Annotated in this window: 91 protein-coding genes, 1 tRNA gene and 2 rRNA genes; 35 read left to right on the top strand and 59 right to left on the bottom strand. The window is 62.0% G+C overall.

Annotated features, from left to right (window positions below; translation table 11 throughout):
- Nucleotides 1-208: 208 nt before the first annotated feature.
- The 4 genes from AC1DOG_RS18925 to ung all read right to left on the bottom strand — a co-directional run bounded on the left by AC1DOG_RS18925 (nt 209) and on the right by ung (nt 4,606).
- Entirely contained in the window at nt 209-2,056 is a 1,848-nt protein-coding gene (locus AC1DOG_RS18925) for a Wzz/FepE/Etk N-terminal domain-containing protein (protein WP_477930196.1), read from the bottom strand.
- Between the two features lie 152 nt (nt 2,057-2,208).
- Nucleotides 2,209-2,817 carry an alpha/beta hydrolase gene (locus tag AC1DOG_RS18920; protein WP_113008347.1) on the bottom strand — a complete coding sequence of 203 codons (609 nt, stop codon included), beginning with the start codon at nt 2,815-2,817 and terminating at the stop codon, nt 2,209-2,211.
- Between the two features lie 15 nt (nt 2,818-2,832).
- Nucleotides 2,833-3,765, bottom strand: coding sequence for a VOC family protein (locus tag AC1DOG_RS18915; RefSeq protein WP_477930193.1), 933 nt, complete (start codon nt 3,763-3,765; stop codon nt 2,833-2,835).
- Nucleotides 3,766-3,904: 139 nt separating this feature from the next.
- The gene (gene ung / locus AC1DOG_RS18910) at nt 3,905-4,606 is read right to left on the bottom strand and encodes a uracil-DNA glycosylase (protein ID WP_477930191.1); all 702 of its coding nucleotides are present in this window, start codon (nt 4,604-4,606) and stop codon (nt 3,905-3,907) included.
- 161 nt (nt 4,607-4,767) lie between these two features.
- On the opposite strand from ung, the gene AC1DOG_RS18905 reads away from it, so the two are divergent.
- The 4 genes from AC1DOG_RS18905 to AC1DOG_RS18890 all read left to right on the top strand — a co-directional run bounded on the left by AC1DOG_RS18905 (nt 4,768) and on the right by AC1DOG_RS18890 (nt 10,110).
- Entirely contained in the window at nt 4,768-6,192 is a 1,425-nt protein-coding gene (locus AC1DOG_RS18905) for a phosphomannomutase (protein WP_477930189.1), read from the top strand.
- A gap of 34 nt (nt 6,193-6,226) precedes the next feature.
- Nucleotides 6,227-7,654: a mannose-1-phosphate guanylyltransferase/mannose-6-phosphate isomerase gene (locus AC1DOG_RS18900; protein WP_477930187.1), complete on the top strand. Its 1,428-nt coding sequence runs from the start codon at nt 6,227-6,229 to the stop codon at nt 7,652-7,654.
- A 96-nt stretch (nt 7,655-7,750) separates the two neighbouring features.
- Nucleotides 7,751-9,064, top strand: a complete 1,314-nt coding sequence (locus AC1DOG_RS18895) for a UDP-glucose dehydrogenase family protein (protein ID WP_112945333.1) — start codon at nt 7,751-7,753, stop codon at nt 9,062-9,064.
- 23 nt (nt 9,065-9,087) lie between these two features.
- Nucleotides 9,088-10,110, top strand: coding sequence for an NAD-dependent epimerase/dehydratase family protein (locus AC1DOG_RS18890; RefSeq protein WP_477930330.1), 1,023 nt, complete (start codon nt 9,088-9,090; stop codon nt 10,108-10,110).
- 3 nt (nt 10,111-10,113) lie between these two features.
- On the opposite strand, the gene AC1DOG_RS18885 is transcribed toward AC1DOG_RS18890, so the two are convergent.
- The 3 genes from AC1DOG_RS18885 to denD form a co-directional block, all read right to left on the bottom strand.
- Nucleotides 10,114-11,880, bottom strand: coding sequence for a putative bifunctional diguanylate cyclase/phosphodiesterase (locus AC1DOG_RS18885; RefSeq protein ID WP_477930185.1), 1,767 nt, complete (start codon nt 11,878-11,880; stop codon nt 10,114-10,116).
- A gap of 172 nt (nt 11,881-12,052) precedes the next feature.
- The gene (locus AC1DOG_RS18880) at nt 12,053-12,949 is read right to left on the bottom strand and encodes an NAD(P)-dependent oxidoreductase (RefSeq protein ID WP_477930183.1); all 897 of its coding nucleotides are present in this window, start codon (nt 12,947-12,949) and stop codon (nt 12,053-12,055) included.
- Nucleotides 12,946-13,932, bottom strand: coding sequence for a D-erythronate dehydrogenase (gene denD, locus AC1DOG_RS18875; protein ID WP_477930181.1), 987 nt, complete (start codon nt 13,930-13,932; stop codon nt 12,946-12,948). The genes AC1DOG_RS18880 and denD overlap by 4 nt, the downstream gene beginning before the upstream one ends.
- 176 nt (nt 13,933-14,108) lie before the next feature.
- Here denD and AC1DOG_RS18870 point away from each other — a divergent pair, with 176 nt between their 5' ends.
- The gene (locus AC1DOG_RS18870) at nt 14,109-14,441 is read left to right on the top strand and encodes a DHCW motif cupin fold protein (RefSeq protein ID WP_047513919.1); all 333 of its coding nucleotides are present in this window, start codon (nt 14,109-14,111) and stop codon (nt 14,439-14,441) included.
- A 69-nt stretch (nt 14,442-14,510) separates the two neighbouring features.
- Here AC1DOG_RS18870 and AC1DOG_RS18865 read toward each other — a convergent pair whose 3' ends face one another.
- The 3 genes from AC1DOG_RS18865 to AC1DOG_RS18855 form a co-directional block, all read right to left on the bottom strand.
- The gene (locus tag AC1DOG_RS18865; RefSeq protein ID WP_289729228.1) at nt 14,511-17,714 is read right to left on the bottom strand and encodes an efflux RND transporter permease subunit; all 3,204 of its coding nucleotides are present in this window, start codon (nt 17,712-17,714) and stop codon (nt 14,511-14,513) included.
- A 163-nt stretch (nt 17,715-17,877) separates the two neighbouring features.
- A complete protein-coding gene (locus AC1DOG_RS18860) occupies nt 17,878-19,071 on the bottom strand; it encodes an efflux RND transporter periplasmic adaptor subunit (RefSeq protein ID WP_477930178.1) in 1,194 nt (397 codons plus the stop codon).
- 37 nt (nt 19,072-19,108) lie between these two features.
- Nucleotides 19,109-19,927: an alpha/beta hydrolase fold domain-containing protein gene (locus AC1DOG_RS18855; RefSeq protein ID WP_477930328.1), complete on the bottom strand. Its 819-nt coding sequence runs from the start codon at nt 19,925-19,927 to the stop codon at nt 19,109-19,111.
- Nucleotides 19,928-20,108: 181 nt separating this feature from the next.
- Between AC1DOG_RS18855 and AC1DOG_RS18850 the strand changes: the two genes are divergently transcribed.
- Complete coding sequence (locus tag AC1DOG_RS18850; RefSeq protein ID WP_018897043.1) at nt 20,109-21,020, top strand: LysR family transcriptional regulator; 912 nt, start codon at nt 20,109-20,111, stop codon at nt 21,018-21,020.
- 331 nt (nt 21,021-21,351) lie between these two features.
- Here AC1DOG_RS18850 and AC1DOG_RS18845 read toward each other — a convergent pair whose 3' ends face one another.
- Nucleotides 21,352-22,092 carry an SDR family oxidoreductase gene (locus tag AC1DOG_RS18845; protein ID WP_477930176.1) on the bottom strand — a complete coding sequence of 247 codons (741 nt, stop codon included), beginning with the start codon at nt 22,090-22,092 and terminating at the stop codon, nt 21,352-21,354.
- Nucleotides 22,093-22,210: 118 nt separating this feature from the next.
- Between AC1DOG_RS18845 and AC1DOG_RS18840 the strand changes: the two genes are divergently transcribed.
- The 3 genes from AC1DOG_RS18840 to AC1DOG_RS18830 are packed head-to-tail and all read left to right on the top strand — an operon-like array spanning nt 22,211 to nt 24,063.
- Nucleotides 22,211-23,101, top strand: a complete 891-nt coding sequence (locus AC1DOG_RS18840) for a LysR family transcriptional regulator (RefSeq protein ID WP_113008358.1) — start codon at nt 22,211-22,213, stop codon at nt 23,099-23,101.
- Nucleotides 23,102-23,146: 45 nt separating this feature from the next.
- Nucleotides 23,147-23,467 carry a hypothetical protein gene (locus tag AC1DOG_RS18835; protein ID WP_477930174.1) on the top strand — a complete coding sequence of 107 codons (321 nt, stop codon included), beginning with the start codon at nt 23,147-23,149 and terminating at the stop codon, nt 23,465-23,467.
- Between the two features lie 5 nt (nt 23,468-23,472).
- On the top strand, nt 23,473-24,063 hold the full coding sequence (locus AC1DOG_RS18830) for a DNA-3-methyladenine glycosylase (protein WP_477930172.1): 591 nt from the start codon (nt 23,473-23,475) through the stop codon (nt 24,061-24,063).
- Here AC1DOG_RS18830 and AC1DOG_RS18825 read toward each other — a convergent pair whose 3' ends face one another.
- From AC1DOG_RS18825 to AC1DOG_RS18815, 3 genes are read right to left on the bottom strand one after another with little or no spacing between them, the layout of a single operon-like run.
- The gene (locus tag AC1DOG_RS18825) at nt 24,064-25,605 is read right to left on the bottom strand and encodes a DHA2 family efflux MFS transporter permease subunit (protein WP_112945322.1); all 1,542 of its coding nucleotides are present in this window, start codon (nt 25,603-25,605) and stop codon (nt 24,064-24,066) included.
- The gene (locus tag AC1DOG_RS18820) at nt 25,598-26,821 is read right to left on the bottom strand and encodes an HlyD family secretion protein (RefSeq protein WP_477930170.1); all 1,224 of its coding nucleotides are present in this window, start codon (nt 26,819-26,821) and stop codon (nt 25,598-25,600) included. The genes AC1DOG_RS18825 and AC1DOG_RS18820 overlap by 8 nt, the downstream gene beginning before the upstream one ends.
- Nucleotides 26,814-27,284 carry a MarR family winged helix-turn-helix transcriptional regulator gene (locus tag AC1DOG_RS18815; protein WP_113008363.1) on the bottom strand — a complete coding sequence of 157 codons (471 nt, stop codon included), beginning with the start codon at nt 27,282-27,284 and terminating at the stop codon, nt 26,814-26,816. The genes AC1DOG_RS18820 and AC1DOG_RS18815 overlap by 8 nt, the downstream gene beginning before the upstream one ends.
- 447 nt (nt 27,285-27,731) lie before the next feature.
- Here AC1DOG_RS18815 and AC1DOG_RS18810 point away from each other — a divergent pair, with 447 nt between their 5' ends.
- Together AC1DOG_RS18810 and AC1DOG_RS18805 are read left to right on the top strand one after the other, a co-directional pair.
- Nucleotides 27,732-28,910 carry an efflux RND transporter periplasmic adaptor subunit gene (locus AC1DOG_RS18810; protein ID WP_477930167.1) on the top strand — a complete coding sequence of 393 codons (1,179 nt, stop codon included), beginning with the start codon at nt 27,732-27,734 and terminating at the stop codon, nt 28,908-28,910.
- A complete protein-coding gene (locus AC1DOG_RS18805; RefSeq protein ID WP_477930165.1) occupies nt 28,907-32,098 on the top strand; it encodes an efflux RND transporter permease subunit in 3,192 nt (1,063 codons plus the stop codon). Before AC1DOG_RS18810 ends, AC1DOG_RS18805 begins: the two co-directional genes overlap by 4 nt.
- On the opposite strand, the gene AC1DOG_RS18800 is transcribed toward AC1DOG_RS18805, so the two are convergent.
- The 4 genes from AC1DOG_RS18800 to AC1DOG_RS18785 form a co-directional block, all read right to left on the bottom strand.
- Nucleotides 32,093-33,100 carry an acyltransferase family protein gene (locus AC1DOG_RS18800; RefSeq protein WP_113008367.1) on the bottom strand — a complete coding sequence of 336 codons (1,008 nt, stop codon included), beginning with the start codon at nt 33,098-33,100 and terminating at the stop codon, nt 32,093-32,095. The genes AC1DOG_RS18805 and AC1DOG_RS18800 overlap by 6 nt on opposite strands.
- 50 nt (nt 33,101-33,150) lie before the next feature.
- Nucleotides 33,151-34,422: an O-antigen ligase family protein gene (locus tag AC1DOG_RS18795; protein WP_112945316.1), complete on the bottom strand. Its 1,272-nt coding sequence runs from the start codon at nt 34,420-34,422 to the stop codon at nt 33,151-33,153.
- 9 nt (nt 34,423-34,431) lie between these two features.
- Nucleotides 34,432-35,703, bottom strand: coding sequence for a polysaccharide biosynthesis/export family protein (locus AC1DOG_RS18790; protein ID WP_477930162.1), 1,272 nt, complete (start codon nt 35,701-35,703; stop codon nt 34,432-34,434).
- Between the two features lie 65 nt (nt 35,704-35,768).
- On the bottom strand, nt 35,769-36,449 hold the full coding sequence (locus AC1DOG_RS18785; protein WP_018897030.1) for a sugar transferase: 681 nt from the start codon (nt 36,447-36,449) through the stop codon (nt 35,769-35,771).
- A 768-nt stretch (nt 36,450-37,217) separates the two neighbouring features.
- Here AC1DOG_RS18785 and AC1DOG_RS18780 point away from each other — a divergent pair.
- Together AC1DOG_RS18780 and AC1DOG_RS18775 are read left to right on the top strand one after the other, a co-directional pair.
- Nucleotides 37,218-37,490 (top strand): exopolysaccharide production repressor protein, encoded by a 273-nt coding sequence (locus tag AC1DOG_RS18780; protein ID WP_477930160.1) that lies wholly within the window; start codon nt 37,218-37,220, stop codon nt 37,488-37,490.
- A 130-nt stretch (nt 37,491-37,620) separates the two neighbouring features.
- Nucleotides 37,621-38,622, top strand: coding sequence for a glycosyltransferase family 2 protein (locus tag AC1DOG_RS18775; protein WP_477930158.1), 1,002 nt, complete (start codon nt 37,621-37,623; stop codon nt 38,620-38,622).
- Between the two features lie 61 nt (nt 38,623-38,683).
- Here the strand turns inward: AC1DOG_RS18775 and AC1DOG_RS18770 are convergent, their stop codons facing one another.
- Nucleotides 38,684-39,643 (bottom strand): glycosyltransferase family 2 protein, encoded by a 960-nt coding sequence (locus tag AC1DOG_RS18770; protein WP_477930156.1) that lies wholly within the window; start codon nt 39,641-39,643, stop codon nt 38,684-38,686.
- Nucleotides 39,644-40,222: 579 nt separating this feature from the next.
- Between AC1DOG_RS18770 and AC1DOG_RS18765 the strand changes: the two genes are divergently transcribed.
- The 6 genes from AC1DOG_RS18765 to AC1DOG_RS18740 all read left to right on the top strand — a co-directional run bounded on the left by AC1DOG_RS18765 (nt 40,223) and on the right by AC1DOG_RS18740 (nt 48,674).
- Nucleotides 40,223-41,305: an acyltransferase family protein gene (locus AC1DOG_RS18765; protein ID WP_477930154.1), complete on the top strand. Its 1,083-nt coding sequence runs from the start codon at nt 40,223-40,225 to the stop codon at nt 41,303-41,305.
- A gap of 3 nt (nt 41,306-41,308) precedes the next feature.
- Nucleotides 41,309-42,115 (top strand): endo-1,3-1,4-beta-glycanase ExoK, encoded by an 807-nt coding sequence (exoK, locus tag AC1DOG_RS18760; protein WP_477930152.1) that lies wholly within the window; start codon nt 41,309-41,311, stop codon nt 42,113-42,115.
- 1,241 nt (nt 42,116-43,356) lie between these two features.
- Complete coding sequence (locus AC1DOG_RS18755) at nt 43,357-44,355, top strand: glycosyltransferase family 2 protein (protein WP_477930326.1); 999 nt, start codon at nt 43,357-43,359, stop codon at nt 44,353-44,355.
- Nucleotides 44,352-45,308, top strand: a complete 957-nt coding sequence (locus tag AC1DOG_RS18750; RefSeq protein WP_477930150.1) for a glycosyltransferase family 2 protein — start codon at nt 44,352-44,354, stop codon at nt 45,306-45,308. The genes AC1DOG_RS18755 and AC1DOG_RS18750 overlap by 4 nt, the downstream gene beginning before the upstream one ends.
- Nucleotides 45,305-46,312: a glycosyltransferase family 2 protein gene (locus AC1DOG_RS18745; RefSeq protein ID WP_477930148.1), complete on the top strand. Its 1,008-nt coding sequence runs from the start codon at nt 45,305-45,307 to the stop codon at nt 46,310-46,312. Before AC1DOG_RS18750 ends, AC1DOG_RS18745 begins: the two co-directional genes overlap by 4 nt.
- Nucleotides 46,313-46,316: 4 nt before the next feature.
- Nucleotides 46,317-48,674, top strand: coding sequence for a polysaccharide biosynthesis tyrosine autokinase (locus AC1DOG_RS18740; protein ID WP_477930146.1), 2,358 nt, complete (start codon nt 46,317-46,319; stop codon nt 48,672-48,674).
- Here AC1DOG_RS18740 and AC1DOG_RS18735 read toward each other — a convergent pair whose 3' ends face one another.
- The 5 genes from AC1DOG_RS18735 to AC1DOG_RS18715 all read right to left on the bottom strand — a co-directional run bounded on the left by AC1DOG_RS18735 (nt 48,675) and on the right by AC1DOG_RS18715 (nt 52,902).
- A complete protein-coding gene (locus AC1DOG_RS18735) occupies nt 48,675-49,412 on the bottom strand; it encodes a metallophosphoesterase (RefSeq protein ID WP_113008374.1) in 738 nt (245 codons plus the stop codon).
- Nucleotides 49,413-49,687: 275 nt separating this feature from the next.
- Nucleotides 49,688-50,152, bottom strand: coding sequence for an RrF2 family transcriptional regulator (locus tag AC1DOG_RS18730; protein ID WP_047513971.1), 465 nt, complete (start codon nt 50,150-50,152; stop codon nt 49,688-49,690).
- A gap of 114 nt (nt 50,153-50,266) precedes the next feature.
- Nucleotides 50,267-50,539, bottom strand: coding sequence for a hypothetical protein (locus AC1DOG_RS18725; RefSeq protein ID WP_477930143.1), 273 nt, complete (start codon nt 50,537-50,539; stop codon nt 50,267-50,269).
- Nucleotides 50,540-50,568: 29 nt separating this feature from the next.
- A complete protein-coding gene (locus AC1DOG_RS18720; protein ID WP_289729246.1) occupies nt 50,569-50,700 on the bottom strand; it encodes a hypothetical protein in 132 nt (43 codons plus the stop codon).
- 150 nt (nt 50,701-50,850) lie between these two features.
- Nucleotides 50,851-52,902, bottom strand: coding sequence for an NAD(+) synthase (locus tag AC1DOG_RS18715; protein ID WP_477930140.1), 2,052 nt, complete (start codon nt 52,900-52,902; stop codon nt 50,851-50,853).
- 270 nt (nt 52,903-53,172) lie between these two features.
- Between AC1DOG_RS18715 and AC1DOG_RS18710 the strand changes: the two genes are divergently transcribed.
- Together AC1DOG_RS18710 and AC1DOG_RS18705 are read left to right on the top strand one after the other, a co-directional pair.
- Nucleotides 53,173-54,261: a Rossmann-fold NAD(P)-binding domain-containing protein gene (locus AC1DOG_RS18710; RefSeq protein WP_477930138.1), complete on the top strand. Its 1,089-nt coding sequence runs from the start codon at nt 53,173-53,175 to the stop codon at nt 54,259-54,261.
- A gap of 342 nt (nt 54,262-54,603) precedes the next feature.
- Complete coding sequence (locus AC1DOG_RS18705) at nt 54,604-55,644, top strand: porin (protein ID WP_113199458.1); 1,041 nt, start codon at nt 54,604-54,606, stop codon at nt 55,642-55,644.
- 163 nt (nt 55,645-55,807) lie between these two features.
- Here the strand turns inward: AC1DOG_RS18705 and AC1DOG_RS18700 are convergent, their stop codons facing one another.
- Nucleotides 55,808-56,296, bottom strand: coding sequence for an RrF2 family transcriptional regulator (locus AC1DOG_RS18700; protein ID WP_477930136.1), 489 nt, complete (start codon nt 56,294-56,296; stop codon nt 55,808-55,810).
- A 160-nt stretch (nt 56,297-56,456) separates the two neighbouring features.
- A complete protein-coding gene (locus tag AC1DOG_RS18695; RefSeq protein ID WP_113199456.1) occupies nt 56,457-57,485 on the bottom strand; it encodes a CorA family divalent cation transporter in 1,029 nt (342 codons plus the stop codon).
- Nucleotides 57,486-57,760: 275 nt separating this feature from the next.
- Between AC1DOG_RS18695 and AC1DOG_RS18690 the strand changes: the two genes are divergently transcribed.
- On the top strand, nt 57,761-60,322 hold the full coding sequence (locus AC1DOG_RS18690) for a GcvT family protein (RefSeq protein WP_477930133.1): 2,562 nt from the start codon (nt 57,761-57,763) through the stop codon (nt 60,320-60,322).
- 272 nt (nt 60,323-60,594) lie between these two features.
- On the opposite strand, the gene AC1DOG_RS18685 is transcribed toward AC1DOG_RS18690, so the two are convergent.
- The 9 genes from AC1DOG_RS18685 to AC1DOG_RS18645 form a co-directional block, all read right to left on the bottom strand.
- Nucleotides 60,595-61,914: a c-type cytochrome gene (locus AC1DOG_RS18685; RefSeq protein WP_477930131.1), complete on the bottom strand. Its 1,320-nt coding sequence runs from the start codon at nt 61,912-61,914 to the stop codon at nt 60,595-60,597.
- 11 nt (nt 61,915-61,925) lie between these two features.
- On the bottom strand, nt 61,926-63,695 hold the full coding sequence (locus AC1DOG_RS18680; protein ID WP_289729251.1) for a GMC family oxidoreductase: 1,770 nt from the start codon (nt 63,693-63,695) through the stop codon (nt 61,926-61,928).
- A 5-nt stretch (nt 63,696-63,700) separates the two neighbouring features.
- Nucleotides 63,701-64,402 (bottom strand): gluconate 2-dehydrogenase subunit 3 family protein, encoded by a 702-nt coding sequence (locus tag AC1DOG_RS18675; protein ID WP_477930129.1) that lies wholly within the window; start codon nt 64,400-64,402, stop codon nt 63,701-63,703.
- 315 nt (nt 64,403-64,717) lie between these two features.
- Nucleotides 64,718-65,467 carry a peptide-methionine (S)-S-oxide reductase MsrA gene (gene msrA, locus AC1DOG_RS18670; protein ID WP_477930127.1) on the bottom strand — a complete coding sequence of 250 codons (750 nt, stop codon included), beginning with the start codon at nt 65,465-65,467 and terminating at the stop codon, nt 64,718-64,720.
- A gap of 12 nt (nt 65,468-65,479) precedes the next feature.
- Nucleotides 65,480-67,357, bottom strand: a complete 1,878-nt coding sequence (locus AC1DOG_RS18665; protein WP_477930124.1) for a cytochrome c biogenesis protein DipZ — start codon at nt 67,355-67,357, stop codon at nt 65,480-65,482.
- A gap of 15 nt (nt 67,358-67,372) precedes the next feature.
- Nucleotides 67,373-67,864, bottom strand: coding sequence for a peptide-methionine (R)-S-oxide reductase MsrB (gene msrB, locus AC1DOG_RS18660; RefSeq protein ID WP_018897004.1), 492 nt, complete (start codon nt 67,862-67,864; stop codon nt 67,373-67,375).
- A 332-nt stretch (nt 67,865-68,196) separates the two neighbouring features.
- The gene (gene glf, locus AC1DOG_RS18655) at nt 68,197-69,354 is read right to left on the bottom strand and encodes a UDP-galactopyranose mutase (protein WP_477930122.1); all 1,158 of its coding nucleotides are present in this window, start codon (nt 69,352-69,354) and stop codon (nt 68,197-68,199) included.
- Between the two features lie 68 nt (nt 69,355-69,422).
- Entirely contained in the window at nt 69,423-71,468 is a 2,046-nt protein-coding gene (locus AC1DOG_RS18650; protein WP_477930120.1) for an O-linked N-acetylglucosamine transferase, SPINDLY family protein, read from the bottom strand.
- 217 nt (nt 71,469-71,685) lie between these two features.
- Nucleotides 71,686-76,923, bottom strand: coding sequence for a beta strand repeat-containing protein (locus AC1DOG_RS18645; RefSeq protein WP_477930118.1), 5,238 nt, complete (start codon nt 76,921-76,923; stop codon nt 71,686-71,688).
- Nucleotides 76,924-77,792: 869 nt separating this feature from the next.
- On the opposite strand from AC1DOG_RS18645, the gene AC1DOG_RS18640 reads away from it, so the two are divergent.
- Nucleotides 77,793-78,500, top strand: coding sequence for a hypothetical protein (locus AC1DOG_RS18640; protein WP_477930116.1), 708 nt, complete (start codon nt 77,793-77,795; stop codon nt 78,498-78,500).
- A 123-nt stretch (nt 78,501-78,623) separates the two neighbouring features.
- Here the strand turns inward: AC1DOG_RS18640 and AC1DOG_RS18635 are convergent, their stop codons facing one another.
- The 7 genes from AC1DOG_RS18635 to AC1DOG_RS18605 all read right to left on the bottom strand — a co-directional run bounded on the left by AC1DOG_RS18635 (nt 78,624) and on the right by AC1DOG_RS18605 (nt 82,973).
- Entirely contained in the window at nt 78,624-78,950 is a 327-nt protein-coding gene (locus AC1DOG_RS18635) for a cupin domain-containing protein (RefSeq protein ID WP_112980746.1), read from the bottom strand.
- Nucleotides 78,947-79,669 carry a glycosyltransferase family 2 protein gene (locus AC1DOG_RS18630; RefSeq protein WP_018896998.1) on the bottom strand — a complete coding sequence of 241 codons (723 nt, stop codon included), beginning with the start codon at nt 79,667-79,669 and terminating at the stop codon, nt 78,947-78,949. The genes AC1DOG_RS18635 and AC1DOG_RS18630 overlap by 4 nt, the downstream gene beginning before the upstream one ends.
- Nucleotides 79,670-79,679: 10 nt before the next feature.
- On the bottom strand, nt 79,680-80,306 hold the full coding sequence (locus tag AC1DOG_RS18625; protein WP_018896997.1) for an HAD family hydrolase: 627 nt from the start codon (nt 80,304-80,306) through the stop codon (nt 79,680-79,682).
- A complete protein-coding gene (locus AC1DOG_RS18620; protein ID WP_477930112.1) occupies nt 80,303-80,971 on the bottom strand; it encodes a PI-PLC domain-containing protein in 669 nt (222 codons plus the stop codon). Before AC1DOG_RS18620 ends, AC1DOG_RS18625 begins: the two co-directional genes overlap by 4 nt.
- Nucleotides 80,968-81,729 carry a glycosyltransferase family 2 protein gene (locus AC1DOG_RS18615; protein WP_477930110.1) on the bottom strand — a complete coding sequence of 254 codons (762 nt, stop codon included), beginning with the start codon at nt 81,727-81,729 and terminating at the stop codon, nt 80,968-80,970. Before AC1DOG_RS18615 ends, AC1DOG_RS18620 begins: the two co-directional genes overlap by 4 nt.
- Before the next feature lie 232 nt (nt 81,730-81,961).
- The gene (locus tag AC1DOG_RS18610) at nt 81,962-82,540 is read right to left on the bottom strand and encodes an OmpA family protein (RefSeq protein ID WP_477930108.1); all 579 of its coding nucleotides are present in this window, start codon (nt 82,538-82,540) and stop codon (nt 81,962-81,964) included.
- Between the two features lie 4 nt (nt 82,541-82,544).
- Nucleotides 82,545-82,973: a hypothetical protein gene (locus AC1DOG_RS18605; protein ID WP_113199440.1), complete on the bottom strand. Its 429-nt coding sequence runs from the start codon at nt 82,971-82,973 to the stop codon at nt 82,545-82,547.
- Between the two features lie 326 nt (nt 82,974-83,299).
- Between AC1DOG_RS18605 and AC1DOG_RS18600 the strand changes: the two genes are divergently transcribed.
- Entirely contained in the window at nt 83,300-83,734 is a 435-nt protein-coding gene (locus AC1DOG_RS18600; RefSeq protein WP_402928721.1) for a hypothetical protein, read from the top strand.
- An 81-nt stretch (nt 83,735-83,815) separates the two neighbouring features.
- On the opposite strand, the gene AC1DOG_RS18595 is transcribed toward AC1DOG_RS18600, so the two are convergent.
- The 3 genes from AC1DOG_RS18595 to AC1DOG_RS18585 form a co-directional block, all read right to left on the bottom strand.
- Nucleotides 83,816-84,748 (bottom strand): DUF2950 domain-containing protein, encoded by a 933-nt coding sequence (locus AC1DOG_RS18595; RefSeq protein ID WP_477930106.1) that lies wholly within the window; start codon nt 84,746-84,748, stop codon nt 83,816-83,818.
- A gap of 36 nt (nt 84,749-84,784) precedes the next feature.
- A complete protein-coding gene (locus AC1DOG_RS18590) occupies nt 84,785-86,227 on the bottom strand; it encodes a DUF3300 domain-containing protein (RefSeq protein ID WP_477930104.1) in 1,443 nt (480 codons plus the stop codon).
- Between the two features lie 66 nt (nt 86,228-86,293).
- Nucleotides 86,294-86,584, bottom strand: coding sequence for a hypothetical protein (locus tag AC1DOG_RS18585; protein WP_477930102.1), 291 nt, complete (start codon nt 86,582-86,584; stop codon nt 86,294-86,296).
- A 322-nt stretch (nt 86,585-86,906) separates the two neighbouring features.
- Here AC1DOG_RS18585 and AC1DOG_RS18580 point away from each other — a divergent pair, with 322 nt between their 5' ends.
- The 5 genes from AC1DOG_RS18580 to AC1DOG_RS18560 all read left to right on the top strand — a co-directional run bounded on the left by AC1DOG_RS18580 (nt 86,907) and on the right by AC1DOG_RS18560 (nt 92,242).
- Nucleotides 86,907-87,260 carry a DUF3302 domain-containing protein gene (locus AC1DOG_RS18580; RefSeq protein WP_018896912.1) on the top strand — a complete coding sequence of 118 codons (354 nt, stop codon included), beginning with the start codon at nt 86,907-86,909 and terminating at the stop codon, nt 87,258-87,260.
- Nucleotides 87,260-88,417: an HlyD family secretion protein gene (locus tag AC1DOG_RS18575; RefSeq protein WP_047514040.1), complete on the top strand. Its 1,158-nt coding sequence runs from the start codon at nt 87,260-87,262 to the stop codon at nt 88,415-88,417. The genes AC1DOG_RS18580 and AC1DOG_RS18575 overlap by 1 nt, the downstream gene beginning before the upstream one ends.
- 82 nt (nt 88,418-88,499) lie before the next feature.
- Nucleotides 88,500-90,215 carry a SulP family inorganic anion transporter gene (locus AC1DOG_RS18570; protein WP_477930099.1) on the top strand — a complete coding sequence of 572 codons (1,716 nt, stop codon included), beginning with the start codon at nt 88,500-88,502 and terminating at the stop codon, nt 90,213-90,215.
- Nucleotides 90,216-90,233: 18 nt separating this feature from the next.
- Nucleotides 90,234-91,082 (top strand): polyphosphate kinase 2, encoded by an 849-nt coding sequence (ppk2, locus tag AC1DOG_RS18565; protein WP_047514045.1) that lies wholly within the window; start codon nt 90,234-90,236, stop codon nt 91,080-91,082.
- Nucleotides 91,083-91,120: 38 nt separating this feature from the next.
- Nucleotides 91,121-92,242, top strand: coding sequence for an AI-2E family transporter (locus AC1DOG_RS18560; RefSeq protein WP_477930097.1), 1,122 nt, complete (start codon nt 91,121-91,123; stop codon nt 92,240-92,242).
- A 27-nt stretch (nt 92,243-92,269) separates the two neighbouring features.
- On the opposite strand, the gene AC1DOG_RS18555 is transcribed toward AC1DOG_RS18560, so the two are convergent.
- The 6 genes from AC1DOG_RS18555 to AC1DOG_RS18530 all read right to left on the bottom strand — a co-directional run bounded on the left by AC1DOG_RS18555 (nt 92,270) and on the right by AC1DOG_RS18530 (nt 100,662).
- The gene (locus AC1DOG_RS18555) at nt 92,270-92,521 is read right to left on the bottom strand and encodes a hypothetical protein (protein ID WP_477930095.1); all 252 of its coding nucleotides are present in this window, start codon (nt 92,519-92,521) and stop codon (nt 92,270-92,272) included.
- 120 nt (nt 92,522-92,641) lie between these two features.
- Nucleotides 92,642-93,568: an amino acid ABC transporter substrate-binding protein gene (locus AC1DOG_RS18550; RefSeq protein ID WP_477930093.1), complete on the bottom strand. Its 927-nt coding sequence runs from the start codon at nt 93,566-93,568 to the stop codon at nt 92,642-92,644.
- Nucleotides 93,569-93,586: 18 nt separating this feature from the next.
- Complete coding sequence (gene potE / locus AC1DOG_RS18545; RefSeq protein ID WP_477930091.1) at nt 93,587-94,948, bottom strand: putrescine-ornithine antiporter; 1,362 nt, start codon at nt 94,946-94,948, stop codon at nt 93,587-93,589.
- 20 nt (nt 94,949-94,968) lie between these two features.
- Entirely contained in the window at nt 94,969-97,332 is a 2,364-nt protein-coding gene (gene speC / locus AC1DOG_RS18540) for an ornithine decarboxylase (protein WP_477930089.1), read from the bottom strand.
- Complete coding sequence (locus AC1DOG_RS18535) at nt 97,329-99,590, bottom strand: Orn/Lys/Arg family decarboxylase (RefSeq protein ID WP_477930087.1); 2,262 nt, start codon at nt 99,588-99,590, stop codon at nt 97,329-97,331. Before AC1DOG_RS18535 ends, speC begins: the two co-directional genes overlap by 4 nt.
- 145 nt (nt 99,591-99,735) lie before the next feature.
- On the bottom strand, nt 99,736-100,662 hold the full coding sequence (locus AC1DOG_RS18530) for a cation diffusion facilitator family transporter (RefSeq protein WP_477930085.1): 927 nt from the start codon (nt 100,660-100,662) through the stop codon (nt 99,736-99,738).
- A gap of 207 nt (nt 100,663-100,869) precedes the next feature.
- Here AC1DOG_RS18530 and AC1DOG_RS18525 point away from each other — a divergent pair, with 207 nt between their 5' ends.
- Nucleotides 100,870-102,237: an amino acid permease gene (locus AC1DOG_RS18525; protein WP_477930083.1), complete on the top strand. Its 1,368-nt coding sequence runs from the start codon at nt 100,870-100,872 to the stop codon at nt 102,235-102,237.
- A gap of 26 nt (nt 102,238-102,263) precedes the next feature.
- On the opposite strand, the gene arcC is transcribed toward AC1DOG_RS18525, so the two are convergent.
- The 4 genes from arcC to AC1DOG_RS18505 all read right to left on the bottom strand — a co-directional run bounded on the left by arcC (nt 102,264) and on the right by AC1DOG_RS18505 (nt 105,974).
- Nucleotides 102,264-103,202, bottom strand: coding sequence for a carbamate kinase (gene arcC / locus AC1DOG_RS18520; RefSeq protein WP_477930081.1), 939 nt, complete (start codon nt 103,200-103,202; stop codon nt 102,264-102,266).
- Between the two features lies 1 nt (nt 103,203).
- Entirely contained in the window at nt 103,204-104,208 is a 1,005-nt protein-coding gene (locus tag AC1DOG_RS18515; protein WP_113199426.1) for an ornithine carbamoyltransferase, read from the bottom strand.
- 37 nt (nt 104,209-104,245) lie between these two features.
- On the bottom strand, nt 104,246-105,475 hold the full coding sequence (gene arcA, locus AC1DOG_RS18510) for an arginine deiminase (RefSeq protein ID WP_047514065.1): 1,230 nt from the start codon (nt 105,473-105,475) through the stop codon (nt 104,246-104,248).
- Between the two features lie 148 nt (nt 105,476-105,623).
- Nucleotides 105,624-105,974 carry a hypothetical protein gene (locus AC1DOG_RS18505; protein WP_477930078.1) on the bottom strand — a complete coding sequence of 117 codons (351 nt, stop codon included), beginning with the start codon at nt 105,972-105,974 and terminating at the stop codon, nt 105,624-105,626.
- A 233-nt stretch (nt 105,975-106,207) separates the two neighbouring features.
- Between AC1DOG_RS18505 and AC1DOG_RS18500 the strand changes: the two genes are divergently transcribed.
- The gene (locus AC1DOG_RS18500; RefSeq protein WP_477930076.1) at nt 106,208-106,876 is read left to right on the top strand and encodes a response regulator transcription factor; all 669 of its coding nucleotides are present in this window, start codon (nt 106,208-106,210) and stop codon (nt 106,874-106,876) included.
- A gap of 98 nt (nt 106,877-106,974) precedes the next feature.
- On the top strand, nt 106,975-108,771 hold the full coding sequence (locus tag AC1DOG_RS18495) for a hypothetical protein (RefSeq protein ID WP_477930074.1): 1,797 nt from the start codon (nt 106,975-106,977) through the stop codon (nt 108,769-108,771).
- 34 nt (nt 108,772-108,805) lie between these two features.
- On the opposite strand, the gene AC1DOG_RS18490 is transcribed toward AC1DOG_RS18495, so the two are convergent.
- The gene (locus AC1DOG_RS18490) at nt 108,806-109,780 is read right to left on the bottom strand and encodes a hypothetical protein (RefSeq protein WP_477930072.1); all 975 of its coding nucleotides are present in this window, start codon (nt 109,778-109,780) and stop codon (nt 108,806-108,808) included.
- 168 nt (nt 109,781-109,948) lie between these two features.
- Here AC1DOG_RS18490 and AC1DOG_RS18485 point away from each other — a divergent pair, with 168 nt between their 5' ends.
- The 3 genes from AC1DOG_RS18485 (at nt 109,949) to AC1DOG_RS18475 (ending at nt 111,828) form a co-directional block, all read left to right on the top strand.
- Nucleotides 109,949-110,587 (top strand): helix-turn-helix domain-containing protein, encoded by a 639-nt coding sequence (locus tag AC1DOG_RS18485; RefSeq protein ID WP_477930070.1) that lies wholly within the window; start codon nt 109,949-109,951, stop codon nt 110,585-110,587.
- A gap of 44 nt (nt 110,588-110,631) precedes the next feature.
- A complete protein-coding gene (locus AC1DOG_RS18480) occupies nt 110,632-110,997 on the top strand; it encodes a hypothetical protein (RefSeq protein WP_477930068.1) in 366 nt (121 codons plus the stop codon).
- Nucleotides 110,998-111,375: 378 nt separating this feature from the next.
- Nucleotides 111,376-111,828 carry a DUF2721 domain-containing protein gene (locus AC1DOG_RS18475; RefSeq protein WP_477930066.1) on the top strand — a complete coding sequence of 151 codons (453 nt, stop codon included), beginning with the start codon at nt 111,376-111,378 and terminating at the stop codon, nt 111,826-111,828.
- 32 nt (nt 111,829-111,860) lie between these two features.
- On the opposite strand, the gene AC1DOG_RS18470 is transcribed toward AC1DOG_RS18475, so the two are convergent.
- From AC1DOG_RS18470 to AC1DOG_RS18460, 3 genes are all read right to left on the bottom strand, one after another.
- Nucleotides 111,861-111,937: transfer RNA gene (locus AC1DOG_RS18470), tRNA-Met, on the bottom strand.
- Between the two features lie 297 nt (nt 111,938-112,234).
- Nucleotides 112,235-112,349: ribosomal RNA gene (rrf, locus tag AC1DOG_RS18465) — 5S ribosomal RNA — on the bottom strand.
- Between the two features lie 64 nt (nt 112,350-112,413).
- Nucleotides 112,414-115,295, bottom strand: a 23S ribosomal RNA gene (locus tag AC1DOG_RS18460).
- Nucleotides 115,296-115,343 lie beyond the last annotated feature (48 nt).

The following is a 115,343-nucleotide window of genomic DNA, read 5'->3' as shown; positions in this document are numbered from 1 at the left end:
AACGAATGAGTGAAATCGCTATTTCAAATGCCTGCAATCAAGCGCCACCGAAAAAAGCCGGGGCGCAGCCATGACGCGAATAAGGTTGCATTTATGAATGAGTTAAACCTTTAGTAACGCAACTAGCGTGTCAAGCGGACGCCGCCGATAAACGCCTGGATTGCACCTAAAGAGGTAGGCCACGGCGGGAGCGGCGGCCTCCAACCCCCTACCCAGCATAAGCAGTGCGCCACAGCGGCTTGTCCTTAAAACTGAACCAATGGCGCTGATCCTGCCCGTTCAGCACCGCGATCACAGGCGTGCCGCCGCCGACATTTCCCTTCAGCGCGGCCACCGCCTTGCGCGCGACGTTCTGCGGCGTCCGCGCCCAGCGCACCACGAAGAGCGCGACATCGCAGAGCCTCGCCAGATAGAGCGCATCCACAGCCGCCTCGACCGGCGGCGTGTCGATGACGACGTAGTCGAAATGCAACCGTGCTCGCGAGAGAAGCGCCCGCACCCGCGCGCTCATCAGCAGCTCGTCGGTCGCAAACTCGGCCGGCCGCGCGCCCAGGATAACGGAAAGGTTCGTGGCGTGGTCGACGGCCACCATGCTGGCAAGCCCCGGATCGGCTTCGCCGCGCAACAGATTGACGAATGCGGGCGTCGGCTCGCGATCGACGTGGCGGTGAATGCTGGGCTTCCTGAGATCGCAGTCGATGAGCAGCGTGCGCTTTCCGGCAAGCGCATAGGTCCGTGCCAGCGCGGTGGCGAGTGTCGATTTCCCCTCCCCCGGAAGGCTGGAGGATACCATGATCACGATGCCCTCCTCGCAGGCATCCTCCAGCACAGGATGCCGGCTGAGAAGCGCTTGCTCGACCGACACCCGGATCCGCCGGATCGATTCCGAAAAGACCGACAGCGGCGCGGTCATGATCCGGTCCGAGAGCCCGCGCCCATGTGGCCGCTCCAGCTCGCCACCCTCTTCATGCGGCACGACCGAGGCCAGCTGAATGTTCAGCACCGCCTCGACCTGGTCCTCCCCGGTAAATCCGCCAACAAAGAACTCCCGCAGGAAGCCCGCCCCGATACCGAACCCCAGCGCGACGAGGCTCATGACGGCAAGGATTGCAGCCACCCTCGGATAGGATGGCTCGATCGGCGGCAAGGCCTCCGAAATCACCCGGCTGTCGGCCAGTTGCAGGCTGGCCTGCGCCTCGAAATCCTGCAGTCGGGTGAGCAGGTTCTGATATTGCGCCCGCGCGATCTCAGCCGATTGCTGCAGGCTATAGAACTGCGTCAACGTCTCGGAAGGTGTCGGCAGCTGCGGCGTGCTTGCCGGTAGCGTGGCCGCTCGATTGAGCTGCGCATCTGCGACGCGCAAGCCCATATTGCCGTTGCTGAAGGCATCGCGCATGCCGGCATTGGCGGCAAGGAAGCCATCCAGCCGCCCCTCGTGGCTCGCAAGGCTGTCATTGGCGGCACTCACCCGTGCCTGCAGGCTGTTGCGGGCCGCGATCGTACCCGCCACCTTGGCGTCGATCTGATGCCTGATGTAAACCGAAGCCACGCGGTTGGCGAGAAGCGCGGCCTTCCCGGCATCCTCGGATGTGACGCCAACGGTGATGAGATAGGTCAGCCCCTCGCGACGGACCCGGACCGCCTCCTTGAACGAGGCCAGCGTCTCGCGCTCGGCGTCATCGGTGGTGTGAGAGGATGCGCCGCCGAAGCGAGCCAAGATGCCCGTAAGGTAGCCGGATCGGGGTGCGAATTCCGTGTCATCAACCAGCCTGCCCTCGCGCACGACATCGAGAAGCACGGCATCGGACTGCGCGATCCGCACCTCCCCCTCCACCCGCGCGTTATCGGAAGCGCTGGCGATTGCCGCGCTATCCGGCGCCAGCAGGTTCTTGGCGCTGGTGTCGACAACGACAAGCGCCTGCGCCGTATATCGCGGCGTCAACACCGTCAGGACGATGGCTGTCAAAGAGAGAATGGCTGCGGCGGTGGCCAAGACCACCCATATCTGGCGACGGAGAAGGCCTGAAATCATCCTGAGGTCGGCAATATCGCTCATACGAATGCATTCCTCGGAAAATGAAACCTATACCCGCTCCAGTATCAATGATGAAAAATTACCACAGAAGATTGAGGGCATGACCCTAGATCAAAGTGGTAGCGCGCAAGAAGCCATCGGGCAGACCCCGAAAGGCCTCCCCGATGATGTTCTTATCTGTACGGCTCGAAGAGCGCCTTGATCGCATCGACCTCGTTCGGCCGGATCTCGTGTCCGCCGGGATGCCACACGGTCGTCACATCAGCATTCTGGCGCTCGTAGTAATCAGCCAGCGCCTTCGTGACCGGCACGGGGCTGATCGGATCGCGCTCGCCGGCGGTGATCAGCACCTTGCGTCCCGCCAGACCGGCATTCGCCTTCGGCTGGAAGGGAATGAGCGGATGCATCAGCGCCGACGCATCGAACAACCCTTTCTCGATCAGCACGTTGGCGAGAATGTTCGCGCCGTTCGAAAAGCCCAGCCCGAGGATCGCCGAAGCCTGATGCTCCCTTGCGAGCTCGCTGACGTAACCCGCCATCTTGTCGGTCGCCCGCGCCAGATCGGCCATATCGTAAACGCCCTCGCCGGTGCGCTTGAAGAAGCGCGCGGCGCCGTATTCCGACACATCCCCACGCGGCGAGACAATGGTTGCCTCGGGCAGAAGCTGCCGCGCGAAGTCGAAGAACTGGTTCTCGTCTCCGCCCGTCCCGTGCAGGGTGAAGAGAATAGGCTTGCCCGCGGCACCGGCATGCAGCCGGTGCACATATCCATGATCGGTCATATCGATATCCCTAGCTTATGCTTCCAGCGGTTCGAGATGCTGTTCCAGCAGCGAGCGCAGATGCTCGTGCTGCGTCGGCAGCTTCAGCGCCTCGCCGAGATGCGCCGTATCCTCGTCCCGGTCGAAGCCCGGTTCGTTGGTGGCGATTTCAAACAGCACGCCGCCTGGCGTGCGGAAATAGATCGCCCAGAAGTAATCGCGGTCGATAACCGGCGTGACCTGGTATCCGGTGTCCATCAGGGCCTTGCGGACCTCCAGCTGCTTCGCGCGGTTTTCGACGGCGAAGGCGACGTGATGCACCGAGCCCGCGCCCGGAAGCGCCCGCGAGATGTTCGGCATCGTCTCAAGATCGATCAGATGCGCGCCGTTGCCGCCTGGGATGGTCAGGCGCTTGACGCCGTCGCGCTCGTCCTGGACCTGATAGCCCATGAACTTCAAGAGTTCCGATGTCGCGCCGTCGTCGCGCAGCCGCATGGCAACTGAATGGAAGCCACGGATCGCCTGATCTTCGCCGATACCACCATGCGTCCAGGGCAGACGGGCGTCGTCCTTGACCTCGACCAACGCAAAGCCGTCACCATCGGGACCGGCAAAGTTCAGCCGCTTCTCGCCGAATGTTTCCTCAGCCTTCAGACCCGTCACATTCAGCTTGGCGAGACGATCGCTCCAGAAGCCGATCGAACCCTCGGGAATGGAATAGACCGTCGTTCCGACTTCGCCGGTGCCCGGACGGCCCTGCGCCATCTTCGGGAACGGGAAGTAGGTCATGATCGTGCCCGGCGCACCGTTCTCGTCGCCGTAATAGAGGTGATAGACGTCGGGAGCGTCGAAATTGACGGTCTTCTTGACGCGGCGCAGACCGAGCGCGTTGGTGAAGAATTGATTGTTCGTCTGGGCGTTCGCAGCCATCGACGTAACGTGATGAAGACCCTTGATCTGGTCGAGCATTTGAGACCCCTTTCTGGCCCGCCTGGCGGGCTGTTCGATGGGTCATAGATGATCCTTTCGCGGCCGTTGGAATAGTCCCAGCGACCGGAACGCATTGTCTACTTTTAGTGAACGATGAGAGGATGTCGTTCATCGCAAGCTATTCATCGTCAGGATTTTCAGGAAGCTGCCAATCGATCGGCGCACGGCCATGCTCCTCAAGAAAGGCATTCGCCTTGGAAAAGTGATGGCAGCCGAAGAAGCCGTTATGCGCGGAAAGTGGCGACGGATGCGGCGATTTGAGAACGAGATGCCGGGATGTATCGACGAACGCCGCCTTGCGCTGCGCATAGGCGCCCCACAAGATGAAGACCACGGCGTCGCATTCATCGTTGACCTTGCGGATGACGGCATCGGTGAAGGTCTCCCACCCCTTGCCCTGATGCGACGCGGCCTGCGCCTCCTCGACCGTCAGCACGCTGTTTAATAGCAGGACGCCCTGCCGCGCCCAATGCTCAAGAAAGCCGTGGCGCGCCGGCGTAATCCCGAGATCGGCCTGCAACTCCTTGTAGATATTGACAAGCGACGGCGGAATTCTAATGCCCGGCTGCACGCTGAAACACAGGCCATGCGCCTGGCCCGCGCCGTGATAGGGGTCCTGACCGAGGATCACGACCTTCACATCTTTAAGCGGTGCCAGATCAAGAGCCTTGAAATATTCTGATCCCTTAGGAAAAATCCGTTTCCCCATCTGCTTTCGCTCGATAAGGAAGTTTTTCAGCCTTTGCATGTAGGGCTGCTCGAACTCGGTGGACAAGGCGCTCTTCCAGCTGTCTTCGAGTGCGATCGTCTGTTCATTCATGCAATTGCCTCCGCCGGCTCGCCAAAAACGAGCTGTAAACTTGCGTCGAAAAGGGATTTGGCGGACATTTTACCGGTCGCCGGCCATCAAAGTTTACGAACTTTGGGTAGTCTGCTTTTAAAACATGGTCGAATTCAAGCGTTGCCGAGGGCTTATTCAGAATGAAATTTGGGACAAGCGGGCTTCGAGGCCTTTCCGAGGATCTGAAGGGCCGGGCATCGGCGCTCTATGCGAGGGCGTTTGGCCGCTATCTGCTTGAAAGCGGGCGGGCAAAGGCGGGTGACCCGATCCTTATCGGCCGCGACTTCCGCGATTCCAGCCCCGAGATATCAGCCGACTGCATCAAGGCGCTCGGCAAGCTCGGTTTTGCGATGGTCGATTGCGGCACGGTGCCGACGCCGGCGCTGGCGCTCTACGGCCTGCATCTTAGCGCCGCCTCGCTGATGATCACCGGCTCACACATCCCCGCCGACCGCAACGGCATCAAATTCTATCGGCCCGACGGCGAGATCGACAAGGCCGACGAAGCCGCGATCACGGCAGCCGCTGCCGATCTCGACCGCACCGGCTTCGAATGGCCGCTGGGCGACCGGCAGGCCGAGGATCAGTCGAGCGCATGCCTCGACCTGTTTACGAAGCGCAACACCAACCTGCTGCCCGCCAATGCGCTTGCCGGTCTGAAGGTCGGCGTCTACCAGCACAGCACCGTCGCCCGCGATCTCATGGTCGACCTGCTCAAGCACTTCGGCGCTCAAGTCACGGCTTTCGCGCGCTCCGAACACTTCATCCCCGTCGACACCGAAGCCGTCTCGGAAGAAACCGTTGCGCTGCTGAAGCAGGCAGCAACCGACCACGGCCTCGACGCCATCGTGTCTGCCGACGGCGATGGCGACCGGCCGCTGGTCACCGATGAGACCGGCACCCCGCTGCGCGGTGACCTCCTTGGCCTGATTGCCGCCAACTTCCTCGGCGCGGACGCCGTAGTGACACCGGTGACCTCCAACTCCGGCATCGAAGCATCAGGCTCGTTCAGCGTCATCCGCACCCGCGTCGGATCGCCCTTCGTGATATCAGGCATGCAGGAGGCGCTGGCATCGGGCAAGACCGGTGTCGTCGGCTTCGAGGCCAATGGCGGCACGCTGGTGGCAAGCGATTTCGAGCTCAATGGCACCACGCTGCTGGCCTTGCCGACCCGCGATTGCTTCCTGCCTGTTCTGGCGACGCTGGCGCAGGCGGCCGCAAACAAGCGCCCCCTGTCTTCAATCGCATCGGGCTACGCGCTCCCCTTCGCCGCCGCCGACCGGCTTGAGAACTTCCCGGTCGAGACCAGCGCGAAACTGATGGCGCATCTGCGCGCAAGCCCCGCCAATCTCTCCGATTTCCTGCAGCCGATCGGCCAAGTCGAAAGCACCAGCGACATCGACGGCCTGCGCGTAACGCTTGCCGACAAGCGCATCATCCACTTCCGCCCATCGGGCAATGCGCCGGAGATGCGCTGCTACGTGGAAGCGGAGACGGAGAGCGCTGCCACCGACCTTCTAACAGCCGGCTTGGCGCGCATCCGCGCCTGGGCCAGCGCAAACTGATCAGCGATTTAAGACCATTCGAGGACACATCCAGATGACGCAGAAGATCGTTCCGATAATCATGGCAGGCGGCAAGGGCACGCGCCTGTGGCCGCTGTCGCGCGCCGCCGCCCCCAAGCAGTTCATCCGCTTCATTGGCGATACCACCCTTTTTCAGGAAACATTGCTGCGCGTCTCCGACAAGACACTCTATGAGCCGGCGATCGTCATCACCAACGAGGAGTTCCGCTTCCTCGTCGCCGAGCAGGCCCGGGAGCTCGATATCTCGCTGTCGAGCATCCTTCTGGAGCCGATGGCCCGCAACACGGCCGCAGCGGTTGCCGCAGCCGGCGCGCTGGTGCGCGACCGCTTCGGCGAGAGCGCGATCATGCATGTGCTGGCTTCGGACCACGAGATCGACGCCGACCAGGTCTATTTCGACGCGGTACGCGCCGCGATTGCCGCCGCATCCGCAGGCAAGCTCGTCACCTTCGGCATCAAGCCGACGGAACCGGCAACCGGCTACGGCTATATCGAAGGCGGCGAGGCGCTGCCAAGCGGCGCGCTGTCAGTCAAGCGCTTCATCGAGAAGCCGCCGCTTGCGAAGGCCGAGGAGATGCTGGCATCGGGCGGCTTCTACTGGAACTCCGGCATGTTCATGTTCCCGGTCACCAAGCTGCTCAGCGAAATGACGACCTTCGCGCCTGATGTCCTCAAGGCTGCCGGCGAAGCGGTCGCTCAAGGTGTCAAGGATCTAGACTTCATCCGCCTCGACAAGGCGGCCTTCGCCGAGAGCCCGGATATCTCCATCGACTACGCGGTCATGGAGAAGACAAAGAACGCTGCCGTCGTTCCCTCGCCGTTCCAGTGGTCGGATCTCGGCAGCTGGGATGCGATCTGGAAGAGCGGCAATCCTGACGAAAAGGGTAATGTCGCCGCCGAAAACACCACCGTCGTCAACACTCGTAACTCGCTGGTCATGACCCACGGCGTGCATCTGGCGGTCAATGGCATGGACGACGTCGCCGTCATCGCCAGCGAAGATGCCGTCTATGTCGGTCACCTCAAGGACAGCCAGGACGTCGGCGCCATCGTCAAGATGCTCGCCTCCAAGCCGGCAACATCGAAGCTCACCGAGACGCACCCGACCTCTTACCGTCCCTGGGGCGGCTACACCTCGATCTTCAACGGCGACCGCTTCCAGGTGAAGCGCATCTTCGTCACCCCTGGCAAGAAGCTGTCGCTGCAAAAGCACCACCACCGCTCCGAGCACTGGATCGTCGTCAAGGGCACGGCCGAGGTCACGATCGGCGAGAACGTGCAGATGCTGCGCGAAAACGAATCGGTCTATATCCCGCTGGGCGAAGTCCATCGCCTCGCCAATCCGGGCAAGATCCTGCTCGAACTGATCGAAGTCCAGACGGGCTCCTATCTCGGCGAAGACGACATCATCCGTATCGTCGACGAGTTCGGCCGCAACTGACCTCTTGGTTGTCTTGAACTTATAAAATTACCTCTGTAACACCGTCATGGCCCCGTCGATCGGCGAGGCCGTGATCGGTGTTTGAGGAAAATTTCCATGCGTATTGTGATGATCGGCTCGGGCTATGTGGGCCTCGTCTCGGGGGCCTGCCTCGCGGATTTCGGCCATCATATCACCTGTGTCGACAAGTCGGCCGCCAAGATCGACGCGCTAGAAGCGGGCCAGGTGCCGATCTTCGAACCAGGCCTCGACACGATCATCGCCCAGAACAGAGCCGCTGGACGCCTGGATTTCTCCCGGGATCTCGCAGCCCCCGTGGCCGCTGCAGACGTCGTCTTTATCGCGGTCGGCACGCCCTCGCGCCGCGGCGACGGTCATGCGGACCTGAGTTACGTCTATGCGGCGGCGCGTGAAATTGCCGCATCGGTGCAAGGCTTCACCGTCGTCGTCACCAAGTCGACGGTCCCCGTCGGCACCGGTGACGAGCTCGAGCGCATCTTCCGCGAAGAGTTCCCCGACAAGGACATCGAAGTCGTGTCCAACCCGGAATTCCTGCGCGAAGGTGCCGCCATCACCGACTTCAAGCGCCCGGACCGCATCGTGCTTGGCACCGAGGAGCCGCGCGCCATCGAGGTGATGCGCGAAGTCTACCGCCCGCTCTATCTCAACGAAGCCCCGCTCTATTTCTGCGAGCGCCGCACCTCCGAGCTGATCAAGTACGCGGCCAATGCGTTCCTGGCCATGAAGATCACCTTCATCAACGAGATCGCCGATCTCTGCGAGCAGATCGGCGCCGACGTGCAGAAGGTCGCCAAGGGCATCGGCATGGACAAGCGCATCGGCGACAAGTTCCTGCATGCCGGCCCCGGCTATGGCGGCTCGTGCTTCCCCAAGGACACGCTGGCGCTGGTCAAGACCGCGCAGGATCACGACAGCCCGATGCGGCTGATCGAGACCACCGTTGCCATCAACGACAACCGCAAGCGCGCCATGGGTCGCAAAGTGGTCGCCGCCTGCGACGGCAACGTGCGCGGCAAGAAGATCGCTATATTGGGCCTGACCTTCAAGCCGAACACAGACGACATGCGCGACGCGCCCTCGATCACCATCATCCAGGCGCTGCTCGACGGCGGCGCAACGGTTCACGTCTATGATCCCGAGGGGATGGATGCGGCGAAAGACTTGCTCGGCCCCGTCGTCTACGGCAGCGACCCTTACGAGATCGCCGAAGGCGCCGATGCGCTGGTGCTGGTCACCGAATGGGAGGAATTCCGCGCGCTTGACTTCAAGCGGCTGAAGACCCTGGTCAAGACGCCGGTGCTGGTCGATCTGCGCAACATCTATCCGATCGCCGAAGTCACCAGACATGGCTTCAGCTACTTCGCGGTCGGCAAGAAGAGCAAGGCATAACCAAAAGCAGGCAGGGCATGAGCATGCGGTATTTCATCACCGGAACGGCCGGTTTCATCGGCTTCCATCTCGCGCGCCGGCTTCTGCAGGACGGCCACGAGGTCACCGGCTTCGATGGCATGACGCATTATTACAACATCAAGCTCAAGCATATGCGCAACGCCGCCCTCGCCCAGTTCCCGGCCTTCACGCCGGTGACGGCGATGCTGGAGGATCGCGCCGCACTCGAGCAGGCGGTCGCGGCCGCAAGGCCCGACGTGATGATCCACCTCGCCGCCCAGGCCGGCGTTCGCTACAGCAACGAGAACCCTGAGGCTTATCTCAACTCGAATCTGATCGGCTCCTGGAACATCCTGGAGATCGCCAAGAACACCGGCGTCTCCCACCTGATGCTGGCCTCGACCTCCTCGATCTACGGCGCCAATCCGACCGTTCCCTTCCACGAAACCGACCGCGCCGACGAACCGCTCACCTTCTACGCCGCGACCAAGAAGTCGATGGAGCTGATGGCGCACAGCTATGCCCATCTCCACAAGATCCCGACCACCGCCTTCCGCTTCTTCACCGTCTACGGCCCTTGGGGCCGGCCGGATATGGCGCTCTTCAAGTTCGTCAAGAACATGCTGGAGGGCCAGCCGATCGAGATTTACGGCGAAGGCAAGATGAGCCGGGATTTCACCTATATCGACGATCTCGTGGAATCCGTTGTGCGTCTCTCGGCCGTCGTGCCCGCCGAGAGCAATCGCGTCGCGTCCGAGAAGGTCGAAACGCTGTCGCACCAGGCGCCGTTCCGCATCGTCAACATCGGCGGCGGCCAGCCGATCAGCCTGCTCGACTTCGTCGAAACCGTGGAGAAAGCCCTCGGCCGTCCGGCCAAGCGCGTCATGCTGCCGATGCAGCAAGGCGACGTGCCGCGCACCTACGCCAGCCCCGACTTGTTGCAGGCGCTGACCGGCTATACGCCGGGCACCTCGCTCGAACAGGGTGTGGCGGCCTTCGTGGAGTGGTATCTCGAAGCGCGCGGCGAACTCGCCACGGCAAGCTGATTATCAGCTTGTAACCAGCGCGGAAAACTTGGCGTCGATCTCCGCCGCCGGCACCGGCCTGCTCAGCGCAAACCCTTGCAACGCATCGCAGCCGAGCTTGGCCAGCGTCGCGGCATGCCGCTCGGTCTCGACGCCCTCGGCGATCACCTTGACGCCGAGCGCCTTGGCGATCTCGATGATCGACTTCACCACCCGCCGCTGCTCGTCAGACGTATCGATCGCATCCACCAGCTGGCGGTCGATTTTCAGCCGCGTCGGGCGCAGCCTGACGAGACCGATCAGCGAGGCATGACCGGAGCCGAAATCGTCGATCTCGATCTCGATGCCCATCAGCTTGATCCGGTCGACGCTCTGCATCATCTCGTCGTCGCAGTCGTCGAGGAAGATCGTCTCGATCAACTCGAAGACGATCGAATTATCAGGGATATCCAGCGCTTCCAGATCGCTGATCAAAAGCGGATCATAAAGCCGCTGGCCGGAGATGTTCACCGAAATCCTCGGCACATCGAAGCCATGTTGCTCCCATTCGCGGCGGTCCCTCAGAACGTGGCGAAGGATCGACGCGTCGATTTCGGCGGTCAACCCATGCTCATCGGCCACCTTCAGGAAATCCGCCGGTGCCAGAATGCCCCTCTCCTTGTGACGCCAGCGCGCCAGCGCTTCGAGCCCGACGATCTCCCGCGTGCGGGCGTCGAATTGCAGCTGGTAATAGGGAACGATCTCGCCCGCCGTCAGCGCCAGCTTGAGCTCCTCGGCGATCCGCCGCTTGCCCATCAGCTCGTCCTTCAGCCGCTGCGTGAAGAACTCGATGCGGTCGCGCCCGCCGCTCTTGGCCGCGTAGAGCGCCATGTCGGATTCGGCCAGAAGATTGGTATCGCCGCGATCCGCCGACCATGAAATGCCGATGGAACTGCCCGACTGCAGCATCTCATGCCCGAAGCGGATCTTCTTGCGCAACCGCTTCTGCACACGGCGCGCAATGTCCCGCAGTTCGTCCATGCTCTCGAAATTCACGAGCACGATGACGAACTCGTCGCCGCCGATGCGCGCCGCCATGCCAGTTTCAGGGAGCACCGCGGCGATCCGCAGTGCGGCTGCGCGCAACACGGCATCGCCGGCTGCATGGCCGTAGCTGTCATTGATCTGCTTGAACTCGTCGAGGTCGAGATGCAGCACCGCGAGCGTCGAGATGGTTTCGTCGTCGGCGAGTTCCGCGATCCGCTTGTCGAAGAAGCGCCGGTTCGGCAGACCGGTCAGGTAGTCGTGCTCGGCCGCATGCTCGATCCGCGCCGTGCTCTCCTCCAGCGCAAGCGCGCGGGCCTCTGCGACCTCGCGCTGCCGTGCCGCCTCGGCGTTCAAAAGCACGTCAGCGGTCACATCCCATTCCGCGCCGATGAACGAGGGCGCCCCCTCGTCGCTCACATAGAAATGCGCACGCGAGCGGATGTAGCGGATTTCGCCATTCGGCCAGACGATCCGGAACTCCGAATTGTACTGGCCTCGCTTGGCGATGGCGTCATTGAATTCCTGGGTGGCACGCGCGCGATCATCGGGATGGATCGCGTTCGACCAGATCGATGTCGGCACGGGACCGCTCCGCTGGCCGGAGTGATAGAGGCGATGCATCTGCACGTCCCAGGAGATCTCGTTCGATCGCAAGTCATGCTCCCAGACACCGATCTGCGACGCATCGAGCGCAAGCTCCAAACGCCGTAGAAGATCTTGAAACTCCCGCTCAGAGCGTCTGGAGTTCTTAGATGCCAAAGCCATTCATGCCTCACGCAACGTCAAAGCGAAACCCATCCCCGTGCCCGCCAGCAACCACGATCACCTACCAGTGATTGCCAAGTGTGACATTAATTAGAACACCCTAAAAATCTATCAATGATTGCATGACGGCGTACCAGCACTATTTATTGTTCGTCAGGGACCGTACCGACCATCAGGATTTTCCGCCTTCGCGGCCGGCCTTTCGCTCCAGCTGTAGCAGCAAGCCGCTGTGATCCGTATCGCCATTGCCATCCTCGACGAACGCGGCAAACTCCGCGCGCACGGCCTCGGTCAGCGGCAAGGTCAGCGCCAGGTTACTTGCCTCGGCGGCGATGTTGTTGAGATCCTTCAACTGCAGCCTCGAAGGGCCGGCGCCGCCGAAATTGCGCTCCACCATACGTTGACCGTGAATCTCAAGAATTCGGCTCTCGGCAAAGCCGCCGCGGATCGCCCGACGAAACGCCTCCGCCGACCCGCCACCGGCCTCGACCAGCATCATCGCCTCGGCGACAGCGCCGATGGTGATCGCCACGATCTGCTGGTTGCCCAGCTTGGCGAGCTGGCCGGTGCCGCTTGGCCCCACATGCGTCACCCGGCCGAGCGCGGAAAACACGTCGCTCAACGCATCGACGACATCGGCGCTACCGCCCGCCATGATCGCAAGCGTACCGGCCGACGCGCCGACGACACCACCGGAAACCGGCGCATCTAGGTGACGGATGCCACGTTCACTGAGCCTCGCCGCATGATCGCGCGCCGCCTCAGGCGTGATCGAGCTGCAATCGATGACGACCGCGCCGGGCGAAAGCGCCTCTGCCACACCTTGCGAGAACAAGACGTCGCCAACTGCATTGCCATCGCTGAGCATTGTGAAGACGACCGACGCTCCCTCAACGGCCAAAGCCGCTGTCGTCGCAACGGCAGCACCATCGACCCTCAGCGCCTCGGCCTTGGCGATGTCGCGGTTCCAGGCGGTGACGGCAAACCCGGCATCGAGCAGACGCCGAACCATCGGCGCGCCCATCAGCCCGGTGCCCAGAAACGCGATCGCCCGTTGTTGACTGCTCATCGGATACTGCCTTCCATTTCGTCTTCTATATGCACGCGAATGATCTCTTCGAAGCTCGTCTCCGCCACGAAGCCGAGGCGCGTTGCCCGCTCCGGCGCGAAGGCCCGCGCCCAGCCGCCGACGATCCTCATCACCAGTTCGTCCGGCTCGCGCCGGATCAGCGCCACCGCCTTGTCGCCCGCGATCGCCCGCAAGGCTTCGATCTGCTCACCGACCGAGGCGCTGACGCCGGGCATCGTCAGGCTTCGCTGCGCGCCGAGCGGTTCGAGATCGATGCTGGCGGCGTGGATGAGAAAGCCGACCGCCGAGCGCGGCGAGGCATGCCAGTGGCGCACCGTATCTGGCACCGGAAGAAGGGCCGGCTGTCCCGCCAGCGGCTCGCGGATGATGCCGGAGAAGAAACCGGAAGCAGCCTTGTTCGGCTTGCCCGGCCTGACGCAAATCGTCGGCAACCGAATGCCGATACCGTCGATGAAGCCGCGCCTCGTATAATCGGCAAGCAAAAGCTCGCTCATCGCCTTTTGCGTGCCGTAGCTCGTCAGCGGCGTCAGATTGAAATCGTCGGGGATAACGTCAGGCATCGGCGCGCCGAAGACGGCGATGGAGGAGGTGAAGACCACGCAGGGACGATAGCCATCCTGCAAATGCGCCAGACGGATCGCCTCGAACAACGCCCGCGTCCCCTCGAGATTGATGCCGTAGCCCTTCTCGAAATCGAGCTCGGCTTCCGCCGAAACGATGGCCGCGAGGTGGAAGATGATATCCGGCCGCGACCCGACGATCAGCGCCGCCTGCCCCGGCTGCGAGATATCGGCCGCACTCGCATCCACCCGCCCGGCAAAGCCGACAGGTGCTGCCGGCGCCACGACATCGACGAGCGTCAGCCGCCCGATCGCCTGCCCGGACAGTTGCCCGTCGGACACCAGCCGTTCGGTGAGCTTGCGCCCGATCATGCCGGCAGCGCCGATGATAGCGATATGCATGGAACCTCCTCTCGTGACGGGCGGCGAAGCAGTAACCACCCGTATCCCCTCACAATTGATAGGGCCGCCCGCGCCGATGCAAGCTCAAAAAGCCATGCTGCATTGCAAACAAAATGCTGGACATATCGCGCCGGATCCGTGAACCCGAGCCGACGAAATGCGTAAGGCTCTTCACGATGAAACTTCCCCCGCTTCCCTACACCTCGCTCGACTGGCATGCGCTGCCGGCCACCGAACACAAGGGCGAAACCGGAACGGCGATATGGAGAACGCTGAACAATGGCGATGTCCGCATGCGCATCGTCGAGCTCTCGCCGGGCTATCTGGCCGACCACTGGTGCGATCGCGGCCACATCGTCTACGTGCTGGAGGGAGAGGTGACGAGCGAGCTGAAGGACGGCCGGAGCTTCGTGATGAAGCCGGGCATGGGATACACGGTCTCCGACCACGGAGACGCCGCCCACCGGTCCAGGACGACATCGGGCGCCAAGATGTTCATCATCGACTGACCGTTCCTTCAAAACACAAAGGGCGGAACTCGCGTCCCGCCCTTTGCTCTATCCATTTGCGTCAGTAGCCTATTCGGCCGCCATCCGGATGACCTCGGCCCCACCATGGCCGTTGTGGTCGTCGTCCTTGTGCTGCACCAGCGGACGGTTGCCTGCCAGCTTGCGGATCAGCACGTAGAACACCGGCGTCATGAAGATGCCGAAGAAGGTGACGCCGATCATGCCGGAGAACACCGCCACACCCATGGCGGCACGCATCTCCGCACCAGCACCAGTCGACACGACGAGCGGCACGACACCCATGATGAACGCCATCGACGTCATCAGGATCGGGCGCAGACGCAAGCGGCTGGCCTCGACCGCCGCCTGAACAGGCGTACGACCTTCGAATTCCAGCTCGCGGGCGAATTCCACGATCAGGATCGCGTTCTTCGCCGAGAGACCGACAAGGACGATCAGGCCGATCTGGGTGAAGATGTTGTTGTCTCCACCGGTGAGCCAGACGCCGGTCAAGGCGGCCAGCACGCCCATCGGCACGATCATGATGATCGCGAGCGGCAGTGTCAGGCTCTCATACTGGGCAGCCAGCACGAGATAGACGAGCAGCAGCGCCAGCGGGAAGACGAGCACGCCCGAGCTACCGGCCAGGATCTGCTGGTAGGTCAGATCCGTCCACTCGAAGCCGATGCCCTTCGGCAGCGTTTCGTCGGCGATCCGCTCGATGGCTGCCTGTGCCTGCCCGGACGAGAAGCCCGGTGCCGGACCGCCGTTGATATCGGCGGCAAGGAAGCCGTTGTAGCGGGTCGTGCGTTCCGGTCCCGTCGTGGCATCGACCTTCAGCAGTGCCGACAGCGGGATCATCTGCCCCGAAGCCGAGCGCACCTTCAGCTGGCCGATATCGTCGGCATGGGCGCGGAACTGCGCGTCTGCCTGCACGCGGACGCTATAGGTGCGGCCGAAGGCGTTGAAGTCGTTGACGTAGAGCGAGCCCAGATAGATCTGCAGCGTTTCGAAGACATCGGTCACCGACACGCCGAGCTGTTCGGCCTTGGCGCGATCGAGGTCCGCGTAGAGCTGCGGGACGTTGATCTGGTAGCTCGAGAACAGGCCGGCCAGCTCAGGCGTCTGATACGCCTTGGCGAGGAAGGCCTTGGTCGCTTCATCCAGCGCGTTGTAGCCCAGGCCCGCCCGGTCTTCGAGCTGCAGCTTGAAACCACCCGTCGTGCCCAGACCCTGGACCGGCGGCGGCGGGAACATCGCGATGAACGCATCCTGGATCGCGCCGAATTTCTGGTTGAGCGTCATGGCGATCGCTCCGCCTGAGAGATCGGGCGTCTTGCGTTCCTCGAAGGACTTCAGCTTTACGAAGACGACACCGGCATTCGAGCCGTTGGTGAAGCCGTTGATCGACAGGCCGGGGAACGCGATGGCGTGTTCGACGCCGGGCGTTGCAAGGGCGATATCGCTCATCCGCTTGATCACGTCTTCGGTGCGGTCGAGGCTGGCGGCGTCGGGCAGCTGCGCGAAGCCGATCAGGTACTGCTTGTCCTGCGCCGGCACGAAGCCGCCGGGAACCGCGTTGAACAGGCCGTAGGTCGCACCGGCAAGCGCCAGATAGATCACCATGACGATGCTCTTGCGCGACACCAGACCGCCGACGCCCTTACCATAGGCATTGGAGCTGGCGCTGAAGGCGCGGTTGAAGCCGCGGAAGAACCAGCCGAACACGAAGTCCATTCCGCGCGTCAGCCAATCCTTCGGCGCATGGTGACCCTTCAGAAGAAGTGCCGCCAGTGCCGGCGAAAGCGTCAGCGAGTTGATGGCGGAAATCACGGTCGAGATGGCGATCGTCAGCGCGAACTGGCGATAGAACTGGCCCGACAGGCCGGTGATGAAGGCCAGCGGCACGAACACCGCCACCAGCACCAGCGCGATCGCGATGATCGGGCCGGACACTTCCTTCATCGCCTTGTAGGTCGCATCACGCGGCGACAGGCCGTTCTCGATATTGCGTTCGACGTTTTCGACGACGACGATCGCGTCGTCCACGACGATACCGATCGCTAGCACCAACCCGAACAGGCTGAGCGCGTTGATCGAGAAGCCGAAGACATACATGACCGCGAAGGTACCGATGATGGAGACCGGAACCGCGATCAGCGGAATGATCGAGGCGCGCCATGTCTGCAGGAACAGGATGACCACGATGACGACGAGCGCGATGGCTTCGAGCAGCGTGTCGACGACCTTCTCAATCGAAGCACGGACGAACTGCGTGGTATCGTAGACGATCTCGTATTTCACGCCTTCAGGCATCGCCAGCTGCAGCTCGTCCATGGTCTTGATGACCTGGTCCGAGATGGTGATGGCGTTGGAGCCGGGCGCCTGGAAGACGGGGATAGCGACGGCCGACTTGCTGTCGAGCAGCGAGCGCAGCGAGTAATCCGAGGCGCCGAGTTCGACGCGCGCGACATCGCGCAGACGCGTGATCTCGCCGTTGGCGCCGCTCTTGACGATGATGTTGCCGAACTCCTCGGGCGTCTGCAGACGACCCTGCGCGTTGACGTTCAGCTGGATATCGACACCGGTAAGGCTCGGCGACGCACCGATCGTGCCGGCAGCGGCCTGCACGTTCTGGGCGCGGATGGCATTGGTGATATCGCTCGCCGCCAGATTATGCTCGGCCGCCTTCTGCGGATCGATCCAGACGCGCATCGAATAGTCGCCCGACCCGAAGATCTGCACCTGGCCGACGCCCTCGATGCGGGCAAGGCGGTCCTTGACGTTCAGGACGCCATAGTTGCGCAGATAGGTGATGTCGTAGCGATTGTCCGGCGATGTCAGGTTCACCACCATCATCAGGTCGGGCGAACTCTTGACCGTCGTGATGCCGAGCGCGCGCACTTCCGTCGGCAGGCGGGGTTCTGCCTGGCTGACGCGGTTCTGCACCAGCTGCTGTGCCTGGTCGGGATTGGTGCCGAGCTTGAAGGTCACCGTCAGCGTCATCACGCCGTCGGATGTCGCCTGGCTGGACATGTAGAGCATGCCCTCGACGCCGTTGATCTGCTCTTCCAGCGGCGTGGCGACGGTTTCGGCGATGACCTTCGGGTTGGCGCCGGGATAGGTGGCGCGCACGACGATCGATGGCGGAACGACTTCCGGGTATTCGGAAATCGGCAGCGATCGCATGCCGATCAGGCCGGCGACCACGATGAGGACCGATAGAACCCCGGCAAACACCGGGCGGTCGACAAAGAATCTGGAGATATTCATTTCAAAGCCCTCTCCGGGATGAAATTTGGGATGCAACGACCCTCTCCGGCGGTTGGGGTACCGCCGGTAGGGGTAGAACTGGATGCTTGAAAGGCCCTCCGTGGCCGGGGCGGCCACCTAGCCCCTCCCCCTTGTGGGGAGGGGTTGAGGAGGGGTCTGCGTCTTACTTGGCCGCGACCTTTTCTTCCATCTGCGGTGCCACCACCGCGCCCGGACGAATGCGCTGCAGACCGTTGACGACGATCTTGTCGCCGACGGCAAGGCCGTTTTCGATCACGCGGTCGCCACCCTCGGCGATGCCGAGCTGGACCGGCCGGTAGCTCACCTTGTTCTCGCCATCGACCACGAAGACGAACTTCTTGTCCTGGTCAGTGCCGATCGCCCGTTCGCTGACGAGGATCTTGTTCTCGGCCTTCGGCTGGCCCATGCGAACCCGCACGAACTGGCCCGGGATCAGCTTGCCACCGGGATTGTCGAACACGGCGCGAACGCCGATCGTGCCGCTGGAAGCATCCACCTGGTTGTCGATCAGCTGCAGCTTGCCCTTGATCGGCGTGCCCTCATCGGCAAGCGTGCCGACTTCGACGGGGATCTGTTCAAGTGCCGGAACCGCGCCATCGGCGGCGGGAAGCTGGGCAAGCGCCTTGGCGACCATGCCTTCGCTGGCGCTGAAGCTGGCGTAGATCGGATCGACGGAGACGAGCGAGGCCAGCTCCGACGAGGTCGATCCGGCCGCGACCAGGTTGCCGACCGTCACTTCGAGCTTGCCGACGCGGCCTGCGACCGGCGCCTTGACCTCGGTATAACCGAGCTCGAGCTGCGCCGAGCGAAGAGCGGCCTGCGCGGTGCGAAGACCGGCCTGCGCTTCGGTGAACGCGTTCTGACGTTGGTCGAGATCGCTCTGCGAAATCGTCCGGTTGTCGGAAAGCCTGCGGCCGCGATCAAGCTCGATCTGCGCAAGATTGACCTTGGCTTCCGCCGACGCAACCTGGCCCTCGGCCTGCGATACGGCTGCCTCATAGGGTGCCGGATCGATGGTGAAGAGCAGATCGCCGGCCTTCACCAGCGCACCTTCGCGGAAATGAACCGACTGCACGGCGCCGGCGACCCGCGAGCGGATCTGGACGCGATCGACCGCCTCGAGGCGGCCCGAGAACTGTTCCCACGCGGTCACCTCGCGGCTGCCGACGACGGCAACGGTGACGGGCACCGCGGGAGGAGCCGCCTGTGCTTCGGCGGTTGCTGCCGTGGCGGTGCCGCTCATCGGCAGTTCGAAAAAGATTGCTGCGGCTGAAACGGACGCAACAAGGCTCAGACCGGCGCCCACAAGGGCCCAGCGCTTCTTACTGGACGTCATTGGTATTCTCCTTACGGCCCCCACGGCCGTGTATTGATCAGGTCTTCAAAGGTACGGGTTGCCTGCGCATGTCGCGAACGAAGCTTCCGAATTCTTGGGTGATGCTTTCGCGCCAACCCGGAGGCTTGTCGGACGTCCCGCCGTAAATCGAAGGCCAGCCTGCCCCGGCGGGAGAGACATGCTGACGAACTGGTACACCGGCCTGTTTCAGGCGATCGGCGAACCCAAGCGTCTCATCACGAAGGGGATCGTCCTTCGCGGTGAAAATCAGTGCGGGCGCAACGCCCGAGATGCGTGAACACAGGCACGGCGCCGCATAAGGATGGCAGCCGCCGCCGCTGAGATAATGGCTCCACCCCGCGGCCCAACGCTCGCGCATGCCGATGCTGTCGGCTTCGCGCATCGAGGACGATCCCATGAACGGATCGACCAGCGGAGAGATTAGCACCTGGCCATCGAGGGCGTCGGCGTAGTGATCGCGAGCCTTGAAGGCCACGCTGGCGGCGATGTTGCCACCCGCTTCCTCGCCGGCAACCAGCAGCGCAGAGTTGCGGTCACCAAGACCCGAGGCGCGCTTGTTTGCCATGTAGGAAAACAGCGAGTAGCCGACTTCGAGAGGCTTCGGGAAAACCCCGCCCATCGGAGCGTTGTAATCCGCGACGACCACGATGGCGCCGGCACTCGCGATTGCTTCCGCAACGGCATTGTCCTGCAGTCCCGAGGACTGGAAAGCACCGCCGTGGAAGTACAAGACGATCGGCGAACCCTTACCGTATTCGGCGCCCTGATAGATACGCGTCGACACGGGGCCAATGGCCACCTTGTCAAACACCATGTCTTTCACTTGCACCGTCATCGTATCGATCCTTGCGTCGCGGGTGTAATGTTGCCGTTGCAACATATTGCCCAAGGCGACGGCTTGCAATTTCTGAAAAAAAGATATTGTTATTCCACTCACGGAATAAGAAGCCTCAATACGATTACACTGTTCCGGATTTCGAACAATACCGCACTGCAACCTACTCAGGTGAATTCCGATGGACCAGCTCTCGGCAATGCGCGCTTTCATTCGCGTCGTGGAGACAGGCAATTTCACACGGGCCGCCGACACGCTCTCGATGCCCAAGGCGACGGTGACCAACCTCATTCAAGGGCTTGAAGCGCATCTGCACACCAAGCTCCTCAACCGCACCACCCGCCGTGTCATGGTGACGACCGACGGCGCGCTCTATTACGAACGCGCGGCCCAGATCGTCTCCGAGATCGCCGAGCTCGATGGCAGCCTCACCAACTCGCAAGGACTTCCGAACGGGCGCCTGCGCGTCGAGATGGCCGGCGCCTTCGCCGACTGGATCGTCGTGCCGGCGCTTTGCGATTTCTATCAGAAATATCCCGATATCCGCATCGACCTCGGCGTCGGCGACCGCACGGTGGACTACCTCGCCGAGAACGTCGACTGCGCGCTGCGCGCCGGCACCCCGGCCGACCAATCCTTGATTGCACGCCGCGTATCCGAGGTGGAACTCATCACCTGCGCCTCGCCGCTCTACCTTGAAAAGTACGGAGCACCGGCACGACCAGAAGAGCTTGAAAACGATCACTATTCGGTCAACTATTTTCGCGCGCAGACCAACCGGACGCTTCCGTTCGAGTTCCGCAAGGACAACGAAGAGTTGGAGATCAATCCGCGCTATCTCGTCTCGGTCAACGACAGCAGGACCTTCGTGACGGCAGCCACCTCGGGGCTCGGCATCGCGCAGTTACCGCACTTCATGATCCGCAATGAGTTGGAAAGTGGCGCGCTGGTTCAGGTGCTGCCGGAGTGGAACCGCGAGCCGCTCGGGCTCTACATCGTCTATCCCCCGAACCGCCACCTCAGCAACAAGGTCCGCGTCTTCGTCGACTGGATGGTCAAGCTTCTGACCGACGCCAAGCTGGATGCCCGCTGATAGAACTGCGGCCCGCGAGGCGTTTACCTTCAACGGGCCGCAACCATATGTTTTGCCATTTCTTCTTTCACTCTCTGCCGGGTCACCAGGGAACAATGGCTCGGCAGTTATTGAGGTCTGATGCGTAGGATTGGAGGAGTCCCGCGCATCCCTACATTGCTAATATAGACAATCGTGATGCAAATGTAAGAGGATATTGCAGGCTCGCCGTTCCAAGGCGGAGCACAACCCTATCCCCTTAAAGATGCTGGCATTTTTCAACGCCTGATATCCACAACAGGGCACCGCCGGAAGGCGAGCGGCCCGAAGGCCGCCCTCCCCAAGACACAAATCAGATCATGCCGCCATTGGCGCGAAGCACCTGCCCGTTGATCCAGGACCCATCGGGACCAGCAAGAAACGATACGGCCGCGGCGATATCTTCGGGCGTACCCAACCGCTCCAGCGGGTTCATCTTCGCCATCCGCGCCACCAGTTCGTCCGACTTGCCGTTGAGGAACAGATCGGTGGCCGTCGGCCCCGGCGCAATCGCGTTGATGGTGATATCACGGCCGCGCATTTCCTTGGCCATGATTCCCGTCATCGTCTCGACAGCGGCCTTGGTCGCGGCATAGACACCATAGGTCTCGAGCTTCAGCCCGACCACCGACGTCGAGAAATTGACGATCCGGCCGCCGTCGCGCAGCCGCTTTCCTGCCTCGCGCAACGTGTTGAACGTGCCCTTGAGGTTGACGTCCATGATGCGCTGGAAGTGCGCGTCATCGGCATCAGCGATCGAAGAAAGCGCCATGATCCCGGCATTATTGACAAGCACGTCGACGCCACCGAATGCCGCCTCGGCCGCGTCAAACATCCGCCGCACGGCCTCCGCATCGCTGACATCGGCCTTGGCCGTCAGCGCCTTGCCGCCGCGCTTTTCGATGGCTACAGCCAGCTCCTCGGCCGGCGCGGCGTTGCCGGAATAGTTGATCACCACGGTAAACCCGTCGCGCGCAAGCCGATCGGCAATCGCCGCACCGATGCCTCTGGACGCGCCGGTCACGATCGCAACCCTGTTTTCCGAAACCGTCATTGTCATTCTCCTTGCTTGGAAGCGCGATATCGCGCCGTTGGAGAGAAGATGCCGCTTTTCTCGTGGCGGATAATCATCCATTATTCGCCATCACTATCCGGAAATAGCGAACAGATAGATGGACAGATTCGATGCCATGCGCGTCTTTTGCCGGATCGTCGAGCGCCGCAGCTTCACGGCCGCCGCCGAAGATACCGGCCTGCCGCGCTCGACGGTGACCGACGCGGTCAAGCAGCTTGAGGCCCGCCTCGGCGTTCGCCTGCTGCAGCGAACGACGCGGCACGTCAGCCCGACGCTCGACGGCGAGGCCTATTACCGCCGCTGCCTCTCCATCCTCTCGGATATCGAGGACGCCGAGGGCGCATTCGCCGGCGCCAAGCCGAAAGGCATGCTGCGTGTCGACGTGCACGGCACGCTGGCGCGCCACTTCGTGCTGCCCAACCTGCCATCCTTCCTCGAAGCCTATCCCGACATCGAACTCTATATGAGCGAGGGCGATCGTCTCGTCGATCTCGTGCGCGAGGGTATCGACTGCGTGCTGAGGGTCGGCATCCCCGCAGATAGCGACATGGTCGCGCGCCGCGTGGCGATGCTGGAGGAAGTCACGCTCGCCTCGCCTTCCTACCTCGCGCGCTATGGAACGCCGGAGCATCCCGACCGGCTCGACGGCCACCGCATGGTCGGCTTCCACTCCAGCGCAACCGGCGCGCTGGCGCCGCTCGAATTCCTCGTCGGCGGCCAGATCCGCAACGTCACCTTGCCCGCGACGCTATCAGTCAACGCCGCCGAAAGCTTTCACGCGGCCGCGCGCCTCGGCCTCGGCATCATCCAGGTGCCGCGCTACCACGCCCAGCGCTACATCGACAGCGGCGAGCTCCAGCCCATCCTGCAAGACTATCCGCTGACGAAAACGCCGGTCTCGCTGCTCTATCCACGAAACCGCCAGCTCTCGCCCCGCGTCCGCGTCTTCATCGAGTGGTTGACGAAGGTGTTCGCGAGGCAAACATAGTCATACGATCAAGACCTCGGCAAACCCATCATCGGGAGCAAAACCATGACCATCACAGACATAACAGTGAATTCACGCGAGGGCGGCTTCGTCGTCATGTTCGGCGACAAGACCGGCAACAGCATTTCCGTGACGCTCTATAATGCGGCGACACCGGGCCTGACCCGCGACAATGCCGTCTCCCACGCCCGCCACCTGCTTCTCGCCGCGCATGACAGCTCGGCCGGCGACGGCGCCCGCAGCAAGGATGCGGCGACGCTGGAAGAGGAACTGGACGAGGGCCTCGAAGACACATTCCCCGCAAGCGACCCGGTCTCCGTCACCGGCTCGTCGATCCCGCTGCACGACCCGAAGCCCGGTCGATAGATCATATGGACGACAGGACAGGCGCGCTCGGCGCGGCACCGATTGCGGGCGAAGCACTCACCCGCTTCTTCGAGCGCGATGCGATCTCGGTCGCCCGCGACTTGCTTGCCTGCCGCATCACGATCGACGGCATCGGCGGACGCATCGTCGAGACCGAGGCCTACTTCCCCGATGACGAAGCCTCCCACAGCTTTCGCGGCCCGACACAGCGCAACGGCGCCATGTTCGGCAGACCGGGCAATGTCTATATCTACCGCATCTACGGCATGCACTGGTGCCTTAACTTCGTCTGCACCCCCGGCTCCGCCGTGCTCATCCGCGCCATCGAGCCCGAGATCGGCATCGCCACGATGATCGAACGCCGTGGCACCGATGCGCTTACTCAGCTTTGCAGCGGCCCCGGCAAGCTCTGCCAGGCCCTCGACGTCACCATCGCCCTCAACGATCGCCTGCTCGACCACGACCCCTATTCGCTCACGCCGACAGCACCGGCGCAGATCGTCAGCGGAAAACGCATCGGCATAACGAAAAATGCCGAAGCACCATGGCGCTTCGGCATCTCAGGGTCTCGCTATCTCAGCAAACCGTTTCGCTGATCATTCCATCACGGCGCTGTGGTCCATGACAGGCGCCACCTTGGGCTTGCGCAGCAACAGCACCAGCGGAATGACAGCCAGCGACATGATCATCAGCAGCTTGAAGTCATCGATATAGGCGATGATCGTCGATTGCAGCGTGATCAGTTCGTTCAGCGCCGCGCGACCGGCAGCGGTGAGCGGGCTCATCCCTTGCGCGGCCGCCGCATCGAAGGCGTGGTTGAACGGCGTGACATAGGCGGCGATATTCTCGTGGTTCACCTGCGCGTTTTCGACCAAAAGCGCCGAGACGATGGAGATCCCCACGCTCGAGCCGATGTTTCGCGACAGGTTATAGAGACCGGTGCCGTCGCCGCGCATCTCCGCCGGCAGCGTCGAAAACGCAATCGTCGTCAAAGGCACGAACAGGAAGCCGAGCCCGGCGCCCTGGATGAAGCCGACAGAGACGATCGTCCACTGCGACACATCGGGCGTCCAGCCGGTCATGTCGTACATCGCCCATGCCGTCAGCCCGAGGCCGAGCACCAGCAGCAGGCGCGTGTCCACCTTGCCGATCAACCGCCCGACAATGAACATGCACAGCATCGTCCCCATGCCGCGCGGCCCCATGACGATACCCGCGGTGATGACGGGATAGCCCATCAGAGTCTGCAGGTAGGGCGTCATCAACGCCAGCGATGCGAGATAGGTGATGCCGATCACGAAGATGAAGATCATACTGACGGAGAAGTTCCGGTCGAGAAACAGCTTCGGATTGACGAAGGATTTCTCCGCCGTCAGCGTGTGCACGACAAGCAGATAGAAAGCCGCGGCACAGATGATCGCCTCGATCATGATCTCGCCCGAGGCGAACCAGTTGAGCTGTTCGCCGCGATCGAGGAAGAGCTGCAGCGATGCGATGCCGAGGCTCATCATCCCGAAACCGAACCAGTCGAGCTTGGCAAGCGCGTCCAGCTTCGTCTCGGTCACGTAGATCATGATGCCGGCAAAGGCGAGCGCCCCGATCGGCACGTTGATGTAGAACACCCAGCGCCAGCTGATGTTGTCGGTCAGCCAGCCGCCGATGACGGGGCCGAGCACCGGCCCGACCATGACCGACACGCCGAACAGCGCCATGGCGGACCCGCGTTCTTCCGGCGTGTAGATATCGAGCAGAATGCCCTGCGACAGCGGCACCAGCGATGCGCCGAACAGGCCCTGCAGAAGGCGAAAGCCGACGATCTGGTTCAGCGATTGCGCCAGACCGCAGAGCACGGATGCCACGACAAAGCCGGTGATCGCCGTCAGCAGTACCTTCTTGCGGCCGAACTTGGCGGCAAGAAAGCCCGACGGCGGCGTCATGATGGCGGCCGCGACGATGTAGGAGGTCAGAACCCAGTTGATCTGGTCGGCGCTCGCCGAAACGCTGCCCTGAATATAGGGCAGTGCAACGTTGGCGATCGTCGTATCCAGCGCCTGCATGATGACGGCCAGAATGACACAGGCCGTGATCATGCCGCGGTTGGCGACCGGGACGAAGGGCGCGGAGGCAGCGTTACTCATGATCTCCGCCCGAGCGGCCCAGAAGCTTGGACACGAAATCCGGCAGGCCGCGCGCGTGGCCGGTATCGACATCGACGACCGTGCTCATGCCGACGCGAAGCGGCGGCTTGCCGGCTGCATCCTCGATGCTGACACGCATCGGGATACGCTGCACGACCTTGACCCAGTTGCCGGTGGTGTTCTGCGCCGGCAGCAGCGAAAAGCTGGAGCCGGAAGCCGGGCTGATGCTTTCGACCTTGCCCTTGAAGGTGACACCCGGATAGGTGTCGACATAGATGGTAGCCGTCTGGCCGGGCTTAACATAGGTGAGCTCGGTTTCCTTCGGGCTGGCGTCGATCCACAGATTGTTGGTCGCAACCAGCGAGAAGGCCTGCGTCGATGCCTCGAGATAAGAGCCCGGCTGCAGCGAATTGACGTTGGTGGCGATGCCGTCGAACGGCGCCCGGACAACGCTGTGATCAAGCTGGCGCTGCGCGTCGTCGACCTTTGCCTGGGCTTCGAGATAGAGCGGGTTCTGCTCGGCCGGCTGGTCGGCATTGCCGCCGAGCTGGGCGAGCGTGGCAGCCGCCTGCGCCTTGGCGACAGCGACCTTCTGCTGGCCGGCCTGCAGATTGTGCTTGGCCTGGTCGAACGCCGTGCGGGTGGCCGCGGAGCTGTTCAGCAGGTTCTGCTGGCGGTCGAATTCGGTCTGGAAATAGGGAATGTCGGCCTCGGCCTGGGTGATCTCGGCCAGCGACTGCTGGTAGCTTGCTTCCAGGTTGAGGATCTGGTTGCGCACCGCGCCAAGCTGCGCCTTGGCGCCGTCGAGCGCGATCTTGAACACGTCCTGGCGAAGGCTGAACAGCACCTGCCCCTGCTTCACCGCTTCGTTTTCATGCACGTTGATCGTATCGACGATACCGGAAACGTCGGTGGTCAGGCCAACCATGTCGGACTTGATATAGGCGTTGTCGGTCGACATCACCTGTCCGCCATTGACGTAGTAATAACCGCCGACCACGAGCGCGACCGGCAGCAGCGCAAACAGCACCGGCCGGGTCATGCTGCGCTTGCGGCGCGGGGGCGCGGTCACGGGTGGCGCCAAAGTGGTGACAGGCGCCGGAGTGGACGATGGCGCCTCGGCGACGGTTTCCTCGCGAGGAGAAACCTCGTTCGTTTCGGCAGCAGTATTGGCATCGGCGTCGGAAACGACGCGCAGGGGAGTTTTATCAGCCATGGTTGGTCTCGTTTTCGGCCAATGCCAGGGGGGTCCGGCAGGCCTGCACTAGGTTGGTCTTCATCTGCGACAGGATTTGGAAAAGCTGCTCCCGTTCTTCGGCGGAAACATCCTCCAGGGCTTCGCCTCGCGTCACATCGCCAAGTCCGCGCATTTCCGCCAAGAGCGGATGTGCCTCTTCGCGCATGTAAAGCAGCCAGATCCGGCGATCCGTCGGGTGCTGGCGGCGCTCGATCAGCCCGCGCTCGGCGAGCTTGTCGAGAATGCGTACAAGTGTGATCGGCTCGATCTCCAGCATCTCCGCCAGCCCGCCCTGGTGTATCCCCTCATTGTTGGAGAGATACGCCAGCGCCTGCCACTGCGACGACGTCAGCCCAAGACCCTTCGCCCGCTGCTCGAAACGCTTTCGAAGCAGACGTGCGACGTCATGGAGGAGGAAGCCGAGAGGCGGATTGCTGTTCATTGAAGACTGCGCGAATAGTAAGCACACTTATAATGTGTCTAGATATATTGAGCAGATGCAACATACAAGTCACCTTCGGTTGATTATTGCTAATGTGCGGCCAAATTGTCGCACCCGGCTAAGGAACATGCTGCCGAAACCGGCAAGCGTTGGCGGCCCGCCGATACTCTCCCTGATTTCAACGGCCGTGAAAATTTCAACCCACCGGGATTTGCTTTTCGTCAAGACACCCGTTTATATGGAAATCCAGAGGCTTACCGGGTGGGGACCTTCCCGGCCAATCGATCGCAACAGCATGCAAGTCGTGAGCGCTATCAGCGCCACGAACGTAAGACAGCATAGAAAATAGGCGAGCGACACACAGTCGCTCGAGTACCGCCTGACATGAAACGCATTCTTTCAGCATAGTCATGGCGGCGTGTTTGGCCGCCCGAATGGGGAGCCGCCATGCCTTTCTCGCTTCGATACGTCTTGGCCTTCAGCAGCGTCGCGTTCTTACCCCTCGCCTCATCAGCCCAGCAGGCCGCCGCCCCTCCCCCGCCGCCCGTCACGGTGGCCAAGCCCGTGGTGCGTGAGGTCGTCGACAACGACGAGTTCATCGGCCGCTTCCAGGCGGTAGACGAAGTCTCGGTGCGCGCACGCGTCGGCGGCTATCTGAACGAGGTCGATTTCACCGACGGCGCGCTGGTGAAGAAGGGCGACAAGCTCTTCGTCATCGACCAGCGCCCCTTCGTCACCGCGCTCAACGAGGCCAACGCCGCGCTCGAAGTCGCCAAATCCACACAGACCTACGCCGAAGCGCAGTTCAACCGCGCGCAGAGCCTCGCCACCAGCGGCAGCCAGTCGGTCTCGACGCTCGATGACCGCCGCCGCGAGTGGCTCTCCGCGCAGGCCAACGTTCGCGGCGCCCAGGCAACCGCCGACCGCGCGGCCCTCGACATGGAATACACCACGATATCAGCACCCTTGAGCGGCCGCATCGACCGCCGCCTGATCTCCACCGGCAATCTGGTGCAGGCGGACCAGACGATCTTGACGACCATCGTGTCGCTGGACCCGATCGATTTCTACTTCGACGTCGATGAACGCCGCCTGCTGAACTTCGCCGACACGGCGCGCAAGCTCGGCAAGGATCTGCAACTGGGCGGCGGCGGCGTGCCTGTGACGGTGACGATCTCCGACCCGACCGCCAAGCCCTTCACCGGCAAGCTCGACTTCGCCGAAAACCGCATCGACAATGAGAGCGGCACCATCCGCATCCGCGCTCGCCTCGCCAATCCCGACCTGATCCTGCAGCCCGGCCTCTTCGGCCGTGTGCAGGTGGAGGCCTCCAACAAGTACAAGGCGATCCTCGTGCCAGACGAGGCGATCGGCTCCGACCAGAACGAACGCGTCGTCTTCGTCGTCGGCACCGACGGCAAGGTATCGACCAAGCCCGTGCGCCCCGGCCCGCGTCTCTACGGCTACCGCGTCATCCGCGAGGGCCTCGATGGCACAGAGACGATCATCGTCAACGGCCTGATGCGCGCCCGCCCCGGCGCCACCATCACGCCGCAGATGACCGAACTGCCGCAGGAACGGCGCGATACGCCGCCGGAGAACGCCGCGACGGAGACGCCACAATGAGGTTCGCTCATTTCTTCGTCGACCGTCCGATTTTCGCGGCGGTCATCTCGATCGTGCTCCTCGTCGTCGGCAGCATCGCCTATACGCAGCTGCCGGTGTCGCAATATCCCGAGATCGCGCCGCCGACCATCGTGGTGCGCACCTCCTATCCGGGCGCCGACCCGCAGACCATCGCCGACACGGTCTCCACCCCGCTGGAGCAGCAGATCAACGGCGTCGAGGACATGCTCTACATGTCCTCCTATTCCAGCGCCGACGGCGCCATGTCGCTGACCATCACCTTCAAGCTCGGCACCGATCTCGACAAGGTGCAGGTGCTCGTCCAGAACCGCGTCTCGATCGCCCTGCCCCGCCTTCCCGAGGAAGTGCAGCGCCTCGGCGTCACCACCGACAAGAGCTCGCCCGACCTGATGATGGTCGTGCACCTGCTCTCGCCCTCGCACCGCTACGACCAGCTCTACGTCTCCAACTATGCCCGCAACCGCATCCGAGACACGCTGGTGCGCCTCGATGGCGTTGGCGACGTGCAGGTGTTCGGCGAGCGCCAGTATTCGATGCGCATCTGGCTGGATCCGCAAAAGCTCTCGGCCTACGGCATGACATCGGATGACGTGGTCTCGGCCCTTCGCGACCAGAACGTCCAGGTCTCCGGCGGCAAGATCGGCGCGCCGCCTGTAACAGGCAAGAACGCATTCGAATATACGGTCAGAACCGACGGCCGCTTCTCCGACGTGCGCGAATTCCGCTACGTCATCGTCAAGTCGACGGGCGCCGGCCGGCTTGTGCAGCTGCAGGACGTCGCCCGTATCGAACTCGGTGCGCAGGACTATGTGACGAACAGCTATCTCAACAACGACCCCGCTGTGGCGCTCGGCATCTTCGCCCGCCCCGGAACCAACGCGCTCGACACCGCGCACCAGATCCAGTCGCTGATGAAGGACATCTCCCAGACCTTCCCGCAGGGTCTGGAATACCGCATCGTCTACGACACCACCGAGTTCATCTCGGAATCGATCACCGAGGTCTATCGAACCATCGCCGAAGCTGCGATCCTGGTCGCGATCGTCGTCCTCGTCTTCCTGCAATCCTGGCGCACCGCGATCATTCCGATCATCGCCATCCCGGTCTCGCTGATCGGCACCTTCGCCGTGCTGCTCGCCTTCGGCTTCTCGCTGAACATGCTGACGCTGTTCGGCCTCGTGCTCGCGATCGGCATCGTCGTCGACGACGCCATCGTGGTGGTCGAGAATGTCGAGCGCAATCTGGCCAAGGGCATGACGCCGAAGGAAGCCGCGCATGTGACGATGGACGAAGTCGGCACCGCGGTTATCGCCATCTCGCTGGTGCTGATCGCCGTCTTCGTGCCGACCGCCTTCATTCCAGGGATCTCCGGCCAGTTCTACAAGCAGTTCGCCGTGACCATCTCGGTCACCACCGCCATCTCCGCGCTGAACTCGCTGACGCTCTCGCCGGCGCTCGCCGGTATTCTGCTCAGAAGCCACGATCACCAGCACACGCGCAATAACATCGCCCTGCGTTTCGGACGCGGTCTCGCCAATGGCTTCAACAACGGCTTCGATCGCCTGAGCCACGGTTATTCGTGGATCGTCAGGCACCTCGTCAGAAGCTGGATCGGCATCACCTGCTCTCTGCTCGTCTTCGCAGGCTTGCTCGGCGCCACCTACTTCATGATCACCAAGGTCCCGTCGGGCTTCATCCCGACCATGGACCAGGGCTACGCCATCGTCGTCGTGCAGCTTCCTGATGGCGCGTCGCTGGCGCGTACCGATGCGGTGGTCAAGCAGGTGGGTGATATCGCCCGCACAGTGCCCGGCGTCGGCAATGCCGTGCAATTCGCCGGCTTCAGCGGCGCGACCTTCACCAACGCCTCCAATTCCGGCGTCGTCTTCGTGCCGTTCAAGTCGTTCGCCGAGCGCGAGGAAGGCGGCGAGACCGCCAACAAGATCATCGGCCAGCTCTTCGGCAAGCTGCAGAGCATCCAGGAGGCCTTCATCATCGCCGTGCCGCCGCCTTCGGTGCGCGGCGTCGGCAATTCCGGCGGCTTCAAGATGCAGATCCTCGATCTTGAAAACGCCGACATGACCCGCGTTCTCGGCCTTGCCCGGCAGATGATGGGCGCGGCCGCGACGACCGAAGGCCTGACCGGCGTCTTCACGACCTTCTCGGACGCCAGCCCGCAATATTATCTGGCGATTGATCGCGACAAGGCCCGTTTCCTGAACGTGCCGATCCCCAACATCTTCAACGCGCTGTCGATCAATCTCGGCGTCGCTTATGTCAACGACTTCAACGCCTTCGGCCGTGTCTACCAGGTCCGCGCCCAGGCCGACCGGCAATACCGCATGGACCGCGAGGATATTCTCGGCCTCAAGGTACGCTCGGCGACCGGCGCGCTGGTGCCGCTCGGCACGCTGATGGATATTCAGGATTCCAGCGGCCCTGCCCTCGTCCAGCGCTACAACATGTATGTGTCCGTCCCGCTGCAGGGCAATCCGACACCCGGCACGTCGACGGGCGACGCGCTGAGGAAGATGGAGGCGCTGGCGGCCAAGATTCTGCCGCCCGGCACGACCTTCGAATGGACCGAACTCGCCTACCAGGAAACCCATACCGGCAATACGGCGGTCTATATCTTCGCCCTGTCAGTCATCTTCGTCTTCCTGGCGCTCGCGGCACAGTATGAAAGCTGGGTGCTGCCGCTGGCGATCATCCTGATCGTTCCGCTGGCAGTGCTCGCCGCCCTCATCGGCGTCTGGTTCCGAGGCATGGACAACAACGTGCTGACGCAGATCGGCCTGATCGTCTTGATCGGCCTTGCGGCCAAGAACGCGATCCTGATCGTCGAGTTCGCCCGCCAGGCGGAAGACGAAGGCAAGTCGCCGGTGGAGGCAGCCGTCGAGGCGAGCCATCTGCGCCTGCGCCCGATCCTGATGACGGCGTTCGCCTTCATCTTCGGCGTACTGCCGCTCGCGATCGCCACCGGCCCCGGCGCGGAAATGCGCCAGTCGCTCGGCACGGCCGTCTTCTCGGGCATGCTCGGCGTCACGATCTTCGGTCTGTTCCTGACACCCGTCTTCTATGTCGCGCTGCGCTCGTTCAGGAGAAAGGCCCGGCCGGCGGAGACAATGGAACCGGATACGCAAGCACCGCCTGCCGCCTCGTCATGAGGCTCGGCGGGCGAGTGTGGCCTGTTTCGAGCGCGAGCTGGAAAGCAGCTTCCTCAGCGGCTTTTCGATGAGCTCGTAGGCCGCGGTTCCGAGAACCACGCCGGCGAGAACACACACCGGAGCCATGACGGTAGCCGAAAGGCCGATCACCTGCCCCGCCTTGGCGACCACCGAGATCGCCAGCGTGTGCCAGAGATAGATCGAATAGGAAGCGTCGCCGAGATAGGTGAGCAGCGGCATGCGGCCGAGACTTCCGGCCGCCTCCAGCGACACCATCCCGTAGACCAGCACCATCGCCAGCGGACCGCAGATCCCCGCATTGAACTCGGCGCCCATCAGATGGATGGCGGCGAAACCGGAAAGAGCGGCGCCCACGCAGGCAAGCCCCAGGCTGGTGCCGGCGATCCACCAGCGCAGCCACAGCTCGGCAATCAATACGCCGCCGACAAACTCGAGAATGATCGGCCGCGTGTAGGTGTAGAGCGCCGGCGTCGTCGGCTGCAGGATCTGCCCGGCCAGGAAGAAGCCGCCGAACAGCGCGAGCAGAAAGGCGAGACGCCATTTGCGCGGCAGGAAAAGCGCGCCGGCGAAGAGGACATAGAAGAAGATCTCGAAATTCAGCGTCCACCCCTGCACCAGCACCGGCCAGATGTCGCCGGTGCTCGGCGAATGCGCGGGAATGAAGAACAGCGACGCAAGGATATGCGATGTCGTCAATTGCAGGTTCGGAAACAGCCCGGCCACGGCGCCGGCGATCATGATTGCTGTCACCAGCCAGTAGGATGGCGCGATCCGGCGCAGGCGGTCCAGGAGAAAGCCCTGCGGCGTCATCGGCCGGCGCTCGCTGATCACCCACATGATGAAGCCGCTGATGACGAAGAACACATCGACACCGGCAGCCCCGATGGCGAAGTGCTCGCCGGACTTCTCGGCCGCGTGAAAAACGACGACAGCAAGCGCCGCGAAGGCGCGCAGATATTGGATGCCGTAAAGGGTCTTCATCCGGTTTCCTCAAATGACCGGTCAATGCCGGCCGACAATGCTGTTAAGTGCTAATGCATCAAGGGTTCGGGCTGCCGTGCCTGCCGCGCCCATGCCGCGACATCAGGCTGGCGGCGCACGCTCATCAGCTTTCCGGCGCAGAAGTAGAACAGGAACGTCCCGACATTGTAGGGCGTCAGAATGTCGATCTCGACGAAGGAGCGGATCAACAGAAGCACGCAGATGGCAAACAGCAGGTAGGATTCATCGTTCCTGATGTCTTCGATCAGGCGACGCAGATGCCCCCACAGGATCTTCAGGAAAGTGAAGACCAGGATCGCCAGGCCGACAAGGCCAAGCTCCACCGTCGTTTCGATGTAGGTGTTGTGGAAGTGGAAGCCGCTGCGCGAGCCGATGAAGAACTCTTCCCAGAGACGTTCCGGCTCCGAAAAGCCCTGAACCCAATAGGCCTGGTAGCCGACGCCGAAATAGGGATTGTCGGCCGCAGCCTTGATCCCCTGCTGCCACAGATAGGTGCGGCCCGTCAGCGTTGAATCCTTGCCGAAGATCCCGAGCACGGCATCGACCGCGCCAAGATAGACACCGGCGACCGCAAGCACGATCACCGCGACCCCGCCGCCGATGACGAGCAGCTTGCGCTGGTCGGGCGTCAGCGTCAGCACGACGCGCAGGCCGACCATCAGCGCCAGAACCACGACGGCGGTCAGCACCGAGGTCGCCGACTGGCACATCATCAGGCAATAGGCCGACAATAGCCCGACGATACCGGTCGCAGCCAGCCATGACGGACGGCGTTCGCCGAAGATGAAGACGGTCGCGAAACAGGCTATCAGGCCGAGCGAGGCATAGAACCCGAGCTGGTTTTTCGACGCGAAGGCGCCGACGAAGCTGTAGGTGTTGTCGATCACGTCGAGTTCGTAATGCCCGAAGAGCACCGAATAGACGAGAACGATACCGATGCCGGCGACCATGCCGAGCGTCAGCGTCTTGGCGTCCAGCACCCTCACCGCGATCAGCGTGCAGAGCACCTGCGTGAAATATTGAATGGCGGCGCGCATCGACACGCTGGGCGCCGCCGACCAGAACACCGACAGGAAGGCGATCGCCGCGAAGGCGTAGATCCAGATGTAGCGATTGTAGTTGCCGAGCACCTTGCGGTAATCGACCGCGATCAGCGGCAGCCAGAGCGCATAGTAAAGCAGGATCGACACCTGCCCGAACCGAAGCGAGTAGGCGAACGAAAAAAGCGAAATCGCCACGGCGGAAACGGCATAGGCCACATTCCCGCCGGGCTGGATGAGCGCCGACTTAGCGATACGCATACTGCCTCGTTACCTCATGGCCAGTCCGGCGGTGACCTTGATCAGATCGCCGGGCTGCAACGCGGTGCTTTCCTGCACCGGGATTTCCTTCGGCTTGCCGTCCACGTCACGAATGACGGAGTAGGCAATGCTGGCCGCACCCGTCGACGTGTCGAAGCGGGCTGCATCCGTGGACTGGGTCAGCGCCTCGGCCATCAGCGAGTTGCTCGTCGTGAGCTTCAGGTTGAGCTGGTCGAGCTGCGCATCCGCACTTTGCTTTTCCTGGGCGAGCTGAGCGTCCCAGTCATTGCGAAGCGTGATCTCGTCCTGGTTGGCCTTGCTGATATCCTGCTTGGCCTTGAGCGAGTTCGTGTCGATGTCGAGAAGCATCGCCTCGAGATCGGCGGCGCGTTGCTCGGCCGTCATCTTGCGGGCGCTGAGCACCAGCCCCTTCTCGGCGAGATCATCGACCTTGTCGCGATCGGCCGTGGCAAGCTCCAGCTGGCGGGTCTGCGTCTGCGTCTTCTTGGCAAGCGTCTCGACTTCGCTCTGCAGCAGAGCTCTCAAGTCATCGAGTGCCTGAAGCTGCAGCGTCAGCCGCTTCTTGCGCGAGGTCATGAGCGCGTTCTCGCTGTCGACGAGCGCCCTCGCCTCAGGCTTGTCCTTCAGTTCGGCCGGAATCTCGAAACTATCCTTGTTGTCGATTTCGGCCTGAAGACGAGCCTGCTTCACGAGAAGCCGTGCCCTGTCCGCCATGTAGACGACGGCGTCGCCCTTGGCGTTGATGAAATCACGCGCGAACCGCTGACCGGAATCGGCCCGGCGAAGGCCGCCGGCAAGGCTGACGGCCTTGGCGACGGTGAGGTTCGGCGCGAACGGAAACTCACCCGGCTTCTCCACGTCTCCGGAGAGATAGACAGGGCGGAATTCCGACAATTCGACGGATGCCGACGGCCGGTCCTTCAGGGCAAACTGCTTCTGAAGGGCCATGCCGATCTGCTTGGCGATGGCGTCGGTCGTCTGCCCGGAAGCAACGAGATCGCCGACGAATGGCAGCGAAATGCTGCCGGATGGGCCAACCGTGTAGTCGCCGCTGACGACAGACCAGTCGCGGATCGTCCCATCCGCCGTCTGCCATTCGGCAACTCGAATCTTCACTTTATCCATGGTTCCAAGGCGGTAGTCGTCCGCGCTGGCAATGAATGAGGACAGCAGGAATGCACTCAACCCGGCAGCGACTGCAACACCGGATCGAAGGGCACGGGATCGCCCAGCCTGACTGCCAAATAGACGTTCGTTCATATTTTTCCCCGTGTTTCGTCCCGACGGCGAGCCATAAGACGTGCTCGTCGGGCGTAAGGATGCCGTTAGTAGCTTCCGCGCTGAGCGCAGACGGCGGGAATGGTCTTTGCGATGATCGCAACGTCCCGGGCCATCGACCAGTTTTCGACGTAGTGGGTGTCGAAAGCGACGCGAGCGGCATAGGAAACGTCGTTGCGTCCGCTGACCTGCCAGAGACCGGTAAGGCCTGGGCGGGACTGCAGATAGAAGACGGCGGCGTGCTCGTACATTTCAAGTTCGTCTTGAACGACGGGACGCGGACCGACGACGCTCATCTCACCGCGAATGATGTTGAAGAGCTGGGGAAGCTCATCAAGGCTCAGCTTGCGCAGCACGGCGCCAACGGCAGTTACCCGAGGGTCGTTCTGCAGCTTGCGCGTGGCGCGCCACTCATCCATGGCAGAAGGGTTGTTGCGCAGATATTCCTGCAAAACCTTGTCGCCATTGGTGACCATTGTCCGAAACTTCAGGCAACGGAATTCCTGGCCATTGTGGCCGATGCGGCGATGGCCATAGAAGGCCGGACCCTTGTCCGTGAGCTTCACAAGCAGCATCACCATCAAAAAGATTGGGCTCAGAAACAGAAGCCCGAGGCAGGCGGCGGACACATCGAATGCCCGTTTTGCGAAGCCGCCTGTGGGCGGAAACGCGTTTTCGTGAACTGCGCCATAAAATGGCGAACTGTCCGATCTCGTCGCAGACTTCATAGAGGTAACTCCACTTATGTTTGCCGTTTGGTCGGTTAAGGCTCAGGACGCTTAGCTAGCGCTGACGAGTTGGGAGTGTATGAGGGGATTTTGTTTTTTTAAGCCACGTTTTTAAAACCGCTCGTTATCGAACGGTTTTGGAAACATTTGTTCAACTTTTTGTATTTCAGAGGTCGCTGAAACATATTTAGATTCCACCAAAGCGATCAAAACTATATTTGCAGACCGAAATAAAATGTCCTGTGACTTCTTGCCAATACACCCCGAACAAAGTTTACAGGGGTGACCGGCCCCGGTCGAAAGTTCTTGGTTACGGCCATCACTTCTCCAACGGACCTTTTTTTAAACTTGAACGGAGCCGTTTTATTGCATCGCAACATCAATTTTGCGCCGCACTCACAAATCGTTTGAAATTAAAACTTTGTAATAAAAGTTGAATGCGAAACGCGCCCACTACACCTCAGCGGGTATCGATTGTGGCATAAACAAGAACGTGCATTGTCAAATTGGATGCAACCATCGGATCGAAACCCAACTTTAACGACGTTTTCCGATTGCCGGGTGGCCATGCCGGTAAGTGGCATTTTTACCAATACCCGGAACAAACCTTTAAGATGACGCTTGTAGTTACTGAATACAGGCGCAAACGACGTCTTCACCGCTTTAGTTATATGACGAAGTCCTGTAAAAAGAATCTACAAAAGGGTCCTGGTGTGGCCGCGTATTCAATGGCTGTTCATTGAAGGGCACCATCTGGGGAGGCAACAAATGTATGCACCTCGCGTTTTTGTCAGCATGTTGGGCGCACTCGCAGTGTTCGCCGTTGCGACCTATTGGCTGAGCGGCTCTCTTTCCGGAACCATCATCAAGACCGTGATCTGCGCGATCCTGCTGCAGGCAGGTTATTTCGGCGGCGTGCTCTACCTCGTCTGGAAGGAAAGCAAGGAGCGCAACGGCGCCAAGCGCGCGGCCGGCCGCACCGAGGAAGCTGAAAAGCTGCACGTGCCGCCTTTCAACAGCTCCGAGCCGTTCAATCGCTAAGCGCCAAGGGCAGCCCTGATTGCCCATTCGCCGCTCACGAACCCACCCTTCGTAACATCATGTGAAGCGCTCTTTGTTGTCTGCTGCGCTGCAACGTCCTAGGTCTTGGGCGAAACAACGGAGGTAGAGCGTGGCTGAAACAGCTAGCATATGCGTCATCATCGCCGCCAAGAACGCGGCCGATACGATCGAAATCGCCGTCAGATCAGCACTTCTTGAGCCTGAAGTCGCCGAAGTCGTGGTCGTCGACGACGGCTCGGGCGATTCCACAGCGGAGGCCGCCGAACGCGGCAACGACGCCACCGGCAGGCTCAGGATCGTCAGGTTCGAGAAGAACAAGGGGCCGTCCGCCGCGCGCAATCATGCCATCGATATCTCCACAGCGCCGTTGATCGCGATCCTGGATGCCGACGATTTCTTCTTCGCCGGCCGCTTTTCCCGCATGCTCTCGGACAATGATTGGGAGTTCGTGGCCGACAACATCGCCTTCGTCGATGCCGACACGGTTGCCCAGGCTCCACAGAAGCTCGATCGCTTCGCCGAAAACCCTCTCTATCTCGATCTGACGACCTTCGTGGACGGCAACATATCCAAGCGCGGCGTACGACGCGGCGAGATCGGCTTCCTGAAGCCCGTCATGCGCCGAAGCTTTCTCGACAAGCATAAGCTCCGCTACCGCGAGGACATGCGCCTCGGCGAGGATTACGATCTCTACATCCGCGCACTGGCGCTCGGAGCCCGCTACAAGGTGATCCACAGCTGCGGCTACGGCGCCGTCGTGCGTGGCAACTCGCTGAGCGGCAGCCACCGCACGGAAGACCTGCGACGCCTTTACGAGGCGGACCGTTCGCTGCTGAAGGATTTCAAGCTGAAGCCGATGGCGGCGGACGCCGTGCGCCGGCACGAACAGCACATTCGCGCCAAATACGAGCTGCGCCACTTCCTCGACATCAAGAACCAGAAGGGCGCCGGCGCCGCGATCACCTATGTCGCGACCCATCCCTCCGCCTTCCCGGCAATCGCCGGCGGCATCCTCGCCGACAAGACGGAGCGCTGGCGCAACCCGGATGGGGTGGCGGTCACCTCAAGCGGCGACCGCCTTCGCTATCTGCTCGACGCGCCGGCGGAGTAAAGCATGTCGCGCAAAAGTGTGCCGCGGTTTTGCGGCACCGACATGCGATAGCCAAAACCAGTTACTTTGAGAGCTTACCCGCGGCGAGCTGGAATGCGCTCTGGATCAGCCGCGGATCCTGCACCAGCCAGCGGGCGAGCAAGCCGAAATCGGGGCAGCGGCGGCGTTTGAGCTGCCCCACCTGCCCCCACAGCGCCTGCTTGCGCGCCCGGCTCTTGTAGGACCGGATGGTCGCGATCTCGCGCGGCCGCGAGGCGAAGCGGCTTTCCAGCCGGTCGAGCGCCATCCAGGTGATGAACTGCTGCTTCAGATACTCCGGCGACGTATTGTCGACGCCGTGGAAGATGTTGATCCCCTCGCCGCGCAGCGCGCCCGCATCGGCGCAGAGCAGAACCTGCTTGGCCGCCAGCATGCAATCGCAGAAAAACAAAACGTCTTCCGCCGCCAGCCGCAGCGCCGCATCGAAACGCACGGTCTCGATCAGCGGACGACCGATGACCATGCACGACATGTGCAGGAAGGCCCAGTCGTTGATCATCACCCCCGCAATATCGGGAACAGAGAGAATATGCGGCGTCTCCATCAGCCGCCGCGCGCCGTCGATCTTCGCAAGCGCCGCGATCCCGAAGTGATAGTCGAACTCCGCCCCGCCCTCGATCGACGCCCAGTAGCAATCGCCGCCGAGCGTATCCATGGCCGTGAACGCGTTTTTCAGATGATCCGGCGTCCAGATATCGTCCGAATCGAGAAACGCGACATAGCGCGTGCCGGCGGGAACATGATCGAGCCCGGTATTGCGCGCGCCGCCCGGTCCCGCGTTCGGCTGGCTGACGACGGTGATTCGCGCCCGCTCTTCGACGCTGAGTGATGCCAGCTCGCTTACCGGCGCATAGGGCGACTGATCGTCGACAACGATGATATCGAAGTCCTGAAAACTCTGCGCAAACGCCGACGCAAGCGCCCGTCTGAGGATGCCGTCATCCCGCTGGTAAAACGGAATAATGATCGTGAAAGTCGCCATACTCTCTCCCTGAGAGGTTCGAATTGGTGCTTCGGCCGGTGCCTTTAGCCGTGCCATCTAGGCCAGCTGCTGCACCGCACAAGCATCAGGGGCATTTCGGCCGAAATTTGTCAAAGGCGGCAGGAAAGCCGCTGACGCCCCCTCGATCCGGAAACGCTCCATTCCGGATCAAACCGCCCCATTCCGACCATAAATGATGAACCACTTGCGGACGGCTGCTGTAACATTTCCTCTCATTTGATAAAAACTTTCGTGCGCCGCACCACACCTTTTGCGCCTAAGCCAGTGAATATAATCATTTTCTTGAATGCACTGCTGACACTGGCTTCTGGCCGGGGCGAGAACACTTCAGCCGCGTATTTTTCGCGAGCCGTTACGGCAAGTAGTATCCGTTACGAAACGGCGTGATCGATCACTTTTGCTGCAGTGCCATATTTTCTTCCGTGAATTCGCCCTAACTTCCCTCGCTGCGGGCTGAAGTCTGCTCTGATTGAAACGGTTGCAAAGGGGAGCTGCGACCCAAAAGGGGTGACTGACAACGTGAATGTTGATACCAACGTGTCCTCACGGATCAACCTGATGCGGATTGTGCTCATTTCGGGCATCGTCTTCGTACACATACCATTCAGCGACCAGACCAGTCCCTTCGTCGGGACCTACGGCGCCTTTGATTGGCTGAGAGTATTCCTGGCGGAAGCGCTGTTCAGGGTGGGTGTGCCCTGCCTTAGTGCGATTTCCGGCTATCTCCTGTTCCGTGGTGGCTTGGAGAACTTCAGCTACCTGAAAACGGTACGCACCAAATCCAAGACCGTGCTCCTGCCATTCCTCTTGTGGAACGGGCTGTTCTTCCTGGCAATCCTGGTGGCGCTCGGCGTCGGCCTTGGCGACGGCTACGTGCCGAACCCGTGGCAGGCCTCGGCGCGCGAGCTGATGACCCAGCTGTTTGCGGTCGAAGACTTCCCGGTCAACGTGCCGCTCTATTTCCTGCGCGACCTCTTCGTATGCATCCTGCTGTCACCGCTGCTGGCATGGCTCATCCGCCATGCGCCGCTGCTCACGCTTTCGGTGCTGCTCGTGGTCGCCGTGGTGCCGGAGGCATCGCTCTATGTCGTCCTCAAGCGCTCCATCCTCTTCTCCTTCAGCCTCGGCATCTATATCGGCCTGAACAGGATCGACCTGAAGGCGCTCGACCGTTTCGCCACGCTTGGCGCGGTCCTCCTGCTCGCCAGCTGCGCGGCGCTTGCCACCGTCATCTACATGACCGGACCGAGCCTGCCGGACTGGGTGCAGTTCCTGCGCAACACGCTCGCCATCTTCGGCGCCCTCGGTTTCTGGCTCTTGTCGGCGCCGCTGATCGAGACATCGATCGGCCAGCGCCTGTCGAAAACCGGCAGCCTGAGTTTCTGGATCTTCTGCGGCCACTATCCGCTGCTGATCTTCATGTGGATCGTCTGGGGCAAGGCGGGCGTCAGCTTTTACCCGGCCTTTTTCCTACTGTCGCTGGCGGTCCTGTTCCCGTTCCTGGCCTTCTCGAACAACCTCTGCCGCAAGATCGCCCCTCGCCTCTACGCCGTCATGACCGGCGCGCGGGCCAAGAAGCCCTATGAAAAGCCGGTTTCAGCGGGCGCGGCTCCTTCCAAACTCGCTACACAGCAAAGGTGACACATGACGACCAAAATCGCCCATGCGCGAAAACTTTGCCCCACACTCGGCATCATCGGCACGCTCCTCATCGGCGCCTCCTCGGCTTTCGCCCAGCAAGCCGCCCAGCAACCGAGTGCCCCCTCTTTCGTCGAGAACTTCGATAAGCTCGACCGCAGCGTCTGGTACATCTCCGACGGCTGGAACAACGGCCCACATCAGAACTGCACCTGGTCGAAAAACCAGGTGAAGGTCGAGGGTGGCGCCTTGCAGCTCTCCTTCGCCGAGGGTCAGTCGAAGGACCGCAGCTATCTCTGCGGCGAAATCCAGACCAAGAAGCGCTTCGGCTACGGCACCTATGAGGCCCGCATGAAGGCGGCCACCGGTTCCGGCCTGAACTCCGCCTTCTTCACCTATATCGGCCCGGCCGACAAGCAGCCGCATGACGAGATCGACTTCGAGGTCCTCGGCAAGAACTCCGGCCAGGTGCAGGTCAACCAGTACATCAAGGCCAAGGGCGGCAATGAGAAGCTGGTTCCGATTGGCGCCAATGCCGATGACGGCTTCAACGACTACGCCTTCGTCTGGGAGCCCGGCCGGCTGCGCTATTATCTGAACGGCAAGCTCGTCCAGGATGTCACCGATCCCTCGAAGATCCCGGATAGCCAGCAGAAGATTTTCTTCAGCCTCTGGGGCACCGACACGCTGAAGGATTGGATGGGCAAGTTCGCCTACACCAAGCCGACCTCGCTGGAAGTCGACCGCTTCGCCTACACGGCCCCCGGCGACAAGTGCCAGTTCCCTGAATCGATCGCATGCACGCTGAATTGACCGGCGCCGAAGGCGCACAAATGACAAGGAGTGCCATGCTCAAAGTCCTGTATCTCGTGCATGATCTGGCGGATCCCGCCGTCCGGCGGCGGGTGCTGATGCTGCGCGAGGGCGGCGCGGAGGTAACGCTTGCCGGCTTCCGCCGCGGCGAAAACCGCCTCGCCGAAGTGCATGGGCTCACGCCGATCGAGCTTGGCCGCACCGCCGACGCCAAGTTCGCGCAGCGCATCGGCGCTGTCGTGAAGGCAATGAGCGGGCTGAAAGGCCTGCTGAAGACGGTCGACAAGCCCGATGTCATCATCGGCCGCAACCTCGAGGCGCTCGCGGTCGCCGATCGCGCCAATGCGATGTTCGGCGGCGATGTGCCCGTCGTCTACGAATGCCTCGACATTCACCGGCTGCTCTCTCGCAACGACATGGTCGGCAAGATCATGCGCGGCACTGAGGCCCGTTTCGGCCGCAACACGCAGCTGATCATGACGAGCTCGCCCGCCTTCATCGAACACCACTTCGCGCCGCGCTCCGGCATCAAGGCCGAGACGCTGCTGATCGAAAACAAGGTCATATCGATCGACCAGACGGTCCAGCCGACCATCGCCCGCCCGCTGAAACAGCCCGGCCAGCCCTGGAAGATCGGCTGGTTCGGCGCGTTGCGTTGCAGGAAGTCGCTGACCATGCTCGCCGAATTCTCACGCCTCATGGAAGGCCGCGTCGAGATCGTGCTGCGCGGCCGCCCCGCCTATTCCGAATTCGAGGATTTCGACGGCTTCGTCGCCAGCGAACCCTATCTCCGCTTCGAAGGTCCCTACAAGAACCCCGAGGATTTAAGGGCGATCTATGACGACGTCCACTTCTCTTGGGCGATCGACTTTTTCGAGGAAGGCCTGAATTCCAGCTGGCTGCTGCCGAACCGGCTCTACGAGGGATGCCTCTACGGCACCGTTCCGATCGCGCTCGAAGGCACGCAGACCGCGCGCTTCCTGCGTGAAAAATCAATCGGCCTTGCTCTTCCGGATGCAAGCCCGGCGGCACTGCGCACACTGTTCGAAACCATGACCGGCGAGCGCTACCATGCGCTGAGCGACGCCGTCGCCGCCACTGATCAGAAAACCTGGCTTGCCGACCGCAGCGACTGCGAAGCGCTCGTCGCCAGCCTTTCCCGCCTTGTGCCTGCTGCCGTCGAGAGGGGCGACAGCAGTGCATCCGCACCGAAAACCGTATCTCCAGAAGGGTGGACAACCATGCAGCCTGATGCCAGTTCCAGCGTCTCCAGTCTCATAATCATCCCCTGCTTGAACGAAGAGAAGCACATCGAGCCGCTGCTCGCCAAGCTGAGCCGCGAAATCGATCACATGAACGCCAAGATCGTCGTCGCCGACGGCGGCAGCAAGGATGCGACGCGCGAGATTGTCGCCCGCATCAGCATGTCCGATCCGCGCATCGTGCTTCTCGACAATCCCCGCCGCCTGCAGAGCGCCGCCACCAATCTGGCCGTCGCCACTTTCGGCCGCGACTACGACTATCTCATCCGCATCGACGCCCATGGCGATTATCCCGACGATTACTGCCGCCGCCTCGTCGAGGAAGCCGTCGCGACCCAGGCCGATTCCGTGGTCGTATCGATGGAAACCGTCGGCTTCGGCATGTTCCAGAAGGCCACCGCCTTCGCCCAGAACTCCAAGCTCGGCAATGGCGGCTCGAAGCATCGCGAGGGCGCCAAGGGCCATTGGACCAATCACGGCCACCACGCCCTGATGCGCATCGCCGCCTTCGAGGCCGTCGGCGGCTACGACGAGACCTTCAGCCACAATGAAGACGCCGAGCTCGATTACCGCCTGAAGAAGGCCGGCTTCGGCATCTGGATGACCGACAAGACCCGCATGGTCTACTATCCGCGCTCCAGCGTCGCCACGCTGTTCAGGCAATATCTCGGCTATGGCCGCGGCCGCGCCAAGAACATCCTCAAGCACGGCAACATGCCGAATGTTCGCCAGATGCTGCCGCTTCTGGTCGTCCCCGTCTTCATCGGCGCATTTCTGGCCGTGGTGAACTGGGCCGCCGTCATACCGTTCAGCCTCTGGGCGGTCGCCTGCGTCGGCTACGGTTTCTGGATGGCGATCGGCCAGCGCAACCCCTACGGCCCCCTGGCCGCCGTATCTGCCATGGTGATGCACTTCGCCTGGTCGGCCGGCTTCTGGATGGAACTTCTGAGCTTCCGCGGCAGAAAGGTGGCGTCGTGAACCAGCCCCCCGAACAGACGAAAAAACAGCAGACGAGACAATTGCAGATCGACATCGGCATCTGCACCTATCGCCGCGCGTCGCTCGACGAAGCGCTGCTGTCGCTGGCCGTCCTCGAGGTCCCTCCCGGCTCGCGCCTGCGCATCATCGTCGCCGATAACGACAAGACGCCGAGCGCCAGGGAACGTGTCGAAGCGCTTCGTCCGCGCATCGCCCACGAAATCGCCTATGTGCATTGCCCGGCATCGAACATCTCGATCGCCCGCAACGCCTGCCTCGACAACGCCACTGGCGACTTCCTTGCTTTCATCGACGACGACGAGGATGCCAGCGAGGATTGGCTGGTCGAGCTCCTCTCGACCGCCCGATCAACCAAGGCCGACGCCGTTCTCGGACCCGTCCGCAGCGTTTACGCGGACACCGCGCCGCGCTGGATGCGGGTCGGCGATTTTCATTCGACGCTTCCCGTCTGGGTCAACGGCGAAATCCGCACCGGCTATACCTGCAACGTCCTGCTGCGCCTCTCCTCGCAGAGCCTTGCCGGCCGCCGCTTCAATCTGGCGCTCGGCCATACCGGTGGAGAAGATACGGAATTCTTCAGCCACATGCATGAGGCCGGCGGCAAGATCGCCTTTGCCGAGAAGGCCTATGTCTATGAACCCGTGACCGAAAACCGCGCCGATCTCTCCTGGCTCGCCAAGCGCCGCTTCCGCTTCGGCCAGACGCATGGGCGGCTGCTGCAGGAGACGGGTTCCGGTGGCCTAAACAGGGCGAAACAGATAGCGCTTGCTGCCGCAAAGGCCGGCTTCTGCTACGCCGCCGCCCTCGCCTGCGTCTTCTCGGCCGTGCCGCGCTACCGCTATGCCCTTCGCGGCATCATGCATTCCGGCGTCGTCAGCGGCCTGCTCGGCGTGCGCGAAATCCGCCAGTACGGAACGGCGGAGGCCGCATGAAGCAAGACATGCCCGACGTCAGCTTTATCATCGCCGCGTATAATGCGGCGGCGACGCTCGGAAAGGCGATCGACAGCGCGCTTGCCCAGCGCGGCGTCACGGTCGAGGTGATCGTCGCCGACGACTGTTCGGCCGATGAAACCAGGGCGATCGCCGAAAGCTATGCCGACCGCAACGTCCGGCTGATCGCGCTCGCCCGCAATGGCGGCCCGTCGGCGGCGCGCAACGCCGCGATCTCGGCCGCCACCGGCCACTGGCTGGCGGTGCTCGATTCCGACGACACGGTCGATCCCGACCGGCTGCGCCGGATGATATCGCGCGCCGAAAAAGCCGGCGCCGAAATCGCCGTCGACAATCTGCGTGTCATCAGGACTGACGGCACGCCCGCCGAAACCATGTTTGCCGAGGACGCGCTGGCGCAAATGCCGACGCTCACCCTTTCCGCCTTCATTCGCTCCAACGCCCTTTTTCAAACCACCCATAATTTCGGCTATCTGAAGCCGATCTTTCAGCGCGCCTTCATCGAAAGCCATGCCCTTCGCTTCGACGAAAGCCTGAAGATCGGCGAGGACTATCTCTATCTCGCCAGCGCCATGGCGCTCGGCGGACGCTGCGTTTTCGAGCCGCTTGCCGGTTACGACTACAATATCCGCGAAGGATCGATCTCCCGCGTTCTTTCGCTTCACCACATCGACGCCATGATCGAAGGGGATAAGACCTTCCTTCGCAATCACACGCTGGATGCGGAAGCAGCCGCCGCCCAGGATTTCAGGGCAAAAAGCCTGCTTCGGGGAAGAGCATTCCTCGTTCTCGTCCAGAATATCAAAGACCGGTCGATCCTTGGAACGATCAGGACAGCCTGGGGCACCCCATCCGCTGTCGGGCATCTCAGCATGCCCATCGCAGCACGGGCCAACCGCGTTATCGCGTCGCTCCGCAAACTGATTGGCCCGCAGGCCGACCTCACAGCCATCGATGGCACGACCCGTTCCCGCAAAGGATAGAGCCATGAACCAACGGAACCTCACCTTGCACAGCTCTCTGCCAAAAGCGCCCGACGACTCCGATTCCTTCATCGACATCGATCGCCTTATCGCGATCCTGATGCGCCGCGTCGGCTCGATCGCGCTCTGCGTCGGGGTGACAGCGACGCTGGCGGTGATCTACCTTCTGTTCTCCACGTCGCAATATACGTCGATGACGCAGATCCTACTCGATGACAGCATGACCAAGTACGCGCAGGACGCCACACCGGTGGCAAACTCCCAGCAGGTTGACATGCAGATCGCCAGCGCGGTCGAAATCCTGAAGTCCAATCAGCTCGCTCTGCGCGTCGTCGATGCCGAGAACCTGCAGGACAACGCCACGATCCTCGATCCGCCCGCCTCCCCCGTTGGCCTGATCAAGTCGGGCATCAAGCTGCTCGCCAGCGCCGTCCTTCCCGGCCGTCCTCCGGTTTCCGAAGACGACGCCCGCGCCGGCCGCCGCCAGAAGGCCGCCGCCCTCATTCAGGAAGCCGTCGCCGTCTCGCGCGTCAACCGAAGCGCGGTTCTCGCCGTTTCGTTCCGCTCGACCGACAAGCTGCTCGCCGCCCGTATCACCAAGGCCTACGCCACCGCTTATCTCAGCGACCAGCTGAACGCCAACTTCGACGCCACCGAAAGCGCCTCCGTCTGGCTGCAGCAGCGCCTGACCGACCTGCGCGAGCGTTCGCAGCAGGCAGCGCTCGAGGCCGCCAATTTCAAGGCGAAGAACGGCCTGACCTCGGCCAATGGCGAGCTCATGTCCGAGCAGCAGCTGGCCGACCTCACCAAGCAGCTGATCGTCGCCCAGTCGGACGCCGCCAGCACCTCGGCACGCTATAACCAGTTCAAGCAGATCATCGATCTCGGCCCCGAGGGCGCGGTCAACAACGCCGCAATCTCGTCCGGCCAGGCCAACAACTCCGTCATCCAGGATCTGCGTACGCGCTACATCAACGTCAGCAAGCGTGAGCAGGAAGTGACGACGAATTTCGGCGCCGATCATCCGCAGGCGGTCGCGCTCCGCTCGGAAAAGGAAGATCTGACCCGCCAGATCTTCCAGGAACTGCAGCAGCTCGCTTCGAACGCCCGCAACGAATTCGAAGTCGCCCGCTCGCGCGAAGCGTCGCTCCGCCAGAACATCGACCACCTGACCGGCAAGAACTCGGAGGCCGACAAGTCCATCGTTCAGCTGAACGATCTGGAACAGCGCGCATCTGCACTGAAGACGCTCTACGAATCCTACCTCGGCAAGTATGAAGAGGCCTCGCAGCAGCAGTCCTTCCCGATCGCCAAGGCCCGCGTGATCTCCGAAGCCGGCGTCCCGGTCTCGCCGTCCAGCCCGAAGCGGACGATGACGCTTGGTCTCGCCATCGTTCTCGGCCTGATGGCCGGCGGCGGTCTGGTCGTGTTCCAGGAATTCCGCGAACGCTTCTTCCGCGTCGAGGGTGATGTCCGCACCATTCTCGGCCTGAAGTTCCTCGGCTACCTGCCGCTGGTCGGAAAGCCGCCGCGCGAACGCAAGATCTTCCGAAACCCGAGCCAGCTCGCCCCTGAGCCCGGAGATCCTGTCGGTGACGATGGCGCCACCTTCGAGCGCATCATGCGTGTCGTTCTCGAAGCACCGCGCTCGGTCTTCGCCGAAACGCTGCGCAACGCCAAGCTTGCCAGCGACGTCATGTTCCAGGGCCGCTCCGACCGCGTCATCGGCGTCGTCTCGGCGATGCCGGGCGAAGGCAAGTCGACCACGGCCGCCAACTTCGCGGCACTGCTCGCCTCAAGCGGCAAGCGCACGCTCCTCATCGACGCCGACCTTCGCAACCCGGGCCTCACCCGCATGCTGAAGACGCCGCCGCAGCATGGCCTCGTCGAAGCCGTTCTGGGTGAAATCCCGTGGGCCGGCGCCGTGAAGGTCGATCCGGCCAGCAAGCTCGCGATCCTGCCCGTCGTCTCCAATGACAACCTGATGCACACCAGCGAACTGCTGGCCTCGCAGGGCATGTTCAACCTGATGGAAGCTGCACGCAAGATGTTCGACTACATCGTCGTCGACCTTGCGCCGCTCGGCCCCGTCATCGATGCCAAGGCCTTCGCGCCGCAGGTCGATGGCTTCCTGTTCGTCACCGAATGGGGTGAGACGCCCACCAACCTGGTGCGCGACGTCCTGAACGCCGAGCCGCAGATCAAGTCGAAGATCCTTGGTGTGATCCTCAACAAGACCGACATGGCCGAACTCGGCAAGTTCACCAACTTCGGCGGCACCGAGCGTTACCGCCACAAGTACACGAGCTACTACACCGAAGAGACGCCGAAGATGCGGGAAACCGCGGAAGCGGATGCCTGATTAGGTAGAGAACAGGCGTACCTCACCCTGCCATAACCGCGCGACAGTCAACCTGTCGCTGCGGTAGGCGCCGGTGTCGAGGTTGAGCCGCATCTCCTGCACGTCGGGCTGATCGACCGGCGTGTGCCCGTGCACGACGAGCTTCGGCAGCGGCAGATCGCTTTCGATGAAGCGGTGGCGGATGAAGACCAGATCGTCATCCTGCTGATTGTCGATCGACCGCGCCGGATCGATGCCGGCATGCACGAAAAGCACCGCCGGCGTGTCGATCATGATCGGCAGAGCGCGCAGGAAGTCGATATGCGCCTTCGGCAAAGAATCGCGGATGAAGGCATCCCGCTTCGAAGCGGTGCGGAACAGCCCCGGCATCTGGTTCGGATCGATGCCGTAGGAGTGCAACAGCGCATCCGCGCCGGTCATCATCCAGCTGTCATAGGACATCTTGCCGTCGAGATAGTCGAGCATCATCATTTCATGATTGCCCGTCAGGCTGATGCGATCGAAATCCTCCGGCACTGGCTGCATCAGGTGCGAGATCACCTGCGCCGACGCCGGCCCGCGGTCGATATAGTCGCCGAGCGTAATGATGAGTTTGCGCCCCGGCAGGCGCGACGCATCGTCGAAAATCGCCTGCTCGGCCTGTCGCAAAAGATCGAGCCTGCCGTGAATGTCCCCAATCGCGTAGATCGGCATATCGCCGGGATCGAGCTGGAGCCGTGTGCGAGGGTTCGACGGCATATGGTACCTCATGCTGAATATGTCATGGGTCGCGGAGGCTGCGCCTTTCATCAGGCAGCGGCAAACACGACCCAAGACAGCGCCCACGCGGGCAATGGAATGTCAGTAACACTCTTATTTCTTAAAAAACACGCGCTATCTTCGCGCAGCCACCCCGCGAAGACCATCCCCTCACCATATAGTGAGTATCCTATGAATCGAGAGCACGGTCATGGGACAGGTCCATCACGGCCGAAATCATCGGAGATACCGGTGTAGACGCGAAACGCCGTCGCTCAGGCGACCGACATCGGCACCGTCTCGTCGCTCTCGGTCCACTTGTTGTTGCCGGATGCGACGAACTGCTCGAGCGTCATGTTGTCGAGGATATCGGCAATCGCGTCGCGCACATCGGTCATCGACCGACGCACCTGACAGGTCTCGGGATCGGAACAGTCGTCGCAGGCTTCGAACGCGGTACGGCTTGCGCAGCGGATGGGCGCCAGCGGACCGTCGAGCGTACGGATCACATGGCCGATGCGGATTTCGGACGCCGGCCGCGACAGCGAATAGCCACCGCCCGGACCCTTCTTCGAGCGAAGGATGCCGACATTGCGCAGTTCGAGAAGGATGGTGTCGAGGAACTTCTTCGGAATATTGTTGCGTGCCGCCACATCGTTGATGAACGCGGTTTCGCCCGGTGCGAGCCGTGCGAGATCAACCAATGCCTTCAGGCCGTATTTTCCTTTTTTCGTCAGCATTTCCGAATACCTTAAGCTCCTCGCGTGATCCCCTGTAGGGCAGGGAATAGCGCTGAATCTGTCCAGAGACAACAAATGACATCGTTTATAGAGTTTATATGGCGAAGTGTTGCCCTATGGCCCCTCGGAAGACGGCTTATTTGCAGCTGGAGGTGACGTCGCGGCGCCCGGATCAGGTCCATCGCTCTTGAAAACGGCGAAGGCGAGCGCAATCATCACCAGGACGAAGGTCGCCGCACCGATAAGTGCCCAGACCGACAGCCTGCGGCCTTCGCTGAGCATGCGCTCTTCCCTGTCATCCAGGCGACCCGGCCGCTCGTTAGCTTGATCCGCCGAGCCTTGATCTGTCCGGCGTTGATCCGTCAAGCGATCGTCATGATCTGCCATATCGCATCTCCAGCAGGTTCCGCCGGTCGTCAGATCAACGGATCACGACCCTGCGCGATACTCCGGTTGAGCTCCTCGGCGATATCGCGCGCGTCATCCCTGGAGAGCCCGACCAGGTCGCGTCCGTTGCTTGCCGCCGGCAGCGCGGTCATCGAATCCACGACCGTCCACCGCCCCGAGGGCTCGCGGCGAATCTCGTAACGCAACGGTTCGTCAGGACCATCACACTCCACGAGCATCTACCTCCGTAAGCTATGCTCTCTTATGTGTGCCACCGGCACGCTTCGGCAAGGATGCCGCCGCCAACTCCGTCAGTTCACGACGTCGGGAACGTTGGCCTTCAGCTCCTTGATCCAGATCCGCGCATTGCCATCCGACGGCGCACGCCAGTCGCCGCGTGGCGAAAGCGAACCGCCCGACGTGACCTTCGGCCCGTTCGGCGAGGCCGAGCGCTTGAACTGGCTGATGGTGAAGAAGCGGAAGAGGAACGTTTCCATCCACTTCTTGATCACGGGAAGATCGAAGGCGCGGCGCTTGTCCTCGGGGAAATGCGGCGGCCAGACACCGGCGTCGACATCCTTCCAGGCGGAATAAGCGAGGAAAGCCACCTTCGACGGCCGCAGCCCGAACCGGGTGGTGTAGAACAGCGCGAAGTCGTGCAGATCGTAGGGGCCGATCTTGTCTTCCGTGCTCTGCATCACGCCGTTCTCATCGGCGGGAACGAGTTCCGGCGAGATCAGCGTGCCCAGAATGCGCTCCAGCGTCGCCTTGGCGTCGGCATCGAAATCGCCGGTGCGGATGACCCAACGGATGAGGTGCTGGATCAGCGTCTTCGGCACGGAGGCGTTGACATTATAATGGCTCATCTGGTCGCCGACCCCATAGGTCGACCACCCCAGTCCGATTTCCGACAGGTCGCCCGTGCCAAGCACCAGCGCGTTGCGCTGGTTGGCCGCGCGGAACAGGAAGTCGGTGCGCAGGCCGGCCTGCACGTTCTCGAACGTTACGTCATAGACCGGCTGCCCGCCGGAGAACGGATGCTTGAGGTCGCGCAGCAACTGCAGCGCCAACGGCTTGATGTCGATCTCTTCCGCCGTCACCCCGATGCTGCGCATCAGCGCCCAGGCATTCGACTTGGTTTCGTCGCCGGTGGCAAAGCCCGGCATGGTGAAGCACAAAATGTCGGAACGCGGCCAGCCGAGCTTGTCGTATGCCCGCGCCGCCACCAGCAGCGCATGTGTGGAATCAAGCCCGCCCGAGATGCCCAGGCAAAGCCGCTTGATTCCCGTCGAGCGCAGACGCTTCATCAAGCCCTGTACCTGAATGTTGAAGGTCTCGTAGCAATCCTGGTCCAGCCGGCTCTCGTCCGCTGGCACGAACGGGAAGCGCGCGACATCACGCTCCAGCCCGATATCGCCCTGCGGCGCCTGGAACTGGAAGCCGATGCGCCGGAACGCGCGATCCGGCGTCAGATTGAGCGTCGCGGCATCGTTGAAGGTTCCGGTGCGCAAGCGCTCCAGCCGCAACCGCTCGACATCGATATCGGCGACGCACATCTGCGACGTCATCGGGAAACGCTCGGTCTCTGCAAGCATCGAGCCAAGCTCGTAGATGCAGGCCTGCCCGTCCCACGCCAGATCCGTCGTCGATTCCCCCGGCCCGGCGGCCGAATAGATGTAAGCCGAAAGGCTGCGTGACGATTGCGAGGCGCAGAGCAGCTTGCGGGTTTCCGCCTTGCCGACGGTGATGTTGCTCGCCGACAGGTTGGTCAGGATGAGCGCGCCGGCAAGCGCGCCGAAATCGCTCGGCGCGGCGGGCGCCCAGAGATCCTCGCAGATCTCGATATGGAAGGTGAAGTCCGCCCGGCCCTCGGCCGCGAAGATCATGTCGATACCAAAAGGCACGGTCTCGCCGGCAACTCGGATCGTCTGGCCGCGCACGGTGCGCCCGGACGCAAACCAGCGCTTCTCGTAGAATTCGCGATAATTGGGCAGATGCACCTTCGGCACGACGCCGAGGATGCGGCCGGCGTGAATGGCGATGGCGCAATTATAAAGCCGGCCCTCGTGCTGCAGCGGTGCCCCCACCAGGAGAACCGGGGTCAGTGTCGCGCTGGCAGCGACTATCTCGGCAATCGACGCATCCACCGCCTTCAGAAGCGCGTCCTGTCCGAGAAGGTCATCGATCGAATAGCCCGATATGCCGAGTTCCGGAAACACCATCAAGCCAACGCCCTGCTGATGGCCCTGCCGCGCCATATCCAGCGTCGCCTTCGAATTGAAATCAGGATCGCCAACCTCGCAGATCGGCGTGCAAGCCGCCACGCGGACAAATCCCTGATCATAGACCGAATAGAAATTCACGAATGCCTCCAGCAGCCAAGCGCTTCGCAAGGATCATTACATCCAAATGCGGCAGCGCAAAACCGCATATCCTCGCAATGCTGCCCCCTGCCGGGCTCATTCTTGCAAACTTATGAAACGTGTCTCAACCGGAATTTTACCTGAGGTTGCACACATCGCGAATATATCGCGATCATCGGTGAAAAATTACAAAACTGTCATAAAACGATGAGGTCAGCGCCCTATAGCGGCCCCGCGCGCCCTTCGGTTTTTCCACCAACAGAGTTCTGAATGCCAAACCTCGCTCCCGTCCACGCTGGACTGCTCCGGGAAACTATGCCCGGTGAGCGGCGCGTGGCGTTGACGCCCGAGGATGTCGGCAGCCTATCGACCCGCTTTTCGATCAGCTTCGAACGCGGCTGCGGCGCTGCCGCCGGCTACGAGGATGAGGCCTATATCGCCGCAGGCGCGCAGCCTGCCAGCCGCGATTTGATCGCGCGCGACTGCAACCTCTTCGTCAGCATCCGCAAGCCGCAGGACGCGCGCGGCTTCGCGGGATCCCCGACCTTGCTCTTCCTCGGCTCGGCGCTCGACACCAGCGAGCCGGTCGCCCGCGGCCTCATGCTCGACCTCGCGCGCCTCGAAGGCGTCGCGGATGCCGGCAGCATGGACGTGGCAACGCGACAGGCGACCATCTGCGGCCATGCCGCGGTCCTCGAAGGCGCCCGTCAACTCGGCATCGGCCACCCGATGCTTGTCATGGATGGCGCAAAGGCGCGCCCGATCAAGATGGCAGCCCTTGGCGTCGGCGCGGCCGCCCTCCAGGCGATCGCTACCGCGCGCCGTCTCGGCGCCCTCACCTATCTTTTCGGTTTCACCGACGACGATCGCGAACGGGCCGAAGGATTGGGCGCGAAGTTCGTGGCGATGAATCCCGCGCTCGCCAGCGCCCACGCTTCGACAATCGACGCTCTAGTCGCAGCCAGCCGCAAGCAGCTGGCCAGCCAGTTGCAGGACATGCAGCTCATCATATCCGGCGTCGGCGGCTCGACCGGGCGCGCACCTGTTTTGATTGACGACACATCGCTCCCGCTGCTGACGGCGGGCACCGTCATCATCGACCTCGAGGCCGCCGCCGGCGGCAATTGCGCGATGACCAAGCCGGACGAAATCGTCGCCCATAACGACATTAGCATTGTCGGAACAACTACTTTAGCGAGTGCCGATGCGCACCAGTCGAGCCACCTCTTTAGCGAGGGCGTTCGCAGGATGCTGGAGCGGCTGACCACACCGGACGGCCGTCTTCAATTCGACCTTGAAGACCCGTTGACCCGCCACCTGATTGGCGAACGATTCGCTGGCGTGAGTGCTGCATCATGACCGAAGGACAACCGTAATTCGGCAATAATATTGCATTGCAGCACGATAGACGTGCATAAGCATTTTGCCATATAGTATTGAGATAGCTCGATTATTGGGATTGAGCTGCTGATGAACCGCGTTCATCGTCACAAAAGTTGCCTTTCTGCAACACCGTCTTTTTGCATCGCAAATATAACGAATTATGACTGTATCTGTAATTGATACATTTAGACCAAAATGTAATTTGCCGGTCACGGGAACATCACGTCCCCGTGAGGGCTTGTTTAAAAATTGGGGTAGGTAGGAGCCGTTTTCGGCAGCAATAACCTGTGCCCAATCCTAAATAGATTGGACTCAACTATGACTATTCGTATGATGCTCATCAGCTCGGCAGCGGCTCTCGCCGCCGTATCGGGCGCTCAGGCTGCAGACGCTATCGTCGCTGCTGAACCGGAAGCTGTAGAATACGTTCGCGTTTGCGACGCTTACGGCACCGGCTACTTCTACATCCCGGGCACGGAAACCTGCCTCAAGGTCAGCGGTTACATCCGTACCCAGATCAACGCCGGCCCGAACGCCAGCGCAACGACCGGCAACGGCTCGACCGTCGCCAACCGTTCGGACTGGGACATGTACACCCGCGGTCAGGTTCAGTTCACCGCTAAGAGCGACACCGAATACGGCCCGCTCACCGGCGTAATCGTTCTGCAGACGAATGCTGACAACGCTTCCTCGCAGGCTGCTATCCTCGACTCCGCTTACATCGACATCGCCGGCATCCGCGCTGGTCTGTTCTACAGCTGGTGGGACGATGGTCTCTCGGGCGAAACCGATGACATCGGCTCGCCGGTCACCCTGCACAACTCGCTGCGTTACCAGTACGAAGCTGACGGCTTCTACGCTGGCATCAGCCTCGACGAGCTGGAAGACAGCCCGTACTACAACGGCGAAACCTCCAACAACTTCGGCGTTGCTGTTGGCATCGGCGGCAAGGCTGGCGCCTTCACGTACCAGATCACTGCTGGCTACGACACCGACAACGAAGCCGGCGCTGTTCGCGCTATGGGCACCGTTGCTATCGGCCCGGGCACCCTCGGCCTCGCAGGCATCTACTCCTCCGACCCGAACGCCTACTACAACAAGGCTGAGTGGGTATTCGCTGCTGAGTACGCCATCAAGGCAACCGACAAGCTGAAGATCACCCCCGGCGTTCAGTACTACGGCAACTACGGCATCGTCGCTGGCCAGTTCAACGACAACAACGACGCTTGGAAGGTTGGCGTAACGGTCGACTACCAGATCGTTGACAACCTCTATGCCAAGGCAACCGTGAACTATCTCGATCCGGACGTCGGCAACGACGTAACGACGGGCTTCTTCCGCCTGCAGCGCGCGTTCTAATAAACTTCGGGCGCCACTCTTCAATCACGCCGGATCCTCTGATCCGGCGTGAGCGAGGAATGGCGCCCGAATCAGGTGTTTCTGATCAGATTGACCTCCGATCAGTTTACGGAAGGTGGTTCGGTTTCCCTGCTGAGCCACCTTTTGCCATTGGTTGAATGGATTATTCCGCGGCGTCACGCCGATCGGCCGCGCGTGTACTGGCGGCATCAAGCTTGTGCCGCTCGACATCGAGGCGACGCAGCTCCGCGACGCTATCCTCGACTGTCACCGCTCCCAGCATATCGACAACCGCCTGCTCCGCCCGGTCGCAGAGATATTCGGAGAGATCGCCGATATTCTCGCCCACCAGACCCGCATGCGGGATTTCGTGGCGCGTCGCCCAGAGCTTCCGGCTTCCCGTCACCGCCGCATAGATCTCGCTGAGCAGGATGTCCTTGCTCGGCCGCGCCAGCCTGATCCCGCCCTTGCTTCCCGCTGCCGAAACGAGAATGCCGCTCTCCGTCAGCGGCGGCAGCAGCTTGCGCACGAAGCTCGCATTCGTGTCCAGCCCCACCGCCAGCGATTGGCTCGTCGAGCGCACGTCGGCCTCGTCATTTACGGCGACGCTGACAACGATCTGCATCGCCGTGGAAAAACGCGTATCGATCATGCTGATCTTCAGCCTTGGTTGAAGGCAACAGGTGGCGGGGACACGGATTGACTGAGCCACACCCCGTAGCGGTAGAGGAAGTGATATTTCCCCTGAAATTGCATTGTCAATGAAGCCGATCCTAAATCACGCTTGTTTGATATCCGGCTACCACTCTTAGCTAAAGCCAGCCGATCCGCCTGAGCGCCCACAGCGTCGCAATCGACGTGATCGTCACGAAACCGACGATGACGATGAACGCCCAGGTGTCGTTGACCCCGGGTATTCCGCCGACATTCATCCCGAACAGCCCGGCCACGACGCTGGGCGGCAACAGCAGCGCCGCAAGAGCCGCGAGACGGTTGGAATTTCGGGCAATGCGCTCGCTGATCACGGTCGACAAGTCATCGTGCAGAATGCCCGTCCGGTCGCGGATCGCGTCGAGATATTCGATGAAGCGCATCAGCTTGTCGATCACTTCGCGCAATCTCAGCTTATCGCGTTCGAGCAGCCACGGCGCGTCGTCGTGTTCGATGCGGTTCAGCGCATCGCGCTGCGGCGCCAGATAGCGGCGCAGCTGCACCGAACGGCGGCGCAAGAGCTTCAACCGCTCGCGCACCTCGCTCGCCTCGCCATGAAAGATCATCTCGTCGAGCTCGTCGACCTCCTCGTCCATTCCGTCGAGAACCGGTTCGAGGTCGCGCACCAGCTTTTCGCCGATCAGCGCCAGGAGGTCGCCGCTGCGCTGCGGCCCCTTGCCCTTCTCCAGCGCCGCCCTGATGTCTCGGAGTGCGGTGATGTAGTGGCCACTGTCACGCAGAGACACGACGCGGTCGCCATCCACCCACAGATGCAGCGGCACAAGATCGAGCCCCGAATGCGGCTCCTCTGCCTCATCAGGAGCGGTGGCGCAAACGCCGCGCAGGATGATCAGCAATCCATCGTCGACAGGTTCGACGCGCGGCCGCGTCTCCTCCTCCAGCAGCGCTTCGGCCACGAAGCTATCGAAACCGCCCTTGGCGTTCACCCATTCGGCGGCCGCAGGATGATCGCGCTCCAAGTGTAGCCAGATCACGCCATCGCCCGGCTTCCAGGCGCAGACATCATCCATGTCGATCTGCCTGCAGCCGCCTCGCCCATCAAGGAGTAGCGCAAAGCGTATCCCTGGTTCGACACCGTAGCTTGCCATCGGCGCACTCGCAGTCTTCATTGCCGGTCCTTGCCCGCCGGGGGTGACGGAAATAGAGCCAACTCTCTGAATATTAGGAGGGATTCTAACATGTCGCGGAAACGACGCAACACCAGGCTTGCCCCGTGGCGCGGGTCGGGTCCATAAGGCCGCGAAAGCTCGCGCTGCGCGCGCCCGTCATCCACAAGCCACATGGCTCTGGTCGTGCAGTTTGATAATTATGTCGTAGACAGGCTCTACACGTCGCGTTTCTATCCCTAAAATCCGATCTCAATATTCAATCAGGGTCGCACTCAATGGCAGAGTTTCCTAAGCAGGCTAAGGTCGTCATCATCGGTCTCGGCGGCATCGTCGGCGCATCCATCGCCCATCACCTGATCGAGCGCGGATGGGACGACATCGTCGGCATCGACAAGTCGGGTATCCCGACCGACATCGGCTCGACCGCCCACGCCTCGGACTTCTGTTACACCACGTCGCACGACTATCTCTCGGTCTGGACCACCCAGTATTCGATCGATTTCTACGAGAAGATGGGCCACTACTCCCGCATCGGCGGCCTTGAAGTCGCCCGCACCGGCGACGACGCCTGGATGGAAGAGATCAAGCGCAAGCTGAGCTCCGCCAAGGCCTTCGGCACCCGGGCGCATTACGTCTCGCCAGCTGAGATCAAGGAAATGTTCCCGCTGATCGAGGAAGACCAGGTCCAGGGCGGCATGTTCGATCCCGACGCCGGCCTCGTCATCCCGCGCTCGCAGACCGTTGCCGGCAAGCTGGTCGACGCCGCCGAGAAATCCGGCAAGCTCAAGATGTTCGGCAACACGCCGGCCCAGTCATTGATCGTCGAGGGCGGCCGCATCAAGGGCGTCGTCACCCATCGCGGCACCATCATGGCCGATCACGTCATCGTCTGCGCCGGCCTCTGGGGCCGCCTGATCGCCGAAATGGTCGGCGAGGACCTGCCGGTCATGCCGGTCGATCACCCCCTCACCTTCTTCGGTCCCTATAACGAGTTCGAAGGCACGGGCAAGGAAATCGGCTACCCGCTGCTGCGCGACCAGGGCAACTCCGCCTATATGCGCGACACCGGCGACCCGAAGACCACCGAAGGCGGCCAGATCGAGTGGGGCTACTACGAGACCACCAATCCGCGCATGTGCCACCCGCGCGAGCTGCTGGAAAAGCACGAGGCGCGCCTCTCGCCCTCGCAGCGCGATCTCGAAATGGAGCAGATCCTCGAGCCGCTCGAAAAGGCTATGGAACTGACGCCGATCCTCGGCGAGCTCGGCTATAACGAAGGCCACTCCTTCAACGGCCTGTTGCAGGTCTCCGCCGCCGGCGGCCCGTCCTGCGGCGAGAGCCAGAAGGTGCGCGGCCTCTGGTACTGCGTCGCCATCTGGGTCAAGGACGGCCCGGGCTACGGCAAGCTGATCGCCGACTGGATGACCGACGGCCGCACCGAGATCGACCACAACTCGATCGACTATTCCCGTTTCTACCCGCACCAGCTGACCGAAGATTTCATCGCCGGTCGCTGCTACGAGGCCGCCCAGAAGATCTACTTCCCCGCCGTCCACACCCGCGAACCCTACGCGTCGGGCCGCAACGCCAAGCGCTCGCCCTTCTACGAGCGCGAAAAGGAACTCGGCGGCTACTTCATGGAGCTCGGCGGCTGGGAGCGTGCGCATGGCTACAAGGCCAACGAGCACCTGCTGGAGAAATACGCCGACCGCGTTCCCGTGCGCGAAAACGAATGGGACAACCGCCACTTCTGGCGCGTCTCCAATGCCGAGCATCTGGCGATGAGCGAGGATTGCGGCATCGTCAACCTCAGCCACTTCCACATGGTCGACATCGAAGGCCCCGACCATGTCGAGCTGCTTGAGTGGCTCTGCGCCGCCAAGATCGGCGGTGACGCCAACATCGGCAAGGGCATCTACACCCACTTCCTCGACGACGAGGGCATGGTCCGCGCCGACTTCACCGTCATCCGCATGGCCGACCGCTGCCGCCTCATCAACGGCGCCGATGCCGGCCCGCGCGACTTCCACTACATGAAGCGCGTCGCCGAGGATCGCGGCCTCGACGTCACCATCACCGACGTCTCGGAAAAGTTCATCACGATCGGCATCTGGGGCCCGAACGCCCGCGACACTCTGAAGAAGGTGGTCGCCGATCCTGCAGCGCTCGATCCCGAAAACTTCGCCTTCGCAGCCATCAAGCCGATCCAGATCGCGGGCAAGACGGTCACCGCCTTCCGCATCTCCTATGTCGGCGAACAGGGCTGGGAACTGCACATGAAGTACGAGGATGGCCTGGCCGTCTGGGATGCGCTGCGCGCCACCGGCGTCATGCCCTTCGGCGTTGAGACCTACGCCAACTCGCGCCGCATGGAAAAGTCGCTGCGCCTGCAGAACGGCGACCTGCTCACCCAGTATAATCTGCTGGAAGCCGATCTCGCCCGCCCGAAGGTCAAGGAAGCCGATTTCCGCGGCAAGGCCAAGCACCTGGAATACAAGGCCCGCGAACACCAGCCGGCGATGCTCTGCACCCTCGTCATGACCGAAAACACCGACAGCAAGGGCGTCAAGCGCTACCCCGTCGGCTCCATGCCGGTCATGGATCCTGAAACAGGCAAGTCGCTGGTCGACAGCCTCGGCCGCATCTCCTACACGACCTCGGTCGCCTACGGCCCGACAGTCGGCAAGAACATCGCGCTTGCCTATCTCCCGCAGGAATACTGCCAGGTCGGCCGCAAGCTGAATGTCGAGTATTTCGCCGAGACCTATCCGGTCGAAGTGGTCAGCGTCGGCTACAAGCCGATCTACGACCCTGAAAACCTGAAGCCGCGCACCTGATTTAGGCCCCGGCTCAGAAAGTCTGAAACAAAACAGCCCGCGGGACCTCTTCCGCGGGCTGTTCTGTCGTGATGAGGGCTCTCAAGAGATGACCACCGGCGATACCATACTCCACCTCATTCCTGTGACGAGCACAGGGATGAGGGAGAGATAGAGCTGAGACCGGCCAAAAGCACAAAAGCAAGCAGCCCGTGGGAAACTTCCCACGGGCTGCTCCATACCTGATCTCACGAACAGAACCGGCAGCACTCTCGCGCTGCCGGCCTCTTATCCTAGTGCTTCTCGCCGCGAACGGCGGTCACGTCAGCAGCCGTTACAGTGGCGGCCTTGTTGTGCCAGCCGTCGCGCAGGAAGGTTGCGAGTGCGGCGACTTCGTCATCCGACAGGCGGTTTTCGTAGCCCTGCATGCGCAGCTTCATCGGGCGATCCGGCGTCGACGGCAGTTCGGCGCCGTGCAGGATCACGCTGATCAGGCCCTTGGGCGACTTGGCGTCAACCAGCGAGTTGCCATCAAGCGCCGGGAAGGTCTCGCCGGCACCCTTGCCGCTCACCATGTGGCAGGCAGCGCAGTTGTCGATGTAGAGACGCGGGCCGAGCGGCATGTCGGGCTTGGCGTCCGAAAGCAGCGTTTCGGTTGCCGTCACCTCTGCCTTCTCCGGCTGTGCGGCCGAAGCCGAACCACCAGCGCTACCGATCTTCTTCAGATAGGTGGCGATGGCAAGGTTGTCGTCGTGGCTCATGTACTGCAGCGAGTCGCGAACAACGAGCATCATTTCGCCGGTTGCCGACGAGTGAGCGTTGCGGGCGGTCGAGAGATAAGCCGCCAGCTGCTCGGTGCTCCACGTCTGCGGGCCACTTGCCGGGCCGCGAAGATCAGGGGCCGTGAAGCCGTCGATCTCGCCGCCGGAAAGGAAGGCCTTCGACGAATTGTCGATGCCGTCCTGCGCCATGAACAGGTTGCGCGGGCTGTGGCAGGCGGCACAGTGGCCGGCGCCTTCAACGAGATACTTGCCGCGGTTGAACTGCTCGTCTTCACCCTGCTCCGGCTTGAAGCCGGCCGCGTAGCTGGCGGCCAGCCAGTTCCAGGCGCGCAGGCCGAAGCGCATGTTGAACGGGAAGGAAAGCTTGGTTTCCTCGACCTTGTTCGAGACAGGCTCGACCTCGTGCATGAAGTAGTCGTAGAGCGCCACGACATCTTCTTCCGAGAGCTTGCGATAGTTCTCGTACGGCATGGCCGGATAGAGATGCGTACCGTTGGGCGTCACGCCGTCGTAGAGGGCAGCGCGGAAATCGGCGAGCGTCCAGTTGCCGATGCCGGTGTCCTTGTCGGGCGTGATGTTGGTGGTCCAGATCGTGCCCATCGGGCTCTGGATGGCGCGGCCGCCGGCGAAGGGCTTGCCGCCTTCGCTGGTGTGGCAGGCCATGCAGTCGCCGGCGCGCATGACATATTCACCCTGCCCCTTGGCCGGCTTGAAGTCGGCTGCGAGCTGAGCGGTCGGGCCGGTACGCTGCACCGGCACGAAGATGAAGGCAATAAGGGCGATGACACCAAGAACGACGAGCGTTCCGATGATGCGGAGAAAGGTTTTCATCTCTGTTCTCCTTATGCCAGCGGCCGCGGGTTGGGCAGGTAATCCTTGCGGATGTGATGTGCCGCCCAGTAGGCCAGACCGCCGACCATGCCGGTCGGGTTGTACTGCGTGTTCTGCGGGAAGACGTTGGCTCCCATGACGAAGACGTTATGGCAATCCCAGGACTGCAGATAACGGTTGAGAACCGAGGTCTTCGGATCGTCGCCGGTGACCGTGCCGCCCGTGTTGTGGGTGGTCTGGTAAGGCCGGACGTCGAACATGGCGCCTTCCTTCTTGAAACCTTCCTGCATCGTGGTCGGGTTCATCGACTTGGCGATCGGCTCCATCTTCGACTTCATGAACTGCGTCTGGCGGATTTCGTTCTCATGCCAGTTGTAGGTCATGCGCATCATCGGACGGCCGTGGCGGTCCTTGTAGGTCGGGTCGAGATCGAGATAGTGGCCGCGATAGGACATGACGGAGCCGTGGGCGCCGATGTTCATCGAGTGGCCGTACCATTCGCCGATGCCCTTCTTCCAGCCTGCGCCCCAACCCGGGGTACCTGCCGGCAGCGGCATGGTGTGGCCCGGCTGGCCGTTGGTCTGGCCGGCACGCCAGTAAGCGCCGCCGACGAAGCCTTCCTTGGCGAAGTCGATATTGTCGATGCCGAAATCGTCGATGCAGAAGCCGTTGGCGCCCGTGCCGATGAAGGGGTTGAAGTTCTCGTCCTTGAAGAACAGCGTGTAGCCGCCGGTGATCTGGTAGGCATAGTTACGGCCGACGACACCTTCGTTGGTGACCGGATCGTAAGGCTTGCCGATGCCGGAGACGAGCATCAGGTGCACGTTGTTCAGCGCAAAGGCGGTCAGGATCACCAGGTCGGCCGGCTGGAAGACTTCTTCGCCGGTCTTGTGGTCGAAATAGGTGACGCCGGTCGCGGTCTTGCCGTCTTCCGCCTTCTCGACGCGCAGCACTTCCGAGTTGACGCGATACTCGAAGTTCTTCTTGCGCTTCAGGGCGTCGATGATCGCCGTCTGCGGGGAAGACTTCGAATAGTTGTAGCAGCCGTAGCGCTCGCAGAAACCGCAATGGTTACATGGGCCCATCTGCATGTTGTATTCGTTGACGTAGTCCTTGGAAGCGATACCGCCCGGGCTCGGGAACGGGTGATAGCCCGCAGCCTTCGCCGCATCGCGGAACTTCACGCCATCCCAGGTCGACGGCATGGCCGGCATCGGATAGTCGTTGGAACGCGGCGCCTCGAACGGATTGCCGCCCTCGACGATCTTGCCGTTGACGTTACCGGCCTGGCCGGAGATGCCGGCTACCTTCTCGAAGCGATCGAAATGCGGCTCGAGCTCTTCGTAGGTCATCGGATAGTCCTGGATCGTCATGTCCTCGGTCATGACGCCGGCGCCGAACTTCTCGGTCACGTAGGACTTCAGGCGGTATTCCGACTGCATCGGACGCCAGTTGAGGCCGTTCCAGTGCGTGCCGGCGCCGCCGACGCCGGTGCCGAGCAGGAAGGTGCCGAGGCTGCGGTAAGGCAGCGCGGTCTCATCCAGCGAACGGCGGATGGTGACCGTCGTGTTCGCCGGCTTTTCCATCATGCCGTAACGAATGCCGTATTTCAGCTCGTCGATCATGTTCGGGTACTGGAAGTCGGGAACGGTCGCCTGGTCGTGACCGCGCTCCAGCGCCAGAACCTCGAGGCCTTCATTGGCAAGCTCGATGCCCATGATCGCGCCGGTCCAGCCGAAGCCGACGAGAACGACGTCTTTTTTCTTTTCTGTGCGTGCCATGATCGTTAGCCCCTTTCGCCGGAGATCGAGACGGGGCCAAGCGGGTACTTGACGTTGTGCTTTCCGACCCACTCCTTGTAGGAGCCGCGCGCGCCCGGGAAGCCGATATACTTCCAGGCAGCCATGCCATGGTTGCCGCCATACATGGGGTCGGAGAAGTAACCTTCCTTGGTGTTGGCGAGCAGGATCGAGAAGAACTCGCGCAATTCAGGCTTGATCTTCATCTCGTCCTTCTGGAGCGAGGTGAGCGCCTTGTCCTGCGTTGCCGGGTCGAGTTCGGCGAAGATCTTGCCGTGGGTGGTCTTGCACCATTCGTCGAACAGCGGGATCGCCTGCTGGTAGATCTCCAGCGGGTTGAGCGGGGTCTGCCAGCCGCGCAGCGGGCTCGCCGCCGGCTCATAGGGGCCGACCATATACCAGTCCGACGCCTTGCCGTAGTCGCCGGCGAGCTGCTTGTCGATGAAAACGGGAACGCGCGTCTCGATCGCGCCGGGGCCATCGCCCTCCGACGGAATCAGCCTGGCGACCGCAGCCATGACGAAGGCCCACTCCGTGGGCTGAAGACAGTCCGGCTTGTATTCGGTGAGTGCGACGGGTTCGGGTTTCTGTTCGGCTTTCGCTCCAACGGCGATACCGGCAATAGCCGCGGTCGCCGCGGAAGCTTTCAGGAAGCTTCTGCGGGACGGCAGGCCCGGGAGGTCTCTCATGATTGGCTCCTTTGTGGCTGTGGGAGGCAGCCACCGAGTGTTGCTGAAGCGTCAATTCAGCGCAGGGCAATGTGACGCTAGCGCCGTACGCCCGCTTGCCTCAGGTGACAAGCGCCCTGAGGTGAAAACTGGTTCCATTTTAGATGAAAGCGAGAACTATTTTGCACATGTGCAAACTTTGGCGCGATATTTAGCGCGTAAAATTCGGTATTTCTGGAATTTTCTACTCAGGTATAATGAGATGACGAGGCGCGGTTGAACGCAAAACGCCCGCTCGAAACCGAGCGGGCGTTTGCTGTTCGCGTCAGGCGATCCTTAGTTCGACCCGGAGGCCGCCACCAGAACCGGCTTTTCGCTGTAATCTCTAGGGAACAGCTGCTTCAGCGCCGCGACCTTCGGCAGGTCGTTGATGACGATATAGGGGTAGGTCGGATTGTTCGTCAGGAAGTCCTGATGATACCCCTCCGCGGGATAGAAGCTCTTGCCCGGCTCGATCTTCGTCACGATGGCCGCATCGAAAACCCGTGCCTGGTTCAGCTGGCCGATATAGGCCTTCGCGACCTTGGCCTGCTCGTCATTGGCGGGGAAGATCGCCGAGCGATACTGCGTGCCGGTATCGGGCCCCTGGCGGTTTAGCTGCGTCGGATCGTGCGCAACGGAGAAGTAGATCTGCAGCAGCCGGCCGTAACTGACCTTGCTCGGATCGAACACGACCTTGACCGATTCCGCATGGCCCGTATCGCCGCCGCTGACCGTTTCGTACTGCGCGGTATTCTTGGAGCCGCCGGCATAGCCCGACGTCGCGCTCTTCACCCCGTTCACGTGCTGGAACACACCCTGCACGCCCCAGAAGCAACCGCCAGCAAAGGTCGCCGTCTCGCTGCCGCCGCCGGCCGGCTCGTCCAGAACGGGCGCCGGAATGACCCGCGCCTCTTCGGCGGATGACGGCGTGAAATACATCGCCATACCCGCGGCCAGCACGCCCGCCGCACCAAAGGCGACGATGCGCATCGAGCGCCGTGTGATCGAACCCTTATGATCGGTCATGCCCTTATAATCAGTCATGATGGTCTCCTATCAACCGAAGGTGAAGGCGTAGGCTTGTACGCCGGGATCAAGAAATCGGATTTCGAATGTGTGATCGCCAACAGCGCCCGGCTCGCGGATGAGCTGGTAGAGCCGCTGTGCGGTCACGGTGCCGTTGCCATCGGCATCGGTATCGGCCCCATGCCCGTCACCGGGCGGCTTGCCATCGACGGTCACCTGGAAGCGCACCGGCTTGCCATTGGCGCCAGGACCGAGCACCAGATGCAGATCACGGGCATGGAAGCGGTAGTAGATGCTGCCGTCCTTGTCGTTCAGCGCGGCCTGCTCGGAACCAACGGTCCAGTTGCCCGTCAGGCCCCATTCGTTGAGCCGCGGCGTCGCCGCGACATAGGTATGGGCGGCGTCGTTGACCGTGCCTTTCTGGTCGACGAAGTTTTCGGAGCGCTGCCAGCCGACATAGGTCTCCGGCGATTGCACATCCGCCTGGTTCGATGCGGCTTCCGCACCAGTCGCCTTGACCTGAACCATGTCGGCTGCGACGTTGGCCTTGCCGGCCTCCGCCAGAAGCTGCTGGATCACCCGCTCGGAGCCGTCATAGTCCCCCTCGCCGAAGTGATGATGGCGCACCCGTCCCTCGGCATCGATGAAATAATGCGCCGGCCAATACTGGTTTTCGAAGGCGCGCCAGATGGCATAGTCGTTATCGATGGCGACGGGATAGGTGATCTTGAGATCGCCGATCGCCTTCTTGACGTTGTCGATGTTCTTCTCGAATGCGAACTCCGGCGCATGAACGCCGATCACCACCAGCCCCTGATCCTTGTACTTTTCCGCCCAGGCGCGGACATAGGGAATGGCGCGCAGGCAGTTGATGCAGGAATAGGTCCAGAAATCGACGAGAACGACCTTACCCTTGAGCGACTCCGCCGAGAGCGGCGGCGAATTAAGCCACTGTACGGCGCCATCCAGCGACGGCATCATTCCTTCGACCGGAAGCGCTTCAGTGGCAGCCTTCTTCGGCCCGCCCTTCATCATCATCGCGTTCGAGCCGGCCATCATCGCATTGTTGCCTGAGATCATGGCCGGAGCGTTGCCGGACATCATCATCTGGTTGCTGCCACCAGTCATCGCGTCGCCCTTCATGACGACTGAGCCGGCATTCTCTGCCGCCTGCTGCTGCGGATGCAGCTTGTCGATCAGGCTCTGCTCCAGCGTGCCGGTGCTGGCCAGTGACGCCTGCGTAAGGAAACCGGTGTCGAGGCCGAGACCGATCGCCACCACAGCGGCCAGAACGGCAACGCCAAGCCCGCGACGCACCCATTCGCCGACGCCAAGCGACCGTTTCATCGCTTGGTACACCCGGCCACCGATCAAAAGCGCCAGCGCCAGCGACGTCGCCGCACCAAGAGCGTAGGCGAGCAGCAGCAAGGTCGTGCCGACGCTCGCCCCCTGCAACGCCGCACCCGTCAGGATCAGGCCGAGAACCGGGCCGGCACAAGGCGCCCAGAGCAGCCCCGTCGCTACACCCAACAAAGCCGACGCCGCGACGGTCGATCCGCCGCTTCGGGTACCGCGATCGGCCGATTGCGACAGCCGCGCTCCGAGCGACACCAGTGGCCGCGTCAGATAGTCCGACAGGGCCGGGAAAAGCAGGATGACGCCGAAGACGGCGAGCAACACAAGCGCCGCATAGCGGCCATACTCGTTGGCCTGCACCGCCCAGCCGCCGCCGAGCGCCGCCAGCGTCGCAACGGCCGCAAAGGTCGCCGCCATGCCGACAAGCATCGGCAGCGTGCTGCGCAGAAACGGCTGGCCGGCGCGCGCGAAGACGAACGGCAGCACCGGCAGGATGCAAGGGCTGACGATGGTCAGCACGCCCCCGAGATAAGCGAGAATGAAGAGGATCATGTCAGGTCTCGTTGATCAGGCCGAAGCCGGATGAAATGTCAAAGCGACACCGTTCAGGCAGTAGCGCAGGCCGGTCGGTTGCGGCCCGTCGTCGAAGACATGCCCGAGATGACCGCCGCAGCGGCCGCAGTGAACCGCCTCGCGCACCATGCCGAACTGCGTATCGCGCGTCGTGCCGACGACCTTGGCGTCAAGCGGCGCCCAGAAGCTCGGCCATCCCGTGCCGCTGTCGAATTTGGTCGCGGATGCAAAGCCGTCCTGTCCGCAGCCGGCGCAGGCGAAGTTCCCCTTGCGCTCTTCGTGAAGCAGGGCGCTGGTGAAGGGGCGCTCGGTCCCCTCCTCGCGCAGAACGGCATATTGATCCGCTGTCAGCATCTTCTTCCACTCGGCATCCGTATGGGTGACGGCAAAGGTCTCCGCGGCCGAAACCTTCGAACGACCCAGCACAAGCGGCAGGCCGATCGCGGCAAGGCCGGCACTGAAGAGCAGTCTGCGTCTATTCATCATCTCGTGGTCTCCTCGACGGTATGAAGTGTGTCTGACAACAAGTACGGGCGGCGCAGCCATTTTGTTACGCGCCACACTCGAAATACCTCGCTCTCGCCAAAGCGCCGGCGGGCGCATCAGCAGAGCAATATATTCAAGCGAATACAACGCTATACGAAAGCCAAACCCGCCTTCCGGACAAGCTGCGACTGCCAATTCACCAATATGTGATTGTCTGATGGACGCGCGTCTTGTCGGATCGAACGCTGCGTGGGCGAAATCCGAGACGAGAAACGAGAAAGGCGCCAGCCTTGCAGCCAGCGCCTTTCGCAATAGCGACGATGATGTTCCGGTCAGACCGGACGATGCAGGAAAGCCGGCATGCGGGCGCGCTCAGACAGCGTCGAAAGATAGAGCCGCGCCGTGTCGAGCGCCTCGCGGATCGTCACGTCCATGTCGAGATAGCGATAGGTACCAAGGCGGCCGACGAAGGTGACGCCCTCTTCCTTCTCGGCACGCGTAACATATTGCGCCAGCTGTTCTTTCTCCTCGACCATCCGGATCGGATAGTAGGGAATATCATCAGGCCCGCAGGCACGCGAGAACTCGCGGTAGCAGACCGAACCCTGATGCTCCTCCCACGGAGAGAAATGCTTGTGCTCGGTTATGCGGGTAAACGGCACCGAGGCATCACCGTAGTTCATGACAGCGCAGCCCTGATAGTCGCCATCATAGCTGAAGCGCTCGAAATCCAGCGTCCGGTAACCCAGCCGCCCGGCCTCGTAGGCGAAATAGCCGTCGAGCTGGCCGGAATAGAAGATGTGGCTGGCATCGGCATGCTCGGCGCGCTCGAACCGCGTGCTCAGTTTCACGCTGATATTGGGATGGTCGAGAATGCGGCCGATCATGTCGGTGTAGCCGTTCTCGGGCATGCCCTGGAATTTATGGAAGAAGTAGTTGTCGTCGTAGTTGAAGCGCACCGGCAGCCGCTTCAGGATCGAGGCTGGCAGCTCAGTCGGCGAGCAGCCCCACTGCTTCTCGGTGTAACCCTTGAAGAAGGCCTCGTAGAGATCCTTGCCGACGAAGCGCATGGCCTGCTCTTCGAAGGTCTGCGGATCGGTGATCGTCTTGTCGGCCTGCTCCTCGATGAACGCCTTCGCCTCATCCGGGCGCAGCGTCTTGCCGAAGAACTGGTTGATCGTGTGCAGATTGACCGGCAGCGAATAGACGCGTTCCTTGCTCGTCGTCTTCACCCGGTTCTTGTAAGGCATGAAGGTCTGGAAACCGTTGACGTAGTCCCAGACCTCGGCATCGTCGGTATGGAAGATGTGCGGTCCGTAGACGTGGACCATCACGCCGGTATCGGCGTCGCGCTCGGTGTGGCAGTTGCCGGCGATATGGTCGCGGGCATCAAGGATCTCGACCTTGTGCCCCGCCAGCGCCAGTTCCCGCCCGATCACGGCGCCCGACAGTCCGGCGCCGACGATCACGATCTTTCCATTCCCCTGCATTCTCTAAAGCACCCGTTGCCTGTGGCCTTGCGGCAAGTTGAAACCCCTTGAGCGATCGACCGGCGGCTTTAAGCCGTCGGCTCCGTCCACAGGCGCGTGTCGATGGCAAGCGGCGCGTAGTCGTTCCACTGCGCGAGCTTCTCGCGGTAGTGGCGGCGATAGCTCGCATCATCCTCGAACTCGCTGAGGGTCTGCACGAGCTCGGCGCCGATCTCGTAATAGGCCTCGAGATTGCTGAGGTCAGGCACCGGCGTTTCGCCGCGCTCGGCTTCGCCCTGCATCTGCCAGAACAGCTGTTCCAGACGACGGGCGAGACCCGGAATATCGCGGAGCGCGCTGCCCTCGCGCTTGTCCTTCAGCGACTGGCGGATAGCGGCCAGGCTCGCACGATCCTTGAAGAAGCCGATAGCGCGCGCGACGTAATCGTCCGGCCCGCTGCAGGCGAGCTCCGGCACGCCGGCGGCGGCCACGATGCTGTTGCAGAAGCGCGAGGCAAAGCTCTTGCCCGGAACCGTCAGAACCGGAAGGCCCATGGTGATCGCGTCGCCCGCGGTCGAATGCGCGCCGTAGGGGAAGGTGTCGAGGAAGAGATCGGCAAGCGCGATGCGCGCCAGGTGATGCGCGTTCGCCGCCTTCGGCGCGAAGATGATCCGCTGGGCATCGATACCGGCCTTGACGGCGGCCTGCACGAGGCGGTCGTTCACGGCATCGTCTGCCGCGAGGAGCCACAGCACGCTGCCCGGCGTCGCAGCCAGGATCGTCATCCAGCGGGCAAAGCACGGCTCGCTGATCTTCTGCATGCCGTTGAAGCAAGCGTAAACGAAAGCATCTTCAGGGAGACCAGCCTGCGTGCGCGTCGGCTGCGCGGCGATCTGTCGCTTGCGGTCGATCGGCTGGTTGCAGGCGATCCGCAGAACCTTCTCGGTATAGTAGATCTCGTTTTCAACAGGCACGATCGTCTCGTCGGCGATCATGTACTGGTGCACGGGGCTGCCCATCGAACCGGGATAGCCGCAGAAATTGACGATCACAGGCGCCGGACGATAGGCAAACAGCTTCGTGCGGGCATGCTTCGTGTAACCGTTGACGTCGATCAGGATATCGATTTCGTCCTTGCGGATCAGGTTGGCCGCGTCGGTATCGCTGAGCGCGCTGATATCGCGCCAGCCATCGACGGCCGCCTTGATACGCTCCTGCGTCGCGTCACCGGTGCGCAGCTCGCCGCAGTAATAGCCGAAGATCTCGACCGTCGTCTTGTCGTGCAGCTCCAGCACTTCGCTGAGCGCGAAGCCGACGGCGTGATCGCGCAGATCCGACGAGACATAACCGACGCGCAGGCGCTGGCCAGTGCCGGTCTTCACGCGCGCGGGCTTGCGCGGGAATGCCGAGAGGTTCGGGCGGCCGACGAGCGTCTTGTTGTAGCGATAGGCCTTGGCCAGCTGATAGAGCGGGTCGTCGGCGTAGCAGGAAAGCGTCAGCGTCGACATGGCATCGAGCAGCTGGCGGGCGCTGACGTGAATCGACGGCGTCAGGATCGGCCACTTGCACTGCCGCTGGCGCAGCGACGTCCAGTGCTGCCCGGCTTCCGGCCGGTTCGGCTGCAGCTCGATCGCCTGCCACAGCGTGGTTTCGGCCGCCTCCAGCACGTTGCCGCCTTCGAGAACGCGGCCGATATGCTGCAGCGTCATCAGGCGATGCTCGATGCGCTCGCTGGTGATGTCGCTGGTCATCTCGACATAAGCGCGCCATTGCTCGACAGCCTGATGGCCGAGACCGCAATCCTCGAGCGCGCGGCCGAGGTTGATATGCGCGGGACCGAAGCGGGGATCGATCTTCAGGCAGGCACGCAGCGCACTGATCGCGCCGGCCACGTCGCCGGCATTACGCGACACCACGGAATAGTTGAAATAGGCGAGATGCAGCAACGGATTGCTGTCGTTGAACGCGATCCATGTCTTGTAGAGCTCGGCCGCCTGCTGCCTCTGATCGGCGTTCGCGAGACCTTCCGCGACGGCGATCAGGTCGCCAAGCGACAGGCGTTGATGGCGTGCCTGCTCCAAAATGTTTGCGATTGGAGAGACTTGGCTCGATGCAATGGCGGTGTTCGCGTTCATGGACGTCCTACGGCAAGGCGGCCGGATGGCCTGGTGTCAACAGACGCCGGAAAGCGTCGGGCTCCTTGCTATCGGATAGAGCTTGCGTCGGGCTGGCTGATTGGCCCGCGAAACTATGCAGAACGCCTGATGACAAGGCTGTCTGGCTCAATCTGCCAAAACGCAACACGCCGCCCGATGTGATCGGGCGGCGTCCTTATTTCGGTTTGGTTCCGGCTTACGGGTTCAGCGCTGCGTAGGCTGCGAGAACCGCGTCGACCTGGGCCGAGTTCAGAGCCGGCACCTGCGTCGAGGTGAAGGCGCCCAGCTGATCGCTGTTCATGGCCGCGATGTCTTCGGTCTGCAGTCCGGCCAGAGCCTTGTTGCTGATCGCCGCGATTTCGTCGGTCGTGAAGGTCGAGATGTCCTCGCTGGACATCGCGGCAATCTCAGCCGAGCTCATCACCGCGATCTGGCTGCTGGTGAAGGCCTGAACCTGATCGGAGGTCATTGCCTCGATCTGGGCCGTCGTCAGCGAAACCACCTGGCCGGTCTTCAGGCCAGCGACCTGATCCGTGGTCAGGACCGCGATATCGTCGGTGCTGAGCGCCGCAACCTGCTTGGCGGTCAGGACACCGAGCTGATCGGTGCTCATGGCGACCATCTTGTCGGTCGACAGCGAGGCGATCTGGCTGGTGGTCAGAAGCGCGATCTGGTTCGTCGTCAGAGCCTTGAACTGATCGGTGCTCATTGCCTCAATGCTGGCCGCGGAGAGTTCCGTGATAGCCTTGGTGCTGATGGCCGCGATCTCGTCGGTGGAGAACGAACCGATATCGTCCGTATCCATCGCGCCGATCTGGGCGGCGGTGAGAACCGCGATCTGACCGCTCGTCAGTGCCTTGACCTGATCCGACGTCATGGCGGTGATCTGGTCTGTGGTCAACGAAGAGACCTGGGTCGACTTGAGCGCAGCGACGTTGTCGGTGGTGAGAGCCGCGACTTCGTCGGTGGTCAGTCCCTTGACCTGGACCGCCGTCAGCGCACCGACCTGATCCGAAGACAGGAGAGCGATGTTGTCGGTCTTGATCGCGGCAAGCTGGCCGGTCGTCAAAAGGGCGATCTGGCCGGTCTTCAGAGCCTTGAACTGATCGCTGCTCAGTACGCTGATATCGTCAGTGCTCAGGCCGGTTAGCGCCTTGGTGCTGATCGAGGCGATCTCGTCTGTCGTGAAGGACGAGACACCATCAGTCGACATGGCGCCGAGCTGGGCCGAGTTCAGCACGCCGATCTGGGTGCTGGTCAGGGCCTTGATCTGATCCGACGACATCGCCGTGATCTGCGCCGTGGTGAGAGCGGCCACCTGGTCGGTCTTCAGCAGCGCCACATTGTCGGTGGACAGAACCGCAACGTCAGCAGCGCTGATTGCCGCGATCTGCTTTGCTGTCAGAGCGCCGATCTGGTCGCTGCTGAGGGCACCTGCCTTATCGGTCGTGAGCGACGCGATCTGAGAGGTGCTGAGCAGTGCCACCTGACCGGTGGTGAGCGCAGCGAACTGGTTGGTGTCAAGCGCCTCAAGCGTGTCTGTCGACAGAGCCGCGATGATCTTGGTGTTGATCGCCGCGATTTCGTCGGTCGAGAAGGTCGCGATGTCATCGGTGGACATTGCAGCGAACTCGTCGGCGGTCAGAACACCGACCTGACCGCTGGTCAGGGCCTTGATCTGGTCGGAGGTCATGGCGCCGATCTGCGTGTTGTTCAGAGCGGAAACCTGGCCCGAGCTCAGCAGGGCGATGTTGTCGGTGCTGAGTGCCGCGACTTCGTCCGTGGACAGTGCCGCGATCTGCTTTGAGTTCAGGGCGCCGACCTGTTCGCTGCTCAGAAGAGCGACGTTGTCGGTGGACAGCGCGGCGATCTGGCCGGTGCTGAGCAGAGCGATCTGGCTCGACTTCAGAGCCTTCACCTGGTCGCTCGTCAGCGCGTTGACATCGGCGGTGCTCAGACCGGCAAGTGCCTTGGTGCTGATGGCCGCGATTTCGTCGGTCGAGAACGAGGTGATGTCGTCGGTGGTCATGACCGCGAGCTGGGTCGAGGACATTGCACCGATCTGGTCGGCGGTCAGTGCCGTGACCTGATCAGCCGTCAGCGCATTGAGCTGGTCGGTGGTCATGGCCGCGATCTGGCCGGTCTTCAGAAGAGCGACGTTATCCGTGGAGATGACGGCGATGTCATCCGTGGTCAGAGCGGCGATCTGCTTGGAGCTCAGGGCGCCGAGCTGATCGCTACCCATTGCAACCATCTTGTCGGTCGAAAGCGATGCGACCTGGCTGGTGGTGAGCAGCGCCACCTGGCTCGACTTCAGGGCGGCGAACTGCACCGTATCCAAAGCTTCGAGGCTGTCGGTGGAGAGCTGTGCGATGACCTTCGTGCTGATCGCGCCGACTTCGTCGGTCGAGAACGTCTGGATGTCGTCGCTCGACATTGCACCGATCTGGGCAGCCGTCAGAACCGCGACCTGACCGGTCGTCAGTGCCTTGACCTGATCGGTGGACATGGCATCGATCTGAGCCGTCGTCAGTGCCGCTACCTGCGTGCTCTTCAAGAGACCGACATTGTCGGTCGAGATCGCGGCAACGTCATCCGTCGACAGCGAAGCGAGCTGGCTGGTGCTCAGCGCCAGGATCTGGTCGCTCAGCAGCTTGGTGATGTTGTCGGTCGTCAGCGCGTTCAGCTGGATCGTACCCATGGCGGCGATCTGGCTGGACTTAAGGGCAACGACCTGGTTGCTGTCGAGAGCGTTGACGGCATCCGTGGTGAGACCCGAGAAAGCCTTCGTGCTGATTGCAGCGATTTCGTCGGTGCTGAAGGTCGCGATGTCCTCGCTCGACAGAGCATGCAGCTGACCGGAGGTCAGTGCGCCGACCTGCGTGCTGGTCAGAGCCTTGACCTGGTCGGACGTCATCGCGTCGATCTGCAGGCTGCTCAGCGAGGCAATCTGCGTCGTCTTCAGGATGGCGACATTGTCGGTCGTCAGGGCAGCAAGCTCATCCGTCGAGAGAGCGGCGATCTGCTTGGAGTTCAGGGCACCGACCTGGTCGCTGCCGAGAGCAGCCACCTGATCCGTCGTCAGCGATGCAACCTGGCTGGTGGTCAGAAGCGCGATCTGGGTCGACTTCAGAGCCTTGACCTGATCGCTATCCAGCGCAGCGAGGCTGTCGGTGGACAGCTGTGCGATGGCCTTGGTGCTGATCGCGCCGATTTCGTCGGTCGTGAACGTCTTGATGTCGTCGCTCGACATCGCGCCGACCTGGCCTGCGGTCAGGGAGCCGACCTGTACGCTCGTCAGGGCCTTAACCTGGTCGGTGGACAGGTAGCCGATCTGAGCCGTCGTCAGGAAGGCGATCTGTGCCGTCTTCAGAATTGCGACGTTGTCGGTCGAGATAGCGGCAACGGCGTCGCTGGAGAGACCGGAGATCTGCTTGGAGGTCAGGGCGCCGACCTGGTCGCTCTTCAGGAGAGCGATGTTGTCGGTGGAGATGGCACCGAGCTGAGCGCTGCTCAGAAGGGCGATCTGGCTGGACTTCAGCGCGACGATCTGGTCGCTGCTCAGTGCAGCAACGTCGTCGGTGGAGAGACCCGTCAGAGCCTTGGAGCTGATGGAGGCGATTTCATCCGTGGTGAACGAGCCGACGCCATCCGTCGACATTGCGCCGAGCTGTGCGGAGCTGAGAACGCCGATCTGGCTGCTGGTCAGGGCCTTGACCTGGTCGGACGACATCGCAGTGATCTGTGCCGAGCTGAGCGCCGCGACCTGCGTGGTCTTGAGGATAGCGATATTGTCGGTCGTGAGCGCGCCGATTTCGTCAGCGGTGAGCGCTCCGATCTGCTTGGAGTTCAGGGCGCCGACCTGGTCGCTGGTCAGGAGAGCGACGTTGTCGGTGCTGAGCGCGGCGATCTGGCCGGTGCTGAGCAGAGCGATCTGGCTCGACTTCAGGGCGATAGCCTGGTCGCTTTTCAGAGCGCCGATCGCGTCGGCCGACAGGCCGGAGAGAGCCTTGGTGCTGATCGCTGCGATTTCGTCGGTCGTGAAGGTCGCGATGTCGTCGGTGCTGAGGGCAGCGAGTTCCGACGAGGTCATCGCACCGATCTGGGCGCTGGTGAGTGCGGAGATCTGCTCGGAAGACATCGCGCCGATCTGGCCGTTGTTCAGAGCGGCGATCTGGCCCGTCTTCATGGCGGCAACGTTGTCGGTGCTGAGAGCGGCGACATCATCGGTGGTGAGAGCTGCAAGCTGCTTCGAGGTCAGGGCGACGACCTGATCGCTCTTGAGCGCTGCGACCTTTTCCGAACCCAGCGATGCGACCTGTGAGGTGGTCAAGAGAGCGATCTGGCTGGACTTGAGCGCTGCGAACTGCGTGGTGTCGAGGGCTGCGAGCGTCGCGGTCGAGAGGCCGGCCAGCGTCTTGGTGCTGATGGCGGCGATCTCGTCGGTGGTGAAGGTCGCGATGTCTTCGGTGGTCAGCGCGCCGAACTGTGCGGAAGAGAGAACAGCGGTCTGCGAGGAGCTGAATGCGCCGACCTGGTTGACGTCGAGTGCTGCGAGCTGGTCGGTGGTGAGGGCCGCGACCTGTGTCGTCTTCAGCGCGACGATCTGGTCGGTCGAGAGCGATGCGATGACGTCGGTGGAGAGCGAGGCAAGCTGCTTGGAGCCGAGAGCGCCAATCTGTGCGCCGGTGAGAACACCGAGAAGATCGGAATTCAGCGCGCCGAACTGGGAGCTGCTGAGAAGAGCGATCTGGCTGGTCTTGAGCGCGATGATCTGGTCGCTGTTGAGCGCTGCCATGCTATCGGTGGTAAGGCCGCTAAGAGCCTTGGTGCTGATGGCCGCGATCTCGTCGGTCGAGAACAGAGCGATGCCGTCGGAGGAGATGGCGCCAAGCTGAACCGAGGTCAGTGCAGCGGCCTGCGAGGAGGTGAACGCAGCGACCTGGTCCGTGGAGAGGTTGGCGATCTGTGCGGAGGAGAGCGCGCCGAGCTGCGTGGTCTTCAAAACGGCGATCTGGCCGGTCGTGAAGGCAGCGACGTCTTCCGTACCCATCGCAGCGATCTGCTTGGAGGTAAGAGCGGCAACCTGGCCGGTCGAAAGAGCGCCGATCTGCTCGGACGAGAGGTTCGCGACTTCAGTGGTGGAGAGAGCGGCGACCTGCGCGGTGGAGAAGCCGCCGAGCTGTGCCGTGGAAAGAACTGCCAGCTGCTCGAGCTTGAGGCCAACCAGCGCGGTCGCCGTTACGGCGCTCATCTGCTGGGAGGAAAGAGCAACGAAGTCCTGGGTTTCGATCGCGCCGAGCTGCGTGGAGCTCAGTGCCTTGATCTGCGTTGTCGTGAGCTGTGCCACGTCATCGGATGTCAGGTTCGCGATCGCGGTCGTCGACAGCGCCCGGATCTGATTGACGGTCAGAGAAGTTACAATGGAAGTCATGGACGAGCGCCCCTCGCGTTAGCTGATCAAAAGACATCATCCCGCTTCGTCGGTCAGACGCGCGCAGCCGCACTTAAGCCAGCCACACGGCGTCGTCGGCATCGACGATCCGGGTTTCCTGTCGGAACAAAATTGGGTCAAACTAAACATGGCTCGGACGAGCCAGCGCAAAAGGAGGGCATCATGCGCCCAGAGCCAAAGCGGCTCTGATCCCTACGCCAGTGAACGCGAAATTCTTAACCCCCGGCACCATTTACCAGCGTCCATCATGGACCCACCGGCCAACCGCGCCCCTCGGCAGAGCTATCGCGAGCAGTAAAACTCTTATTCGGCAGTCTTTAATTTCGAGTTAACGTCGACTGTAGCTGAGCTGCACTCTTGTTACAGATTCGGTCGCCGGAAGTTTAAATCGCCATTTTTTTAGATGCAATTGGCACACTACGTAATTTTTTAAGCCGAAACCGGACAGTCGACTGGCGATTGCAACAATGATCGCCCACACCAAACAGGACTTACCGCATCCCATCAAAATGATAGAACAGGAAGGAGAAAAAACCCTCCCCAAACATGTTTTGCTTCATTAATGGCAAGATGAGCTATTAGAAATATTATAGAAATAACGCAAAATCATCATAAAGCAGCAAGTTACATGATGATTCGAAGCGTCGGATAATAAATGTCGGCGCATTGCTCCAGCAGCATAGCCCCGCCCGCCGTCAACAATTTCCGACCATCTTTGGGCCATTCCCGCCAATCGGACCCGGGCGAGCGGTAAGAATGCTGCAGCGCACACGGGCTCACCCCCGCGGCAAGCCCGGCACAAGTAAAATAGCGTTCATGGAGCTATATGGGTGATAGGGACGACCAGAATGCGACTGTCTATATTGATTAGAGGCCATAACTTTCTTGAAAAGGATCGTTTCGGCCTGCCGATGGACGGGCGGGACAACGCCACGTCCTTGCTTGAGAACGTGATCGCGCCTATCCGCGCCAGGAACCCGGATGCGATCGTCTATCTGGCGACATATGAAAGCCCGGCGCTTGCCGAGCTGCAGGAAAAATTCGCGCCATGCGAACTGATCCTGCTCGACCCCAACGGCAGCTCGCAGGCCGAGACCTACAAGGAAGCGCTGAAGCACGTCTTCGAGAAGACCGAATACGACGCGCTTGTCGTCGTCCGCTTCGATCTGGCTTTCAAGAAGCCGTTCGACGCCTGGAACCTGAAGATCGACATCAACAGCATCCACTTCACCTGGAGAGAGTATCGCGACTATTGGCGCGATCACCGCCGCGTCGGCGATGCAATCCACGTGATCGGCAAGGCCGCCATTCCAGCCTTCCATAACGCGCTGATCATGAACCAGCTGGCCGGCCGCGGCCACCTGCACATGATGTACTATTACCTCCGCACGATGCACGACAATCTGAAGTTCATCGAGGACGGTTACTTCGACACCAACACGCTGTTCGCCAACCCGGAATGCGTCAATCCGCTCTATACGGTCTTCAACCGTCCGCGGCTGACCAGCATGGCCGGCAGCACCGGAATGGTTCTGCACGAAATCCGCGCGGAATAACAAGCAAGCAGTCAAACAAGAACGCCCGCATCGAGATCATCGATGCGGGCGTTCTGCTTTATAGGACTGCCTTGAAAGTATAGCGCCCGCGAAACCATCCGCGAACTCCCTCCTCCAGGTAGATCAGACGAGATACTTGTCGTTCTTGGCGCTCGGGATCTTCACGACCGTCACCGTCGCATCGGTCAGCGCCTCGAACTGGTTGACCTTGCCGGGCTCGATATCGATGATGCTTCCCGCTTCCCACACCTGGTCGATCATCCGCACCGTCCCGGAGACGACGAGCGTGATCTCGCGGGCGATCTTGTGGTAGTGCGCCGCATCCTTGTCGCCGGCCACGTAATGCTTCACGCCGACCTCGAACGCATCCGTCTTGACGACGGTTGGGTCGAAATCACCGATGAACCAGCCGCCGATCATGTCGTTGAGGGTGAGTGGCTTATCGCTCATTTGTCACCTTCGGTCACGGACAGCTCGATCAGCTGGCGATCCGACTTGATGGGATGGAAGTCCTTGGCGTTGATCGGGAAGATCCCGATCTTCTTCCCCTCGAGCACCATCTCGTTATAGACGGGGCAGACATAGAACATGTTGTTGTGCCGGGCGTCCTTGCGGATCGCGTTCTTCGCCGCGCGCACGAAGTCCCGTCCCTGCCGGAAATAGTAGAAGCCGGCCGTCGCGTTGTCGCTGATCGGATGCTTCTCGGCCGCCTCGACCACCATGTTCTGCTCGTCGAGCCGGACGAAGGAGTAGCGCGGATGCACCGACTTGAAGGTCATCGTGCCGCCGTCGAGCTCGCGCTCCACGAAGTTCTGGATCACGCCGTCGAAGGGAACCGTCAGGAATTCGTCGCCGTTGAGGATCAGCAGCGGCTGGTCGTTGTCGATATAACCGGCGGCGAGCAGCGCCGTGCAGGCGGCTCCCTCCGTGCCGTCCTCGACCGAGACCACCGCGGCCTCCGGCGATAGCAGGCGCACGACCTCGTCGAGGTGGTAGCGCGCCAGATCCTTCTTCTGCATCGCCACGATAATGCGGTGGCCGGGGATCTTGGCGCATTCGGCCAGCTGCCGCTGCACCAGGGGTACGCCGTTGATTTCCACCAGCGCGGTCGGATAGGCTTCCATCGCCTGGATGCGAGGCTCGCCGGCTATCAGGATCAGAATATTCATCGCAAGCTCATCAACCGTGGATTTTTCGAATGGTCTCGGTGATCGCAGGATAGTTCACATCCGCGATATCGTTCACCACCATGACATGCGCGCCGGAACCCTTGGCCGCCTTGATACCGTTTTCGTTGTCCTCGACGATCAGGCATTCCTCGGGCGTCAGGCCCATCATGGTGATCGCCTTCACATAGATTTCCGGGCTCGGCTTGCCGTGCTTGACGTCTTCATTGCTGAGCTGGAACTCGAGGTAACCGTCGAGTGCTGCCCTCGACATCATCAGCGACACCGTGCTCTTGATCGAGTTCGACGCCACGGCGAGCCGGTATCCGTCCTCCCGCAGCCGCGCCAGCGCGTATTCCTGCTTGAAGGTCGGCTTGCACTTGGTATGGATCATCTCGGTCGTGTAGAGCTGCTTCATCTCGTTGATGAAGCCGTGCAGCGCCTCGGGAAGCCCGCGCGTCGTCGTCAGGATCTCGAGCTTGCGCCGTGTCGGCAGGCCGTCGAAGATCGTCAAGTGCTCGTGCAGCGGAATGGTGTATCCGAAGAGCTCGAGCGCCCGGTTGAGCGCCTCATAGTGCCATTCGCGTGCGTCGATCAGCACGCCGTCCATGTCGAAGATAATCGCCTTAAGCGTGGTCATGCTGCGTCCCGGCCTGTCAAAATCAGTTGCGCGCGCTCCGGAAAGTCGGTGCAGACGGAAAGCCCGTCCCGCTCGTTGAGCCCCGAAGACACCAGCCACTGGAGAAATGGTTCATATTCGTCGTGGCGACCGTGAAGATCCGGCGCCACCAGCGTGGCCGACTTGCCGTCGGCGAGAATGCGCTCGATCAGCGCCGCGTCATACCAGCGCCCCGGCAGGAAGTTGTCGATCCACACGCCGGTCACGCCAGGGTCGTCGTAAAGCGAGGCCTCGCGCTCATACTCGCTGAGACGCGTGAAGGAGACCATCTTGCGCTTCACGCCCTGGATGAGATCGGGAACCGATGCATCGAACAGGAAATAGTTGCTGTAGCCTTCGCTCGACAGAACCTCCGCCAGCATGTCTTGCAGGCCATCGGCCTTGATGTTCAGCGCCAGCAGCGGCGAGCCGTGTTGCTTGGCGATCCTGAGCAGTTCGGCAAAGGAGATCTCTCCCCCGCGCGGAATGTCGTGCGAGATGACGATCGAAGGCGCGCCGTCCGCCTGGCTGTCGCGCACATCGGTCTCCGTGCCGAAGCCGAGCGAGAAGGAACGAACGAAGGCCTCGACCGAGTTCTTCTCCTCAGGCGTCTTCCAGTAGCCGCGATGGCTCAGAACCTCGATCATAGGGAGGCACCCAGCGAACGCGTCACATCGACGGACAAGGGCAGGCTCTGGAAATGGGTGAGGTCCTCCGGAACGCCGAGACCGTACATCCCCGCATCCACCGAGCCGATCGAATAGGCGCCGATCTTCGAGCCGTCCTCGATCATGAAATTATAGACCGGCGCCACGTAGAACTCGCCATTGACGCGGAAGTCGCGCTCGATCATCCGGTCCGCATAGGAAACGAAGTCCGAGCCCTTGCGGAAATTGTAGATCCCGACGGTCGCGTGTTCGGAAATCACCTGCTTCTCGACGACGTTGTCGATATAGCCATCGGCGCCGAAGGAAACGAAGCTCCACTTCGGGTCATCCGCCGTCATGGTCATGATCATCCCGTCGAGATCGTCCATGGCCCGAAGATAATCGTCGATATCGACGTCGATATACTGGTCGCAATTGGCGATCATCATCGGCTGATCGTTGTCGATCTCGTCGCGGGCAAGCAGCACCGTGCAGGCAGCACCTTCGGTCACCTGCTCGACGAGAAAGATCTCGCAGCCCGGCGCCCAGGCGCGCAGGTTCTCGCCCAGCCCATGCCCCCTGACATGCGCGGCCTGGCAGATGAAGATGAAGCGATGCTCGATGGACGGGCGAAGATTTTCGATCACCAGCCGGATCATCGGCACGCCGTGCACAGGCAGAAGTGGCTTGGGGAGAGTATAGCCGGCCTTGGCGAAGCGGCTTCCATGCCCTGCCATTGGTACGACGATGTTCAACATTGCGTATATCCCGAATTGTATCAGCTTACACCGTGAGGCGACCCATAGCGGTCGAAGCTGGCGTCACGCTGTCCCAGATGGGCCGGATGCCCGGCTGAGCAAAGAAACTTGCCCGAAATGAAACGACCCGCGCGGATCACTCCGCGCGGGTCGTTTCATGTATTTTTATTCAGTGTCTGCCAGACGCATGCGGGAAATATTTCACGAGCTTCCGGCTTGCTTGAAGACGATCTCAGGATTTCTTCGTGAAGACGCCGAGATTGATCAGCTGTACCCGCCGGTTGTTCGATCCCGTTGTATCCGTGCCCGGGATCGGCATGTATTCGCCGACGCCGACCGCATAGAGCCGCTGCGGATCGACCGCGAAGGTCGTGGACAGGGCCTCCTTGATGGCGGCCGCCCTCTGCTCGCTGAGATCGAGATTGTGTTTCTCGTCGCCCGTCGAGCTCGAGTGCCCGACCACCAGGAACTTATAGTCCCAGAGGTTCGGGTGGTGCAGCGCGTCGGCAAGCAGGCCAAGCGTGCGGTAGGAACTCGGCTGGATCGCAACGGAATCATTCTCGAAATTGATCTCGACCACCATCTGCGGCAGCTTGGCGATACGCTTCCAGTTCGGCAGCTCCGACATCTGCTTGCTGCCGCCGCTGATCGCCTCCTGCCGCAGGATTTCGAGATCGATGGCTGGCGCAGCGGAGGTCAGCTTGCCGAGCCCCTTGACGATGCGCTCCTGCGACACTTCCTGCGCGGATGCCAGGGCAGGAACGAGGATCGCCGCCGCGACAATGACTGCTTTCGAAAGAACCCGCTTCATCGTCTCATCTCCATCCGGCATTGGTGATCGTCTGATTGCATTCGTCGCTGACGCGCGGCTGTTTCTTGATCAGGCAGGCAAGCACGAAGCCATCGCCCTTGATGCCGTTGCAGCTCTTCGACATGTCGCGCTGGCAGACGCGCTCATAGGCCGTCTGTGCCTGTTCGCGCGTCGTGATCGATTGGAAGACGGTGCCGAGCGAAGCCTTGCAGCTCGGCGAAACCTTGGCCGCGTTTTGCTGCAGGCAGTCGGCGATGCGGCCGCTGCCGAGGTTCAGTCCCTTGCACAGTTTCTGGATGTCGGTGCCGCAATCGCTCGCGAGCTTCGTCACCGCATCCGCGTAGCTCAAGGTCTGCGCGGACGCTCCCCAGGCAAGGCCCATGGAGACACACGCAACGGCCGTTATCAGAATCCCTCGTCTTGATCTTTTCATCCTATCCGTCCCTGACTGGTCACATCGACGGGCGGGACGATGGCATGATGTCGCGCGAATGGAGCGTATATTACCGTAACGCACATCGGCCCCGGCGGGCCGCAATTGAAGCCGTCACGTGATCGTAAGGAGGCCCGGATCGATCTCGACGGCCAGCATTTGAAGCCTTTTCCGAGCCATTCCAGGCCGCAGCCGTAACATACCGTATCTTACAGCCACCCCCGCGTATCATACTGCCTTCGCTTCTCCATCCGCCCTATCATCCCCTGAGGATGAACTTGGAGGACGTAGAGATGACATCGACGCAGACATCCGCACCCCATTCCATGGCCAGCGCCGAAGAACTGCGCAAACGCGCCCTTGAACTCCAGATCGCCGAAATGGAGCGCGACGAGAAGATCAAGGCGCGAGAAGCTGAAAAGCATGCCGAGTTCGTCGAGGACTTCTTCCGCAAGCATATCGACGAGAAGGAACGCGCGATGATCAAGCGCCTCGTCATGAAGGCCGCGGCGGATGGCAAGTACGAAGCGATGATCTACAGCTTCCCCTCGAGCTTCTGCGACGACGGCGGCCGCGCCATCAACAACAGCCTTCCAGGATGGCAGAAGACGCTTCAGGGGAAGGCGAAAGAGCTTCTCGACCTGTTCGAACAGCTGGCGAAGCCCCAAGGCTATGGCCTGAAGGCCATGATCATCGACTTCCCAGGTGGCATGCCCGGCGATGTCGGCCTGTTCCTGACCTGGGAACCCCCGGTCAAATAGAGCCCCGGGAGGGGCAGCAGGAGCGCATCGATTTCACGGGTGGCGGTTGTTTCGGACAACCGCCACCCGATGCGTTTGAGCCTATTCGGACACGACCGACCAGTTGTTATCGGGATTGAAGGTCTTGATCGCCGCCGCCTTCTTCTCCGTCTCCGGCCCGAGGTCGCGCTGGTAGATCACGCTCATGCCATTGGCGATGAATGTCTGCACACCTGTCTCCCTGTACTTGACCGGCCAGGCGATCACCGCGAAGCCCGCCGTCATGTGACCGTTGACGATGTAGCTCTGCTTGCCGCCAAGCACGTTGTCGCCCTGCCCGGTCAGTATCCGGTAGCGATATCCGAAATAGCCTTCGCCGCGCTTGGCCTTGCCGAAGGCGGCGGTCTCGATCAGCGGACCGGCCGGGCTATCTTCGTCGCCGGGGGCCGCCTGCCAGTACAGACCGTCCCGCTTGCCGGGCGAGCTGATCAGCTTCTGCGCATACTCGTAGATGCCAGAACCAGTCCGATCTTCCGAGGCATAGATGTGCTGGGCAATCACGAAATTATGGATGGTCTCGATCGTCGCGAGCTCGTTCTCGCCGATACGGCGGTTGACGATCTCCTCCAGTCCGGTGCGCGTGTCGAACGTCCACTTGTCGTCGGCGCCCTTTGTCAGTGGAAACGGCAGCGGCCAGAGCCTGTCGCCGATGGCGACGACCTTGCGCCCATCGAGATCCTCAAGCTTCATCAGCCGCGACGCGCCCTCGCGGATCAGCGCATAGCTGACCATGGCCGCGTTGTTGTCCTTGAGCTTGTCGGCCTTCAGCCCGAGCAGTTCCGCAAGCCCGTTCAGATCGTTCGCCGCAAGCACCGCCTTCAGCTTGTCGAGCGCCATGTCAGGCGTGTCGAAGGACGGTTGCGGCGCCTTGCCGATGTACGCCGACAGGCCAGTCTGCGCCATGGACGAACTTGCGAACGTCAAGGGCAGGACCACACCAACCAGCAAACGCATCAACTTCAGTCGCAATGCCATGGTTGCCTCCATTGGCTCTGGAAACCCGGTCAGATCCTATCGTCTTCCGCCGCCGCCACCGCCGCGCCGTGGCGGCGGACGCGAATGACCGCCACCGCCACGTCCGGCTCCACCGGCATAAGACCTCGGCGCCGGGCGGCTCTGCGCCCGCGGCGCGCCGCGATGGCCGCCGCCCATGCTCTGGCCGCCACGCTGGGACGCGATCGCTTCGCGCCGGCCGGATGATTGCGGGTTGCCGAGCGCATTGGGCCGTGAGCGGTTGTCCGGCCTCGCCGCCATCTTCGGTGCGCCGGAATTCTTCTTCACATTGCCCTTCGACGGACGATTGGCGCCGGCATTGCCGGGACGCGCATCCGGCCGCGATGCATTCGCGGGACGGTTCCCGGCATTCGGCCGGTCCGCCGGTCTGTTGGCAATGCCCGGCTTGCCGTTGGCCTTCAAGCCGTTGACGGTTCCCTTGCGGATATCGTCGGCGCGGGCCGCCGCGTTGCGTCCGCCTGCCCCGATATCCGCCCGGCGATCGCCGACCTGGTTCTTCAGCTGGTTGCGCTTGTCGCCCTCAAGGCCGGACTTGATCGCCGTGCGATCCAGGTTGGCGAACTGGCTCTTGTCGATGCTGAGCTTGCTGCGGTCGACCTTCGTCCAGTCGACATCATTCCACTTGACCTTGCCGTTGAAATTCCGGTCGTTGAAGCAATTGTTGCAATCGATATCGACGTCGCCGTTCCACCGGCCGCCCCAGACACCCCAATCGTCCCAGTTGACGATCGCCGCCCAGGCGACGCCGGTGACAGCACCCGCGAAGAACGCGGCGCCCGGATAATAATAGTTGTCGTAGGAACTTGGATAATAGGAGATCGGCTCGGCCGCGTAGCCGGGCTCGTAGAGCATCTGCGGCTCGTATTGCGGGATATAGACCTTCTGAGGATCGGTCGGGCGGATCACCACGTTGTTGTTTTCGGTGACGACGGTTACCTTGTCGTCCGTCTTGATGATGTTCTTCGCCACCGCCTCGTCGCGCAGCTGCTGGATGGCAACGAGCACATCCTTCTGCTGGTTGGTCAGCGCATCGCCGAGCTTTTGCGTCCAGTCGAGATCGTCGCTCATCATCTTTACGATGTCGGGGTAGTTGAGCAGCGAGATGACGCTGCCGTCCCAATCGTCCTTGGGCTTGAGATCGGCGTTCTTTTTCTTGGAGTCCAGGAAGCGCTGCGCCTCGATGATCTGCAGCGGGAAAAGCGACGCCGCCGAAATCGCGGCGACCAGCTCGTCCGGATAGAGCGCGATGCGGGCGACTAGTACCTCCAGCTCATCCTCGGACAAGAGGTCGGTCGCGGCAGCAGGCGCGGCAGGCGCCGGCGCGGCAGCGGGAGCCGCCGTTTGCGCGAACACGAAGGATGGCTCCTGCATGGAGATGAGCGCCAGCGCCGTCAAACCAGTTGTCAGGCCAGCGGTTAGTCTGAACGATCTTGATTTCATGACGCGTCGACCTTTCCGTGCAAATGGCGATGAATGCTGCTCTTGGCGCGCTCCATGTCCGAGCACTCAGGAGCGCTTGAGCGATACGACGTTCGATTGCGACAGCGCCTCGCTGATTTCGGTAAGAAGCGCCTTCTCCAGTTCCTTGTATTCCTGCCGACGCGCCTCCCGCTCCGTGCGCGGAAGATCGTCGAGGTGGGTCAGCGTCTCCAGTATCACCGCGAGGTCCTCGCACATGCTGCGGAACGTTTCGCTCACTTGGTAGAGGTGCCGGACCCTCTTGGCCTTCTCAGGGAAATGGACCTCGGCGACGGCGAGAGCGGACAGTCGCGGTACATTGCTTTCTCTCCAGCTCATCGCACACCCCACCGCCGATCTCCCCCCAGGAAGACCAGCTGATTATAGGGTGGTTGAGCGCGGGCGCAGACGTAAGATACGCGAAGATACGCGGCATCCGCGATCCGTGCGGTTGACGATTGATGGACGCGGACCACGTCAATTCGCGCGCCAAGGTCGACGATCGGCGATGTCTCGCATGGCAGCGAAAAGCCCTTCGCCCGTCCTCGATCCGATAGATGTTACGTGATGCTACGGGCATCGCCGCCCACGCAGGTCTATTGTTTTTGCGTATTCCCCGCACCCGCTGAGGTCGACCATTCGTTGTCGAAAGGCAAAAACCGTGTTCCTCGACTATTTCGCACTGGGCGTTCTGTTCTTCGTCGTGATCACGCTGTTCTACGCGGTGATCGCGATCCACGACATCCCGCACCTGATGGCAAAGGCCAGAAACCATCCGCATCAGGATGCGATCCATGTTGCGGGATGGGTGAGCCTGTTCACCCTCCACGCCATCTGGCCGTTCCTGTTCATCTGGGCAACGATCTACCGCGAGGACCGCGGCTGGGGCATTCGCAGCGATGGGAAACTGTCGCCGGCGCAGGAGGCCAACGCTGAAATCGCACGCCTGCATGCGCGCATCGCGGAACTCGAAGGCCAGTCGGAAGGCCAGACATCGGAGAGGGAGAACGCCTGATGGACCTGCTTCTCATACTGACCTACGCGGCGCTCTGCTACGCGATCTTCAAGATCTTCCGCATCCCGGTGAACCAGTGGACGCTGGCGACATCGGTGCTCGGCGGCATCTTCCTGATCGGGACGCTGCTGCTTTTGATGAGCTACAATCATCCCTACACCAGCGACGCCCGCATCTACTTCACTTCGGCGCCCGTCATCCCGACGGTCGGCGGCCAGGTGATCGAGGTGCCGGTCACGCCCAATGCGCCGCTCAAGAAGGGCGACGTCCTCTTCCGCATCGATCCCCGCCCCTATCAATTCACGGTCGACCAGAAGACGGCGGCGCTCGCCGAGGCCAAGCAGACGGTGCTGCAATTGAAAGCAGCACTCGACGCCGCCAACGCGGCCGTCACCGGCGCCGAAGCCTCCAGGGATCGTTCGCTGCAGGCCTTCGAGAAATTCCAGGCCTCCAACGAAAACGCCAAGTCGAGCGGTCGTGGCGCCGTCTACTCCGAACTCGAAGTCGAAAACCGCAGGGGCCTCTACCTGACGGCCGAGGCCGCGGTCGATACCGCCCGCGCCCAGGCCACGCAGGCAAAACTGGCTTATGAATCGGAAATCAACGGCACGAACCCCACCGTCGCCCGCCTGCAGGCCGAGCTTGCCAACGCTGAATACGAGCTCGATCAGACGACGGTCCGCGCCCCCAGCGACGGCTACGTCACCCAGGTCTTCCTCCGCCCTGGCATGATGGCGAACCCGCTGCCGCTGCGCCCGGTCATGGTCTTCATCGACAGCCAGGACCAGATGCTGGGCGCCGCCTTCATCCAGAACTCGCTGCAGCGCGTCAACGTCGGCGACGATGCCGAGGTGGCCTTCAAGGCCGTCCCCGGCAAAATCTTCAAGGCCCGCGTGCAGGGGATCATCGACGTGATGGCGCAAGGCCAGCTGCAACCATCAGGCGCGCTGATCGACCCGCAATCGCCCGAACGCGCCGCGCCCGGCCAGACGATCGCCAGCATCGAGCTCCTCGAGAGCACCGAGGGCTACCAGCTACCCGGCGGTGTCGTCGCCGAGGTCGCCGTCTACACCCATCACTGGCACCACGTCGCGGTCTTGAGAAAGGTGCTGCTCAGAATGAGCAGCTGGATGAACTACGTCTTCCTGGAACACTGAGGGGAGAAGGCCGGTCCCGCTCTTATGGGTGGGGCCGGCACGAACATGGGAATGCCGATGACGAAGTGATAAGGAGCCCGCGGTGATAGGCAGTCTTCCGATGTTGCGAGGCTTGAGCGGTTTCAGCAGGGATTGGCTGAAGAGCGATATCCCGGCCGGGTTGTCGATCGCGGCCGTCGGCCTGCCGAGCGCCATCGCCTATCCCGCCATTGCCGGCCTACCGCCGGAGACGGGCATCTATGCCAGCATCGTCGCGCCGATCGCCTATGCGATCTTCGGCCCCTCGCGGCTCCTCGTCGTCGGCCCCGATGCGGCTACCATGACGGTGCTCGCGGCGGCCATGGGAACGATCGTCGCCGCCTACCCCGCCGGCACGCCGGTCGATCGGGTCGCCATCGCGGCGGCACTCGCGCTCGGCGTCGGCATCTGCTGCATCGCCGCCAAGCTGCTGCGCCTCGGCGTTCTCGCAAGCTTCCTCTCGCGCCCCATTCTCGTCGGCTTCTTCGCCGGCGTGTCTCTGTCGATCCTCGTCGGCCAGATCGGTCGCTTCACCGGCGTGAGGATCGAATCCGACGGGCTCATCCCGCCGCTGGTCGAGATCGCCGGCAAGAGCGGCTTGATCCATTGGCCCTCGCTGGTTCTCGGCCTTGCGATGTTCGCGCTGCTGTGGCTCGTCCGGGCCTTCCAATTGAAGATCCCTGGCCCGGTGCTGGTCGTCGTCCTCTCGGTGGTACTTTCGGCCATCTTCGATTTTCAGGGGCGCGGCATCGCCGTCGTCGGCGACATACCGAGCGGCCTGCCAAGCTTCTCGCTGCCCGCGCTCCACCAGATGCCACTCGACAAGATCATACTCGGCTCCGCCGCGATCTTTCTGGTGAGCTTCGGCGCGGGCATCGTGGCGGCCCGCAGCTTCGGCTCGCGCACCGGCGAAGAGGTCGATGCGAACCAGGAGCTGATAGGCCTCGGCGCGGCCAACATCGCGCCGGGGCTGTTCGGCTCGTTTCCGATCAGCGTTTCGGATTCCCGCACGGCAATCAACCTGTCGACCGGCGGCGTCTCGCAGGCGGCCGGCCTCGTCTCGGCGGCAACGCTGATCGCGGCCCTCGTCTTCCTGCACAGCGCGCTGCGCATCCTTCCCATTCCGGCGCTGGCCGCGATCCTCGCCATGGCGGCGATCAGCCTCATCGACGTCCACGAACTACGCAAGATCTGGCGCATCAGCCGCATGGAGTTCATCTTCGCGCTGATCGCCATGTGGGGCGCCATCAGCTTCGGCGTGCTCAACGGCGTCATCGTCGCGGTCGCCGCCACGCTGGTCTATCTGCTGCGCCAGACGATGTTTCCGCGCGACGGCCTGCTCGGCCGCATCGAAGGCCGACACGGCTTCTTCGACCTTGCCCGCCACCCCGACGCGCGCCCTGTCGACGGCGCCGCCGTCTTCGCCGTCCAGGGCAGCATTCTCTTCTACAACGCCGATTACATCAGAAACCGCCTGACCTCGGTGGCGCGCAATCTGCCCGCCGAGACCCGCTGCCTCGTCCTCGATGCCAGCGCGATCACCCATATCGACAGCACGGGCGCCACCGCGCTCGAGGCCGTGGCCGAGATCCTCGCCAAGCGAAGCATCACCTTCGCCATCGCCGATCTCAGCGAGGAGAGCCGCGGCATTCTGAGCCGCGCCGGCGTCATCAGGACGATCGGCCCGGACAACATCTTCAACGGCAGGGAAGAAGCGCTGCGCGCGCTGATCGGAAATTACGACCAGCCGGACGCGAGGTCGGCAGACAGCACGGTTTGAGAGCACGGAGGGAGAACCATGGACGAGATACTGGAAACCAAGGGCCACGACCCGGAGCCATCGGCAAAATCCAACGGCAAGGACAAGAAGAAAAAGAAGGCGTGGGATTACGACAAGCAGATCGCCCGCCTGCAGGTGGAGCTGGCGCATCTCCAGGCGTGGGTCAAGAAATCGGGCGCCCGGGTGGTCATCGTCTTCGAAGGCCGCGATGCCGCCGGCAAGGGCGGCATGATCAAGCGGATCACCGAGAAGGTTAGCCCGCGCGTCTTCCGCGTCATCGCGCTGCCCGCCCCCACCGAACGCGAGAAATCGCAAATCTACATGCAGCGCTACATCAACTACCTGCCGGCGGCCGGCGAAGTCGTGATCTTCGACCGCAGCTGGTACAACCGCGCCGGCGTCGATCGCGTCATGGGGTTCTGCAGCGAGAAGAAGGTGCAGCGCTTCCTCGAGCTCGCGCCGCGCTTCGAGGCGGCGATCGTCGAAAGTGGCGTGACGCTGCTCAAATACTTCCTGACCGTCAGCGAGGAGGAGCAGGAGCGCCGCTTCCGGCGCCGCATCGACGATCCCGTCCGGCAGTGGAAGCTCAGCCCGATGGATGTCGAGTCCTACCAGCGCTGGTGGGACTATACCCGCGCCTATGACGAGATGCTCCGGATGACCGACAGCAACCACGCCCCGTGGTGGATCGTGCCCTCGGACGACAAGAAGCGCGCGCGGATCAACTGCATCTCGCACATTCTGCAGTCCATCCCCTACGAGCGCATCAAGTTCGAGGAGCCCGATCTCGGCAAGCGCCAGAAGCGGCCATCGGACTTCATCGAGGACGGCAGTGTCCGCCACGTCGTGCCCGACACGACGCAGTAACCAGACGCGCAAGGGGGCTCGCGGCGCGGGTTATGACGATGGACCAGACGAACGACGTGGGCATGGCGGCGAAGGACGCCGGACAGATCTCGATCGAGGCAAGGGTCAGCGACCTTGTCCGCCTTGGGATCATCGGCCTTTTCGCCTATTGGACGGTGCTTCTCATCGCGCCCTTCGCGCTGATCGTCGTCTGGTCGGCCATCCTTGCCGTCGCGCTCTACCCGATGTTCAACGCGCTCTCGCGCCTGATCGGCAACCGGCCGGTGATTGCCGCGACGGTCATCGTCGTCGCCTGCCTCGTGCTGATCATCGCGCCCGTGGCGCTTGTGGCGGTCAACTTCGCCGACGCGGTGGAAGGGCTGGTCGGCAAGCTCCAGGCGGAGAGCTTCGCGCTGCCGGCAGCACCCGAAAGCATTCGCGCATGGCCCGTCATCGGCGAACGCCTCTATGCCGGCTGGAACAAGGTGGCGGGCGATCTCGCCTCCAACATCATCGAGTATCAAAAGCCGATCCTGCATGTGATGGGCATCGTGGTCGCCAAGCTCGCCTCGATCAGCGGCGGCGTGCTGAGCTTCGTCGCCTCCGTCATCCTCTCCGGCTTCTTCCTCACGCAGTCGACGCGGCTCGCCGAAACCATCCAGGTTCTGGCAAGCCGTATCGCCGGAGACCGAGGCGTCGGCTTCGCGAAGCTCGCGGGAACGACGGTCAGGAATGTCTCGCGCGGCGTCATCGGCGTTGCCTTCCTGCAGACGCTGATGTGCGGCCTGTGCTTCGCCTTCTTCGATCTGCCCGCGCGGGGCGCGCTGACCTTCATCATCTTCATGCTCTGCGTGATGCAGCTGGGCCCGGGGCTGGTCCTCGTACCGGCGATCATCTGGGGCTGGCTCTCATGGCCGACATCGGTCGCCCTGGCGCTGACCGTCGTGGCGGTGCCGATCATGCTGGTCGACAACGTCCTGAAGCCGATCCTGATGGCGAAGGGTCTCTCGACGCCGATGCTGGTGATCCTGATCGGCGTTATCGGCGGCACGCTATCCTATGGGCTGCTGGGCCTGTTTCTCGGGCCGATCGTGCTCAGCGTGTTCTACGAACTGCTGCGCGCCTGGGCCTGGCCACCACGCGAAATCACGGAAACAAAGCCGCCTATGCCCGTTGATTGAGCAAGGACGCAGGATGGCAGAACGATCTCACCCCTGAGATCTGAGCCCGCCGGAGCAATAGAGGATAACCTCCTGCTCAATCTCATGACACAGCTCGGAATATTCCGCGATCAGGCTCTCCTTCAGCGGCAGCTCGCTGCGAAACCGGTCGAGCGCGTCTGCAGCCAATGCGTAGGACTCGAACATGTCCCCGAGCGCTTCCGTGGGCACGCCTGCCAGCACATGCCGAAGATCCGGCAGTCTGAGCATCAGCCTCCTCCGTCCGCGCTCCCGGTTCATGGCTTACCTCCGCATTCGCTACTCCTTGTACGAATCCTGGAGGGTGTCGGATTGTTCCGCGATGCAACAAATATCGCTTTTTATCGACTAACAGCCATGATGATGCAGGCAGGCACTGGATTACTCCGGCAGTGCGGTCTGCCGGAAGAAGGTGACGATCGCCTCGTCGGGCACGCCGAACCATGTCGTGAAGAGGTCCACGAAATCGGCCGACGCATAAGTCTGGCTGAGCGCGCGATCGACAGCGAGCCGGAAGTCTTCGTCACCACGCGCCAGTTCCAGCCCCAGCGGCTCATAGGTGAAATGCCGCCTCAGCACCACGAGATTGCCGGCATTGTCGCTGCGGGCGGCCGCATCCATCAGGAGCGGCATGTCGCCGAAGAGTGCTGCCGAACTGCCGTCGACGACACGCTCGATACCGATCGCATAGCTTTCCACCGGCACCGATGTCGCCGCCAGCTGGAAGGTCTTGATCCGGTCAGCCAGCCAGCGCTCGCTGGTCGTGCCCGCGATCGACGAGAAGGTCTTGTGCTCGAGGATGGTACGAGCAGGAGAGCCGCGCCAGATCGGCCGGCTGGTGGGCTGCCCATAGGCCAGCACCTCGGTCAACGCCAGCGGTGCGCTCTTGCTCAGGACCACGCCCGTGCCGCTCGGAAAGATCGGCAGCGAGAAAGACACCTCGGCGCGACGAGTGAGCGTGATCGGCTCGGCCCCGCAGACGAGATCCACCGTCCCATCCTTTATCGCCGGCTCCCGCCCCTTGTCCGTCAGCGGCACCCATTCGACATTCAGCTGCGGCAGGTTCAGCGCCGTCTTCAGGCTGTCGGCGATCTTGCCGCACAGCGCGACCGCGTAGCCGCCGGGTGCCGCCTGCTCGGTCTTGAACGAGAATGGCCGAGCATCCGGCTCATAACCGAGCTTCAGCGAACTGCTCGTCTTGATCCGGTCGAGCGTCTGCGCTTCGGCGGACGACAGCGCCGTAGAGGCGGCCGCGCCGGCGAGGATCGACGCGGTCAGCAATGTCTTCAAGCGCTTCTTCTGTTGCATGACACATCCTCCCCGGAACTATTCTGCCGCCGCGACACGGTTCAGGCCGCTGGCAAAGCGCGGCGCGATCCGGCCGTAGATGATAAAGCTGATACCCGTCACCAGCATGCCGCCAAGCACCGCGTCCTTGCCCGAGGCATAGATCGCGAACACGCTGTAGAGCATGCCGAGCGTGGCGATGATGGAGTTCAGCCGGTACTTCGCCGGCGGCACGCCCGCCTTCTTCATCATCACGAAGAGAGCCGAAAGCGCCACGATATAGGGCAGCACGTTGGTGACGACCGCGAGATTGACGAGCGCGGAAAACTGCTCGTTGAGCGTCGGCGAGATCGTCATCAGGGCAAGCCCCGTCTGCACGATGCCGAGGATGATCATGCCCTGGACCGGCGCGCCCATCTGGTTCACCCGAGAGAAGATCGCCGGGAACATCCGCTCCTGCGCCGCCGTGCGCGCCGTCTGCGCGATGGTGAACTGCCAGCCGAGCAGCGACCCGACACAGGCAAGCACCGCGAGCGCCATGATGATCGAGCCGATCGTCGGATTGAACATGGTCGCATAGGCAAGCGCGAAGGGACCGGTCGAGGCCGCGAGATCGGCATTCGGCACGATGCCCTGGATCACGGTCGTCGACAGGATGTAGATGACGGCGGCGCCGAGCGTGCCGAACATGCAGGCAAGCGGCACGTCACGCTTCGGATTTTCGACGGCATCGGAATTCTGCGCCGCGGACTCCATGCCGAGGAAAGCCCAGAGCGTCAGCGAGATGCTGGATCCCATCCCCTGCGCCAGCGTCAGCCCCTTCGGGTTCCAGGCAGCACCAAACGTGCTCGAACTGAACCAGAACCAGCCGATGATCGAGAGCAATCCGACAGGGATGATGACGCCCCACACGGTGATCGACCCGATCCGCCCGGTGATGCGTGGGCCGCCGAAATTGGCGGCCGTGGTGATCCACAGGAGAGCGATCAGCGCGACACAGGTCATGACCGGCGTCGAGGTCAGCATCGGAAAGAAACCGGCGAGATAGCCCACCGCCGAGATGCCGATCGCGACATTGCCGATCGCCAGCGACAGGAAATACAGGAAGAAAACCAGGAAATAGCCATCCTTGCCGTAGGCATCCTCTGCATAGGCAGACATGCCGCCGGGGCGCTGGTTGAACAGTCCGGCCTGCGCGAAACCGTAGGCGATCGCCATCGAACCGAGCGCGGTAACGATCCAGGAGAGCAGCGAGATGGCGCCGACCTGCGCCATGTTCGCCGGCAGCATGATGATGCCAGACCCCATCATGTTGACGGCAACGATGAAGGTCAGCTGCATCAGGTTCATCTTCTTCTTGGCCGTGGTATCGGCCGCAGCATGCATTGTGTGATCGGTCATGATGGCACTCTCCCCTCGCCCTACTCGCGCACGACATATGTGTGGAACTTGATGCGCCCATCGATCCGTTCCTGGAACACGCCCTGGACTTCGTAGTTGAAGCCCGGGAAGCGGTTGAAGGACTCCTCGAAGGCCAGGAAATAATCGCGCATCGGCCGCGCCCTTTCGTCCCAGCGCTCTCCGGGCACGATCACGCCGATGCCGGGCGGATAGATCAGCGCCAGCGTCGCCGAGATGCGCCCGGCGGCTTCCGACAGCGGCACGTAGTCGACATTGTTGGCGACCAGCGCCTCATAGGCCTGCTTCGACGAGATCGCCGGCTCCGGAAAGCTCTCCGAGCGGAAGCACAGGCGCTGCAGCTCCTTTACGCCGGCAGAGCGGTAGAAGTTGTGCATCTCCTTGCAGACCTGCCGCACCGTATAGCCCTGATAGCGCTCGCGATTGGCGGCAAAGACCGTCGGCAACACATCCTGCAGCGGCGCGTCGCGATCCCACAGGTTCTTGAACTTCACCAGCTTGGCGACCAGCGTGTTGAGCTTGCTCTCGTCTTCGGCCGGCGTCAGCAGGAAGAGCAGGCTGTTCAGATCGCACTTCTCCGGCACGACGCGCTGCTCGCGCAGATAATTGGCAACGACAGTCGCCGGGATGCCGAACTCGCGATACTCGCCCGTCTTCCGGTCGATACCCGGCGTCAACAGCGTGAGCTTGTTGGGATCGACCATCGTGTAGCCGGGCGCGTAACCGGCATAGCCATGCCACGTCGCCTCGGGGTCGAACCGCCAGCACTGCTGCTCGCGCTTCAACACATCGGTCGGCACGTCCTCCCAGCGGATGCCCGCAAGATCGCCCGTATGTTTCGAGCCGGTGACGGAGATCTTGTCCGGCACGAAGGGATCGAAGAACCATTGCTCCTCGGCGCTTGTCGCCTTGCTCTCGTAATGCTGGACGAAGCCGCGCAGCTTCTTGCGCACCTCGATGCCGAGACCGATGCAGCGGTCCCAGAGCATCTCGCCGGCCTTGCCTTCGTGCACCTTCGCATTGACGTCGAGCGAGGCGAACAGCGGATAGAAGGGCGATGTCGAGACATGCATCAGCAGCGATTCATTGAAGCGCTTGTGCTCGATGAAGCGACGCTGGTCGCTGATATGTTCGTCGCGCTTGTGGATCTGCGACGCCTGCGAAAAGCCCGCCCCCTGCTTGTGCACCGACTGCGTCGAAAACAGGCCGGGCATGTCGGGCTTGAGGTCCTTGAGCCGCATCGGGCTATGGCCCTCGAACAGCGGATGGAACGCGTTGTAGCCGATCCAGGCTTCGTCCCAGAGCACGTAGTCGCAGAGATGGCCGATCTTCTCCATCACCTGGCGGACATTGTAGATCGTGCCGTCATAGGTGGCGAGCTGGATGCAGGCGAGCCGGAAGGGCCGCTCGGCATTGGCTCGGCTCTTGTCAGCAAGAAGCGGATGGGCCGCGATCTGCTGGCGCAGCCAGCCCTCGTCCCACGCCGCCCAATCGACGGCGCCGATCATGCCGAAGGAATTGCGCGCCGTCGGCAGATAGATCGGGATAGCCCCCGCCTGCACGAGCGCGCCCTGGTGCAGCGACTTGTGATTGTTGCGATCGAACAGCACGAGATCGCCGGCGCGCAGCACCGCGTTGGTCACCACCTTGTTGGAGGTGCTGGTCCCGTTCAGGATGAAATAGGTGCGATCCGCCCCGAAGATCCGCGCCGCCTGCTTCTGCGCCTCGACGGCGGGGCCTTCATGGATCAGCAGGTCGCCAAGATCGACGTCGGCGTTGCACAGATCATTGCGGAAGATGCTTTCGCCGAAATACTTGAAGAACAGCTGGCCGGCCGGAGACTTGCGATAGAACTGCCCGCCCTGGTGGCCAGGGCAATCGAAGGCGATATTGGCCTCGCCGTCATAGGCCATCATGCCCCCGAAGAACGGCGGCAGCAGCGACTTGCCGTAGTTGATCAGGCTGGAGACGATCTGCTTGGCGTAGAAGGCCGGCGTCTGCTGGCCGAGATAGACGAAGCCATCCACCTCGCCCGCCATCTCCACGACATCCATGTCCGAGATGCTGAGCGTATCCGCCATCGCCCAGACCGGCGTGCGGAAACCCGCCTCGCGCAGCGAGCGGAGAAAGCCGCGCGCATAGGGAAGCAACCCGCCTTCCACGGAGCCGATATAGGCGCCCACCGACGCGTCTTCCGAAACGTCGGCCGTGTAGTCATCGCGGAGTTCGACCTCGAAATTGTCGGCGGCGAGCTGCGACAGCAGCTCCTGCACTTGGCGGTTGTCGCGATCGACGACGGCGACGATCTTCAGCATCTTGTTGAACTGTATCGCAACCGTCGGGGATTTCACGTCGCGCGGGATCATTGGACCGCCCCCTCCGCCACACAATCGACGAGGTAGCGGCGCCCGTTGCTGCCGGCCTCGAAGCGCAGGCCGTGAATATCGGTCTCGAAGCCCGGGAACTTGCGGTCGAAGTCGCGAGCGTAAAGCAGGTAATCCTGGATGGACTTCGTCGTTTCGGTGATCCGCTCGCCGGGCATGATCAGCGGGATGCCCGGCGGATAGGGAACGATCATCACCGCCAGGATGCGGTTCATCAGATTGTCGATCTCGACGCTCTCGATCCGTCCCTTGACGAGATGGTCGTAGGCATCGGCCGGCCGCAGCGCCATCTCGGGCAGCACCGTATACATCTCGCGCTGCGCCTTCGGCACGTCGTCCTTGCGGTAGATGGCGTGGATCTGCTCGCAGAGATCGCGCAGGCCCATATTGCCGTAAGCCTCCGGATGAGCGGCGGCCAGCGCCGGCAGTGCGCGCGTCAATGGCGCGTTGCTGTCGTAGAGATCCTTGAAATTGATGAGCTCGGTGACGAGCGTGCTCCACTTGCCGCGCGTGATCCCCATCGAGAACAGCACGAGGAAGGAGTAGAGCCCGGTCTTCTCGATCTCGATCCGGCGTGAGGAGAGGAACTTGGTGATGACGGCCGCCGGTATCCCGTGCTCCTGCATCGTCCCATCCGCCGAAAGCCCCGGCGACAGGATGGTGACCTTGATCGGATCGACCATCACATGGTTTTCGGCAAGCCCGGCAAAGCCGTGCCAGGCGTCGCCGGGCTTCAGCACCCACTCCGCATGCGTATCGCTTGGCGTCTCCTCGGCGATCGTGGGCTCCCACACGTCGAACCACCAGCTCTGCCCCATCTGGGCGCGCACCGCGTTCATCGCCCGGCGGAAGCTGATCGCCTCGTCGATCGTCTCCTGCACCAGCGCGCGGCCGGCCGGCTGCTCCATCATCGCCGCAGCGACATCGCAGGACGCGATGATGCCGTATTGCGGCGAGGTCGAGGTGTGCATCATGAAGGCTTCGTTGAAGCGCGTGACGTCGAGCTTCTTGTTCTCGGCGTGCTGGATATGGATCATCGACGCCTGCGAGAAGGCGGCGAGAAGCTTGTGCGTCGAATGCGTGGCGAAGGTGATGGCATTTTGCGAGCGCGCCGGCTGCGTCGACGAGATGCCGTGGAAGCCGTCGTAGAACTCGTGGAAGTTCGCGTAGGCGTACCAGGCCTCGTCGAAGTGCAGCACCTCGACGGAATCCTTCAGCGACACCTTGATGGCGTCGACATTGTAGCAAAGGCCGTCATAGGTGGAGTTGGTGATCACCATCAGCCGGACCTTGCCGCTCGTCTCGCCTGCGAATGGGCTGGCCGCTATCTTCTTTGCAATCGCCTCTGGCGTGAACTGATCCTTGGAGATCGGCCCGATGATGCCGAGCCCGTTACGCGAGGGGATGAGATAGATCGGCGTCGCGCCGGTCATGATCAGCGAATGCAGGATCGACTTGTGGCAGTTGCGGTCGCAGAGCACGAGATCACCGCGCCCCACCATGCCGTGCCAGATGATCTTGTTGGCCGTCGAGGTGCCGCCGACGACGAACAGCGTCTCATCCGTGCCGAAGATGCGCGCCGCGTTGCGCTCCCCCTCGGCGATCGGCCCGACATGATCCAGAAGCGACCCGACGCTGCCGACCGAGACCGAGATATCCGACCGCAACGTGTTCTCGCCGAAGAAGGTGTAGAAGAGCTGCCCGACCGGGCTCTTGCGGAAGGCGACGCCGCCGCCGTGGCCTGGCGTATGCCAGGAATACGCCCCCTCCAGCGTGTAATCCATCAGCGCCTTGAACATCGGCGGCGGCAGTCGGTCGAGATAATTGCGCGCCGCCTGCACGATGGCGCGCGCCATGAACTCGGCGGAATCCTCAAAGAGCCGCAGGAAGGCGTTGGCGTGGCGCAGCACGCTGGCCGGCACGTCTTCGGCCGTGGTGTCATCGCCGAACAGGAAGATCGGAAGCCGGTCGTTCTTGCGGCGCTTGGCGCTTAGAACCTCTTCCAGCACCTGCCAGCGCGACGCCTTGTCCTCCGTCCCGTCGACGGAAACCAGCCAGGCGGACTCCGTGTTGAAGATATGCACCAGCCGCCGCGCATCCTCGTAAGCGACGCCGGAGACGACACGAAAACCCTCCGCCTCGATGGCGGCCGCCAGATCGCGCACCCCGCGGCCGGCAGCACTCTTGCCGTCGAAATCCTCATCGATGACTGCGATCGGAAATGACTTGTGGAATTCCATGCGCCCCTCCAGAACCCAAGTTTGGACAGCGGCTGTCATGCCGCTGCGTGCGTCTGAGATTGGGCGGATGGTACACGGCAGGTTGCGGACCGTCGTTGATTGCAGTCAACGTGAAGGCAAAAGCGTCAAGCGGGAGAAACGATGCCTACTCGGCCCATTCGGCATCGGCGGTGAAGGCGATGGTCAGCCAGCGATTGGCCCCCTCGCCGCCGATCCGGTCTCCGATATCGTCGCGCAGCGCGTCCCATTCCTCGATCGTCTTGGCGGGCAGCCCCTCGGGCACGATGAAGTAGAGCTCGACCTCGGTCGCCCTTCCGACGCGCGCGACATAGGCGCGGTAGGAGAGGAAGCCAAGGCGCTTGACGGTCTCCGACGCCACCTGGTCGACATGCTCCTGCAGATCGACGGGCGCGATTAGCAGCACCTCGCTGAGCGCCTTCCAGATCGTGCCGATCGGCAGCGGGATCATTACAAGGCAGACGAGGCCGAGCACCACGGGGTCGACATATCGGGCGATCCAGGCCATCGGCGTCGGCAGCACCGCAAGACCGATCACGAAGGCCACAAGCAGTGCGAACGCGATACCGCCGGACATGATCCAGGCCTTGATATCGAGCGCGATGAAATCGGACTTCAGGCTGCGGTTCAACGCAATGCCGATCGACGCCATGACCACACAGACGACAAGCGTGGCGCCGGAATAGACGATCGCGGCGCCGAAATGCAGCTCGTGCCCGCCATTGATGACGCTGATGACCGCATTGATCAGCGCGTAGACGGCGACGGTCATCAGCAGGCAACCGTTGAGCAGAAGCACGATGGGCTCCAGATGCCAGAAGCCCATGGTGAAGCGATTGCGGATGCGGCCGGACTTGGCATTGTTCTCCGCCGACCGCACGATCAGGCTCGACACCCAGAGCGCAAGCCCGGTCATCGCCGCATCGGCCAGCGAATAGACGCCATCGAAGGCGATGGAAAATGAGCCCGAGATGATGCCGAAGACGATGCCAAGAGCCGCCACCACGACGGTCGCCACGATCGATATGGTCAAAAAGCGCTGCTCGTTCCGCATCCTTGTCTCCGCTGGCTTCCATCTCATTTTAGCGCGTTCACACGAATGGTGAAGGCTTCAGGCGTGGCGACGTACTACGCATTGATCCGGATTGCGAGCCTTGCGGATTGGGAAGAGGATGCCGATGGCCGCACAAACCGGGACGCAACCCCGGACCGTCCGACGGCTATCGTCCACAGCGGTAAACCGATCTTCGGGAGGGATTTCATGGCAACCTCGCAGAACGGCAAAAGCCTCGGGCTCGCCGCCTGTACCGCCATCGTCGTCGGCAACATGGTCGGGTCCGGCTTTTATCTGTCGCCGGCCGCCGTCGCGCCCTATGGCAATCTGGCGATCCTGGTGTGGATGATCATGGGCGCAGGCGCCATCTGCCTTGGCCTCACCTTCGCGCGGCTTGCCGGCATGGTGCCGGCCGTCGGGGGGCCCTATGCCTATACGCGGCTTGCCTATGGCGATTTCGCCGGCTTCCTCATCGCCTGGGGCTACTGGATCTCGATCTGGTCGTCGCTCCCCGTCATCGCCATCGCCTTTACCGGCGTGATGATCGATCTCTTCCCCACGTTCGGCAATCGGCTCACCGCAACCATCCTGACACTCGGCGTCATCTGGGCGATCGTGCTCGTCAACCTGCGCGGCGTCCATGCGGCCGGGCTCTTCGCGCAGGTGACGACCTATGCCAAGCTCATCCCCTTCGGCGCCGTCGCCATCATTGGTCTCCTCTATATCGACACCTCGCATTTCGCTGAGTTCAACCCGAGTGGCCAGTCGCTGCTGCAATCCTTCGCGGCCCTGGCGCCGCTGACCATGTTTGCTTATCTGGGTCTGGAATCGGCCACTGTTCCCGCTGGCGATGTCCGAGACGCGCGCCGAACAATCCCCCGTTCGACCGTGCTCGGTATCTCCATCGCCGCGGCTCTTTATGTGCTTGGCACCGTCGTCGTGATGGGCGTCGTGCCGCGCCCGCAACTCATCCACTCCGTCGCCCCCTTCTCGGAAGCGGCGGGGCTGATGTGGGGGCGTGGCGGCGAATTGGCGATCTCGATCGCGGTGGTGATCTCCTCGATCGGCGCGCTGAACGGCTGGACGCTGCTGATGGGACAGGTGCCGATGGCCGCCGCCCGCGACGGCCTCTTTCCGCCGCTTTTCGCCCGCCTCTCCCGCCGTGGCGTTCCTGCCATCGGCATGGTCGTCTCGGCCACCTTCGCGACCCTGCTCGTCCTCGTCCAGGCGGTCGGCTCCGATAGCTTTGCGGCGGTCTACCGGCTGATGGTCGGGCTGAGCACGATGACGGCGGTCGTCCCCTACGCCTTCTGCGCGCTCGCCGGCACCCTTGTCGCATCGCGGCTGAGCAACGGTCAGAAGACGCCTCGCGTCACCATCATCGAATTGATCGCCTTCCTCTTCGCCATGTTCACGCTCTATGGCTCGGGCGCCGAGCCGGTGCTTTATGGCATGGTCCTCCTGATGCTCGGCATTCCCGTCTATGTCTGGCAAAGGCGAAACGGCGATGTCGCGCGCACGCAAGCCGTCGAAACGCAAAACGGGGCGCCGATACGCCCCGCTGCCTCTCTCTGATCTCTGCCTCTTCCGGTCCCGACCGCTCAGCCGTGCCAGCTGAGCCCACCGAAGCGGCCATCGATGATCGTGCCCAATTCGCCCCGCACCATGCCTGCGATATCCGCAAGCGCCCCGATCGCCGCAGCCTTGCCTGTCGTCTCGGCGAAATGGCAGGCGGCATCGACCTTCGGGCCCATGGAGCCCGCCGGAAAATCGAACTGCTTCATGTCGCCAGGGCGGGCCTTGTGGATCGCCTTTTGCGACGGCTTGCCCCAGTCGAGGCAGACGGCGGGCGCATCGGTCGCCATGATCAACAGATCAGCGCCGATCTCGCGCGCCAACAATTCAGAGCAGAGATCCTTGTCGATGACAGCTTCGACGCCAACCAGGTGACGCTCCTTGCCCTTATCGTACATGGTCGGTATCCCGCCGCCACCGGCGCAGATGACGATGGTGCGCTGCTCGAGCAGCCAGCGCACCGGCCGGATCTCGAAGATGCGCTTGGGAAGCGGTGAGGCAACGACCCGTCGCCACTTGTCGCCATCCTGCTTGAACACCCAGTTCTTTTCCGAACGGATACGATCGGCATCCGCCTTCTCGTAAACAGGGCCGACGAACTTGGTTGGGTTCGTGAAGCCCGGATCATCGGCATCGACCTCGACCATGGTGAGCAGCGTCGCCAGTGGCTGCTCGAAGGGCAACACGTTGCCGAGTTCCTGTTCCAGCATGTAGCCAATCATTCCCTCCGTCTCGGCGCCGAGCACGTCGAGCGGATAGGCCTCATCCGGCTTGTAGGCAGCACCCTGCAGCGCAAGCAAGCCGACCTGCGGCCCGTTGCCATGGGTGATGATCAGCTGATGCTCGGCGGCCAGCGGCGCGATCGCCTCGGCCGCCACCCGCGTATTGCGTCTCTGGACATCCGCGGTCATCGCTTCCCCGCGCCGGAGAAGAGCGTTGCCGCCAAGCGCGATGACGATCCGCATCCTAGTCTCCCAATGTCGCGACAAGCAGCGCCTTGATCGTGTGCAGCCGGTTTTCCGCCTGCTCGAAGGCCACATTGGCCTCAGATTCGAACACTTCGCCGGTCACTTCCAGGCCGTTGCTCATGCCGTAATCTTCGGCGATCTGCTTGCCCAGTGTCGTTTCCGTGTCGTGGAAGGCCGGCAGGCAGTGCATGAACTTGGTCTGCGGATTGCCGCTCGCCTTCATCAGTTCTTCGTTGACCTGATAGGGCGTCAACAGCTTGATGCGCTCGCGCCAGACGTCCTTCGGCTCGCCCATCGACACCCAGACATCAGTGTGGATGAAATCGACGCCCTTCACCGCCTCCTTCGGATCGTCGGTGATTAGAAGCCGCGCGCCGGATCGCTCCTGCAATTCCCTCGCGATCTTGATGTATTCCTCGGCCGGCCAAAGCGATTTCGGCCCGCAGATCCGGACATCCATGCCCATCAGGCAGCCAACGATCAGCAGCGAATGGCCCATGTTCGAGCGCGTGTCGCCGATATAGGCGTACTTAATGTCGGCGATCGGCTTGTCGGCATGTTCGCGCATGGTCATGACGTCGGCGATCATCTGCGTCGGATGATATTCGTCCGTCAGGCCGTTATAGACGGGCACGCCGGCATAGCGCGCCAGCGTCTCCACCCCATGCTGCGCCGAACCGCGATATTCGATCGCGTCATACATGCGGCCAAGCACGCGCGCCGTGTCCTTGAAGGATTCCTTGTGGCCGATCTGCGAGCCGGACGGGTCGAGATAGGTGACATTCGCGCCCTGGTCCGAGCAGGCGACCTCGAAGGCGCACCGGGTGCGCGTCGAGGTCTTTTCGAAGATCAGGCAGATCTCCTTGCCCTTCAGGTGCTGCTGCTCGGTGCGGGCATATTTGGCCCGCTTCAGATCGCGCGCGAGATCGAGAAGATAACGGAATTCACGTGGCGTATAATCCTGCACGGTCAGAAGCGAACGGTTGCGCAGATTGAAGCTCATGGTCTTGCTCCGTAGGGCTGTTTCAGGATGTCTGCTGTCAATAGGCGGGGTCGCGCCAGATCGGGCATGTCATGCAATGCCCGCCGCCACGACCGCGGCCGAGTTCTGAACCGCGAACGGTGATGACCTCGATGCCCGCCTTGCGAAGAAGCGTGTTGGTGTAGGTGTTGCGGTCGTAGCCAACCACGACGCCGGGCTCGAGGGCGACAACGTTGTTGCCGTCATCCCATTGCTCGCGCTCGGCCTGGTAAGCGTTCCCGCCTGTTTCCACGACCCTGAGCTTGCCGACACCGAGCGCCTTGGCGACGATATCGAGCATCGGCTCCGTCTCGGGATGAATGTCGAAATTGCCGTCGTCATCCGTCTGCACCATGCTGTAGCAACGGATCTGATCGACGACCTCGGCAAACAGTGTCACCACATCGCGGTCGCAGAAGCTGAAGACCGTGTCGAGGTGCATCGCCGCCCGGCTCTTCGGCATCAGGCAGCCGATAACCCTGGTGACCGCCTTGTTCTTGAACAGCGCGCGCGCGACCTGGCCGACCGCCTGATAGGTGGTGCGCTCGCCCATGCCGATCAGCACGGTTCCATTGCCGATCGGCATCACATCGCCGCCCTCGATCGAGGCATTGGCGAAATCCTCGTCGCTATCGCCCCACCAGATCTTGAAATCGCCGTCGCGAAACGTCGGGTGAAACTTGTAGACCGCGCGCTGGATCAGCGTCTCGGGCTGCCGCGCCGGCCAGAACATCGGATTGCAGGTCACGCCATTATAGATCCAGCAGGAGGGATCGCGCTGGAAGAGCGTGTTCGGGATGGGCGGAATGACGAACTCGGTCTCCGACAGCGCGCTCAGCATCAGCGTCTTCGCCTTGACGTCGGGAAGGTCGGAGATGGCGATACCGCCGATCATGAAGGCCGCGAGCTGTGTCGCCGGCATCTCGTCGAGCCAGGGCCGCACCGCCTCGGCGATCTGCGAGCCGAGCACATTCGGGGTGATACGGCGATCGAGCACGAAGTCGCGCGCCGGCTTGTCGGCGAGCGTCTGCGCCAGCATGTCGTGCAACTCGAGAACCTCGACGCCGCGCTCCTGCATCTTGAGCACGAAGTCGTAGTGATCCTTCTGCGCCTCGTGAACCCAAAGCACGTCGTCGAAGAGAAGATCATGGCAATTGCCCGGCGTCAGCCGCTGGTGGGCGAGCGACGGTCGGCAGACCATCACCGTTCTGAGCTTCCCGACTTCCGAATGAACCCCAAAACCGCGCATCGCGCTCTCCTCCAAGCTGCCTGGGATAGCGATCGCCCTGCTACCCACGGATGAGATCAGCCTAACGGGACGGGTTCGGCCGTGTCATTGATCGCAAGCAATGCGCGAAGCGGTATTGCTGGTCAGCAGGCCATCGCGAAGGCCACGATCATTCCACGTAGAAGACCAGATTGCCGTTGCGCGCCCGCGTGACCCACTCGATATCATCAGGCGTCAGCTTCTTCGCCCTTAGCTGTTCGACCAGCCACTTGTTGGACCGCGCAGCCGCCCGAACGGCTTTCACCTCATCCGGCTTGCCCGGCTGATGCAGCGCGCCGGTTTCGATCGCCGTGCGATAGCTCACGACCGAGAACCGCTTGCCGTGATAGGCCTTCACCGCATCGGGCAGGTTTTCGGCCCAGTTCATGCGGCGATATTCCTTGCGATCCTGCTGCGCACCGACAGGTGCCGCCATCACGGCGGCGATCGCAATGCCTGTCGCAAGAACCAGCTTTCTCATCGTAGGGGCTCCATTGAGAATTAGGGGCGCGAATTGGGGAAAGTCGCGCGACAATAGGCCGTTCGGTGGGAAGAGGCATTGAGCCGGATCAACGCATCCAAGCGCTTGGGACCTCCGACACCAATGTTTTCAACGTGTCGGCTACCACAGATGTTACGCGATGCTACGCCTGAAGAGCGCGGTGTAGTGGTAATATACAGTTAGGTAGAGGGTGGATTGGGAGAGTTTACTCGATGGCGAATGACCTGACCGTGCACCTCGTCGACGACCAGGAGATACCGCGGCGATCCCTGACGTTCCTGCTGATATCCTCGGGCTTCGCGGTTCGCGCCTATGAGAGCGCGTCGGCGTTTCTGGATCAGTTGCCCGTCTCCGGCAGGGCATGCCTCGTCAAGGTCACGCGCATGTCCTGCACGGACGGGCTGCAACTGCTGGAGCGGCTGAATGCGCTCAACGCAAACATCCCCACGATCCTCGTCGGCGGCGACGGAGACGTGGAGACGGCGGTGCAGGCGATGAAGGCGGGCGCGGCCGATTTCATCAAGAAGCCGTTCGAGGACCAGGCGCTGATCGCCGCGATAAACCAGGCCACATCGCGGCGAACGCCTCCCGCGCCGACGCCTGTCGATACCGAAACGGTCGCCAACAGGATGCGGCAGCTGACAGACCGGGAACACCAGGTTCTGGCCGCTGTTCTTGATGGTCTGCAGAACAAGATGATCGCCTTCAACCTCGGCATCAGCGCCCGCACCGTCGAGGTTCATCGCGCCAACGTCATGGCGAAAATGGAGGCGCGCAACTTGGCGGAACTGCTGCGCATGGTCTTGACGTCAGGCGGCATGCCGCAACCCGCAGCACCTCGCGGCCCGGCTCTACCAGCGGTACCGGTCAGGCTACTTTAAGCTGCGTTCGACAAAGCCATTGAAACCACACATGGATATGGGATATGCTCTATTAGTAGGGACTAAAGATGATTGCGTGATCGTGTCGGAGGGGCATCATGAGTAGCGCAAAGGTCGAGTTTTCGGGCGAACCAGGACCTAAACCGGACGATATCCTCCAGCAACTCGAGCGTGTTCTCGCCAGCGACGAGTTTCACTCCCCCGAGCGTGGCCGGAAGTTCCTGCGCTTCGTGGTCACCGAAACCCTCGAGGGACGCGCCCAGTTCCTCAAGGCCTTCACCATCGCCAATGAAATCTTCGGCAGGCAGAGTTCCTTCGACGCCCAGAATGACCCCGTCGTCAGGATAGAAGCCGGCCGCATTCGCCGTGGCCTCGAGCGCTATTATCTCGTCGCCGGGCAGTCCGATCCGATCGTGATCACCATACCCAAGGGCGGCTACGTCCCGCATTTCGATTATGTCGAACCATCGCATCCATCCGCCGATCCGGCCCCTCGTTCCGAGCCAGCGACGACACGCGCACCGGCCGATCGCAAGACACGAGATACCAGATCATTCGCCGCGCTTGCCGTTGGCGCAACACTCCTGATCGCCGCGACCGCCGGTTACCTCCTTTGGCCGGCGGGCTTGCTGAACGGCCGGGCCGGAACGCAGCATTCGCCGGTCGCCGAAACCTCCAGCCCGATGATCGTCGTCGAAAACTTCCAATCGGATGGGGAGGAAGGCGCGACCGCCGATATCGCCCAGGGGTTGAGGGATGAGATCATCGGCCAGCTCGCAACCTTCGACGACATCATCGTCGTCGCCGACCCATCGAGGGCCAAGGACGGCAACCTGCACGGCTTTGCCTTGCAGGGCAGCGTTCAGCGCGACGGCAACAGGCTGCGCTCCATATCGAGGCTGATCCGCCGCTCGGATGCGGCTGTCATCTGGGCGAACAATTACGACGCCGATCTTGGTGCCAAGAGCATCCTGCAGATTCAGGCCGATATCGGACAGGATATCGCGGTGTCGGTGGCCCAGCCCTACGGCGCGATCTTCGTCACCGATACCGACAAGATCGCCGAACCGTCCTTGAGCGAAATGGGCGGCGCCTACGACTGCACGCTCGCCTATTACAGCTATCGCCGGGCAATGGATGCAAAAAGCCATGCCGCCGCCCGCGATTGTCTTCTTCGCGCAACCGAGCGCTTCCCTGATAACGCCACCTCCTGGGCACTGCTGTCGCTCGTCTATCTCGATGAAATCCGGTTCCGCTACAAGCTCGGCGCGCAGCCATCACCCGAGACCATGACGCTGGCGACCAAGGCAGCCGAGCGCGCAACGACAATCGCTCCAAGCAATACCCGTGCGCTGCAGGCGGCGATGCTGGTGAGCTTCTTCACCAACGATATCGACAAGGCGCTGAAACTCGGCGCCGCCGCCTATGCCGCCAACGCCAACGACACCGAGGTCGCCGGCGAATACGGCTTGAGGCTCGCCATGTCCGGCAAGTGGCAATCCGGCTGCGAACTCGTCTCCCGCGCCGTCAACAAGGATGCCGGCCCCAAGGGATATTACGAAGTCGGCATGGCGCTCTGCGCATATATGCGTGGGGACCTGCAGGCCGCCGAGCTTTGGTCGCGCATGTCTGACCTGGAATACAACCCGATGCACCGCCTCGTTCTGCTCTCCATCCTTGGAGCGGAAGGCAAGACCGAAGAAGCCGCGCAACTGAGAGACTGGCTGAACGCCCACGCGCCCGAGATGATGAAGAACGTCCGTGAGGAAGTATCCCGGCGTCTGCAGCGCCCGGAAGATCTTGAGCGGATGCTGACCGGGCTGCGCGCGGTGGGCGTCGGCAACGAGATGGCCGGCCTCAGCGCCGAACGCCCGAAAGTGAACGGCCCAAAGTGAACCGACAAAAGCGCGGCCGACCAGCCGGACATTGCTAGCGCCGCTGCGACGCATCCTTGATTTCGCTGATCGCAGCGATATCCTTGACGACACGCGTCCCGATCGCGTCCTGCAGATCGAAGACGTTCTGCCCGGTGGTGTCGTGATCGAACCGCTTGGCCCATATCACCCGCCCGTCGGCGCTGCGGATCAACCGCAGCTGCACATGCAGCGCATCGTCCTCGAAGGTGACATTGCCCTGCAACGCAAACACCGCGTTCCCCACCGCGTCCGCGGGGGAAGAACTGGCGGGTGTCATGACAACGACGCCATCGAGCTTCGTCAGCTGCGAGATGATCTGGTCGTTCAATCCCCTGGCAATCTCCGCCCCACCCGACGGAGCGCCGAGGACAGCAAGCGGCTCGACGATAACACGCGCACCGCCTGCCTGATCCCGCGCCGCCGGCGGTCGGTTGGGCGCCGGCGCAAGATACTCCTCAAGCGGACGAATGAGCGCCAGCATGGCAAGCGCCGCGAAGACGGCGGGAACGCCGACCGGCACCAGAAGATCGCGATAGCCGAGCTTGCGCCCACTCCGCCCCGGCCGCGCCGAGCCGCTCGCCTCGCCGGAACCCGTGGCCGGCCCGTTCACCGCTCCCTGGTCCACGGGCCGCCGCTCGAAACGCGGCGCGTAATGTCCCTTCGGAATGGTGATATGCACGGGGTCGCCGCTTCCGCAGACGAGGTAATATCGCTCCAGCGCACGCCGGATGCGGCCGGCCTCGATCCTGACAACAGGATCGCTCTGCGCATCGAAATCCGCGCCGCGGCCGAACACCGCCTGCGCGATATTATAGGCCGTCAGCCGCTCGGCCCGACCATCGACCGCCTCTTCGACAACGTATCGCAGGAAACGACGACCGCGATCCGGCGCCTGGAACTCGCGACTTCTCAAGATCCGCTCGAGCTGCTCGATGATCTCGGCACGGTTCTGTTCGGCGTCGCGGTTCTCGCCGTCGCTCGCTGCCATCGATCCCTCCTGCGGAAAGACCCGGTCGTTTTGTGGGGCTTGGATTTTCACCTTGGGCGGTTATACACCCCGGGCGCGAGGAGAGCTTCCGTAGCACTACGTAAGGGGAATTTCGAATGTGCCGCGCCACCCGATTTGCCTATTCTGTGGGGAATGGAGGGAGATACGATGTTGCATGTTCACGATCTGCGACAGGAGCCTATCCAAGTCCCCACGCGCCCACGCGCCTTCGAGCCTGCCGACCAGACGATCAGGCTGAAACAGGACCAGATCGTCTATAGCGAGGGCCAGAAGGTGCTCGCCTTCTACCAGGTGGAAGCCGGCGCGATCAGGATCTACCGGCTGATGCCTGACGGGCACCGGCACATCTTGTCCTTCTGCGCCAAGGGCGATTGGTTCGGCCTCGAACAGGGCGACTGCCGCGCCGACTTCGCCGAGGCCGTCTGCGAAGCAAGGATCCGCCCTTTCGCGACGACGGCAAACACAGCCCCCACGGGCAGCCTGCTCAACATCGCGCTCGCCAATCTGGCAAAGGCGCAGTCGCGGCAGCTGGCGATGATCGAGCAAAGCGCCTTGAAGCGCGTCGCCGTCTTCATCGAGGAGATGGCCGAGCGCCACCCCGGAGAGAGTGAGTTCGACCTGATGATGTGCCGCAGCGACGTCGCCGACTATCTCGGCCTGACCATCGAAACCGTGGCCCGCTCCTTCACCAAGCTGCGCGAGAGGCACATCATCCGCCTCAAGGGCAAGCTGCAGCGACGCGTGCAACTGATGGACAGAGACGCGCTCGCCGCCCTCACGCTCTAGGCCAGATCGCAAACGATATCGCACCGGAAAAACAGGAGATCTCGATGACAGATGTTGCGCTTCGACATTCGGCCGAACGGCTGGGTCCGACCCTGGCGATGGGCGCCGCCATGATCGCCCTGCCCTATCTCGCCGGCACAGCCACGGCTTACGCCGCGGATGATCCCTTGAAGAGCTTCCCCATCGTCATCCACTGCCAGCAGAAGGATACGACCCACATCTTCTACCTCTCCAGGGTCACCGACGCAGGTCTCGCAACCTACGTCGCCTCCGACCGCATCGCCGGCACCATCTCGCTCGACGGCCAGGCCAAGGCAGTCGTCGGCGGCGAAGGCGGCGGCAATTGCGTCGGCAAGACGCTCGCGGATCTCAGGGCTGCCCATCAGGCCTATGATTTGAAGCCGCAGTGAGAACAGCCCTGTGACGCGAGCCAAGTGACAGGAGCTAAGTGATGTCGGCCAAGTGATGCCATCAAAATGATGCCGGCCAAGCGATCCTAGCCACAGGGCTTCCGCGCCTCTCAAGCCGCCGCGTCGCGACCAGCGCCGGCGTCCATGATGCGCTCGAGCTGCTTCTCTCTATGCCGCGCTCCGCCCTACCCCGCGCACTGCACCAACCTCCGCCCTCCGCCGACAACAACCGGGCGTCGGCTTCGGCAATCTCGTTGCGGCTTGCCCTCTCGGGGTCGTCAGCGTTAGTCTCAGCCGACCATCTCAGCGATCCTTGCGCCATGAAAGGCCTCTCAAGAGTATCGCGCCGATGGGCACGTGGCTTGCGAGGAGACGCCGATGGACACCCCGACAATCGTCATCGACTATGCCGGGATCATCCAGACCTCGCTGGCGCCGGTCTTTCTGCTGGCAGGCACAGCAGCCTTCGTCGGCATCTACGCCACCCGCCTCGGGCGCGTCTCCGACCGGCTGAACGAGGTCGTCGAGAAGAACGAGCCCGACGATAAGCGAGAGCGGCAGCTGATCTATCTGCGCCGGCGCACGCTGGTGCTCGAAATCGCCGTCATCCTCGGCGTCATCGCCGGCATCTGCACCTGCTGCGCGATCCTCAATTTGTTATCCGGCGCGCTTGCCATCCGCATCCGCCCGCTGAACCTCGTCTGGTTCTTCGGCAGCGCCATCGTCGCCCTAATGCTCTCGCTCATTGCCTTCCTGATGGAACTGCTCGCCGCCGGCCGCAGCATCCTGCTGCAGATCCGCGAAAACCGGCGTCCGAAGGTGGGTCGATAGATCTTTAGTGTTTGTTTTGGGAAAGAAGGATTTGGTTGCGGGGGCAGGATTTGAACCTGCGGCCTTCAGGTTATGAGCCTGACGAGCTACCGGGCTGCTCCACCCCGCGTCCTCAAGGTGAGGCGCTTGCGCCTCATCCTGACATCGACGAACCGCTTAGCGGTTTGTCGTTCTGCCGGGGCAACTGCGAAGCGGTTGCGCCCGTACGACGTTTCCGTCGTCATGCCGGAGCAAAACCCTATGGGTTTTGTTCCTGTAAGGGACGCACCATTGTTTCAGGTGCATCGCCATTCATTTTGCTCTGCATTTCGGCCTTTGGAAAGCAGAAAGGACCGCTTTAGGCGGCCCTTTTGTTTCGGCCTTGGCCGTTTGTCGTGATGAGAAGATTTGTTGTTGCGTTTAGCAGACCTGGCAGCGACCGACTCTCCCGCGTCTTAAGACGAAGTACCATAGGCGCAGGGGCGTTTCACGGCCGTGTTCGGAATGGGAACGGGTGCAGCCGCCCCGCCATAACCACCAGGTCAGCGAAGTTTTAGTCTTGAACACGCCTTGGCGTCATCTGTTTGATGAGCATAAGCAATGAGAACAATTAAGCCGATCGAGCTATTAGTAACGGTAAGCTTCACACATTGCTGCGCTTCCACACCCGTCCTATCAACGTGGTCGTCTTCCACGGCTCTGATAGGGAATACTCGTTTTCAGGTTGGTTTCCCGCTTAGATGCCTTCAGCGGTTATCCATTCCATATGTAGCTACCCTGCTATGCCGTTGGCACGACAACAGGTCCACCAGAGATATGTCCATCCCGGTCCTCTCGTACTAGGGACAGATCCTGTCAATATTCCTACACCCACGGCAGATAGGGACCGAACTGTCTCACGACGTTCTGAACCCAGCTCACGTACCGCTTTAATTGGCGAACAGCCAAACCCTTGGGACCTGCTCCAGCCCCAGGATGCGATGAGCCGACATCGAGGTGCCAAACAACCCCGTCGATATGGACTCTTGGGGGTCATCAGCCTGTTATCCCCGGCGTACCTTTTATCCGTTGAGCGATGGCCCTTCCACGCGGGACCACCGGATCACTATGACCGACTTTCGTCTCTGCTCGACTTGTCAGTCTCGCAGTCAGGCGGGCTTATGCCATTGCACTCGACGACCGATTTCCGACCGGTCTGAGCCCACCATCGCGCGCCTCCGTTACTCTTTCGGAGGCGACCGCCCCAGTCAAACTACCCACCATACACTGTCCCGGATCCGGATAACGGACCGCGGTTAGACATCCATGACGATAAGGGTGGTATTTCAAGGATGGCTCCACAGAAACTGGCGTCCCTGCTTCAAAGCCTACCACCTATCCTACACATGCCGACACGAATGCCAGTGTAAAGCTATAGTAAAGGTGCACGGGGTCTTTCCGTCTGACCGCAGGAACCCCGCATCTTCACGGGGAATTCAATTTCACTGAGTCTATGTTGGAGACAGCGGGGAAGTCGTTACGCCATTCGTGCAGGTCGGAACTTACCCGACAAGGAATTTCGCTACCTTAGGACCGTTATAGTTACGGCCGCCGTTTACTGGGGCTTCAGTTCAAAGCTTGCACCTCTCCCTTTAACCTTCCAGCACCGGGCAGGCGTCAGACCCTATACGTCGTCTTGCGACTTCGCAGAGCCCTGTGTTTTTGATAAACAGTCGCTACCCCCTGGTCTGTGCCACCCCATCTCAGTTGCCTAAAATGGGGTCACGCTTCTTCCGAAGTTACGCGTGCAATTTGCCGAGTTCCTTCAACATAGTTCTCTCAAGCGCCTTGGTATACTCTACCTGACCACCTGTGTCGGTTTCGGGTACGGTCTATAATGATGGAGCTATTTCCTGGAACCGCTTCCCTGCACCCACAATCCAATAAGTGAATACAAGTTACGCAATCCGTCACTACCACCAGGCCCACGAATATTAACGTGGTTCCCATCGACTACGCGTTTCCGCCTCGCCTTAGGGGCCGGCTAACCCTGCTCAGATTAACTTTAAGCAGGAACCCTTGGTCTTTCGGCGAGAGGGTCTCTCACCCTCTTTATCGTTACTCATGTCAACATTCGCACTTCCGATACCTCCAGGATGTCTCACGACTGTCCCTTCACAGGCTTACGGAACGCTCCGCTACCACTTGCATTACTGCAAATCCTCAGCTTCGGTGCATGGCTTCAGCCCCGTTACATTTTCGGCGCAAAGACCCTTATTTAGACCAGTGAGCTGTTACGCTTTCTTTAAATGATGGCTGCTTCTAAGCCAACATCCTGGTTGTTTTGGGATCCTCACATCCTTTCCCACTTAGCCATGACTTGGGGACCTTAGCTGGAGGTTAGGGTTGTTGCCCTTTTCACGACGGACGTTAGCACCCGCCGTGTGTCTGCCGAGTAGTACTCCCGGGTATTCGGAGTTTGGTTAGGATCAGTAAGACGGTGAGTCCCCATAGCCCATCCAGTGCTCTACCCCCCGGGGTATTCGCTCGACGCTCTACCTAAATAGATTTCGCGGAGAACCAGCTATTTCCGAGTTTGATTGGCCTTTCACCCCTAACCACAAGTCATCCCAATCTATTGCAACAGATGCGGGTTCGGTCCTCCAGTTGGTGTTACCCAACCTTCAACCTGCTCATGGCTAGATCACTCGGTTTCGGGTCTAATGCAACAAACTAAATCGCCCTATTCAGACTCGCTTTCGCTTCGCCTACACCTACCGGCTTAAGCTTGCTTGTTACACTAAGTCGTTGACCCATTATACAAAAGGTACGCCGTCACCCTTTCAGGCTCCGACTGTTTGTAGGCATCCGGTTTCAGGTTCTATTTCACTCCCCTTGTCGGGGTGCTTTTCACCTTTCCCTCACGGTACTTGTTCGCTATCGGTCATGCACGAGTACTTAGGCTTGGATAGTGGTCTACCCATGTTCAGACAGGGTTTCACGTGCCCCGCCCTACTCTAGGACAATGAGTGTTCTACGCGTACGGGGCTATCACCCGCTACGGCCCAACTTTCCAGAAGGTTCCGCTTTATTCCTCATTGCCACTGGCCTGGTCCGCGTTCGCTCGCCACTACTTGCGGAGTCTCGGTTGATGTCCTTTCCTTCGGGTACTTAGATGTTTCAGTTCCCCGAGTTCGCTTCTTACACCCTATTTTATTCAGGTGTAGATACCTTATCACAATACCTAGAAACCTGTTTTGTCCTCACGGCCAAAGGCCTGCGGACGGCGCGGCCCAAAAGGACCGACGGGCCTTGCCCTACGAAGGAAGTCCCTCGAAGGATCAAAGCCTACAAAACAGATTTTCTAGGTATTTAAGGTGGGTTTCCCCATTCGGATATCCATGGATCAAAGCTTATTCGCAGCTCCCCACGGCTTTTCGCAGCGTATCACGTCCTTCATCGCCTGTGCATGCCAAGGCATCCACCAAATGCCCTTACGACACTTAATCGTTCTCATTGCCAATGCTCATCATCTGGTTCCCGTTTCATCAGAAACG

The organism is Rhizobium sp. 01N48, from assembly GCF_056399145.1.
Note: the sequence above shows the minus strand (reverse complement) of the source record. Positions and strands in the feature narration are given on the sequence as shown.

Coding starts and splice junctions, on each gene's coding strand:
- AC1DOG_RS18645 (WP_477930118.1), bottom strand. CDS start 76,923: ATGACTTCCATTGTAACTTCTCTGACCGTCAATCAGATCCGGGCGCTG.
- AC1DOG_RS18575 (WP_047514040.1), top strand. CDS start 87,260: ATGGACCTGCTTCTCATACTGACCTACGCGGCGCTCTGCTACGCGATC.
- AC1DOG_RS18530 (WP_477930085.1), bottom strand. CDS start 100,662: ATGCGGAACGAGCAGCGCTTTTTGACCATATCGATCGTGGCGACCGTC.
- AC1DOG_RS18825 (WP_112945322.1), bottom strand. CDS start 25,605: ATGAGTAACGCTGCCTCCGCGCCCTTCGTCCCGGTCGCCAACCGCGGC.
- AC1DOG_RS18500 (WP_477930076.1), top strand. CDS start 106,208: ATGGCGAATGACCTGACCGTGCACCTCGTCGACGACCAGGAGATACCG.
- AC1DOG_RS18735 (WP_113008374.1), bottom strand. CDS start 49,412: ATGCCGTCGAACCCTCGCACACGGCTCCAGCTCGATCCCGGCGATATG.
- AC1DOG_RS18905 (WP_477930189.1), top strand. CDS start 4,768: ATGAAATTTGGGACAAGCGGGCTTCGAGGCCTTTCCGAGGATCTGAAG.
- AC1DOG_RS18480 (WP_477930068.1), top strand. CDS start 110,632: ATGACAGATGTTGCGCTTCGACATTCGGCCGAACGGCTGGGTCCGACC.
- AC1DOG_RS18695 (WP_113199456.1), bottom strand. CDS start 57,485: ATGAAGACTGCGAGTGCGCCGATGGCAAGCTACGGTGTCGAACCAGGG.
- AC1DOG_RS18700 (WP_477930136.1), bottom strand. CDS start 56,296: ATGATCGATACGCGTTTTTCCACGGCGATGCAGATCGTTGTCAGCGTC.
- AC1DOG_RS18690 (WP_477930133.1), top strand. CDS start 57,761: ATGGCAGAGTTTCCTAAGCAGGCTAAGGTCGTCATCATCGGTCTCGGC.
- AC1DOG_RS18595 (WP_477930106.1), bottom strand. CDS start 84,748: ATGGCATTGCGACTGAAGTTGATGCGTTTGCTGGTTGGTGTGGTCCTG.
- AC1DOG_RS18820 (WP_477930170.1), bottom strand. CDS start 26,821: ATGGCTGATAAAACTCCCCTGCGCGTCGTTTCCGACGCCGATGCCAAT.
- AC1DOG_RS18620 (WP_477930112.1), bottom strand. CDS start 80,971: ATGATCGAGGTTCTGAGCCATCGCGGCTACTGGAAGACGCCTGAGGAG.
- AC1DOG_RS18840 (WP_113008358.1), top strand. CDS start 22,211: ATGGACAGATTCGATGCCATGCGCGTCTTTTGCCGGATCGTCGAGCGC.
- AC1DOG_RS18505 (WP_477930078.1), bottom strand. CDS start 105,974: ATGAGAAAGCTGGTTCTTGCGACAGGCATTGCGATCGCCGCCGTGATG.
- AC1DOG_RS18685 (WP_477930131.1), bottom strand. CDS start 61,914: ATGAAAACCTTTCTCCGCATCATCGGAACGCTCGTCGTTCTTGGTGTC.
- AC1DOG_RS18915 (WP_477930193.1), bottom strand. CDS start 3,765: ATGCTCGACCAGATCAAGGGTCTTCATCACGTTACGTCGATGGCTGCG.
- AC1DOG_RS18515 (WP_113199426.1), bottom strand. CDS start 104,208: ATGAGCTTCAATCTGCGCAACCGTTCGCTTCTGACCGTGCAGGATTAT.
- denD (WP_477930181.1), bottom strand. CDS start 13,932: ATGCATATCGCTATCATCGGCGCTGCCGGCATGATCGGGCGCAAGCTC.
- AC1DOG_RS18790 (WP_477930162.1), bottom strand. CDS start 35,703: ATGAACGAACGTCTATTTGGCAGTCAGGCTGGGCGATCCCGTGCCCTT.
- AC1DOG_RS18845 (WP_477930176.1), bottom strand. CDS start 22,092: ATGACGGTTTCGGAAAACAGGGTTGCGATCGTGACCGGCGCGTCCAGA.
- AC1DOG_RS18495 (WP_477930074.1), top strand. CDS start 106,975: ATGAGTAGCGCAAAGGTCGAGTTTTCGGGCGAACCAGGACCTAAACCG.
- AC1DOG_RS18640 (WP_477930116.1), top strand. CDS start 77,793: ATGCGACTGTCTATATTGATTAGAGGCCATAACTTTCTTGAAAAGGAT.
- AC1DOG_RS18815 (WP_113008363.1), bottom strand. CDS start 27,284: ATGAACAGCAATCCGCCTCTCGGCTTCCTCCTCCATGACGTCGCACGT.
- AC1DOG_RS18800 (WP_113008367.1), bottom strand. CDS start 33,100: ATGAAGACCCTTTACGGCATCCAATATCTGCGCGCCTTCGCGGCGCTT.
- ppk2 (WP_047514045.1), top strand. CDS start 90,234: ATGGACGAGATACTGGAAACCAAGGGCCACGACCCGGAGCCATCGGCA.
- AC1DOG_RS18555 (WP_477930095.1), bottom strand. CDS start 92,521: ATGAACCGGGAGCGCGGACGGAGGAGGCTGATGCTCAGACTGCCGGAT.
- AC1DOG_RS18615 (WP_477930110.1), bottom strand. CDS start 81,729: ATGTTGAACATCGTCGTACCAATGGCAGGGCATGGAAGCCGCTTCGCC.
- AC1DOG_RS18795 (WP_112945316.1), bottom strand. CDS start 34,422: ATGCGTATCGCTAAGTCGGCGCTCATCCAGCCCGGCGGGAATGTGGCC.
- AC1DOG_RS18835 (WP_477930174.1), top strand. CDS start 23,147: ATGACCATCACAGACATAACAGTGAATTCACGCGAGGGCGGCTTCGTC.
- AC1DOG_RS18920 (WP_113008347.1), bottom strand. CDS start 2,817: ATGACCGATCATGGATATGTGCACCGGCTGCATGCCGGTGCCGCGGGC.
- AC1DOG_RS18890 (WP_477930330.1), top strand. CDS start 9,088: ATGCGGTATTTCATCACCGGAACGGCCGGTTTCATCGGCTTCCATCTC.
- speC (WP_477930089.1), bottom strand. CDS start 97,332: ATGATCCCGCGCGACGTGAAATCCCCGACGGTTGCGATACAGTTCAAC.
- AC1DOG_RS18725 (WP_477930143.1), bottom strand. CDS start 50,539: ATGGCAGATCATGACGATCGCTTGACGGATCAACGCCGGACAGATCAA.
- AC1DOG_RS18810 (WP_477930167.1), top strand. CDS start 27,732: ATGCCTTTCTCGCTTCGATACGTCTTGGCCTTCAGCAGCGTCGCGTTC.
- AC1DOG_RS18625 (WP_018896997.1), bottom strand. CDS start 80,306: ATGACCACGCTTAAGGCGATTATCTTCGACATGGACGGCGTGCTGATC.
- AC1DOG_RS18585 (WP_477930102.1), bottom strand. CDS start 86,584: ATGAGCTGGAGAGAAAGCAATGTACCGCGACTGTCCGCTCTCGCCGTC.
- AC1DOG_RS18665 (WP_477930124.1), bottom strand. CDS start 67,357: ATGATCCTCTTCATTCTCGCTTATCTCGGGGGCGTGCTGACCATCGTC.
- AC1DOG_RS18900 (WP_477930187.1), top strand. CDS start 6,227: ATGACGCAGAAGATCGTTCCGATAATCATGGCAGGCGGCAAGGGCACG.
- AC1DOG_RS18895 (WP_112945333.1), top strand. CDS start 7,751: ATGCGTATTGTGATGATCGGCTCGGGCTATGTGGGCCTCGTCTCGGGG.
- AC1DOG_RS18630 (WP_018896998.1), bottom strand. CDS start 79,669: ATGAATATTCTGATCCTGATAGCCGGCGAGCCTCGCATCCAGGCGATG.
- exoK (WP_477930152.1), top strand. CDS start 41,309: ATGACGACCAAAATCGCCCATGCGCGAAAACTTTGCCCCACACTCGGC.
- AC1DOG_RS18600 (WP_402928721.1), top strand. CDS start 83,300: ATGGCCAGCGCCGAAGAACTGCGCAAACGCGCCCTTGAACTCCAGATC.
- msrB (WP_018897004.1), bottom strand. CDS start 67,864: ATGATGAATAGACGCAGACTGCTCTTCAGTGCCGGCCTTGCCGCGATC.
- arcC (WP_477930081.1), bottom strand. CDS start 103,202: ATGCGGATCGTCATCGCGCTTGGCGGCAACGCTCTTCTCCGGCGCGGG.
- AC1DOG_RS18860 (WP_477930178.1), bottom strand. CDS start 19,071: ATGACGTCCAGTAAGAAGCGCTGGGCCCTTGTGGGCGCCGGTCTGAGC.
- AC1DOG_RS18590 (WP_477930104.1), bottom strand. CDS start 86,227: ATGAAATCAAGATCGTTCAGACTAACCGCTGGCCTGACAACTGGTTTG.
- AC1DOG_RS18490 (WP_477930072.1), bottom strand. CDS start 109,780: ATGGCAGCGAGCGACGGCGAGAACCGCGACGCCGAACAGAACCGTGCC.
- AC1DOG_RS18610 (WP_477930108.1), bottom strand. CDS start 82,540: ATGAAGCGGGTTCTTTCGAAAGCAGTCATTGTCGCGGCGGCGATCCTC.
- AC1DOG_RS18675 (WP_477930129.1), bottom strand. CDS start 64,402: ATGAGAGACCTCCCGGGCCTGCCGTCCCGCAGAAGCTTCCTGAAAGCT.
- potE (WP_477930091.1), bottom strand. CDS start 94,948: ATGACCGATCACACAATGCATGCTGCGGCCGATACCACGGCCAAGAAG.
- AC1DOG_RS18535 (WP_477930087.1), bottom strand. CDS start 99,590: ATGGAATTCCACAAGTCATTTCCGATCGCAGTCATCGATGAGGATTTC.
- AC1DOG_RS18560 (WP_477930097.1), top strand. CDS start 91,121: ATGGACCAGACGAACGACGTGGGCATGGCGGCGAAGGACGCCGGACAG.
- AC1DOG_RS18865 (WP_289729228.1), bottom strand. CDS start 17,714: ATGAATATCTCCAGATTCTTTGTCGACCGCCCGGTGTTTGCCGGGGTT.
- AC1DOG_RS18680 (WP_289729251.1), bottom strand. CDS start 63,695: ATGGCACGCACAGAAAAGAAAAAAGACGTCGTTCTCGTCGGCTTCGGC.
- AC1DOG_RS18780 (WP_477930160.1), top strand. CDS start 37,218: ATGTATGCACCTCGCGTTTTTGTCAGCATGTTGGGCGCACTCGCAGTG.
- AC1DOG_RS18785 (WP_018897030.1), bottom strand. CDS start 36,449: ATGAAGTCTGCGACGAGATCGGACAGTTCGCCATTTTATGGCGCAGTT.
- AC1DOG_RS18525 (WP_477930083.1), top strand. CDS start 100,870: ATGGCAACCTCGCAGAACGGCAAAAGCCTCGGGCTCGCCGCCTGTACC.
- AC1DOG_RS18475 (WP_477930066.1), top strand. CDS start 111,376: ATGGACACCCCGACAATCGTCATCGACTATGCCGGGATCATCCAGACC.
- AC1DOG_RS18880 (WP_477930183.1), bottom strand. CDS start 12,949: ATGAGCAGTCAACAACGGGCGATCGCGTTTCTGGGCACCGGGCTGATG.
- AC1DOG_RS18925 (WP_477930196.1), bottom strand. CDS start 2,056: ATGAGCGATATTGCCGACCTCAGGATGATTTCAGGCCTTCTCCGTCGC.
- ung (WP_477930191.1), bottom strand. CDS start 4,606: ATGAATGAACAGACGATCGCACTCGAAGACAGCTGGAAGAGCGCCTTG.
- AC1DOG_RS18705 (WP_113199458.1), top strand. CDS start 54,604: ATGACTATTCGTATGATGCTCATCAGCTCGGCAGCGGCTCTCGCCGCC.
- AC1DOG_RS18485 (WP_477930070.1), top strand. CDS start 109,949: ATGTTGCATGTTCACGATCTGCGACAGGAGCCTATCCAAGTCCCCACG.
- AC1DOG_RS18770 (WP_477930156.1), bottom strand. CDS start 39,643: ATGGCGACTTTCACGATCATTATTCCGTTTTACCAGCGGGATGACGGC.
- arcA (WP_047514065.1), bottom strand. CDS start 105,475: ATGCGCGGTTTTGGGGTTCATTCGGAAGTCGGGAAGCTCAGAACGGTG.
- AC1DOG_RS18850 (WP_018897043.1), top strand. CDS start 20,109: ATGGACCAGCTCTCGGCAATGCGCGCTTTCATTCGCGTCGTGGAGACA.
- AC1DOG_RS18745 (WP_477930148.1), top strand. CDS start 45,305: ATGAAGCAAGACATGCCCGACGTCAGCTTTATCATCGCCGCGTATAAT.
- AC1DOG_RS18870 (WP_047513919.1), top strand. CDS start 14,109: ATGAAACTTCCCCCGCTTCCCTACACCTCGCTCGACTGGCATGCGCTG.
- AC1DOG_RS18730 (WP_047513971.1), bottom strand. CDS start 50,152: ATGCTGACGAAAAAAGGAAAATACGGCCTGAAGGCATTGGTTGATCTC.
- AC1DOG_RS18755 (WP_477930326.1), top strand. CDS start 43,357: ATGCAGCCTGATGCCAGTTCCAGCGTCTCCAGTCTCATAATCATCCCC.
- msrA (WP_477930127.1), bottom strand. CDS start 65,467: ATGACTGATTATAAGGGCATGACCGATCATAAGGGTTCGATCACACGG.
- AC1DOG_RS18765 (WP_477930154.1), top strand. CDS start 40,223: ATGCGGATTGTGCTCATTTCGGGCATCGTCTTCGTACACATACCATTC.
- AC1DOG_RS18710 (WP_477930138.1), top strand. CDS start 53,173: ATGCCAAACCTCGCTCCCGTCCACGCTGGACTGCTCCGGGAAACTATG.
- AC1DOG_RS18830 (WP_477930172.1), top strand. CDS start 23,473: ATGGACGACAGGACAGGCGCGCTCGGCGCGGCACCGATTGCGGGCGAA.
- AC1DOG_RS18550 (WP_477930093.1), bottom strand. CDS start 93,568: ATGCAACAGAAGAAGCGCTTGAAGACATTGCTGACCGCGTCGATCCTC.
- AC1DOG_RS18605 (WP_113199440.1), bottom strand. CDS start 82,973: ATGAAAAGATCAAGACGAGGGATTCTGATAACGGCCGTTGCGTGTGTC.
- AC1DOG_RS18650 (WP_477930120.1), bottom strand. CDS start 71,468: ATGAACGCGAACACCGCCATTGCATCGAGCCAAGTCTCTCCAATCGCA.
- AC1DOG_RS18740 (WP_477930146.1), top strand. CDS start 46,317: ATGAACCAACGGAACCTCACCTTGCACAGCTCTCTGCCAAAAGCGCCC.
- AC1DOG_RS18635 (WP_112980746.1), bottom strand. CDS start 78,950: ATGAGCGATAAGCCACTCACCCTCAACGACATGATCGGCGGCTGGTTC.
- AC1DOG_RS18855 (WP_477930328.1), bottom strand. CDS start 19,927: ATGACGGTGCAAGTGAAAGACATGGTGTTTGACAAGGTGGCCATTGGC.
- glf (WP_477930122.1), bottom strand. CDS start 69,354: ATGCAGGGGAATGGAAAGATCGTGATCGTCGGCGCCGGACTGTCGGGC.
- AC1DOG_RS18805 (WP_477930165.1), top strand. CDS start 28,907: ATGAGGTTCGCTCATTTCTTCGTCGACCGTCCGATTTTCGCGGCGGTC.
- AC1DOG_RS18885 (WP_477930185.1), bottom strand. CDS start 11,880: ATGGCTTTGGCATCTAAGAACTCCAGACGCTCTGAGCGGGAGTTTCAA.